The organism is Cohnella rhizoplanae, assembly GCF_948329515.1.
Lineage (GTDB): Bacteria > Bacillota > Bacilli > Paenibacillales > Paenibacillaceae > Cohnella > Cohnella rhizoplanae.
Genome location: NZ_CAOJCN010000022.1, coordinates 1 through 87,036 on the forward strand (window position 1 = coordinate 1; position 87,036 = coordinate 87,036).

General features: G+C 54.5%; 63 protein-coding genes and 1 pseudogene. 7 read left to right on the forward strand and 57 right to left on the reverse strand.

Going from position 1 to position 87,036, the window contains the following annotated elements; genetic code table 11:
* Positions 1 to 726: collagen-like triple helix repeat-containing protein (locus PQG80_RS23440; RefSeq protein WP_271754084.1), on the reverse strand; the 726-nt coding region annotated here is incomplete at its 3' end.
* A gap of 402 nt (positions 727 to 1,128) precedes the next feature.
* Between PQG80_RS23440 and PQG80_RS23445 the strand changes: the two genes are divergently transcribed.
* The 3 genes from PQG80_RS23445 to PQG80_RS23455 are packed head-to-tail and all read left to right on the forward strand — an operon-like array spanning position 1,129 to position 5,420.
* A complete protein-coding gene (locus PQG80_RS23445) occupies positions 1,129 to 2,241 on the forward strand; it encodes a glycosyltransferase (protein ID WP_271754085.1) in 1,113 nt (370 codons plus the stop codon).
* Positions 2,238 to 3,776, forward strand: coding sequence for a glycosyltransferase (locus PQG80_RS23450; RefSeq protein ID WP_271754086.1), 1,539 nt, complete (start codon positions 2,238 to 2,240; stop codon positions 3,774 to 3,776). The genes PQG80_RS23445 and PQG80_RS23450 overlap by 4 nt, the downstream gene beginning before the upstream one ends.
* Positions 3,777 to 3,812: 36 nt before the next feature.
* On the forward strand, positions 3,813 to 5,420 hold the full coding sequence (locus PQG80_RS23455) for a class I SAM-dependent methyltransferase (protein WP_271754087.1): 1,608 nt from the start codon (positions 3,813 to 3,815) through the stop codon (positions 5,418 to 5,420).
* A 229-nt stretch (positions 5,421 to 5,649) separates the two neighbouring features.
* Here PQG80_RS23455 and PQG80_RS23460 read toward each other — a convergent pair whose 3' ends face one another.
* From PQG80_RS23460 to PQG80_RS23550, 19 genes and pseudogenes are all read right to left on the reverse strand, one after another.
* A complete protein-coding gene (locus PQG80_RS23460) occupies positions 5,650 to 9,951 on the reverse strand; it encodes a fibronectin type III domain-containing protein (RefSeq protein WP_271754088.1) in 4,302 nt (1,433 codons plus the stop codon).
* A 244-nt stretch (positions 9,952 to 10,195) separates the two neighbouring features.
* Positions 10,196 to 10,648, reverse strand: a pseudogene (locus PQG80_RS23465) (aldo/keto reductase); the annotation flags it as partial.
* Positions 10,649 to 10,762: 114 nt separating this feature from the next.
* Positions 10,763 to 11,053, reverse strand: a complete 291-nt coding sequence (locus PQG80_RS23470) for a hypothetical protein (RefSeq protein ID WP_271754089.1) — start codon at positions 11,051 to 11,053, stop codon at positions 10,763 to 10,765.
* A gap of 49 nt (positions 11,054 to 11,102) precedes the next feature.
* Entirely contained in the window at positions 11,103 to 16,316 is a 5,214-nt protein-coding gene (locus tag PQG80_RS23475) for a DUF4962 domain-containing protein (protein ID WP_271754090.1), read from the reverse strand.
* A 402-nt stretch (positions 16,317 to 16,718) separates the two neighbouring features.
* On the reverse strand, positions 16,719 to 17,690 hold the full coding sequence (locus tag PQG80_RS23480; RefSeq protein ID WP_271754091.1) for an aldo/keto reductase: 972 nt from the start codon (positions 17,688 to 17,690) through the stop codon (positions 16,719 to 16,721).
* Between the two features lie 11 nt (positions 17,691 to 17,701).
* On the reverse strand, positions 17,702 to 18,133 hold the full coding sequence (locus PQG80_RS23485; protein WP_271754092.1) for a MerR family transcriptional regulator: 432 nt from the start codon (positions 18,131 to 18,133) through the stop codon (positions 17,702 to 17,704).
* Positions 18,134 to 18,262: 129 nt separating this feature from the next.
* Positions 18,263 to 18,955, reverse strand: a complete 693-nt coding sequence (locus PQG80_RS23490) for a helix-turn-helix domain-containing protein (RefSeq protein WP_271754093.1) — start codon at positions 18,953 to 18,955, stop codon at positions 18,263 to 18,265.
* A gap of 444 nt (positions 18,956 to 19,399) precedes the next feature.
* Positions 19,400 to 21,265: a right-handed parallel beta-helix repeat-containing protein gene (locus tag PQG80_RS23495; RefSeq protein WP_271754094.1), complete on the reverse strand. Its 1,866-nt coding sequence runs from the start codon at positions 21,263 to 21,265 to the stop codon at positions 19,400 to 19,402.
* Positions 21,266 to 21,697: 432 nt separating this feature from the next.
* Entirely contained in the window at positions 21,698 to 22,546 is an 849-nt protein-coding gene (locus PQG80_RS23500; RefSeq protein ID WP_271754095.1) for an AraC family transcriptional regulator, read from the reverse strand.
* Positions 22,547 to 22,741: 195 nt separating this feature from the next.
* Positions 22,742 to 23,179: a DUF6376 family protein gene (locus tag PQG80_RS23505; RefSeq protein WP_271754096.1), complete on the reverse strand. Its 438-nt coding sequence runs from the start codon at positions 23,177 to 23,179 to the stop codon at positions 22,742 to 22,744.
* A gap of 198 nt (positions 23,180 to 23,377) precedes the next feature.
* On the reverse strand, positions 23,378 to 25,765 hold the full coding sequence (locus tag PQG80_RS23510; RefSeq protein ID WP_271754097.1) for a glycoside hydrolase family 9 protein: 2,388 nt from the start codon (positions 25,763 to 25,765) through the stop codon (positions 23,378 to 23,380).
* A gap of 298 nt (positions 25,766 to 26,063) precedes the next feature.
* A complete protein-coding gene (locus PQG80_RS23515) occupies positions 26,064 to 28,613 on the reverse strand; it encodes a golvesin C-terminal-like domain-containing protein (protein ID WP_271754098.1) in 2,550 nt (849 codons plus the stop codon).
* Between the two features lie 108 nt (positions 28,614 to 28,721).
* The gene (locus PQG80_RS23520) at positions 28,722 to 29,537 is read right to left on the reverse strand and encodes a phytanoyl-CoA dioxygenase family protein (protein ID WP_271754099.1); all 816 of its coding nucleotides are present in this window, start codon (positions 29,535 to 29,537) and stop codon (positions 28,722 to 28,724) included.
* A 22-nt stretch (positions 29,538 to 29,559) separates the two neighbouring features.
* Positions 29,560 to 31,116, reverse strand: coding sequence for an extracellular solute-binding protein (locus PQG80_RS23525; RefSeq protein WP_334219844.1), 1,557 nt, complete (start codon positions 31,114 to 31,116; stop codon positions 29,560 to 29,562).
* 107 nt (positions 31,117 to 31,223) lie between these two features.
* Complete coding sequence (locus PQG80_RS23530; protein ID WP_271754100.1) at positions 31,224 to 32,084, reverse strand: carbohydrate ABC transporter permease; 861 nt, start codon at positions 32,082 to 32,084, stop codon at positions 31,224 to 31,226.
* Complete coding sequence (locus PQG80_RS23535) at positions 32,078 to 32,980, reverse strand: ABC transporter permease (RefSeq protein ID WP_271754101.1); 903 nt, start codon at positions 32,978 to 32,980, stop codon at positions 32,078 to 32,080. The genes PQG80_RS23530 and PQG80_RS23535 overlap by 7 nt, the downstream gene beginning before the upstream one ends.
* A gap of 129 nt (positions 32,981 to 33,109) precedes the next feature.
* Positions 33,110 to 34,855, reverse strand: coding sequence for a sensor histidine kinase (locus PQG80_RS23540; RefSeq protein WP_271754102.1), 1,746 nt, complete (start codon positions 34,853 to 34,855; stop codon positions 33,110 to 33,112).
* Positions 34,852 to 36,477: a response regulator gene (locus PQG80_RS23545; protein ID WP_271754103.1), complete on the reverse strand. Its 1,626-nt coding sequence runs from the start codon at positions 36,475 to 36,477 to the stop codon at positions 34,852 to 34,854. Before PQG80_RS23545 ends, PQG80_RS23540 begins: the two co-directional genes overlap by 4 nt.
* 87 nt (positions 36,478 to 36,564) lie before the next feature.
* Positions 36,565 to 38,820, reverse strand: a complete 2,256-nt coding sequence (locus PQG80_RS23550; RefSeq protein WP_271754104.1) for an FAD-dependent oxidoreductase — start codon at positions 38,818 to 38,820, stop codon at positions 36,565 to 36,567.
* 160 nt (positions 38,821 to 38,980) lie between these two features.
* Here PQG80_RS23550 and PQG80_RS23555 point away from each other — a divergent pair, with 160 nt between their 5' ends.
* Positions 38,981 to 39,799 (forward strand): helix-turn-helix domain-containing protein, encoded by an 819-nt coding sequence (locus PQG80_RS23555; RefSeq protein WP_271754106.1) that lies wholly within the window; start codon positions 38,981 to 38,983, stop codon positions 39,797 to 39,799.
* Between the two features lie 147 nt (positions 39,800 to 39,946).
* Here the strand turns inward: PQG80_RS23555 and PQG80_RS23560 are convergent, their stop codons facing one another.
* The 13 genes from PQG80_RS23560 to PQG80_RS23620 form a co-directional block, all read right to left on the reverse strand.
* On the reverse strand, positions 39,947 to 41,608 hold the full coding sequence (locus PQG80_RS23560; protein ID WP_271754107.1) for a DUF4179 domain-containing protein: 1,662 nt from the start codon (positions 41,606 to 41,608) through the stop codon (positions 39,947 to 39,949).
* The gene (locus tag PQG80_RS23565; RefSeq protein ID WP_271754109.1) at positions 41,556 to 42,119 is read right to left on the reverse strand and encodes an RNA polymerase sigma factor; all 564 of its coding nucleotides are present in this window, start codon (positions 42,117 to 42,119) and stop codon (positions 41,556 to 41,558) included. Before PQG80_RS23565 ends, PQG80_RS23560 begins: the two co-directional genes overlap by 53 nt.
* A 202-nt stretch (positions 42,120 to 42,321) precedes the next feature.
* Positions 42,322 to 42,570, reverse strand: a complete 249-nt coding sequence (locus tag PQG80_RS23570) for a tautomerase family protein (RefSeq protein ID WP_271754110.1) — start codon at positions 42,568 to 42,570, stop codon at positions 42,322 to 42,324.
* Between the two features lie 48 nt (positions 42,571 to 42,618).
* The gene (locus tag PQG80_RS23575) at positions 42,619 to 43,356 is read right to left on the reverse strand and encodes an SDR family NAD(P)-dependent oxidoreductase (RefSeq protein ID WP_271754111.1); all 738 of its coding nucleotides are present in this window, start codon (positions 43,354 to 43,356) and stop codon (positions 42,619 to 42,621) included.
* Positions 43,357 to 43,393: 37 nt separating this feature from the next.
* Positions 43,394 to 43,933: an NAD(P)H-dependent oxidoreductase gene (locus PQG80_RS23580; RefSeq protein ID WP_271754113.1), complete on the reverse strand. Its 540-nt coding sequence runs from the start codon at positions 43,931 to 43,933 to the stop codon at positions 43,394 to 43,396.
* A gap of 27 nt (positions 43,934 to 43,960) precedes the next feature.
* A complete protein-coding gene (locus PQG80_RS23585) occupies positions 43,961 to 44,635 on the reverse strand; it encodes an NIPSNAP family protein (RefSeq protein ID WP_271754114.1) in 675 nt (224 codons plus the stop codon).
* An 86-nt stretch (positions 44,636 to 44,721) separates the two neighbouring features.
* Positions 44,722 to 45,291 (reverse strand): TetR/AcrR family transcriptional regulator, encoded by a 570-nt coding sequence (locus PQG80_RS23590; RefSeq protein ID WP_271754115.1) that lies wholly within the window; start codon positions 45,289 to 45,291, stop codon positions 44,722 to 44,724.
* Between the two features lie 189 nt (positions 45,292 to 45,480).
* Positions 45,481 to 49,782, reverse strand: coding sequence for a carboxypeptidase regulatory-like domain-containing protein (locus PQG80_RS23595; RefSeq protein ID WP_271754116.1), 4,302 nt, complete (start codon positions 49,780 to 49,782; stop codon positions 45,481 to 45,483).
* A gap of 249 nt (positions 49,783 to 50,031) precedes the next feature.
* Positions 50,032 to 50,901 (reverse strand): alpha/beta fold hydrolase, encoded by an 870-nt coding sequence (locus PQG80_RS23600; protein ID WP_271754118.1) that lies wholly within the window; start codon positions 50,899 to 50,901, stop codon positions 50,032 to 50,034.
* 209 nt (positions 50,902 to 51,110) lie between these two features.
* Positions 51,111 to 51,857 (reverse strand): SDR family NAD(P)-dependent oxidoreductase, encoded by a 747-nt coding sequence (locus PQG80_RS23605; RefSeq protein ID WP_271754119.1) that lies wholly within the window; start codon positions 51,855 to 51,857, stop codon positions 51,111 to 51,113.
* Between the two features lie 176 nt (positions 51,858 to 52,033).
* A complete protein-coding gene (locus tag PQG80_RS23610) occupies positions 52,034 to 52,732 on the reverse strand; it encodes a Crp/Fnr family transcriptional regulator (RefSeq protein WP_271754120.1) in 699 nt (232 codons plus the stop codon).
* A gap of 206 nt (positions 52,733 to 52,938) precedes the next feature.
* Positions 52,939 to 53,439, reverse strand: coding sequence for an SRPBCC family protein (locus tag PQG80_RS23615; protein ID WP_271754121.1), 501 nt, complete (start codon positions 53,437 to 53,439; stop codon positions 52,939 to 52,941).
* Between the two features lie 33 nt (positions 53,440 to 53,472).
* Positions 53,473 to 53,808 carry a DUF1801 domain-containing protein gene (locus PQG80_RS23620; protein ID WP_271754122.1) on the reverse strand — a complete coding sequence of 112 codons (336 nt, stop codon included), beginning with the start codon at positions 53,806 to 53,808 and terminating at the stop codon, positions 53,473 to 53,475.
* 139 nt (positions 53,809 to 53,947) lie between these two features.
* Between PQG80_RS23620 and PQG80_RS23625 the strand changes: the two genes are divergently transcribed.
* On the forward strand, positions 53,948 to 54,175 hold the full coding sequence (locus tag PQG80_RS23625) for a hypothetical protein (RefSeq protein WP_271754123.1): 228 nt from the start codon (positions 53,948 to 53,950) through the stop codon (positions 54,173 to 54,175).
* Positions 54,176 to 54,265: 90 nt separating this feature from the next.
* On the opposite strand, the gene PQG80_RS23630 is transcribed toward PQG80_RS23625, so the two are convergent.
* The 22 genes from PQG80_RS23630 to PQG80_RS23735 form a co-directional block, all read right to left on the reverse strand.
* Positions 54,266 to 55,405, reverse strand: coding sequence for a GerAB/ArcD/ProY family transporter (locus tag PQG80_RS23630; RefSeq protein WP_334219845.1), 1,140 nt, complete (start codon positions 55,403 to 55,405; stop codon positions 54,266 to 54,268).
* Entirely contained in the window at positions 55,406 to 55,609 is a 204-nt protein-coding gene (locus PQG80_RS23635) for a hypothetical protein (protein WP_271754126.1), read from the reverse strand.
* On the reverse strand, positions 55,609 to 56,805 hold the full coding sequence (locus PQG80_RS23640) for a Ger(x)C family spore germination protein (RefSeq protein ID WP_271754127.1): 1,197 nt from the start codon (positions 56,803 to 56,805) through the stop codon (positions 55,609 to 55,611). Before PQG80_RS23640 ends, PQG80_RS23635 begins: the two co-directional genes overlap by 1 nt.
* Positions 56,802 to 58,352 carry a spore germination protein gene (locus tag PQG80_RS23645; RefSeq protein WP_271754128.1) on the reverse strand — a complete coding sequence of 517 codons (1,551 nt, stop codon included), beginning with the start codon at positions 58,350 to 58,352 and terminating at the stop codon, positions 56,802 to 56,804. The genes PQG80_RS23640 and PQG80_RS23645 overlap by 4 nt, the downstream gene beginning before the upstream one ends.
* A gap of 241 nt (positions 58,353 to 58,593) precedes the next feature.
* Entirely contained in the window at positions 58,594 to 61,575 is a 2,982-nt protein-coding gene (locus tag PQG80_RS23650) for a rhamnogalacturonan lyase family protein (RefSeq protein ID WP_271754129.1), read from the reverse strand.
* 317 nt (positions 61,576 to 61,892) lie between these two features.
* Positions 61,893 to 63,014 (reverse strand): MGDG synthase family glycosyltransferase, encoded by a 1,122-nt coding sequence (locus PQG80_RS23655; RefSeq protein WP_271754130.1) that lies wholly within the window; start codon positions 63,012 to 63,014, stop codon positions 61,893 to 61,895.
* Positions 63,015 to 63,270: 256 nt separating this feature from the next.
* Positions 63,271 to 63,915, reverse strand: coding sequence for a phosphatase PAP2 family protein (locus PQG80_RS23660; RefSeq protein WP_271754131.1), 645 nt, complete (start codon positions 63,913 to 63,915; stop codon positions 63,271 to 63,273).
* A gap of 175 nt (positions 63,916 to 64,090) precedes the next feature.
* The gene (locus PQG80_RS23665; RefSeq protein WP_271754132.1) at positions 64,091 to 65,350 is read right to left on the reverse strand and encodes a PQQ-dependent sugar dehydrogenase; all 1,260 of its coding nucleotides are present in this window, start codon (positions 65,348 to 65,350) and stop codon (positions 64,091 to 64,093) included.
* Between the two features lie 182 nt (positions 65,351 to 65,532).
* Positions 65,533 to 65,976, reverse strand: coding sequence for a cell wall hydrolase (locus PQG80_RS23670; RefSeq protein ID WP_271754133.1), 444 nt, complete (start codon positions 65,974 to 65,976; stop codon positions 65,533 to 65,535).
* A gap of 54 nt (positions 65,977 to 66,030) precedes the next feature.
* Positions 66,031 to 68,664: a phosphoenolpyruvate synthase gene (gene ppsA / locus PQG80_RS23675; RefSeq protein WP_271754135.1), complete on the reverse strand. Its 2,634-nt coding sequence runs from the start codon at positions 68,662 to 68,664 to the stop codon at positions 66,031 to 66,033.
* Between the two features lie 258 nt (positions 68,665 to 68,922).
* A complete protein-coding gene (locus PQG80_RS23680; RefSeq protein ID WP_271754136.1) occupies positions 68,923 to 69,642 on the reverse strand; it encodes a glycerophosphodiester phosphodiesterase in 720 nt (239 codons plus the stop codon).
* Positions 69,643 to 69,670: 28 nt separating this feature from the next.
* On the reverse strand, positions 69,671 to 70,699 hold the full coding sequence (locus PQG80_RS23685; RefSeq protein ID WP_271754137.1) for a LacI family DNA-binding transcriptional regulator: 1,029 nt from the start codon (positions 70,697 to 70,699) through the stop codon (positions 69,671 to 69,673).
* Positions 70,700 to 70,717: 18 nt separating this feature from the next.
* Positions 70,718 to 71,293 (reverse strand): HAD family hydrolase, encoded by a 576-nt coding sequence (locus PQG80_RS23690; RefSeq protein WP_271754139.1) that lies wholly within the window; start codon positions 71,291 to 71,293, stop codon positions 70,718 to 70,720.
* Positions 71,265 to 72,302, reverse strand: a complete 1,038-nt coding sequence (locus tag PQG80_RS23695) for an ABC transporter ATP-binding protein (RefSeq protein ID WP_271754140.1) — start codon at positions 72,300 to 72,302, stop codon at positions 71,265 to 71,267. The genes PQG80_RS23690 and PQG80_RS23695 overlap by 29 nt, the downstream gene beginning before the upstream one ends.
* Positions 72,283 to 73,338 (reverse strand): ABC transporter ATP-binding protein, encoded by a 1,056-nt coding sequence (locus PQG80_RS23700; RefSeq protein ID WP_271754141.1) that lies wholly within the window; start codon positions 73,336 to 73,338, stop codon positions 72,283 to 72,285. Before PQG80_RS23700 ends, PQG80_RS23695 begins: the two co-directional genes overlap by 20 nt.
* Before the next feature lie 30 nt (positions 73,339 to 73,368).
* Positions 73,369 to 74,514 carry an ABC transporter permease gene (locus tag PQG80_RS23705; RefSeq protein WP_271754142.1) on the reverse strand — a complete coding sequence of 382 codons (1,146 nt, stop codon included), beginning with the start codon at positions 74,512 to 74,514 and terminating at the stop codon, positions 73,369 to 73,371.
* Positions 74,515 to 74,517: 3 nt separating this feature from the next.
* Positions 74,518 to 75,516 carry an ABC transporter permease gene (locus tag PQG80_RS23710; RefSeq protein WP_271754143.1) on the reverse strand — a complete coding sequence of 333 codons (999 nt, stop codon included), beginning with the start codon at positions 75,514 to 75,516 and terminating at the stop codon, positions 74,518 to 74,520.
* A gap of 104 nt (positions 75,517 to 75,620) precedes the next feature.
* Positions 75,621 to 77,606 carry an ABC transporter substrate-binding protein gene (locus tag PQG80_RS23715; protein WP_271754144.1) on the reverse strand — a complete coding sequence of 662 codons (1,986 nt, stop codon included), beginning with the start codon at positions 77,604 to 77,606 and terminating at the stop codon, positions 75,621 to 75,623.
* A 434-nt stretch (positions 77,607 to 78,040) separates the two neighbouring features.
* Entirely contained in the window at positions 78,041 to 78,817 is a 777-nt protein-coding gene (locus PQG80_RS23720) for a 3-hydroxybutyrate dehydrogenase (RefSeq protein ID WP_271754145.1), read from the reverse strand.
* A 14-nt stretch (positions 78,818 to 78,831) separates the two neighbouring features.
* The gene (locus PQG80_RS23725; RefSeq protein WP_271754146.1) at positions 78,832 to 79,494 is read right to left on the reverse strand and encodes a 3-oxoacid CoA-transferase subunit B; all 663 of its coding nucleotides are present in this window, start codon (positions 79,492 to 79,494) and stop codon (positions 78,832 to 78,834) included.
* A 23-nt stretch (positions 79,495 to 79,517) separates the two neighbouring features.
* Positions 79,518 to 80,213 carry a CoA transferase subunit A gene (locus tag PQG80_RS23730; RefSeq protein ID WP_271754147.1) on the reverse strand — a complete coding sequence of 232 codons (696 nt, stop codon included), beginning with the start codon at positions 80,211 to 80,213 and terminating at the stop codon, positions 79,518 to 79,520.
* 31 nt (positions 80,214 to 80,244) lie between these two features.
* Positions 80,245 to 81,435 carry an acetyl-CoA C-acetyltransferase gene (locus tag PQG80_RS23735; protein WP_271754148.1) on the reverse strand — a complete coding sequence of 397 codons (1,191 nt, stop codon included), beginning with the start codon at positions 81,433 to 81,435 and terminating at the stop codon, positions 80,245 to 80,247.
* A gap of 135 nt (positions 81,436 to 81,570) precedes the next feature.
* Between PQG80_RS23735 and PQG80_RS23740 the strand changes: the two genes are divergently transcribed.
* Positions 81,571 to 82,461, forward strand: a complete 891-nt coding sequence (locus PQG80_RS23740; RefSeq protein WP_271754149.1) for a LysR family transcriptional regulator — start codon at positions 81,571 to 81,573, stop codon at positions 82,459 to 82,461.
* Positions 82,462 to 82,473: 12 nt separating this feature from the next.
* Here the strand turns inward: PQG80_RS23740 and PQG80_RS23745 are convergent, their stop codons facing one another.
* Together PQG80_RS23745 and PQG80_RS23750 are read right to left on the reverse strand one after the other, a co-directional pair.
* Entirely contained in the window at positions 82,474 to 85,065 is a 2,592-nt protein-coding gene (locus tag PQG80_RS23745; RefSeq protein WP_271754150.1) for a ubiquitin carboxyl-terminal hydrolase family protein, read from the reverse strand.
* A gap of 360 nt (positions 85,066 to 85,425) precedes the next feature.
* Positions 85,426 to 86,133 carry a PAS domain-containing protein gene (locus PQG80_RS23750; protein ID WP_271754151.1) on the reverse strand — a complete coding sequence of 236 codons (708 nt, stop codon included), beginning with the start codon at positions 86,131 to 86,133 and terminating at the stop codon, positions 85,426 to 85,428.
* 99 nt (positions 86,134 to 86,232) lie between these two features.
* On the opposite strand from PQG80_RS23750, the gene PQG80_RS23755 reads away from it, so the two are divergent.
* Positions 86,233 to 86,673: a hypothetical protein gene (locus tag PQG80_RS23755; RefSeq protein ID WP_271754152.1), complete on the forward strand. Its 441-nt coding sequence runs from the start codon at positions 86,233 to 86,235 to the stop codon at positions 86,671 to 86,673.
* Positions 86,674 to 87,036: the final 363 nt, after the last annotated feature.

Genomic DNA, 87,036 nt, shown 5'->3' on the forward strand with positions numbered 1-87,036 from the left:
GGTCGCTCCGGTCGCTCCGGTCTCTCCTGTAGCCCCTGTTACTCCTGTTGCTCCTGTTGCACCAGGTTCTCCGGTCGCTCCTGTAGCCCCTGTCGCTCCTGTAGCTCCAGTTGCTCCAGCTACTCCTGTGGCGCCGGTCGCTCCAGTTTCACCCGTTGCTCCGGTCGCTCCTGCTTCTCCCGTTGCTCCTGTTGTTCCAGTCGCCCCTGTGGCTCCTGTAGCTCCTGTCGCTCCAGTTGCCCCCGTAGTTCCTGCTTCGGTCGCTCCCGTTGCCCCAACTGCCCCTTCAAAACCTGTAGCCCCAGTTGGCCCCGTTGCTCCTTGAGCGCCAGGGTCGCCGATCGAACCATTGATACCATTCGAACCCGTTGCCCCGGTCGGGCCTGGAACGCCGATTGCTTCTACGATTTTATTCACTTCAATAATGGTTGGGCAAGACACCAAAGCACTTGGTCTTTTCCCAGCCGTTCGATGCCTCTTTTTCCCGGTTATGCATTTTGCTTCATAAAACTCTTTTTTATCGGTCCATTGTCGCAATGTCTTCTTGTCCACCAGCTGATCGATTGTCTTAAGGACATGACCAAGATGATTAAGAGATTGCGCAACTTCCTTTTTAACCCATTTTACTTTTCTCAACCTCATCCATTTTTTTGCTGCTTGTATGGAACGTAATGACAATTTGATTTTTCTGATGCCCTTTGCCCGAAAGCGATTCTTTTTATTCATTTTTAATTCTTCCCGTTATCTTACGACTCGGCTTATATAGAGGTTTATTGCAGTCCAAGCTCACGAGTATTCGACTCAAGATGGTAATGGACCTGACGATATCTTTTTCTGCACGCAAGTATTTCCCTTCATTGAAGGAGCCTTCAGCCTTCAGCAAACGGCGTCTGACATCATTAAGCGAACGAGTGGTTCCCCGTTGGATGGTCATCGAACTCCTCCCGCCGATACTTACAGATCTCTTTTCGAAAATAAATATCGCAATAGTCTACGTTGAAAGGACACTTACCTCCACGGCATTCACCTACTTGCCGAAATTCTCCCTTCGGACAAGCGGACGCTCACCCCTGCCCTTGCCTTTGAATACATAACAGTAACCTATTTTTTTCTCGATGGAGGGCAAAGTTGATAACCATAAGCCTATGTATGATCGTGAAAAACGAACAGTCCGTCATCGGACGTTGTCTGGACACCGTGGCAGACCTTGTCGACGAATTGATTATTGTCGATACCGGTTCGACGGATGATACGGCATCCGTCGTCAAGCAATTTGGGGCGCAAGAATATTCCTATGCATGGAACGATGATTTCGCCGCCGCAAGGAATTATGCTTTCCAGCAAGCGTCGAAAGATTATATTTTGTGGCTGGATGCAGACGATGTCATCGAACAAGCAGAACGGGAAAAGCTGCGGGATTTAAAGCACACGCTCGATCCGGAAGTCGATGCCGTCTCGATGCTGTATCTCCTCAGCAAAGATGAATTCGATAATGTTACGTTTAGCCTCCGCCGAAATCGTCTCGTTCGCCGTACGCGGAATTTTCGCTGGATAGGCGCGGTCCATGAATATATGGAAGTCGGCGGCCGAATCGTTCATAGCGATATCGCCGTCACCCATCTCGGCGCGATAACAGATAAAGCGGCAGATCGGAATTTGAGAATATATAAGAGGCTTTTAGAGGTAGGCAAGGAACTAAGTCCAAGGGATATGTATTATTACGCCAATGAGTTAAAAGACCATGGGTTCCACCGCCAAGCGATTATGCATTACGAGTCCTTTCTGAACGGTGGCAAGGGCTGGGTCGAAGACAACATATCCGCCTGCTGCAAGCTGGCCGATTGTTACCATGCCTTGGGCGATCGCCGATCCGAGCTGGAATCGGTCCTGCGTTCCTTGCAATATGATCTTCCGCGCTCCGAAAGCTGTTGTCGTCTTGGATACTACTTTCTTGAACAAAAAAATTACCACGCAGCCATTACATGGTATACGTTAGCGATTGAATCGAGGCTTCCGGACGGACATTTAGGCTTCGTCAATCCGACCTTTGCCACTTGGTTGCCCCATTTGCAGTTAAGCGTCTGCTATGACCGGATCGGCCAATACGAGCGCGCCCGTCTGTATAACGAACGGGCTCTAGCGTATCGGCCGGGAGATCCGAGGATGCTGCAGAACCGGGCTTATTTCCAATCGAAACTGGAGAATCCGACACTGGTGTCGGCGGGGGCGACGACATCGTGAACGATAATAAATTGCGCATTCTCATCGGTAGTCCCGTGCGTCAGCAGCCCAATATCCTCGAGAAATTTCTAGCCTCGCTTTCCAATCTCGAGCAAACCTCTTATCAGGCGGCCTACTTCTTTATTGACGAAAATGACGATTCAAGTTCCTCCGAGTTGCTTAAGCAATTCTCGTCCCGCCATCGCGGAACAGTGATTAAACGAATGACCGCATCGTCCGAATACATCCGCAACGATACGACGCATTACTGGAACGAAGATGCCATCTGGAGAGTGGCCAGTTACAAGAATATGCTCATTCATTACGCCCGAGAGCGGCAGTTCGACGGTCTTTTTCTCGTCGATTCGGATCTTTTGCTTCACCCGCATACGGTAGAACAGCTTGTGGAGGCGCGAGTGGATATCGTCTCGGAAATATTTTGGACCCGCTGGCAGCCTCATGCCCAGTCTCAACCCCAAGTTTGGCTGCAGGACGAATATGTCCAATATGAGCGGCATAGGGGGGAAACGCTCACAGAAGAACAAATCGGGCAGCGTTATGATGCGTTTCTGGATAAGTTGCGCAAACCGGGCCTCTATGAGGTCGGCGGACTGGGGGCATGCACGTTAATCTCCAGAAAGGCGTTGGAGGCAGGCGTGAGCTTTCGTCCGATTCCAAACTTATCCTTCTGGGGAGAAGACCGGCACTTCTGCATTCGAGCCGCCGCCCTCGGGCTGTCTATGTATGTGGACACCCATTTGCCCGCTTATCATATCTATCGGGATAGCGATATTCCTGGAGCGGAACCATTTCTAGCGCAGCATTTGAGGTCAAAAGCCGTAGCGATCCTCCCCGAACGGCACTCGGCGCTTACCCTATCCATGATCGTAAGAAACGAAGCCGATCGTTACTTAAAACAGGCCTTGCAGGCACATAGGGACTATATCGGGCAAGCAGTTATTATTGACGACGGTAGTACGGACGAGACGGTTGATGTCGTGATGGACCTTTTGCGCGGCATTCCTGTCAGGTTGGTGCGTAATTCAACCTCTCTATTCGGCAATGAAGTGGAGCTGCGCAAACAACAATGGCAAGAAACGATCCGGGCGAATCCCTCATGGATTCTCAATTTGGATGCCGATGAGTGGTTCGAGCCGCGATTCGCGGAAGAGCTGGAGCGAATGCTGTCTCAGCGCGAAACAGACGTTTTTTGTTTCCGCTTATACGATTTTTGGAACTCGACGCATTTCCGGGAAGACGACTATTGGCAATCCCATCTCACGTATCGCCCGTTTCTGATTCGTTACCGCTCGGCTTTTCCTTATCGTTGGAGAGAAACGCCTCAGCATTGCGGACGTTTTCCCGAGAACGTTTTTGATTTGCCGCATCGGCTCTCCCCGCTTCGCGTCAAGCACTTTGGCTGGGCCAGGGAGGCAGATCGACGCGAGAAATTACGCCGATACCGGGAGTTGGATCCCGACGCTGCTTACGGATGGCGGGAACAATACGATTCTATCCTGGATGCACAGCCGAACCTGATCGAATGGATCGAGTAATTCCTGCCAGCCCGATCGCGAGGAGGAATAACCGGTATGGAAGTGATTCATACGCTGCCTTTGCTGATTCGATCGGATTGCCGGCAAGCCGATATGGCGATGGCTATCGAGTGCCTTATGAGCCTTGCCCGATCTAAGGATCATCATGTCGTAATCTATAATCAGGGATCGCTGTCATTTGAAGAAGTCGAATCGCTCGTCTATCAAAGCGGCGTGTCGGCCGATATTCTCGGAACAGGCAACAACGAGGGGATCGCCAAAGCGCGTCAGGCCTGTTTCGACTTTATCGGATGCAGATATCCCGACGTACCCTTCATCTCCGAGATACACGTCGATATGCTCTTTCCGCCGAATTGGTATTCGCCACTCGTCGCCTTTCTAATATCTTCCGATGAGCCGATCGTCACCCCAGGTATACTAACCGCATCCGGAGAATTGCAGCCGTTGGGCGAGCGAATCGAGCTGCCGGACGCCTCGGAAGCGATTCTCAAGCTTCTGGAGCATCTCCCCCGAGACGGGCTTCAGCCAGGATTCGTACATCCGGTCTTGCATCGGGCGAAGCTTCTGCGGGAGATCGGCGGCTATGACGTTCGTTTCCTCCAGGGAAAGCAGGGTTACGAGGATGACAGCCTGCTGCTTGGATATGCCTATTATATGGGGACAAGGAATCGATGGCGTCCTAAATGCTGTCTTTCCAGCTGGGTTTATCATGCAACGCTGTCCCAACGCATGTCATTATCGAACCTTAGCGAAGAATTTCTTCTGAACGAGGAAGGCTTGGCCCGTCAGTACGGAAGCTACGGCTTTCGGCAGCTATCCAGTCTCCATGGAGATCAGAACGACTTTTTAAGTCTCTATACGAAGTATATTCCCCCCACGAGGAGCGAAGCTTCGATGGCTCACGAAACGGAATCCGGCAATCCAAGTCATGTTTGGGATCGAATATGGTCAGGGCCAGTCTCCTATGATTGGGATCCGCTCAGCCAAACGGTTTATCAAGAAATTCGGGACGTCATCGCATCCATCGCGCAAGCGCAAATCGCCGAAGCCGGGTCGGGAACGGGGAAAGTCTCATTGCGATTGGCGGAAGATGGCGCCGATGTCACGCTGATTGACTTTTCCGAAAGGGCGCTAAAAAACAGTCGGCAAGCTTTCTTTGCGCGAAAGGTTGCCGCTACCTTCCTTCAAGCGGATATTCGGTCTACCTCCCTGCCTCCGTCCACATTCGATCTGACCTGGAATGCCGGCGTGCTCGAACATTTCGATGAAGAAGAGCAAGTCGAAATGGTAAGGGAAATGGGCCGGATTACAAAGCCTGGCGGAATCGTTCTGATCATGACGCCAAATGCGAGGTGCCTGCCGTACTTAGTAGGCAAAACGGTCGCCGAAAAAGAGGGGACGTGGATGTACGGTAAAGAGATTCCGGTGGCTAGCTTAAAGAATATTATCGAAAAAAGCGGTCTACTATTGTTAGAAGAAAAGCACACTGGCTTTCTTGATAGTCTTGCCTTCCTTGATTTCATTCAAGGGGCCGAGACAGTAAAAACCGCGATTCGTTTATGGTATGAGGCGCTTCCTTTCTGCCAAAGGCGGGATTTTCCTGGTTATCTCCTCGTTAGTATCTGCAAAGTACCAATTCATTAACTCTGTACTCTGCATTTAGAATTTAAATACTATCCTGTTACACTTCAGGTTACAATATTGACGGCCTCATTCCCTTGATGCCATCCTGACTCTGCGAATGATCTCATTCGTTACCCGAAAAAAGCAACTAATGGAAGAAGACGTTCGCTTACGTTTCGCACAAAAGCGTAGAAAAGCCGCCTATATTAGCCTGAGCAAGGCATAATATAAGCGGCTTTGTCGATATTCGTCAGTTCGAAGTAATGGAGAAATCGTCCTGGTACAAGGCTGCGTTCAGGTTATAGACGTACGTCACGATCCTAATGTTAACCGTTCCAGCAGGCGCCGTATAGGTTCCATGAACATTGGTCCAACCGCTTGTGAGCGTGCCATTGTAATCGGCGATTGTCTGGTCGCTGATCAGACCGCTAGAGCCGTTCAGGAATTCGGCTTTGACGACGATGTCCGTCCCCGTATTCCTCGTAATGTTCAGATAACCGTCGAATGTATAGCTGGCTCCCGCCGTCCCCGCCACGCTCTGGGAAACGTTCAGCCAAGCCCCCGTCGTATGATCTATCTTCAGCGAGGAGGCAGCCGTGCGCTTCACCGCCGTGTCGCGGATGCAGTAATTTTGCGAACAGGTCCAAGACGCCGGAACTCCGGAGCCGTTATCGGACTCGAAACCCGGATTAAGCAGCAGATTCGCAGATGAGGTCGTTACGGCGAGCGCGCTGCTGGCCGCGGAGACATTACTGGCCGCATCTTTCGCTTTGACCGTGTAGGAATACGCGGTATTCGCCGTTAATCCCGTATCCGTAAAGCTCGTCGTCGTCCCGTTCGTCGAACCCGCTAGCGTCGATCCGCGGTAGACGTCGTAACCCGTCACGGCTACGTTATCCGTCGACGCGCTCCAGGTCAGGGAGACGGTCGTAGCCGTCTTCGATGGCGAAGCCAAGCTCGAAGGAGCGGTCGGAGCTTGCGTATCTCCTCCTCCGGAACCCGAAATCGAGAAGTCGTCCATCTGCAATGCCGCGTTCAGATTTACGACACTTACCCTGATGGTCACGTTGACCGTACCTGCGGGAGCCGTGTACGTTCCTTGCGCGCGCGCCCAACCGCTCGTCGTCGTACCGTTATAGCCGGCGATAGCCTGATCCGAGATGACGGTGCCGGAGCTGTTCAGGAATTGGGCTTTGACCGTGATATTCGTTCCGGTATTCCTCGTGATGTTCAAATAACCGTCGAACGAATAGCTCTGCCCCGCCGTTCCCGCCACGGTCTGATGAATGTCGAACCAAGCCCCCGTCGTATTGTCCACATTCAATGAGGAAGTTCCCGAGCGCTTTAAGACCGTATCGCGACTGCAGTAGTTTTGGCCGCACGTCCACGAAGCCGGCGCGCCGGATCCGTTATCCGTCTCGAAGCCCGGATTGGACAGCAGATTGGCGCCGCCCGCCGCATTCGTCGTCACGCTCAGCGCGCTGCTGGCCGAAGACGTGTTATTGGCCGCGTCTTTGGCTTTGACCGTGAACGAGTAAGCCGTGCTGGCTGTAAGACCCGTGTTCGTGAAAGTCGTTGTCGAGGCGTTCGTCGTCCCCGCCAACGTCGTGCCGCGGTAAACTTCATATCCGGCCACTCCGACGTTGTCCGTGGATGCCGTCCAAGATAACGTCACGGATGTATCCGTCTTCGAGGTCAACGACAAACCCGTCGGCGCCGTCGGAGCTTGAGTATCTGAGCCGGATGACTTGACGAGGGAGAAGTCGTCTGCGTTCACCGTCACGTCCAACGTCGCGTAATGAATATAAGCCCTTGCGTACGCCGTTCCGGCAGGCGCGGTCGCCGTACCGTGCGCGTTGACCCAGCCGGACGTCGTCCCGGTCAAGGACAGCAGTTGCTGTTCGCCGATTTGGATGTTATCGCTATTCAGGAATTTCAAGTAAACGGATACCGTCGTCCCCGCGTTCCGGCTAATGTTAACATAGCCGTCGAGCGTATAAGCTTGCCCCGCGACCGCCGGTACGTTCTGATACGTCCCGAACCATGCCAAGGAGCTGCCGTCCACCTTTAAGGAGGTGCTGCCGCTTTTCTTCACGGCAGTATCCGTGTAGCAGTACCAAACTTGCTCGCACGTCCAATTCGCCGGTCTTCCGTCGCCGCCGGAAGTTTCGAAGCCCGGATTAAGCAGGAAATTGCTCGTCGCCGAGAACGTCGTAACGCTGAGGATGCCGCTCGACGACGACATGTTATTCTTCGAGTCCTTGGCCTTGACGGAGTACGAATAGGGAGTATTAGCCGTTAATCCGCTATCGGTATATGTCGTAGTCGCGCCGTCCACGGTACCGATCAACGTCGCGCCTCTATAGATGTCGTAACCCGTGACGGCAACGTTGTCGGTCGAAGCGGTCCAGGATAGAGTAACGCCCGTATCGCTCTTGCCCGTCGAGACTAAATTGGTCGGAGCCGTAGGCGCGACCGTATCGAGCGGGTTGGTCGTTACGGTAAACGCTGCGCTGGCGGAAGACGTATTTCCTGCAGCGTCCTTGGCTTTAACGGTATACGAATAGGCGGTATTCGCGCTCAATCCGCTATCGGTATAGCCCGTTCTGCCTTCGGTAGAGCCGATGAGCGTCCCTCCGCGATAAACTTCGTAGCGGGTAACGCCGATATTGTCGTTCGCGGGTTTCCACCGCAGCTTGACCGAAGTATCGCTCTTCTCGGGAACGGAGACTCGCGACGGTGCCGTCGGCGCTTGCGAGTCGGACGCCGCGCTGCCTTGACGGACGACTTTGACCGCGATATCCCGGGTGAAGGAAGGAATGCCGCTTAAGACCAAGTTGCCGCCCGATGCAGTAGCCGTTACGTTCCCGGCCTCGGCTCCCGTAACGGTGTTGTAATACTTGACGGAATAAGTGCCGCTGTTCATGGAAGGAATCGTGAATGACATCCCGCTGATCGTCGATGGCGAGGAGATATTGTAAGTGGCGGTTGAATCGTTAATCCACAATAGAGCCCTGTCCCCGTTCTTGAACGCGCCTACTTTCGTCGAATTGCTCTGCAGGCCGTAATCAACGAACGGCATAGAAGGCAAATAGTACTCCTCCGGTTTGATGAACCCGGCAAACGTGTTGTAGATTTCTTTATACAAGTCGCGAACGTTGAATTCGTTGCCCAGGGGATCGCCGTCGGCTACCCACAACAGATTTCCGCCCGTTGCTCCCGCCCGGAACAGCGGCGACCATAAGGCATCATGGACGGCGCGCTGCGTGGCCGGGGCAAAGGGAACCGAGTTGGCCGGAGGACCGTACTCCCCGAAGAACGAAGGCCGATTGCCGAAGTCCGCGAGAGCGTGTTTTAGATTGGCCTCCCAATTGTCGACCACCTCGATCGAGTCGTCGTACCGGTGAAGATTCACGACGTCCAGCGTCGTCAGCGGCTCCCAACTCGTCTGGTTCGAACCGAGCGCGTCCATCCAGGCGAAGCTGGACGTCGTCGGATGATGATAGAAGTCCCAACTTTTCCAATACGTATCTACGTTTTGATGCCAAGCCGGCTTGTTCACGTAGTCGTTGACGCGGTTATCCATTTCGTTCCAGTATTCCAACATGCCCAGAGACGTGCTGTAGCCCCAGCGGGCGAATACGTACCGAAGCAACTTTTTCTGATACGCGATCGCCGTCGGATTCGTCCAGAAGTCGGTATTATTCTCCGACCAATAGGAAGGTCCGCCGTTAGCCGTGTTATAGGCGTTATATTCCCAATCGTAATAGAAATCGCCGAAGCTGTTCAACGTCAGCATGATGAAGATATTGTTGGCCTCCGCGGTTTGCATCAGCGTATCCATGCGCGCCATGTTCTCCAATTGGTATCTCCCGATTCCGTCATAGCTCATCGTGATTCCCGCTTGCGTCGTCGTTACCGGACCGTACTCCGGTGCATAGTTGGCCCACCAGCAGCTTAACCAGACCCGCATGATGTTCATCTGCGATTCCTCGTAGACCGGCATGGCATCCAAGATCTCTTGCGGCGCGCCCCAAGCGAAGTTGCTGCCGAGCAGCGTGATTTGTTTGTTGAAGCTGTCCACCATCCGATTCCCGCTCACGCCCATGTAGCCGCGACGATCCGCAGCCGCATTGCCCGCCGTGAACGTGTAGGTAGACGATTGGCCGGTACCGTTGGAATCCGTCACCTTGATGTACACGCTATGAGAACCGGTGGTCCTCGGAGCGTATCGAACGGCCCACTTCGGAGATGAGTTGGACCTGTAGAACGCGGGAACGACTTCCGTCTGTCCGCCAGGCGTTGTGAAATAGGCCTTCACGTCCGCTTCATCCGGATTAAACGGGTTATTGTAAGTCGTGCTTAAGTCGAAATTCAATTCGTATTTCGAGTACTTGGCCGGAGTAGTCGTATTCGCCGAAACGTTGGAGAATGCGGTAACCGCGGCGGAAACGACCTTGGATTCGAACGTCAACATGGACAATATTCCAGCGATAGCCAGAATACACCCCATTCCGATCGTCAGCAGGTTTCTTCTAAAAATACTCGTCATTACTGATTCCTCCCATGTTCGCTCATTGGAGATACACGCTTCTCTCGCTGGTTAGCGGAAAATCGTTACTGCTTAAGGTGCGGCGAGGTTTCACCTCCTTGAACGGGGTCGGACTCGGTTTCAGTATGAGGGGGGATCCTTGGGGGAAACAACCTGACAAACCTCATTATTTAGCCGTACAAAATAGACTGCCGGACGAAATTCCTCGTCCGGCAGTTTATGGAGCATCTATTTAAGGATTATTTTACGTAGGGTTTTCCAGGGACGCCACTGCTTCAGCGATTAATGAGAGCGATAAGGTACCTACGGCATCTTCAAGCTGCGCCATATTGGTTACGCCCATAATGGGGCCACTACCGTTTCCTTGTGCAGCAGTCACGCCAGCGCGACATGACTGCGTGGAACGCCCTGCTTCTCGGCCAATTCCGCCACTCGTTCAACGATCGACCGGTCGACATCGGCAATCGCATCAAACTTGGACTTTTGGATAAGATCGGTTTCGGACCGATGCATGGCTTCCATCGTTTCTCCAATGGGCGTGTTGTAGTCCCAGCGGTGGATAATGTAAAGATCCAAATAGTCCGGTACCAAGTCTCTTCACGCTTTTGTCGATCTCGCTCAAAATCGCCTTCTAGGATTACCCGGCACCGTTAGGACCTTGATGCATACATCCCCGGACGGAGTACTTCCAAACTATGATCTTACCTACTTCCTCCATCAGTACGGCGGTTACGTACAAATCTACTTTCAAAATCTTTTCTAAAGGTGCCTAACTAGGCGATACACCAGCTGCATTGATAAGAGCAAGCAGTTATATCACCATACTTCGGCCTTCTGCAATCAAATTTAGAATAGATTCTCTAGATGAAATATCCGTTTCGACAGGCTCCACATCGAATCTGGCTTCTTTCATAACATTTGCAATAGCCTTGGCATTATCAAGTTTCTTGTCACCAACAATAATTTTCTTGCTAAAATAGTCTTTCATGAGTCGGGAAAGTTCTTGACAACGGTCAATGACTAGAACTTGATCCCATAAAACAAAAAGCCGAAAGCCCGACAAAAACAACTGCTCGACGCTAGAAATAAAATAGCCGTACAAGGGAGATTAGCCCATGTACGGCTTCATTACTACTTAAAGGTATTATGCGTCAATTCACGGTAACCGTGATTTCTTGGCTTTCCGTGACTCCCGCTACGTTGATTAATTCGGCTTTGTAACGATAAGTTCCTGCGGTCTTACCCGATATCGGCGAGCTGGCCGATTGGGCGGAAGGCGTATTGGCAGTCAAGGATTGTGTATCGATGAGCACATCGTTCTCGTACAGCTTGTAGGTGGTGCCGTTCGTCCCCCACCATAAGTTCATGGTGACCTTGTAATCACCGTTCTTGTCCCAGTTATCGTGGGACAGCACCGGTTTGCCGGGATTCGCGTCCTTGACGGTAATCGTTAAGGGAACGCAGGCGGTGGCTCCTCGCCCGTTGCGGAGCTCGCAGGTATACACGTAGGTGCCGTTCGGCTTGCCTGACACGGTCGTGTCCGCGCTCTGGGCGCCGGGCGATCCGTCTGTCAACCGCTTCGTGTCGATGGCGACGCCGTTCTCGTACAGCGTGTAGCGCGTGCCGTTTTGACCCCACCACAGGTCCATCTTGATCTTGAAGTTGCCGTCATGCAGCCCGTTGGCGTGCCCGATGTTGCTGGACAACACCGCTTTTCCGGGGGCTGCGGCGGCACTCGGCGCGAGCGCGTTATGGGCGGCCAGCAAGCTTGCGGCAGCTGTGTCCACTTGCGCTTGCGTCGCGGCCGCGTCATCGTTCACCGCGATCGCTTGCGTCAAAGCCGTTTGCAGATCCGTCCAGGATGCCTGTGTATAGTCTTCTTCATACACGGACTGTACGGAGGAGATGTTGGCCGCAAGTACGGATTTATCGGTGGGTTCCTCCACTTTGATCAAGCCGAACCAATCTAGATTCGCCGATCCCAAGACGTTCCACATTTGAAGCAAGGTCGGTCCGGCGGGCAGGGTCACTTTCGTGTGCATCGTCAGCGCTTTCCAGTACTCCGGCTTCGTTCCCCAGTCCGTCGTCGTCGGGGCTTCCACCGAATACATTTTCCCGCCGATCTTCATTAATTTCGTCGAAATGCCGCTGGTCAAATCCCAACCGCCGACGTATTTCATGACCACGTCATATTGGCCGGCTTCCGGGACATTCAGCTGCCATGAGACGCTATGGCCGGGATTGTTCCAGCCGGACAATCCTTTGCCGCCCGACAAGAACGGACGCGACGAGTAAGGGACTACGGATCCGTTCTCGGATAGGATGTAATCTTCGGCTTCCGTGAACGCGTCAAGCTCCGCTTTGACCGCATCGTAGTCGCTCGTCGCGTCGGCCGACGTCTTCGCGCCGGAGCCTGCGGATCGCAGCTTTAACGTGCCGGTTGGATGCGGCAAGATGATCTTGGCGTTCGCTCCGATGAACATGAGCGGCTTCACGCCGCCAAGTCCTTCGAAGACGAGACCTTCGGGCGCTTCGATGACGTCAAATAGTCCCGCCGCGTTGGTGAGCTTTCCCCATGCGGCGATTCCGCCGTGTCCGTCGCCATAGGCGGACAATGTCACCGTGGATGCCACGCCGTTGATCTCTACGGACAGCGTCACAGGATCGGCCGGAGCCGGAGCCGGCACGTTGCTCAGGAGCAGCTTATGTTGACCCGGTTCCACGTTCACCGTCAGCGTATCTGCCGAGGTTGACCAATGGACGCCGCGCTTGTAGACGGATTCGGTCACGCTGCCGCCTTGCGGGATCGTTCGGTAGGCTTCGTCGAGCAGCGTCGTCACGCCGGATTTGTTCAGGTTCACTTGCAATTGTTTCGTTCCCATGATCGACAGCTCGTCGCCGGACAGGGCGACGGTCGCTGGCTGCGTATTGTCGATGAGCGTAACGCCGTCCATGCTCAGCTGGGTGCCGCCGACGAGCAGGATCGAATCGCTTTTGACAACGGCCGCAATGCCTTCGAACTGAATGCCGTCTGTGGTGGTCACGGCGCCGCTTTTTCCTTTGCGGATATAAACGGCAGTCCCATCGGCCAACTGAAGCTTTTGATAAGCGCCTTTATCCGTGCTGACGATTGGTTCCGGCGTTGATCCCACCTCATAAGGAACATACGTGGACACGATCGTCGCGCTCTCCGTCTTAGGCGTTACGAACGCAGCATGCTGCCGTACGCGTCCGTTGAAGCGGGTCGAATCCTCTGTACCGGGAGCTCTCTCAATCCCGTTGATGTCAATCGCTTTGTCCGTAACGGAAGCCGTCAAGCCGGGATAATACAGCCTTACCTGGAGAGCCGCACTATTCTGGATGATCGTGGCTCCGCTCTGATCGTCATCCAGCTTGAGATCCTTCTCCGCATGAAGCCAATACTCGAATTCGGAGCCGCCAGGCTCCCTGGCGTCCACATTATCGACGACCACAAATACACCCGGCTTCACGTAAATGATGCTTCGCTGAGCCTGATCGAGCCCGATATGATTCGGATCTGTGTTATAAGCTTGCGTGGCATCCCCGACCGCCGCGTCAAACGCTTTCGTGGTCGCGAAGCCCGTAATCTTTCCGGAAGCCGCCATATCGAAATTACGCTGTCCTTTTTTACCGCTGTACGTAATCGCATTATGGGCGAAGGTTTGTCTGGTAAAGTCTTGAAAATATTTAGAGCCGTATGAGTCGTAGAATCCGCCGTCTACCGTCAGCTCTTCGCCGAAAGCGTTAATGATGAGCGAGTTCTGATCTGCCATGCTGTGACTCCAGCTGCCATAAGGGCTGGATCGGAAATAGGCGGAAATCCGCTTCGGGTCGTAAAGGCTGGAGTGCATCGCCACGGCCCCGATATAATCGAAATATTTGGCCGTCGGCATTTCCACGGGCGGGCGCACCGGCAAGCTGTTGTCTACATATAGATAGGAGAACACATCATCCATTGAATACAGCCCCGTCCGCCCATACCATTGCATAACGGGATTTTGGAGCATCTTGGCGTTACGCAATATGCTAGTGTTGACCACGTTTCTTGCCATCTCATGAATACCGTCGCCGAAGACGCCGCTAACCTGGCCCACGGGGTACTCATACATCGGGAACCACGATTCGTTGCGCATGAATGCTTTCTGATAAATATTAAAACCGGTTGCCGCAAAGATGACATCCGCGAACCATTTGGCGTCAATGGCTGACCATTGCCAGTAGCCGACTCCGTTGCCCCATCCGCCGTCTTCGCCGCCCCATGGCGGCATCAAGTTAATGTAGGATGGGACCACGATGTTGAACCATTCCTGAGCCTTTTGAGAAACGAGTACGTTCGTGTTGACATCATTTACTTTGATGTTGACGGTTATGTCGTCGTGAAGCAAAGCCGTGGAGATGAGCGCCAGGTAGGCGTACACGGTCCAACCGTGGGAATCGTACGGCTTGGATGAAATCGGAAATCCGTCGTAGAGGACGTCTTCCGCAATCACCTGAGCCCGGTCCATGATCATCGTCAGCGCCGTGCTCTTGTCCTGCGGGCTCAGCAAATCGTAGATCCAGTCATAAGTCATGGCGCTTTTGCGCGCGATGTCCCGATGCAACTGATCATTTTTTTGATAGGTAGTCTCGCCTGTCCGGGTCTGCCAGGCCGCCAGGTTCAGTAACCGGCCTTTGGCGTAGTTGCCGTAGGCGGGATCTTGCGTGATGAGATAGATAAAAGCGGCGTTGAGCATTTTGTTCGTTACTGCCACCGACTGATCAAGCGCCGTGTCCTTATTGGTCGGTTCCGCCACGTAAGCCGTATCATTCAGGTTGACTTTCGAGAAAATGTGATCATATGTCGCCTTGCCGTCGCCGTTCTTTCTGGCGCGGAAGGCGGCGAGCTCGTCTTGGTCCGTCAGTATTCTCGGATGCGAGTGCGATACGTTGCCGAGCAGTTGGGAGACCGGCGGCACCGGGAACGGTACGGCATCCGGGTCGATGCGGAATTTACGCGCTTCGCTCCAGGCGGAATAGCCGTTCGTCTTATGGAAACGGACCCGCCAGAAATACGATTCGCCCGCCATGAACGTAATCGGGAAGTTATAGTAGTTGGTGGCAAGATCGTTTTTGGAATAGGCCACGTTCTGGAAGCCGATGTCCGTCGCGACCTGCAGTTCGTACTTATCCGCATCCTGGATCAATGGCCAGGCGAAATCCGGCGGGTTCTGGGTCGTCACGAATTGGTCGGCCGGTTGGAAGTTGCGGTAATCCGACGGCTTAAGCCCCGTTGGCCACTGGAGGGATTCGTCCGGCGTAGACGGCGTGTTCGAATCTGTCGCGGTCAGGGAAGCCTGGTCGAAATAAACGTCCGCCACGCCGGCCGCGGTCGTGGTAAGTTCCACTTGCAGGTCAGTCGTTCCTTCAGGCGGATCGGCCGTTAAGGTCAAGGTCTCCCAGCTTCCGGTACCCGTCGATTGGGCTTCCTCGGAGGGATGACCGGAGGAGCCGATGAAATGCAAAATCAATTTTCCGGCGCCCGAGACGGCATGCGTTTGGACGCTGACGTTGTATTTTTTACCCGTGACGACAGGCTGCGCCGGGCTTTTGACGCTGTAAACGTCGGTTATGGAGTTATCGGTGATATGCAAAGATCTGGCACCGTGCGTGCGATACGTGGCAGAGGTTACCGTCGCGATGCTGGACGTCAATCCGTTGTCGACGGCCGTCCATTGCGCAGGCCTTGTGCCGCTGGTCGTCTCAAAGCTCGAGTTGCCGAGTAGTTCGGTCGTCCGCAGCGATACGGCGTCGAAATAGGAGGTGCCTGTCCCGGCGGAGCTTGGAATGACGAGGAGAATTTGGATCCACGCGGTATTCGCCGGCGGCGTGTCGGTCACTTCGAGTGTCTGCCAGCCCGCCGCAACGTTTTTGGTGCTGCCCTTCTGGCTGATATACGCACTGTTGCCGTCCAAATAACGGAGAAGGATGGCTGCCGAGCCCGATATGACCTTTACTTGGGCGCTGGCTTGGTAGGTACCCGGGGAATAGGGCATCTTCGGACTGGTGACATCCGCAGCGGAGCTGGTCGTATTATCGACCAGCTTGATGCTCCGGCTCCCCTCGTAAAACGCATCGGATGCCGATCCGGACGTGATGCCGGCAGCGGAAAACACCGTCCAGTTCGTCGGTAGTCCATTGGTGTCCAGCGTTTCGAAACCCGGATTGGCGACGAGCTCCGGCCCCATGACCGGGTTCGCCCCCGCAGCGCTGGCGACAGGCGAAGTAAACAGATTCAGGATCAGACTGATGAACATGACGAATACGAGAATTACGGAAACTCTGCGCTGACTATTGTTGTTGGCCAAATTAAATCGCCTCCCATTGAATGTGAACGTGAATGGCAAGATAGCCTAAACCCATGCCCCTCCTTCTGATAAGAATGGTATTTTATGAGAATCTTTCTTGAAATCGTCCCCCTATTTTAAAGCGTTACATTCAGGATGGACATTCACTATCCTCTCGCGAAATATCCTATTTCATCGAAATCGTGAAAGCGCTAACAGGAATAACGGGTAGTCTAAAGAAATGGATAAATCCTGGTCTTTCCGCCTCCGGACCCAGCTGCAGTCGCAACAACCTTCAACTTGACATCGGTCTATGACAAGAAACTGGTCCCTAAAACAAAAAAAGCCGCGACTATCGCGGCTTCGAATGGGACAAGGTTTTTGACCTCCGACAGCTTTCGTTACGAACCTCTAAATTAAAGCTTAACCATCAAGCAACGTCATCTGTTCGTCCATGTATCGAGTGCCTTGGGCAACGTTCTTAGGACTAACACGCTCGATGCGCAGAAGATCTTCATTCGAGAGGATAACATCCACGGATGCGACGTTTTCCTCTAAATACTTGATTCGTTTTGTACCTGGAATCGGCAGCGCTCCTTTGGCGATCGTCCAGGCGATGGCCAATTGAGAGGGCGAACAGTTTTTCTCAATTGCGATCTCCTTGATCTTATCGACGATCGCTATATTCTTGCGGAAGTTCTCTCCCTGGAACCGAGGCATCCATCGGCGAAGATCGTCGGCAGCCAAATCCTCGAACGTACGAAGTTCGCCGGAGATAAAGCCTCTGCTGAGCGGACTGTATGCAACATGAGTGATCCCTAGCTCTTTTGCAGCTGGAAGAATCTCATCTTCGATGTCACGGCTCCATAATGAGTATTCGCTCTCCAGCGCGGAAATTGGATGCACGGCATGGGCCCGGCGAATGGTGGAAGCAGAAGCTTCGGACAGACCGAGAGCCCGAACTTTGCCCGCTTTGATCAGGTCGGCCATTGCCCCGACTGTCTCTTCGATCGGAATTTGAGGGTCGACCCGGTGCTGGTAATACAGATCGATGTAATCTGTCTTTAAGCGACGCAGGCTATCCTCTACTGCCCTCTTAACGTAATCGGGATGGCCACTAAGGCTCTCGTAATTGGGGGTGTAAGAGAACTTGGTCGCAATAACAGCTTGCTCTCGACGTCCCCGGATGGCCTTTCCAAGCAACTCTTCGTTGTGACCGTTTCCGTAAACGTCGGCTGTATCGAATAATGTGACGCCTAAATCCAGAGCGCGGTGAATCGTCTTCATAGAAATCTCATCGTTTGTCTCGCCATACATTCCCGGAGACATGCCCATGATGCCAAGACCGATCGCAGATAAGATAATGTCGCTATTGCCCAATGCGCTTTGATTCATTCCGATATCCCTCATTCTCGTTGAATTGATTGGTTGTGTCGATCTTCCATTTGATTCAGCAATCTGCTCTCGGAGGGAAGCCCTCCTCCCTCCATATCTTCGTAGATGGCAAGCTTGTTATTGACGGCATCAAGGGCTTCAGCCAATTCATGCTGGCGGCGGAACAATTCTTCTTTGTACTGGTTTAAGATCGCTTTTCTCTGCGGGATCGTGGCATCGCCGTCTAATGCGAGGTTAACCATCTGCTTCATCAAGGAAATTTTCATTCCTGTAGCTCGGAAGCACGTCATTAACCGTATCCAATCCAAGTGATCCTGCTCGAATAGACGATTCCCGTGCAGATCTCGCTTAATGAAAGGAAGTAATCCCTCCTTCTCGTAGAACCGAATCGTATGCGCAGGGCAACCAAGCCGCTCCGATGCCTCTTTGATTGTATATGCCATATGGATACTCTCTCCTTTTCAGAAAGGCGGCTAGGTCTTTATGAGCTTAAGCCTTAAAGTACACTTTAAGGCAAGAGTAGTTTTGAAACAATCTGCCCGTGAGTATCAGCGCAGATTATGGACGCTCGCCTAGCATTCCTTGTGGCTATTTATCATATCACTCAGCCAATCTTCTCTTTCGACGATTAGACTTATCTGTGCTTTAATGATCCCGCTCCGCCCGGCCAATCGCCTCATTTGGTTTTGCATGAATTTGGAATTACATAAGACGACGACTTGCTCACAACGAGGCAGGAACCATCGCAGTAGTTCCTCCCATTTCTCTTTGACATCATGTTGAAACACGATGGGTTGTCCGTGAATCATCATCATTCGATGATCTATTCGCAGATTGACTTTACCGGAAACGATCTTTAAGCAGGCGTTTTTCAGATCCGCGGCGATTTGTCTCATTTCTACTAGATTGATTGGGCCGTTAACTTGCCAAGCGATGAGATTTTCCGCAGTATCGACACAATAGTTGAATCGGTCCTGAAATGGCCGCTCCAGCTCATTTTTGAGAGATACCGAATGGAGGGGAAACCGTTCGTGATGGAAAAAATAGCTGATATCCACATCCAGCGAATGGCACAGCAGTTCTATATTTTTAAGTGAGATATTGCGAATACCACGCTCTACTCCGCCGATATAGGTGCGGTCCAACCCCGAACGGGCGGCGATCATTTCCTGTGACATATTCGACCGCAGCCGCAGTTCTTTCAGGCGCAATCCGAAATCCTTTAAAATACTTATAGAGAAGCATTCCTCAGTGCGTATATCCATGTAGCCCCCCGCCCCCCCTTGCTAATCGTTGATTCAAGACAGAACCGACGAAGATAAGCTTTGAAGGGGTGCCTCCTTCGCAGTCCGATGCGGATAGCGTAACACGGACACAGCCTAGGAGGCGCTATCCTTTCGGATAGATCGATAGTATACTTTCCGTTAAAATAGAAGGGTGCTTTTTTCGCATGACGGATACGTACGGGGAGCGCGACTAGCGCGGAGATTAGTCTAGAGGCCTTCGATTCCTTCGCCCCTACGTGGCAGTACTACATGCACTTTCATAAGGGATGGTACGTCTTACAGAATGAAGGCAGATGAAAACGTAATCACATGGAAGAAAAGAAAGGAAAAGCAGGCCGAGATGGCCTGCTTTTCCTCTTGCAGAGCGACGCCTTCGACCGTCATTCCGTGAATCCAATAGATCACACTTTTGGCGGCCGCCGCTTAATACTGGATCGCGCCGATGCTCGGGCTCGTCGGGTTCCACGGGTTGCCGTAGTAATCGACAAATCCGGTACCGAACGCCGCAATATAGGCATTCGAGCCGGCAGCTTTAAATGGCGAGCTGCCAGTCAAATGAAAGTCGCGATTTGCATAGTTGACGAATAGAAAATCTCCTGCCGCGTTATTATTACAGGTGTCTAACGGATACGTCGTTTCGCACGCATTCAGATTGGCGAGAGTAGCGTTTGAAATATTTTTGTAGCGAGCGACTGTGGTGCTGGAATCCCAGAACGCGTTATTATTCACCGTAAGCGTCCCGGTCACTTCGTTCGAAACATTCAAAGCCACTGGCAAATAGCTCGTATCGTCAGCGTATTGACCAATGAGGTTATTGGCGATATGAATATTTTTTACCGTACCTTTGGTATTATTGTAGTCCCTCACTTCAAGCGCGTATCCATCGGTATCCACAATCGTATTGTTAACAATAAATAAGTTTTGAGATTCCAGATCGGTTACTGCTGTACTGCCTTTTTCAGGCACCGGCCAAGGGCCGACGTCCATCGCAAAAGGCTGCTTTGTCGGCTTAGGGGTTTCAGTGATACCGACAAAAATATTGCTGTAGAATTGATTATCCTTTCCTCCAACGTGACTTGTGGCTTGGAAATCATGAAAATAGTTTCGACGAATAATATTATGGGTCGTTTTACCCGGTAATCCGATCACGCCAAAGGCATGCATGTAGTCGGAGTTGCCTGACGACACGTCATTCAATTCGACAATCACGTTGTGAACGCCATGAGTTCGGTTCGTGCCTTGCCATAAACTAGTTTCCAATGAAATGCCGCCATGACCGAAATTAAGGATCGTATTTCCACGAATGAGTCCGCCTTCAACCGCATCGAGGAGACTGATGCCTTCTCCGCCATAGGGGACGTTGTTCGTATAATTTTCTTCATGCGACCACACCTTGTCGATCACATTGTTCGTTATGACAAGGTCGGACACGTACTGATCCCATTGCTGCTGGGTAGGATTGGGATTACTAGCGGTTAACGGATCCCTATTAAAAGCCCGAATCCCGTTCTGATAGACTTGCCGGATCGTATTATTATGGATCGTGATATGGGAGCTCGGCGCGTCGATATCGACGACTCCCCCTTTAATATCCAGATCCTGAATCGTTACATAATGGGTATTTTTCATCAAAACAGGTACAATATCGTTGCCGGTCAGCTCTACGTTTTGCGGCGCGCCGGTCGCTGAGCCGACGTAGACCCAGCCGCTATTCGCGTACCATTCGTAAGGCTGGTCGACTGCCGTTTCGTTCGCGGTCGTATCGATTGTATTCACCTTGAATTTGGATATGCCGTTGACGAACAAGCGAAGCGTGCCGATTCCGCTCGTGGGAATGGAATGCTTCCATCGGTTTGCGCCATCGGACACCCAACCGGTATTGCTAATTAAATACGTGATCGAAATAATGGGCTTCGCTCCGCTGCCGTACGCCCCGATCAATATGGGGTCGGTGCTGGTTCCCGATTTGCCGTGTAAATTGATCGATCCTCCGATATTCGTTCCGGAGCCGTTCACACTGTTTCTGTACCAAGCATCTCCGCGTTTGAAAAGAATCGTATTCCCAGGTGTTAGCAGTGCGTTCGCTGCCGACATCGATTGTTTTGGCGTTGAGGGGGACGTACCGTTATTGCCATCATTTCCTGACGTGGAAAAATAATAGGTCGTACCCATTGCCGAAGCCACCTTTGGCTGCAGCACGACAATATCGCATAATGCAAATACCAACAGAAGTAGGGCGAGACAGGTCGACTTAAAGCTCAAGCTTTTCCATCTACGGGAGATCATCATCGTTCACTCCTCCTAAAATGTTTGTTCGAGCAAGCCTGACTGACGCTTTGGATCCGTGTCAATTTGATGTAATCTGCTCTATCTTGAAGAGAGGGCGATCACCTGCCTTGTCGAACGGTCGTTCGAGGAATATCTATATAAAGCCAACCATGCTGCTTCTGCTCGTATAAGTCGAGCGAGCGGCAGGATGACGGAATCATGGTAACGATCAGCTTTATTATAGTGGAAACGCTTTCAAATTTATCCCTGTTAAACTTTCGATTTCATGGAGGAAATTAAGCTGTCCCCTCCCCGTCCATCTCTTATGCAATGACATACCACTATGAGCGAGCATGAAAAAGCATTTCGTGGTACGAAATGCTTTGTATGTCATCTATTTTAGCTTGAGGACCATTCCGCTTTTGAATGGCCCTTAAATAACTCTCTCGCAAATTATTTTTTCTTTATCGGTATCCAAATCTCCGCAGTAGCACTTCCTGCCATCCCATAGTACATTTCGAAGCTTGGGCCTTCAGCCTGTTCATATTCAGATGTCGGAAACCACTCGGAATATATGCGTACCCATAGTTTTTGCAAATCATATAGCGGATCCGGGAAGATCGCCCACGTTAATGCCGGCACAGAAAGTTTTGTAAATTTCTCCGGCAGCTCAAGTCCCTTTGGCAGATTGTAGCAGATCATATATTTGAAAGATTCTTTCGTATGATCATATAAGGCAGCGTGTAAAACGGTGTCACCGAAACGTCCGAGCAACTCGTTCAATTGTTTAACGCTTCCATCATCGTCACATTTTTTTCGGAATTCAGGAACTTCCATAAAGGCTGTTTGCTGGTCGTCATTAATAAGGCCATAAACTCCAAACATCTCAAACGACTCTCTTTGTTCAATCCGGTAATTCATCTCGACATCTCCTCTTATGGAAATATGAAAGGAGAGACGAGGAAAAGCTTTTAGAGAGACGCCATTTTCCCGTGCCGATACCGGCACGATACCATGCAGGGCCTTAAACGCCCTTGCGAACGCTTCCGGCGAGTCGTATCCGTACTTCATAGCTACATCGATGACCTTTATATCCGTTGTCTGTAGATCAAAGGCTGCCAAGGTCAAGCGTCGGCGTCGAATGTACTCGGATAAGGGGAATCCCGTGATGAATGGAAACATTCGTTGAAAATGATAAGTAGAGCAGCAAGCGATCTGCGCAATTTTTTCATAGGAGATACTCTCCGTCAAATTCGATTCGATATAATCGATGGCATTATTCATTCTGTCCAGCCAATCCATCGTTCTCCCTCCCTTCGAGATCAATCTTACCGTGGATTTTGAATGAATGCCGTGCATGGTCTGCACGAGAAAGTCAGTTGACGATTCACAGCGAATGACCTTTGCTGATAGATTCTTTCGTCCGTTTGTACATTGACTATAACTGGATTTCCTAAACAAAAAAAGCCGCATGATATGCGACTTTTCCATATGAGGTTACATCCCCAAATTTTCGATCCTGTTCATGAAGCTTGTAATATCGTTGATCGTTGAGATAAACGGTGAGTTCAGCAGCTGATCGAGCGCCAGATTGCCGCTAGCCAACACTTGATTGATCTCGTCTAAGAGCACCTGATTTTTTTCGACTATTTGTTGGTGTAGATCGGTGGCAATGGCCGGGGCATCAATCAGATTAAACTGTTCGATTTCTTTCTTTAATGCCGTTAATTGATTTTCTAGCTCTTGCTTGGTTTCAGGATTCGTTGCGGCATCTTGGATCTGTTGAGGGGCTTGTTCAGCGAAATCGGCCAAGTTGTTCAAGTGCTGCTTAGCTTGATCGGCGTATTGCAGGGAGTTGTTTGCTTCTTGAAATAAAGAACAAGCGCTTAGCGTCATCGTGGACAGAACCAGTACTAGCATCATCCATTTCCTCATGGAGTGACCTCTTCCTTTCCTAACGCAATCTTTTTCTTAATTTTTACTTATTTACGTTTGTCAAGGAAAAAGGGTTTCATTCCCGTAGGTGAGGTTATTCCGGTTCCCGTCAATGTCTGACGCGTTGCGTAGTTGATAAAAACAAAAACAAAACACCGTGCAAGTAGCCCCCCGAAGCGGCACTTGCACGGTGTCCGTTCATTTAGCGTTTGCAAGCTGTTGAGCCGCCAACGCGATAAACATAAAGTGCGACGAGCCGCCTCCCAGCACATATTCCACCTGCTGCCACAAATAAGGGAACACCAGCAGTTCAGGGAAATCGGGACGGATCAGCGCGGTACCGGATATAACGCCGCCCGGAATATACGACCAATCGGCGCGGTTGAGTCCATACCCGACGGTTGCCGATTTGGCGCCTACGCCCGACGCAAACGACATCGTATTGGAGCCCGGATGGCATCCCAAAACAAAGTTAAGGGCATTAAAGATCATCTCGGAATCAAATATCTCAGGATAAGCGCGGTGCAGGAAATAGTATTCATATCCCAGCTTCTGGATGCCCCATCCCGCTCCCCAGATATGCGGGCGATAAGGGATCCCGTAAGGCGTTTCAGCGCTTTGTCGCGCAAACTGCTCCTTCAAGGCCGGCAAAGCATCGCGGATCTTCTTAGAAAACCCGGCGTCATTCATCTTGATCTCGGCTCGTGCGACCAACCAGCCCAGCTGATCGATCGACGCGACGATAAAATCGGCTTCGGTCAGCAAGAAGTCTTGGTATTCTTGCTCGCCGGTCGTCAGGTATAATTCTGCTGCAGCATGTATTTTGGCCGTTCTGGCATCGCTTGTCCCGTTCGTAACCTTAAAAATCTCGCGAGCCGCTTCTAAGGATTGTTCGCTTAACGTAGCGTTGAACGCTTTTAAAGCGCGGGAAGCGGCCGCCAGATGAGCGGCGGTCGACAATTCGCGCGGCGGATTGTCTTCGGTGAATACCCAGCGTTCCGAAGCCATGCTTGCGCTGTCGCCAAGGTGAACGTATTGCCGAAGATCGTTCTCGATAATCCCCCGATAAAGCCGTCCTAATGCGCGATAGGCGCCCACGACGGACAAGACGCCGTGCTCGATCTGCTGCAGAATATCGTTCTTGCCGTCGGGCTGGTGAATTTCGACGATTCGCTTGTCCTGATCGACGGTAGTCGCATCGTAATCCACATTAAAGGCTTCGTACGCGAGGGTCAGGGTATAGAATTCACCGGACTGCGACTCTACGCGGAGGTCAAAGTCGCCGGCATCGTGCCAGCCGCCCACGTTCAGACCCGGAACGAAGTCGCCCGGTTTGTAGTCGGTCAGCGTAGACGGACCTTGCTCATATCCGTCAAAGTGATTCAGATTGACCGGAGCCATCCGGGCATCATGTTCATGACAGTCTCCATGCCACACGCGATATTTTTCGCTTACCCGCATATGGCACATTTGTACGGGAAGAAAATACTCCAGCACCGGCTGCCAGACGCCTCGATCGTATACGTCGCCGGCGATCCGGAAGACGGACGACGCCGAAGAACCATATTGGACCTTGTACAGCCCTTCCTCCTTGATATCCGTAAATTCGAACTTCAAGTAGCGATAGCGGAGGAAGGGTCCCCATTCCTCTCCTTCAGACGAGAAGACTTCTTTTTCTCCGTTCTCCGTTATTTTGTAAAGAACAAGCTTCTCGCGCTGGTGGGCGCGTTGGTCAAGTTCAATGATCGCCGTCTTCGTTTGGTTGGGATGATACCCGACCTGCGAAGTTTGCACGACGGCCGGATAGATCCAATCTACGACGACATGGGGCGTAATGACCCATTCAATCGCACGGTCGGTAGCGCCAGCCGGCACTTCGCTGCTAATCACAAACCAGCCGTTGTTGTGGTTCATGCGTCCATCGTATAACATTAGTTCCGTCCCCTGGCTCTCGATGGTAAAGCGGTTGTAAGGATCGTCGGGCCGCACCGTAAAACGTTTTCCAATCGCATACGGCTGTGCGATGAGATCGTCGGCAACGATGGGGTTGTATTCCGCGTTGTTGCCGGACAGAAGTTTAATATCCGCTTTCGCATCGGGCTCGCTATAGTTCCCGGGATACGCATGATTGGACGGCTGCGACAATACCGGACCGTTCGGCTGCTCCGGAAAAATGCCCGAATGGTTGTCCATGATCCAAGGCTTGCCGAACAGCGCGCCGGGAAACAGCTCCAGGTTAAAACAGATTTTGCCGACGAACTTGTCCGGGATCGGTCGATCCAAATGAACGGTCACTTTGACCGACGCGCCTTCGCCCTGGACGATGACCTTGTAATTGAACTCGAAATCCGGATAGATCATCGGATTAAAGCCTTTTAAGTGCTTCGAGGCGTCCGGGAAACGCAGCGAAGTGGTAATCGAATTCGCCGATTCATCCAGCTCGCGCTCGCCCTGCTTGGGTACCGGCTGCCATTGTCCGGGCGTCTGCTCGAAGCGTATGTCCCCGTTCGTAGCGACGCGATTGCCGTGCATGATGATGCTTACGCCGGATTGATGCCCTTCCGGATAAATATCGTCGAAGGCCATGACATCCACGCCCAAGTTTTGAAAATAGCCGTTGGCCTGGTTTAACCTGAACCCCTGATGGTCGAAGCTCGTGGAATCGCTTCCTTTTCCCATGATGTGCTTGCGCCTCCTTATGTAGACTCCTGACCCTGATCATAATATAGCCGAGGTCCTCATGCACAGGTAAATACCGGGAATATCGAAGTTGCTGAATGACGGCTGGTGGGCCGCCATATGTTCGCTTCCCTGAAGCACGGAAGCAGCGAAGGAGCCGTCCTTCGGTCATGGGGATGAATTCAGGACAGCCCCCTCGATTACCTCACCCGGGAACCTCGGACGCTGTCGGCGCATGCGTCTCGCCGAATGGATCCGTGGAGGCGAATGAGAATTTAACGGCGTCGGCAATCGTATACTGGGACGTGGACGTTATTTTTACATACTGATCCGTCCCTGTCTCGAACGGGTATGCGCCGATCCATACCCATTGATTGCCGTTCGTCTGCTGATTCACGGTTTTCGTCGTATCGATCCCGCCGTCATAGGCAATTTCCAGATGGGCGGATGCCGTACGGTCCGCGCTTGCATTCCATAGCATATAGACATTGTACTCGCCCGGAACCGTCACGGTCGGCGTCCACGTCGCCTGCTTGCCCGACACTTTGTTGTTGTGGACATAGTCTTCTCCAAAGCGGGATGCCGAGTAGGTGCTCGTCACCCAGCCCGCGCTGGCGGCAAATCCGGCGTCCCGATTGTCGACGATAAGGTCAATCGGATCCTCCGGCTCATTCGGATCCGTGGCGCTCAGGTGAACGGCTTCCAGACCGGCATTGGTCGTTTTCATGACGCTTATCATATCGGCATAGGGCTGATCCTGCTGGTTGAGCAGTCCGATGTTGTAATTCTCGCCATCCCTCCGTCCGCTTACGGCTTGATCATAGTAAGAGAACCACCCGGAGCCCACGAACAGCGGATTACGCAATTGACCTTCCACAAAAGCTTTGTAGCTAAGTCCCCTGTCCGCGATCGTCGGAACGCTCGTTGCCACATTTACCGCAGACAGACCGTGCAGAGGCGCGCTGAACGTATATTCCAGGTTGAGCAATGGTTTGCCGAAGCCCTGATATCTTGCGATCCAATTGGGGTCGTTCGTATAGTTGTCGACGGAGAACGCGTCGACGAATTCCATCGCTGCCGCATCCCAATCGAGGCTGGTGCGCCAAGTCGGAACGATCGCCGAGCCGAGAAACAAATGGTTCGTGTCGTACCGGGCGATGATGGTCTTGATCGTCGTGTAAAATTGGTTGGCCGCCAGCTTGATATAGGCCGATACGTCCGCGGCCGGGACCTTGGACAGCGAGATCGGAACCGCTTTCAAAGCTTCGAACGATGACGCGTTCGTTCCTAATAGCTGATTAACCTCCGCGAGATTCTGGTTATGCCGCTCGGCGAACATCTCGACGAACCTTGCCTTCGCGGGCGAATCCGCGCCGAAACCCAGTACCTTGCCGACGATATCGGCATTCCAGCCGGCCTCGTTGTCATACGTGTACCCGATGAGCCAAGGATCGTTCGCCGCCGCTTGGAGCTGCTGCTGGTTCGCAGCCTCGATGATCGATTCGGCCTGCGGATCGAACACATCGTACGCCCAGTCGATTTTTCTCAGCGTGGGCGGGTCTTGCAGCACCCAAATATAAGGAAACGTAATCGTATTCGGCATCGTCCACTTGCTGAACGCGTTGAACCCCCAATCGATCAATCGCTTTTTCGTGATATCCTCCCACTTGGTCTCATAATCGCTGCCGTATTTTCGCATCACGTTGGCCGTCACGAAGCTGACCCGTTCGCCGTTGGCGTCATTGAAGTAGGCATCCGCATAGAGAGTCGGGTCGGGGAGCTCCTCGAACACCCTTCGGGGCGTCCCGTCCGCTTTTTTCAGCGGCGTTCCGTATCCCCATTCCCAGATGCTGGTGGCATCGACGCCTTTCAAAATAAACGGGTACCCGTCGGGCGTTATAAACCACCAGATGCCGTCGATTTGCTGAAGCCTGAAGTAACCGCTTGCGGTTTGCATCTCCATCTCTTTAAATCCCCCGTACGGATCGTAGATATCCGAATCCAGCTCGACGTCCGCGAGCGCGGCGGCTTCTGCCGCATACTCCTGCTGCAGCTGCGCGTCCGACGTCACCTTGCCCGGCCAGTCCTCATAGATCCACTGCCCATACCGGTCCGCCATTAAGGCGTCCTTTTTCATCTCGGCCTGCAGATGCGGAATGGTGAGCGCAGGTCCGGGACTTTGCCCTTCCTCGCCGACGCCGCGATAAATCTGCACCTCGCTCAGCGGAATGTGCTGGTAGGCATGAGACCGCTTCATGTCGATGACGATAAACCGGGCGGCCGCGTCATGAAGCGGAAAGTTTACGGCGTAATTGAGCGCGGTTCCGGTTTTGACGTGTTTTCCCGCAAGATAATAATAGTCCGCATTCGCCTCCGACCGGTATTTAACGTTGATTTCCTTGAATCCCCAGTAAGCATTGGGTGAATTCATGACGACGTTGATCCGGTCCAGCGGATAATCCTTGAGCAGATCGATGACGACCTGAACCGTGCCGGGCAAGCTTCCGTTACCCATCCATCCTGCATAGGTCGTCGTCGATCCGTCGAGCAGCTTGCCCGTCGACGCCGGGATGATGCCCGTTGCGTTGTAGTCCGGGGAATTCCCCGCGTTCGGCGCAAGGCTGTAATAATAGTTGCCGGTCCGGAGCACGGTTCCGGGAGATTCGCCGTGTGTGCCCGCGGCAGGGAGAAAACCGGCTGTCAATACGAAGGCCAGGAGGAGCGGCCAAAAACGAAACGGATGACGGGTTTCCATGATGTATTCGCCTCCCCATAGTGTCTTGCTTATCGCAAGGATAAAAAAAGAAAGCACGGTAGACGGGATTCGTCTGCAGTGCTTTCTGCGAAATAATCTGCGGGTTCATCAGACCTGGTACAGCGCCTTGAGCGGCACCATGGATTCCTGCGGAACGTAATACTTGAACTTGTCGTCGCTGATCTCGCCGAGCAGCTGACGCCGGATCGGGTCCGCGCCTTCGAGCAGCTTCCCGGACGCTTGATGATAATCGATCGGCCGCATCCAGATCGGACTGTAGCCCATGAACAGCTGACGGCGGGTAAACGAAGACGTATTCGGAGCGCCTGCGTGCCATACGTTCTGCGCGAACAAGAACGCATCTCCGGGTTTGCCGCACAGCTGCACCTCATCCTCGAGCGCGATTTTGACGTCTTTATGATTGGGGTTAAAGGGCTTTCTATGACTTCCCGGGATCAGCTTCGTATTGCCGCGGTTCGGCTCCGACATATCGCTCAGCACGTAGCAGACCTTAATATAGTACGTCGCGGTCAGTCCGTTCGTTTTCGGGAACTTCGGATGCGGACCGTCCTGATGCCAATCGATAAAGCTGCTCGTCGCCGTCTTCTTCAGCTCGGGATTCGGCTTTCTCACCGTCAGATGCGAGATGTGGAGTTGGATATTGTAGCCTAGCAGGTTAACGACCAGCGGCAGAATCGTCGGCTCGTCGATCAGAGATAGAAACGCCGGATGACGTTCCACGCTGTTATAAATATTGTAAGACAGACTCTCCTCTTCCTCCGCCAAGACGGCGTCCACCGCTTCGTTCAGCCGCCGTACCCGATCCTCGTTTAAGATGCCGGGCAGCAGCAGATAGCCTTGTTCCTCGAACTGGCTTTTCAACGCCGGTATATCCAACTGTATGCGTTCGCTCTCTTGATTCACGTCCGCGCACCTCCAGCTTTAATCACTTGCTTCCGTAGCCGAGCGCGGCGAGCTGCTCTTGAGCCGCATCCATGAACAGCTTATACTGCATCGTCGTCTCCAGCGTCTTCAGGAATTTGTCGTACTCGCCGAGATCCCGCTGCCCGTACGCAAACTTCGCCAGCTCCTCTTTGATATACCGGTCGGCGTCGGAGGCGACGTAACCCTCGGGCATATCCACGAAGCCATTCAACGTTTGAATTCTCGGCTGATTGTTGGCGAATTTGATAAATTCAGCCTGCGGCACGAATTTGGTCTGCAGGTAACTCATTTCGGGACGGCCGGTAAACTGATACAGCCACGAATAGCCGACTTCGCTCGCCTTATCCGTCATCACGACTTTGTCGCCGTCCTTCGTATAGTGCGTTCCTTCGACGCCGAACTGCACGAGCAGCGATCCGCCTTTCGGATCGGACACGTAATTCAGCAGATCGAACACGCGCTGCAGCTTTTCCGGGTCCTTCTCGAGCGCCTTCGGGATCGCGTACCGTCCCGGCGTATTGCCGATTTCCCAGGATCCGTCGAATTTTCCGGCAGGACCTGCCGGCGGCTCGATCGGAATCCATTCCGCGTTCGGATTAACCGCCTTGATCTGCTCGATCATGTTCTCCTTCGTCATGTTCGGCCAGTCGATCCAGACAATGCCGGCCTGGCCTTTGAACGCCTTCTCCTGGTGCTGCAGCGCCGTGTTGGCGAGCAGCTCCGGATCGACGGAGCCCGTCGCGATCATATCCTTGATGAAGGCGAGCGCGGCCTTCATGTCCGGATCGTACAGCGCGTTCACGATCTTGCCGTCTTTTTCGTAGACCGAGCCCGGGCTGCCGACGCCGAAGGCGCCGAATACCGGCGCGAACGCCCCGTTCAGCTCGGCTCCCGTTAGGCCGAACGTATCCTTCTTGCCGTTCTTGTCCGGATCGTCGTTCGTAAAGGCGGCTGCGACGGCCTTCAAGTCCTCAATGGTTTTCGGCACCTCCAGATTCAGACTGGCGAGCCAATCCTTGCGGATGAAGTACGTGTTGTAAGGAATTTGCGAGCTTTTGGATATTGCGTAAATTTTCCCGTCGACCGCCCCCTTCTTGACGTTTTCCTCTCCGATAAAATCCTTGACCTGCCCAAGCCGGTCCATATAGGGCGTTAGATCCAGAAGGAGTCCCTGCTTGGAAAATTCGAGCAGCTGCTGCCGGTCGAGCGCGAACAAATCCGGAAAGTTGCCGGATGCCATCCGGACGTTCAGCTGATTTTTGTAGTCGTCGCCGGATCCGTATACGGTCAGGTTAAAATCGACGTTCAGCGCTTGGTCCAATTCCTTCTTGATAATGTCCTGATCCGGCGTTGGCAGATTATTGCCGACTTCAATGACCTCCAGCTTGATCTTTTTTCCGGAAGCGCCGCTTGCCGAGGGAGATGCGGAATCGGTGCTTGCCGAGGGCGATGCAGCCGGCGATGCAGACGGCGAGCTTGAAGGCGACGACGAGGCTTCGCTGTCGCCTCCGTTGCCGCACCCTGAGACGACGGCGGCTAGCAGCGCGAATGACGTCAAGATTGCGGAAGTCCGTTTCATTGAATTCGAGGACATGGCGAACCCCTTTCATACGCTATATTGGAGCGGCCGCCTTCCGTCTGGCCAGTAACCGGACGGCGGCCGCTTTACCCTTTGATCGAGCCGAGCAGCATACCCTTCGTAAAGTACTTTTGGATAAACGGATAAACGATAAGCACGGGCAGGCTGGCGATCATAACGGAGGCCATCTGCATGGTCTGCGTGGGCGTGATATTGTCGGCATTCTCGAGCGGCTGCTGGCTCTGCATCAGAATCTCCCGCACGATCACCTGCAGCGGGAACAGCGTCCGGTCGGTCACGTAGAATATAGCCTGGAAAAATTCGTTCCAGTGGCCGACGAGGTAGAACAAACCGATGGTCATGATCACGGGAATCGACAGCGGCGCTACGATCTGGAACAGGATGCGGAATTCTTTGGCCCCGTCCAAGCGGGCGGATTCGAACAGCTCCTCGGGCAATCCTTCGAAAAAGCTTTTCATGATCAGGACGTTGAAGCTCCAGATGGCGTTCGGCAGAATCATCGCCCAGACCGAGTCGATCAATCCGACGGACTTGACGATCAGGTAGGTCGGAATGAGTCCGCCGCTGAAGATAAGCGTAAAGACGATCATTAGCAACACGAGCCGGCGTCCGGGCAGATTTTTGCGGCTGAGCGGATACGCCATCAGGCCCGTTAATATCAGATTGATCGCGGTGCCGACGACGGTGATCAGCACGGTAATCTTGAACGCCTGCGGCAGATTCGACTGCGTCAGCAGCGTCTTGTACGCCGAGAACGTCACGTCTCTGGGGATGAGGATGAATCCGCCGTTGCGGAGCACCTCTCCGAAGGGCGTGATCGATACGGAGACGACGTACAGAATCGGAAATATGGCGAGCAGGGCGCAAAATACGAGAATGGCATAAACGGCGACGTTGAAGATTTTGTCATCCAGGCCCTTTACCATATCCCTTCCCCCCATCTCTTCGCCACGTTGTTCGCAAGCAGGACAAGCGCCATGCCGATCAGCGACTTGAACAATCCGACGGCGGAGGCGAGGCTGAAGTTCAGCTGCTGAAGACCCGTGCGGTACACCCAGGTGTCCAAGATATCCGCGACCGGGTAAACCTGGATGTTGTAGAGAATATAAATCTGATCAAAGCCGGCATCGAGCAGATGGCCCAGCTTTAATATAAAGAGCAGGATGATCACGCTCCGGATACCCGGGATCGTAATGTGCCAGATCATGCGGAGCCTGCCCGCGCCATCGACTTTTGCCGCTTCGTACAGCGTCGGATCGATGCCCGCCATGGCCGCCAGATAGATAATCGCGCCCCATCCGAGATTCTGCCAAACCTCCGAGCCGACGAGCACGCTTCGAAACGTATGGGTCGACGTGAGGAACGGATAGGAGCTTCCGCCGGCCTCGACGATCCAGCGGTTGACGATGCCGCCGTTTTGCGAGAACAGCGCGATCAGGATACCGAAGATGATCACCCAGGACAGAAAATGCGGCATATAAGTCAGCGTCTGCACGATGGCGCGGAGCCAGCGGATCCGGCACTCGTTCAGCAGCAGCGCGAGCAGGATCGGCGGGATGGTGCCCCAGACGAGCTTGTATAGGCTGATCAACAGCGTATTCCTCAGCAATTCCCCGAAGTAGGGCGACTGGTAGAACGTCTCGAAATGCTTGTACCAGGGATTCGCCCAGGGGCTGCGCAGGATGCCGTCCATCAACGAGAAATCCTTGAACGCGATGATCATGCCGTACATCGGAAAGTACCGGAAGACGAGGTAAAATAATACGCCGGGCAGCAGCATGACATAAAAAGGCCAATATTTTCGCAGGGCAGTTAGCGCCATACTTTCCTCCTCTCAGATCGCTCGGCTTCGGATGTAAGCGTTGTCTGAGATTAGTGTATGACTCACTCGGTCCTCCCTGTTATGCGCAATTCCAGTAAAAGTGTTCGATTTTCCAACCCTCATCCTCATTTAACTATGGAGGGACATCGGAAGCTCGACGCGCACGACGGTGCCGACGCCTTTCCGTCCGGCGATGCGCAGGCCATAAGGCTCGCCGAAATGGATGCGAATGCGTTCATGGACGTTCGCGAGGCCGATGCCGGTGAAGGAATGCCGGGAAGGCTCGGCTGTCTGCTTGCGGTAGACGTTCCGGATATCGCCGGGGCTCATGCCTGCGCCATCGTCGCGGATGTACAGGCGCAGCCTCCCGTCATGCACGTTTCCCGTGACGACGACGCTGCCTCCTCCCTTCGGCGCAAGGCCATGGAACAACGCGTTTTCGACGAGGGGCTGCAGGGTCAGCTTCAATATTCGCTGCTGCAGCAGCTGCGGCTCGACTTCGATCCGGCAGCTGTATTTAGAGCCGTAACGAACTTGCTGGATGTGCATGTACATGCGAAGGCCTTCGATCTCCTCCTCCAGCGTGACGAACTCGCCCTGCTTGTCGAAGCTGAACGTCAGCAGGCCGACCAGCGAACGGATCGTCTGCCGGACATCGTCGATCTTCCGCTGCTTGGCCATGCTGCTGATGCAAGCCAGCGTATTGTACAAAAAATGAGGCGCGATTTGACTGCGCAGCATCTTGAGCTCGTACTCCTTCTTTTGTTCCTCCGCGTGCCTCGTCTCGTGAAGCAGATGCTGGATACGCGCCAGCATCGCGTTGAAGCTTCTCGCAAGCCTACCGATCTCGTCGCTGCGATTCTCCGGCAGCTTGGAGACGACCTGGAAGTCATGCAGACGGTCCATCTTGTTCACGAGTCCGCGGATCGGCCTCGTCAGCGTACGCGACAGCATATAGGCGCTGAATAGCAGTATAACGACCCAGAGCATGGTCGCATTGCGGTAATTGCCGTAGAGCGGCTGCAAATCCTTGTAGAAGCTGTCCTCCGGGATAAAAGCGATGAGCGACCAGCCCAGCCGGTTTTTCGCCGATTTTACGGCGATCAGTCTCTCTTCTTTTACGGTCATATTGTCCGCTCCGATCTTCAGGTCGGGCAGCTTCGCCGTAAACTCGGGAAGCAGCTCGGGCGGATAAGTCCACGGCATGACGGGGAGCAGCCGTTCTCCCGCTTCCATCCGGTTGATGACATTCCCGCTTGCGGTGACCAGCGTGAAGGATTGGTAGATCAGCGGAGAGATGCGGGATACGAGGAGATCGAGGCCCAGTTCGGCGATGATGACGCCCTGGACTTCATTGTTCCGGTCTTTGACCGGCATCATATAAGCGAGCGTCCGGCCCGACAGCGGCGAAATGTACGGTTCGCTCACCTGGATCGACCCGTAGTTGTCAAGCGCCTGGTCGTACAGCTCCCTCAGATGGGGATTTCCGATTATGTCGTAGTTCACCTGCGTATTAGACAAGACTTTGCCGTCGCTCCGCACGAAGTACAGCGTCCGGACGACGGAGCTGTTATAGTCGGCGAAGCTCTGCAGCGTGCGGACCGCCTCGGTCTCGCTGCCGGCCGCAAGCAGGTCCTGTCTCGTCGAGAGCAGCAGGAGAATGTTTTCGACGTTGTCCAGCGTGGCGTCGATGTATTGATTCGTCCTTGCCACGAGCAGCTCCGCATCCTTCGTGACCTGATCCTTGAGCAGCGTCTCCGCTTCGCTCAGGTTGCTCCATGCCAGGAGAAGAAAGAGAAGCAGCGTGACCAGGAATAAATAAAAAAACTGCTTCGTGGCGATCCCCATATGGTTAAACCGGCCGATGAGCTTCATGTGCGGTTCTCCTTCTCGTTTCCGCTTCGTTCGGCTTGATAACCCAGCCGCTTCACGTCAGTAGGCGCCGCTCCCGCCCAGTTGCGGAACGTTGAAGTGAAGTAGCGATAGTTCGGAATCCCTACCGCCTCCGCGACTTCATAGACCTTCATGTTGGACTCCCGCAGCAGCTTCAGCGCTTTCTCCATCCGCAGCCGGAGCACGAGCTGATGCACCGACTCCCCGGTCTCTTCCTTGAACAGCCTGCCGAAGTACTCGGGCCGCAGGCCGATTCGCTGTGCGACGATCGGCAGCGACAGCGGTTCCTGCAAATGCGACTGAATCCATGCCCGCGCTTCGACGATCTCGCGGCGCGGTCCTGCTTCGGGGACGGCGCGTACGATGCCGCTCCACCGTGCCTGAAGCTCGCGCCAGTCCGAAGCGCCGGCGAGTTCGACAAGCGGATCGGGACTGCCCGGACGCGAACGCGACAGCCAATCGGATGTCCAGCCGGCGAGCCATCGTTTGAGGGCGGCGGGGCGAAAACGGCGTTCCGCGCACCACGGCGCGACGACGCCGTGCATCGTCCGCAAGAGACGATCGGCATCCATCCCGGCTTGGCCGAGCAAGCCGGACAGATGGCGGCGATGCTCGGTCGCAAGCTCAGAGAGCGGCCGAGGCGAGCCGATCGTAATGCCGGACGGCAGCGACGGAGCCGCATCGTAAAAATCGGCTTCCTTCCACCAAGACGCGCTCTCCAGAAGCGCCAAGACATCCGCCCGGCTTTGGGCCAAGCCTCCCACCGTCGCGGATAGCGCAAGGGCTTGCTTCCCGACAAGCGGCGTCTCTTTGCTCTCGGTCTCGGCCAGCAGCTCTCCTAATAGTCGTTCCAAGCGGGGGCTCGCATCGGCCGGCTCCTCGTCGGCTTCCGATAACCATACGGCGTATTCGCCGCCTCTCATCGGCCACCAAGCCTTGCAGGTCGGCGTACGCCGTTCGAACTCGAGCAGCCCCTCCTGAACGGCGTCCTGCGCGATCCGGCCTTCGTCCTCCGGCGCCGTCATTCGCAGGAGGACGAACCGCAAGGGGAACTCATCTTCCGCAACCCCCAGCGACGCCCAGTCGTCGGCGGATAGCGCAGCCTGCGCCGACAGCCGCTCGCTGCCGCTCGCGATTCGTTGCTCCTTTAGCAGCGTTTCCAATCGTTGTGACGCCTTGAGCTTTCGGGACAGCCTCTCTTTGTCGAGATGCCCCCGTTCGCGCAGCAGCTTCTCCCTGGCTTTGCGCAGCGCCCGCTTCAGCTCTTCTTCGTCCAGCGATACCTTCAGGATATAATCCGACGCCCCGAGCGCGATCGCTTCCCTCGCATATCCGAAATCGCTGTGGCAGGTCAGCAGGATAATTTGCGCGACCGGATGGTTTTTGCGCAGCTCGCGGATGAAGGTCAAGCCGTCCATGATCGGCATCGTAATATCGGTTACGACTATGTCCGGCGAATGTTTATCGCACAGGGCCAGCGCCTCCTCGCCGTTCTCCGCCTCGCCGATGAGAATCGCGTCGCAGGCTTCCCACGGGAACGCGCGCAGTTCCTCCCGGATCGGATATTCGTCGTCGACGATCAACACGCCAATCGGCTTACTCATCCTAACGCCCCCTTTTTACCATTGTCCGGTTTCAACGATAAAAAGTATGTCGAGTCGCCTACCCGCTCTAATGTTTTTATTTTATGTTCATGCTCCGCCGTAAACCCGAATTTCTACGACCTCCGCCGACTCGCTTCCGTTCGTTGCTTCGATAACCAGCCGGAGCGCCTCTACCTGCACCTGCTTTGCGAACGTATGCGTTCGGGTCCGCTTGCGGTTGTCCGCTACGCGCGCGAGTATGAACCATTCGCCGCCCCGCTTGGCTTCGAGCCGGTAATCCTTGACGAGCTCCGGGACGACCTCGAATGGCGTCCGATGGTGATGCAGATTGACGAGGTCTTCGTTCACATCGTCGTTAAAAACCACCTGGACTGAGGCGACCGCAACCGGCGTATCCCAGACGAGCTCCGCCCATTCCTCGCGGCCGGCAGCCATGGGCTCCGACACCCACGTATGCGGTCCGCCATAGGGTCGGCGATAGCCGTCCGTCAGCTTCACCGCTGCATACGCATCTGTCGCGGACGCTACGCGGAAGCATAGCGGCTGCCGCGCCTTTCCGTCCATGCTCCATTGAGACACCGGTTGCGGAGGCTGACGGTCGCCGAGCTTCGGATCGACGATCGGCGTGCCGCCTTTGTAGAAGGCGAGAACGCCGGAGCAAGGTTTATCCGCCTGATAGACGGTGACGGCGTCGTTGGCCTTGAGGATGAGGAATGCATTTTGCGCGGTCTCGGGCCGCCAGGCGATATCGAAGTTTATCCATTGCCGCTCGCCCGCCTCAGCTTTCACGGAAGCCGTGGCTACCCGAGCCTGCGGTACATAATTTTCCGGCCTGCCGGTCGACCACAGTTCGACGGTGAGCTCGGCATCGCGGGCCACATCCGCAAGCCACCCTACGCCTGCGAGCTCGGGTTCGACGGGGAACAGGACGGCGACATCGCGCGCAAGAGGGACCGGAATGGCCGGCGATTCGACGGAGATGACCGTACGGGTGCTGGATGCCGCAATCGCCGCCCGCCTCGCCAAGTCCCTATCGTCCTCGTTGGCGATGCCTAGTATCGAGGCATCCTGTCGCAGCATCGTCTGCTGCAGCTCCTCGAGATGGCTGCGGTGCAGCTCCCGCGGCGTTACGCCCTTGGCGGCGCATAGCGAGGCGCCCGTCCCCGCGGCTTCCCCCATGATGGCGCAGGTCGCCATCACGCGGGTGGTCCCGAAGGCAACATGGGTGGCGCTGATATTGCGCCCGGCCATCAGCATGTTCTTGACATTGGCCGAATACAGCGAGCGGAACGGAATGGAATACAAGCCATCGGCGAAATAGTGCTTCGAGCCCTTCTCGGACGAATACATCCCTTGAGGCGGATGAAGATCGATGGACCAGCCGCCGAATCCTACCTGATCGGCAAAGGTCGTCTGTCCGAGGATGTCGTTCTGATTGAGCATATAGTCGCCGATGAACCGGCGGTACTCCCGCTTGCCGGGCAATGAGCCGACCCATTCCAGGGTTAGCCGCTCTGCGTCGAACTTGCCGGAGTTCTTGATGTAATCCCATATGCCGTAGATCGCCGCCTGCAGTTCATCGCGAATGTTTTCATTCCTGTCCACGATATCCATCTCGCCGCCCCATTCGATCCACCAATAGCGGCAGCCGTTGTCGCCGGTGGAGATGACCCGCTTAAGCGGAATGGTCGTTTGGGCGATATCGCGGGCAAAGCTAGGCGGCACGTATTTCACAGGATGTCCGGCATCCTTGGTGTAGAACAGCAGCGTGCTGCCGAGCGTGATATCATCCGCCTCCTCCGGCGCCCACGCTTCCTGATACTCGCTAGCCGCTTCGCGGCCGATCCGGTAACGCGCTCCTGCCAGATACCCCACGAGCCCATCCCCCGTGCAGTCGATAAACGCCTTGCTCTCGAAGCGGATACGCCGCTCCGATCCCATCATCCATCCCGTGACCGAACGGATAACCCGCTCCTCCGCGGGTCCGTCGGCTTCCACCTCGTGTACGTCGGTATTCAGGAACAGCTGGATATTCGGCTCCGCCCGCACCGCCTCGAGCACAACCAAATCCCAGTAATACGGATTTCCATCGGGGTTGCGGAACTGGTTCTCCAAGAACATCTCGCCCATGATACCCGTCTCCCGGGCATAGCGATTGGTGCCATGGGCCGTTGCGCCGCATACCCATACCCGCACTTCGCTGCTCGAGTTGCCGCCCAGCATAGGACGGTTCTGGACCAGCGCCACCGTACTGCCCAGCCGCGCTGCCGCTATCGCCGCATTGACGCCTGCCAGCCCGCCGCCGATGACGGTGATGTCCGTATTCACTTGCTCCTGTCTCATATCCGAACCTCCAATAAGGTAATCCTCGATTTCATCGGCTTCATTATAAGCCGCTCCTCTTTATCACGAACATGCAGTCATTCAACCTATACATATCCTTAATTTCATACGACAATGAAAAGAAGAGCGATTTATCCGCTGCCTATCGAGGGGGAAGGGCATGAGAACACTTTTCAAAGAGGATCTTCGTCCATGGCTGGTAAGTCACCGGTATTGGCACGAGAAGAAGGCGTTTTTGCTGCGAGAGGATACGTATCCGCATTGGACCGTTTTTGCGGTAGAGGACGGGCTGTTCTCGTTCGAGATCAACGGCGCGAAGGGTACGGCAGGCAGGGGCGATCTGGTGCTGTGTCCGCCGAGCGTCCCGTTCATACGCGAGGCCATCGCTCCGGTGTCCTTTCATTTCATTCTGTTCGATTGGTCCGACGATACGGGAGACGTGTTGTCCGGGGAATTGCCGATGCTTGAAACCCTGCTGTCCATCAAGGATTCCGGCCGTCTGTCTTCCACCTATCTGCGGTTGCGTAAATGGAATGGTGCCGAACATGCACTCGCTGTACGCAGCAAGAGGCATTTGCTCGCCGATCTGTGGCTGATGTACTTGGAGGAGGCTGATGGCGGGGTTAAGCTGCCAGCCGAATCTGATGAACGGAGCAGCATGATGTTGCAAGCGAAACGCATCATTCGCGAGAATGCCTTTGCGGCAAGCAGCTTTAACTTGAAAATGTTAGCTGCCCGTTTCGGTCTCTCGCAGGTCCAATTCACGCGCTCTTTCCGCCGAGCGACAGGCCACTTGCCCCGCGAATATCTCATCTCCGTGCGGCTGCACAAAGTGCAATCGCTGCTTCTGGAAAGCGAACTGACGCTGGGGCAGATCGCTGAGGCATGCGGCTACGAGAACGAATTCTATCTGAGCCGCATTTTCACGAAACGGCTCGGCGTCAGCCCGTCGCGATTCCGTAGATTGAATAGGCTGTAGGCAAGGATGAGCAAAACCCATTCAGCGTGTCACGCACCGGATTCCATAAACAAAAAAGCCGCGATTATGGCGGCTTTTTTGTTTATGGAATCTTATTTAAATTAAAGTATGGGATCAGGGTCAGCCCTATATAACGGCAAGCGGCTTCTAATCATCTGGAAATTTCGGCAAGTCGATACGCAATTCCTTGTGGGGATCGTCCGTCGAATAGAAGTAAATGTAGATATCCGCCTCCGTACCCGCGAAGTCTTTATACATATCGATCATCCGGTTGTTGCCGTCTCCATTAAAGTTGGCCGTCACCGGTCGGCCGGGCCGACTTCGCTTGCCATCCTTCATATAAGTTTGATTGACGCCGCCGAAGCGCGGATCGTCGCTGCCGCTTTCAATGTAGAGATTGCCGTTTTCCTTGTAGTACGTCCAGTTGACCGCGTATCCGCCCAATTGAGTAGTGATCGTCTTCTTCTCGCTGCTGATCCCTGCCAGATGAATCGGATTCTTGTCGAGCCGCTCGGTCACTTCGTACTTCATATAAAGCGCAATAGGGGTCTGCTCAGATAGTACGAGACCGGGCTGCCGCTCAAACCGGAGCGTAAAGCCGTAGTTGTCGCCCTGTTTTTGGTCAGGAAAACCTCCTTTAAGTTGCGTCCCGTTCACATTCAAATTAAATTGCTTGAAGCTCAGCGACTTGTATTTCTCGTGCGTACCCGTAATGCGAATCTGGGTAGGCGTTATCGTCATCTCCTTGAGCACGATCGGCCCGGCCGCCGTTTCCACGATTTGATCGATCGGGCGTGTTGATGTGCCGTCTAGCATCCGTTCCTTGTCGAGCTGCAGGTTTAAGCTCCAGCTTCCGTCGATTCCGGCCGATTTTCTCGTGTAGTTCAGCTTATACTTAACGGCCGCGGTTTTCAGGTCGGCTGTGTTAAAATACTGCAACCCGGTATATTCTCCCTGGTCTCCCGGTTTGCCGAATGCGCCGGTTACCGGTTCCTTGACTTGCGCCGCTCCATCGTATACGCCGATGCTGGGATAAGACCAGCTCTGCGCCTCCTTGTCGCTGAAAAACACAGAAGTGGACAGTAGCGTCTTGTCCCCTTGCGTAAAAGGCAACACGACAAGTCGGTCGATTCCATCCTGCCCGATCTCGATCGTCTGCTTCCGGTTATACTCCGCATCGATGGAAATATCGCGCTGCGCAGCGGAGAAGATAAGCAGGTTCTCGGCCGAAAGCTTCACGTCCGCTCGCAGGCTGTCCGGCGTCCAGTCTGTAGAGAATTCTCCTTGCCACCTCTTTTCTTCCGGATTCCATCTGAAGAACGGATCACCCTCGATCACGTTGCCTTTGCTGTCTGACAGCTTCATGTCGGAAAATCGCGGGTAACTGAGCGGATCGGCGTGATGCAGGTTCAGACTGAACAGCAGCACCGTCCGGTTATCGTCGACAACGGCGGTGTCGAGGGTGAGCTTAGCGTCGCCGAAGGAGATCGTTTTTCCGATATGCTGTCCGAGCCCCTGCTCCAAGGCCGAGCGGACGCCCGAACGGTATGTAATATAATCCCATTTGTTCGACAGTGCAGCAAAAGCCGGAGTTGCCGCTAGCAGCACCGCCGCAGTCGCTAGCACCACCGTCCGGGATGCTCGTCTCCGGGGAGAAGGGGGCACCGGAAGCACTGAAGTCATCTCGGAAGTATTGGAACGTGATTGCTCGATACGCTCCCACATCGCGTCAAAATCCGGTTCCTTCAGTGGTGCATCATCGCTTAGATACCGAGTAAAGATTCGTTCTATCCGATCGGTTTGTCTCATATTCGCCGCTCCTCTCTTTCGCTACGTCGCCGTTTTGCAATTCTTTTCTCATCAGCTTCAAGCATTTGTTCAATCGTGATTTGACCGTTCCTACGGGAACGCCAAGAATGTCCGCAATTTCAGTCAAGGTGAATTCGTTTATATAACGAAGCGCCGCCGCCGCGCGCAGCTTGCTCGGCAACCGCTGCAAAAGCCGCAGCACGTCCTGTGTCGACTCCTGCTCCACCGCAACCGTCTCAGCCGCCTTGTCCACCATGCTCACGCTAAGAAGCTGCAGTCTGTTCTCTCGGCGTGTCCGCCGCTCGCTTTGCTTGATATAATTCAGACAGCAGTTCACGGTCACCCGAATGATCCACGTCCGCAGAAAATCCACCCGACGCCAATCATGCCGGAAGACGGAGACAAACACGTCTTGGCATGCATCCTCCGCATCCGCCGCATGGTTAAGCATAAAATAGCAGGTCCGATACACCTCTTTCCGGTACATTTCAAAAAGCTCTCGTTCATGCATTCTTTATCCCCCCTTTTTAACTCGCCTATATATTGAACAACGCTTAAGGACAAAAGGTTCGCTTCCTGCGCGGCGTAAAGAATCATCAGTAATAGACTAGCACGCTTTTGGACCGGCAGCTCGAACTCAGACAAATCAAAAAAACGAGGTTTGCTATTCTTCCGAATAGCAAACCTCGCCTCATTTACCTGCTAGAATTCAATCAGCCTTCTGCGTCTGCCTTTTGCGCAGCCAGCTTCTGTCGATACGCCAGTGCCGGAAGTCCGCCCCAGCCCCAGTTGTCGGTGTCGACTTCTTCGATAACGACGAACGTCGATTCCAGCGGTTTATTCAGCACGTTAAGCAGCAACTCGCTTACGCCTTTAATGAGAGCGGCTTTCTCTTCGGCCGTCACCGCATCGCGATCGGGCGTCGTTCCCTCTCGCGTGACCTGAATGTTTACGATCGGCATAAATGATCTTCTCCATTCGTGTTTAATTTCCGCGCTACGCCGATATGTTTAGAAGCCGGCGCTTTGGCCGCCGTCCACATGAAGGATTTCGCCTGTTACGAACTGCGCCGAATCCAGGTACAGCACCGCTTCGACGACCTCTTGTTCCTCGCCCATTCGTCCCATCGGATGCAGCTTGGACAAGAATTCGTGCGTTTCAATTGCATGCATAGGCGTTTTGATCACGCCCGGCGATACGGCATTCACGCGGATGCCGCGCTTCGCGTACTCGATCGCCAGCGCTTTCGTCGCGGAGTTAAGACCGCCCTTCGTCAAGTTCGCGAGCGCGGAAGGCACTTGCTCCGTCGGCGAATCGGTTAGGCTTGTCGTGATGCTGACGATGTGGCCGACACCTTGTTTCAGCATTTGCGCAATCGCATGCTGCGTCAGATGGAAGAAGCCGGCCACGTTCGTACCGATGTATGTCGTGAATTCTTCCTCGGTATATTCCGTGAACGGCTTCGCGATAAAAATCCCCGCATTGTTGATCAGGGTGTCGATGCGGCCGAATTGCGCCAGCGCTTCGTCCACGAGACGCCGCGCGACTTGAGGTTCCGCAACGTCGCCGGCTACGATATGCACATGCTTGCCCGTAGGATCGATAAACATTGCGGCATCCGCCAGCGCTTGTTCGCGGCGTCCGTTGATGACGACGTTGGCGCCTCGCTTAACTAGTTCTACGGCCATTGCCTTACCCAGTCCGCTGCTGCCGCCTGTGATCACATATACTTTCCCTTGATTGCTCATCTTATGAACGCACCTCTTTTCTATTCATGGTCCTTCATTACGCGGCCGTTACGGATGTAACGGATCTAATGTGCTCGACGTATGCCTTGCTGCTTTGCGTCAAACGCTCGGGCGTCACGTCGGATGTGTCGTTAACCGCGAAGTGAGGCAGGTATATCGCGTTGATGAAGCGTGCGGTTGCCTGAATCGGCGCCAATATCTGATCCAGCGTAAAACGGTTGGAGCCTTGAGGCTGATAGGATTCGGTCGTGCCGTACGTCGAGATGGCTACGCCGATTTCTTTGCCGGTTGTCGCAGTCGCTTCCGGTCCGTAAGCCCAGTTGTACAGCAGGACCGTATCGAACCATTTCTTGAGAAGCGGGGGCATATTGTACCAAAAAAGCGGATATTGAAAAATGATGCGGTCATGCCCTTCGACGAGCTGCTGCTCGCGCTGAACGTCGATATCCTCGCTTGGATATTCCTTGTATAGCTCGTGGATCGTAATGTCGCCGTTCTTTTTCAGTTCTTCGACCCATGCTTTGTTCCAGTTGGATGCTTCCAAATTCGGATGCGCTACGATGACGAGTGTTTTCATTTGATTCGCTCCATTTCATTAGTTAGATTAGTTTGTTTGGTTTTCTTTGAAGAATGCCGCTTTTTGCATATAGATACTTTCCTGGTTTTGAACCAGCGGGCCATCCAGCTCCGAAAGACGCTTGGCTTCGACCCACACGGGATCCGCCCGGAAACTTGCGTAGTTCGCATTGCGCGTTTCGATGTCGGGATGCTCGACGACATAATATAGGCGGTTGTTCGCGTCGTTCGCATCCACCCAAAAATACTTGATCGGCATCCCGTGCTTTTCGAACAAGGCGACGACAAGCTGATCGAAGCGCGCCAAGATCGATTCCATTTTTCCGGGGCTGACCTCGTAGATCCTCATCTCATACATCATCCGCTCGCTTAAAGTCGGATGAAGCTTGGGAAAAAACGCAGCTTGCTTCATGTACGCGCTCTCGACGTACTCGTAAAGCACGCCGTCCGTTTCCGTCCGTTTTCTCGCCGCAAGCCATTCCGGATCTTCCATGAACGCTTTGTAATTCCGTTCTCTGGAAGTCATATCAGGATGCTCGAGCACGTAATACAAGCGGTCCTTGGACTCATCGGTATCCACCCAAAATTGAATGACTTTCATTTGATGCTTCGCGAATAGCCCCAACGTATCTGACTTAAATCGATCCAACATCGCCTGAAGCCGGCCCGGCTTCATCTGGTATGTCCGCAATTCGTATAGCATCTTTCTCACCCCTCCCTGATATCATATATGGTTTTATCTATCTACTAAAAGGTAGACAACAGTGTGAAAAAAATCCGCTTACCCTGTTACGATAAAGCGGATATGACGCCTTCGGCAATCATGTTGAACCGATTCGCATCCCGAAAGGTTCTCGCAAGCAGCTGCGCGCCTTGAAGCGAGGTCAAGATTTTGTGCGCTTGCGCCTGCGCCGTTCCTTTGAATTGAAGATGCCCTTCGCTGCGCCCTTGTTCGAGCACGCGTTCGACCCAAGTCAAGTTGGCGGTAAAGAATGCAGCCAGCTTCTCTCGAACCTTTTCCGTTAAGGTAGCCAGATCGGATGACAGCATGACGCTTAGACAGGTGCAGTACGTATCGACTGGTATGCTGAAAATCATCATGTACCTGCGAATTTTATCCAAGTTGTTTGTCGTCTCGCTGTCAATCTCGGCGATTTTCGCGACGAACTCCCGGTTGTACCTCGCAATCAGCGCTTCTGCCAGATCCTCCTTATTCGGAAAATGGTAATGAATGCTCGCCGTGCGTATGCCGATCTTCTCGGCGATGTGCGCATAGCTGAAGCCGTTAAATCCGACCTCCTGTACGAGTCCCTGAGCCGTATCGAGAATCAGCTCTGCCGTGTTTTTGTTGTTGTTCATGTTTGTATTCTACCTTTTAGTAGGTAAAGAGTCAAGCCGCTGAGCAAGAATTTTTTTACCATGTGAATCCAGGCTCTAAAGAGACCCCCTTATCGCCTAAGGGGGCCTCCATCCAGTTATCCAGTTATCCAGTTATCCAGTCATCCAGTCATCCATTCATTCATTCAAGCCTATCTTTATTTGTTTGCTTCACGTTTGCCGCTCCAGTGCCGCATCGTCGTAATACAATTTGCTTTTTTGCGAATTGCCGCTTAATAACCGGATGCCCACATACGCCGTACCGGCGGGGGCTTTGCCGATTACGGTCACGTCATTCCATTGCCCTGCAACGGCCGGAACGGGCTCATGCATCTCTCCCCCTGCAACGGTCTGATTGGCGCTGTCATAGAAGACGAGTACGAGGCTCCCGCTCGTCCCCGACGCCAGATACGATTTGGCAGAGGCACGATACACTTCTCCAGCCGAAGCGGGAAAGCGCCCGGAGTTTACTCCGTAAATGCCATGCGGCGTTCCGGTTTCCTTCACATCGTCGAGCAGCGCGCTTTGGCTTCCCGAATACGCTTGATCCGCAGAGGCTGCGGCAGGATTAGCTGCGACATACTGCGTCCAACCGGTTAGGCCGCTTTCGAATCCGGGATTGGTCAGCGTAAGAGGGACGCTCAACATACGAGTCAGCGTATACGTCCCTGGCGCGCCGGTAAAGTAGAGCGCCCCTCCCTCTTCGCTAACGAAACCGTAAGTTTCCACGCCATTTCGGGTTATTTTCCATGTACCGGCTTTCAGGTCCGTTACGACATGCTGCAGCGTTGCCAGGCTTCCTGTCGTCGTCAGGGTCACGATTCCGGACAAACGCTTCCCTGACGCGCTGAACAGGAGCGCGCGATCCGACACCTGTGCCCCTACCATTGCAGCGGCTTGTAGCTGCGTACCCACCGTGTGAGAAGCCTCCAGCTTTTGTATGGGCAGTGGCTGCGGCGCCGGATTCCCTACGCTATCCATCACTTGTATGACATTCAGGAACAGATCTTCTTTATGAGGCGCCGATGTATTCGGCGGCGTCACTTGGATACGCCATGCGCCCTGTTCATCGGACGTCGTCGTATACAGCGGCGCGCTCGGATAGTTCGTGCCGAATACGTCGAATTCGTGACCGGCTCCGCCCACCTTGTCGATCTGCGCATTGTCGGGGAGCAGGGTTTGGTTGACGAGTTTGCCGGTATCGCCTCGGGTCGTGCGGGTGATCGTCGTCGTCTTGGTCGATGGATTGACGACAGGCTCATCGATGCTGTGCAGGAGCCAATATTTCTTGAAACTCGGATCCGAGGCGACGACACGGTCGAAGACGATCATCGCCGCCGGATGGACGCCGCTCTTCAGATTCAGGAAGACCATCGACCGTTGATGCTGCTCCACCTTGTCGGTGTAGGCGAATGACAAGTCCCCTTTGATATACGTATAGTTCGGAACGACCGGATCAGGGCCAAAGGCGCGTCCCTGCACTTCCGCGAACTTGTAGTTGCTGCCGAATACGTCTTGCAGGGTCTGGGCATCGATGCCGGCACGCCCCGGACCTGTGTCGCGCCAGCGCTGTCCGCCGTCGTTGCCCGCCCATCGTTCGTTCGGATCCATGACGAGCATGGCGTTATGCGCGATGGTCCGCTTATGGTAATTGATGTCATGCGGACTATTGTAGGCGCCTCCGGACCCCTCATACAAGCCGGAATCGATGGCCAGCCCGCCTTTGTAATAGAGCTGGAAGCTGCCGAAGTCCAGATGCTCGTGATTGCCGAAGCGGCGGTTGCCGATCTTCATCTCCGCGACGACCGTCGGGGAATTATGGGTGGCGACGTCGACGGCGTCCCATCCGGTTCGCGCGATCATCGACGCTTCCGGATCGTTGAAGTAACGGCTGCGCGGAAGATCGATCGGCGACTTTGCTGCACGGTTATCCTTAAGGAATAAGATCTCGTAGATCGGCAGCTTGCCCGGCTCGTAGGTGGCGAGGAATTCATGGTTGACATAGGGATTGTCGAATAAGGAGGCCGCCAGCATATTTGTTGTCTGGTCCTTCCATACGGTGTCCAAGTAGGTATATACCGAATTATATCCGTCACCGTCCCGCAATCTCTGCCCGTCAGGCCGGCGGGAATAGATCGACTTGAACAGGACGTCGCCCTGGTTGCTGCCGATCGGATTGTTTAAGCCCATCCTCGTGAACAGCATCGACATCCACAGCTCGTTGCTGTAACGGGCTCCTGTGTAGGATTCCCCTTGGTGGTGAGATTCCGATGCGTAGAAGTAATTGCGCACGGGCACTGCATTGTTGTAAATCAAGGGAACGACCCGGTCGTAGACGTCGGGATGCTCGTCGTACACCGCGATTGCCGCGCCCAGCAAGTACCGGAACACTTGACCTTCTCCGCCGTGGCCGGTCCCTAACAAGTCGGATTGGAATATGGGAGTTCCGGTCGGATTGTACGCCATCTCCATGTCTCCGGCATATTGGAGGATGGCGTTATAGATCTGATCCCGCTCTTGTGGATTATCCAACAGATCGTGGCACCAATCATAGACCAGCGCCATCGTTTCCAATAAGGGACCTGTTATCCCATTATTGTTGGAAGCGGGATACTGGGCGGAGCTTGCGATATTTAGCGCCATGGCGACAGCCTTCTCGCCGCTCGCATGCGATTGGACCGGATCGAGCAGGTAAGCGAAGGCGTTCGCATTCGCATGGAGCAGCACCTCGCCGAGGACGTTGCTGCTATTCGCGGGAACGGCCGGCAGCTCCCCCAAGTCGGACGTTCCCATGCCCAGATTGACAGGCAGATAGGTGGAATTGTCCAACGAGACTTCGATATCGAACAGGTAAACCCGTTCCGTATCTTTGTAGAAGACGATATCCAGCGAATGGATATTCATCACGGATTGCAGATCGAGCGTGAGGGTCCCTCCGACAATCGGATTGCAGTAATGCGTAGCCGGGTCGTTATCGACGGCATTCGCCGGCGTTCCGGTGCAGGTGTAGCCGGGGCTTCCGGATGCCGAGACCGTCGTCGTAACCAGCTGGCGAGCTCCGCCCGATCCGTTCTTAAAGACGTCGATTTCGCGGATCGCGATGCCTTTCTCGCTGGAGGCCGTAACGCCAATGTTGCCGAGTCCTTTGAGATGGATATAGCGGGCTTGCTGGACGGTTGGAAAGGTAAACGTGTTGGTCGACGTTCCAAGCTCGCTTCGCGCCGTGTATCCCGGATCGCCGCGCAGCTTGTCGTACGCTTCGAAGCTGTCTTGGAAAAAAGGAATCGTCCGCTTGCCTTTAATCTTATCGATATCCCCTGGGCGAACGAACAGACGCGGGTGGCCCGAAGGAGGCTTCGGTATCGTCGTTGCGTTCAATACCGCCGGGGCGGCAGGCAGCTGCACGTTCGCATCCGTCACCGCCTCGTCGTACACGTACACCGGCTCCCGCGTCGTCACGCTGCCGGTCTTCTCCACCTTGACGAAGTATCGATCGGATGGCACCGCGGAGAACGAATATCTACCTTGGACATCGGTCGTGACGCTCGCTGCCTGTTGGTAAACCGCTCCATGATCCCTCTCGAGATAGAGTCTGACGGCAGCCCCTGCTGCCGGCTGCCCGTCGGACAGGTTCGTTACCGTTCCGGAGATCGTATGTTTCGGCGAATCGGGGTCTGCCGGCAGCGAAAAGTTCGCTGTCGTCGCAGCTGCGCCATTGACCACTTGAACGGAAGCGGTCTGCGTCACATAGCCGGCTCGGACCGCGCGAACCTTGTAGTTCCCGGCGTCCAGGACCGCCAGCTTGAACGCATTGTTCCCGTCCGAATAGGCGGAAGCCAGCACCTCGGTATAGCCGGTATCGTCGGCGTCATAGAGATTTACCTTAGCCCAAGCAGGGGGGCTGCCCGCGCCTTGAAGCGTTACTTGTCCGGAAATGACGCTCGACTTCTCCAGCTTCACTTCGTCGAAGTACACATTGCCGGTCTGGGATGTGCCGCTTAAGAGCAGGATGCCGACCTTGGACGTACCTGCTGGGGCTTGGAAGGTAGCGGTTATATCATTCCACTGGCCGATGACGTTCGTACCTATTGCATGTTCTTCTTTAATCGTTGCATTCGAGCTGTTGTAGAAGACGAGAGCAAGAATGCCGACGGCGCCTGACTCCGGATACTTCTTGACCGAGGCACGATAAATATCACCGGCCGTGGCTGTCACGCGCTGAGAGTTCACGCCGTAAGGGCCGGTTGTATGATGATCTGCGAGCAGTAAGCTCTTGCTTCCCGAGCTGGCTTGCGTCGTCGAGGATTCGGCGATATTGACGCTGCCATACGGCGTCCATTCCGTGAGACCGCTTTCAAAACCAGTGTTTCCTAGCGTGACGGGAACAGACGCTTCCGCCTCCGGCGGTATCGCTTGCGAAAACATGCTGGCGATAAGTAAAAAAGCCAAGCACCATTTAACCCTTTTGCTCATAATGATCCTCCTAATCGTTTTGAACTCGATTGAAGCAGGACACGAAGCTGAACCCCCTTCCCGATTATTGAAGAACGCGGTTTTCAGCCATATTATCCTGCAGCCCGAAGCGCAATCATAGGGGAGTTATATGACATGCATATAGGATTTTTGATGCGCATTACCGCTGGTGATGTTTTCGCCCATCCATATAATGAAAAAAGAAGCAGCTGCCGCGACGGCTAACTGCTTCCTGGTGAGTGCCAATTTCTAGAATCCGTAAACGCGAGCAAAAAAGGATTGGATTAACCCTGAAACCATACAGCTCGCTTCTTCAAGGACAAAGTGCCCGCCACATAATAACTCAAGTTCGACGCAGGTCAGTTCACTCGCAAGCGCATAGGCTCCCGCCAAGGTGAAGATAAAATCGTTTTTGCCCCAGGCAATCAAGGTCGGAGGCTGATAGGTTCGCAAGTACTGCTGCCATTTCGGATATTGTTCCACGTTATGCCTGTAATCATAGCCTAATTCCAGTTGAATGGCTGCATTTCCCGGCCGATCGAGAAATAACTGATCCATAACATATCCGTCCGGGCTAATTAAAAAAGGATTGCACACGCCGAAGGTATATTGCTTCCTCGTGAACTCAACATCGACAAGCGTGGCGAACGCTTTCTTGTTCTCGGGACTTGGATCCGCCCAAAGCGCCTTAAACAAATCAAACGGTCGGCCGAGCCCTATGGCATGGGCTACAGCATTCTGTATTACGAAACCCAAGACTTTCTCCGGATGCCGGATGGCCATTCGAAACCCGATAGGGCCACCATAATCATGACAATATAAAATATAGCGAGATATGCAAAGTCCGTGAATTAATTGTTCGATGACCAAAGAAAGGTGTTCAAATGTGTACGAGAAATGATCCACTGAAGGCATACTGCTGTTTCCGTATCCTGGATAGTCCGGTGCAATGACGTAATAGCGATCAGCCAATAACGGTATTAAATCCCGAAACATGTGGGAAGAACTGGGAAATCCATGAAGAAGAATCATAGCTGGATTCCTCGGATTTCCAGCTTCGCGATAGAAGACTTCAATTCCCTCAATGTTCATTTTTTTATACTGTATTGCCGCCGACATCCGTAATTCCCCCTTCTTGCAGGGTTCAATCCTCATAAATAAGTATGAACGATTACCTATGATAAGACCTTGAAGGTACCCTTGCAATTGGAAGTAATCAGGAAATATCGGCACCACCCTTTTAATTGTAAACCCGGCCGCCTTTATAGGTAGCCGGGTTCTCCTTATCGGGTTAGCTTGAATGGGCATTCATCGCCTCTGGCTTCACGTCAGATTTGAGCCATTCCGCCATCTACGAACAATTCGACGCCGTTCACATAACTGCTTTCCTCCGAGGCCAGGAACATCACGGCGCTCGCGATTTCCTCCGTCTGGCCCAGACGGCTTAGCGGAACGTTATCCTTAGCGGATTCAAGGACTTGGTTCAGGGCTTCGCCGAACAGATCGTCGTAAGCTGGCGTGTGGACCATGCCAGGGCTCAGTACATTGATGCGTATCCCGGTGCCCTTCAAGTCCATTATCCAGCTCCTAACCATCTGCCGGAGAGCTGCCTTGGTTCCTCCGTAAACGCTAAACCCTGCGTCGCCTATCGTGCCCGCCGTAGAGCCGGTCAAGATGATCGTGCCCGTTTGATTCGGAAACAGCGGCAATGCTTTTTGGATGGTGAACAAGGTACCCTTTACGTTCACGTCGAAGGTGGTGTCGTACTGCTTTTCCGTAATTTGTCCCAAGGGCAGAATGCTGCCCAATCCAGCGTTTGCAAATAGAATATCCAGCCGTCCTTTTTCTTGCTTTACCGTTTCATACAGTTTGTCCAGATCGTTTAGATTCGATATGTCGCCTTGTACGCCGGTAACCCGGTCACCGATCAATTTTACTGCCGCGTCCAGCTCGTTTTGTCTTCGGCCGGTTATGAAGACATGCGCCCCTTCCGCTACGAATCGTTGTGCCGTCGTGAGTCCGATACCGCTTGTTCCTCCGGTGACGACCGCTACCTTGCCTTCAAACTTTCCCATGTTATGATCCGCTCCCTTATCGTGTTTAATCGTTTTTGAATCTCTTTACGCGTTCCCCGGTTTTGCTTTTACCGAAGATTCACTTAGCAATCATAAGCCTAGATCCTTATTTCCTCAGTAATGTAGATTACCTAAACAGGCTGCAACCTATAGGAAATTTATAACTATGATTTAAATCAAGATAGCTCTTCCTTGGCTTTTTCGATATCAATCATGACCATTTTTCGCTTGGTAACGAGAATCCCCTCATTGGAGAGTTCCTGTAAAGTTAGGGATACCGCTTCTCTTGTAGCGCCGATCATGTTCGCCAATTCTTGATGAGTCAGCGGGATATCTATTTTCCGATATCCGTTTTCTTCCACGCTGAATTTTTTAGATAGTCGGTTTAAGAAGTAAAGCACTTTGCCTCGAAGATCTCTGAAGACCAGTTTTTCCGCTAATTCATCCTGTTCTCGCAGCCTTCTACTCATTTCCGACAAAAATCGCAAAGACAGTTCCGAATGTTTTCTTAAAAGCTGTTCGAACTGTTCGGTCGGCATTGTATAAATAATCGAATCTTCCATTGTTTCAACATAAGTTCCTCTTGTGCCTAGAGAAAACGTATCGACTTCGCCAAACATACCGCCTTCGCTAAGAATGCAAACGGTATATTGTTTACCGGCTGAATTGGTTTTATAAAATCGAAGCTTACCGGCGATTACGAAAGACAAACCGCTCTTCTCGTTACCGGGCGTTTGAATAATGGAGTTTTTCGGCAGCGTATGGACATGGGACCCGCTTGCCAACTGTTCGATATCATGAAGAGTCTGCGATGGAAGCGATTCGAATATCTTGATTTGAGACAATACGGATAATTTGTTTATGTCCTGTTCCATTTTTTCGTTTACTCTCCTGTCGAGGATACTTGGCATATCATAGATCTGATTTGTAGGATTGACTGCAGCGGATTGTTACATTCATCATAAACCACCAACATCTCCTCATCTGTAATCCAGATTACAATCGTTCTCCGTTAGAATTGAATTGAAAAAAAGCGATTGAACAGGAAGGCTTCCTGCTCAATCGCTTTTTCGTTTTGAACCTACTGCTGACGAGCCAGGTAATAGGCAAGTTGCTCGAACGTGCCGTCGAACCCATGCGCAACCATCGGTGCCATCGCGTCGAATGCCGACTGTTCATCCGTAGAGGCATTGAGCGGTCCGCCTTGCAGCGTCAGAACCGTCGTTCCCTCGTGCTCTTCGAGCGTTAGAATATTCAGTATCTCAAGCGGCCAGTTCGGATTGAAGGGTGCGCGAACGGTGTTGCCGTCTTCATCGGAAAAGGATTGGACCCATACCAGCTTCTCCGGCGCTTGCACTTCCCGGTACGCGAACTTGCCCCACATGGCGAGTTGTCCGTCCGGAGACTTCTGACAGCCGAGGAACAGGCCGCCCGGACGGACGTCCATCTTTTTCACTTCAAGCGAGAACCCCTTGGGTCCCCACCAATTGCCAAAATGCAACGGATCCGTCCATACCTTAAATACCAGTTCACGTGGGGCTTTAAATTCGCGCTTTAATAAAAGTCCCTGGGGGGAGCTCATTAAATTTCCTCCTTAGCATGTAAATAAATGAGATTACAGCGTGCTGGAAGCTTGCTTTAGAAGGTCTGACAGCAGCGCAAGATCCGGCGTGTCCCCTTCCCGTAATTTAATCCACTTCCGTTCGGCTGGCCCTTCGAATCCCTTCGGAAAGTCGATGCCGTTTGCATTCATGATCATGAACGCGATAGCGTCCTTTGAAGGGGAAATAACCGCGGCATAATGACCGTTTTTCAAAAAATGCGGTTTCTTGTACTGAATGCGTTCTTCGGCTTCCGGGATCGTACCATGGACCATGTCGCGTAGGGCAGAACCAAGTCCTCCCTGCCATACCGGCAGATTTTCGATGTAAGCCGTAACTTCCTGATTCACTTTATTTCCCCTCCTATTTGGAAAATCACTGCTTGTGGATTAAATATACTACTTACGGAATATTCCCGTCAAGGTATATATAAATTTTTCCTTTTTAGACCGGTTCCAGCTCGATAACATCTACCGGATAGACGGCGCAATGTCCCGTTCCGAGTTCGAGCGATATGCCGGTCCGGGAACCGCATTGGCAGTCGGCAGCCCCGCTGAAGTGGTTGAGAAGATTCTCCATCAGCATGAATTATTTAAGCACGATCGATTCATGATGCAATTGGATATCGGCGGAATGCCTTTCAGCCAGGTCGCTAAAACCATTGACTTACTAGCGTGGATAGTAGCGCCGGTCGTACGGCGCGAACTTAAGCGCTGATTACGCAGAATAGGAGAAAGCAGGCAGGCGGCCCGAGTTTATCGGCCCCTCTCTCCGTTCGTTCTCCAAGCGGTATCCGGCAAATCGCGGTTACTTCGGTTCGGCGTCGGTCAGGTTAGCGTGCATACCTTTCCTGCGGAAAAGAGAAACGACGAGGAGAAGCAAAGGCACGACAAGGAGAAACGGAACGGAATACAAAGGCCAGACGGTCTTTACGAATTCGACGACATCCAACTGGCTGGGATGCAGAAATGTCGAGAACAGCAAAATCAACAAGCCGACCGGCAACAAGTATACCCGGTGGTCCTTGCTCCGTATCGTCTGGGCGAAGGCGACCGATGTCGTCAAGAGGCAAACGGACAGCTTCGTAAATTCATTGAATATCCAAACGGTAAATACAAGCGGCTCGATCCTTTCGAAAAAGTCGCCTACCGAGATGTACATAAAGGAAGTATAACTCGGAAACAATTGCTCGCCCGCGATCTCCCCCAGCACGAAAATATTGACGAAACACGTAACAAGGAGAAGCCCGCCGCTAGCTCCGATGGCGCCGAGAACGGTACGTCCGACGAATTTCGTCCGGTTCACATAAGGAATAAGCATGGCGAATACGATCGTTTCTCCCAGCGGGACGGTAGCGATCTGTCCGGCTCCGAGCAGGATGGCGTGCCAGCCGTTGTCGAGGACCGGAAACAGATTATAGGGCTCCATATTCGGAATCAATAAAACGCAGCCTATAAACGTGGAGACGAAAATGAACAGGAGGATAATAAGCGAGCACCGGCTTATCACCTCAATGCCTTTGGTTGCGGTCCATACCGTAAGCACGACCATGACGATCCCCAGGACGACGGTCGGCGTTCGAGGCAACAGCACCGCAGAGGTCATATCCGTGAAATTTCGAAGCACGTAGCTGCCAAGATAAAATGCGTACCAGGCATATAACAGGCCGACGAGCTTGCCGATCCAGGAGCCAAGTATAAGGTGGGCGATTTCCACCAACGATTTTTTCGGATAGCGACGACAAAGATAAGCGTAAAGCCCATTGATTCCGAGTCCCGCAAACGTTCCGATCAAGACGGATATCCAAGAATCGTGCCCGGCCGCGTAACCGACCGGAAGCGTGAGCAAGCTGCCCACGACGAAAACGAGCATGAGGGCAAATAACTCCAAGTTCGAGATCCGGTCGTTGCGTCCGTAACTTCTCATGAGCCCTCTCCTCCGGTTCATTTAGAACATCATCCATTTTCTAATGAATAACGACGGACTAGGTACGGGAACCTTCAAGACCAGCAGAAAACCGATAGCGGCAATTGCCGCATACATCATCGTAACGAATAAAAAATCCTGTACATTCGCCTTCGTCTTCATGCGACGCAGCTGGATCGTTGCGATGATGCCTATGCCCAGCGCATATATCAGCCCTATGATCATCATTTCGCCTCGGTTCTGTCTTGCGTCAATGACCGCGTAACGATTCCGGTCCTGCGGAGTTTAATACTGGCCTTTACGGAAACTTCGGCGTCAGAGAACGCCCTGTCCCAGTCTCCTCGTACTTTTTTCCATGCGTTGGGTTGAAAACGGTGAAGCTTTAAGCCGATTCCGAAAATATCCGCTTTCCATTCGGCTTGCGCTTTCTTCACCGTACGCAGCGCTTGTCCGGCAATCGCTTCCTCAAGCTCCCTTTCGATGGCGGAGACGGTCTTCGGATCGTTCATATCCATACTTACGTTTGCTTCGTTGAGGACGCCCGTGCCGTTAAGTTCGATGCGTACGATGACTTTGCCGGCGGATATTGCCGTTACGATACGGCTGCTCGTATTGTGCAGCACCGCGCCGACGTTTCCTCCCGCGCGGAGCAATTTTTCCGCGACGATCGTTCGATCGAGCTTATTATTGATCCATTTCATGCTCCTCGTTTCGGTTTCGTTCAAATAACCGACAAGCCGGTAGTCTTTAAAGACGGCGGTCGAAGACAGCGAGTTTAATTGAATGAGGTTCTTCTCTTCCTCCGGCGAATCGGTTGATGATAGCAACTCGATCGCTCCCATGACCGGGACGATCCCTTCGTTGGCTTGAGTCATAAGAAAATCACGGAAGGTAACCGATGTGCCCGTCCCGGAACGTTCTAACTCGCGGACGTCCTCCGTCGGAATGCGTTCTAGCGGGTGATCGTTCAGGAGCAGCTTCGCAGCTTCTCCGCCCTTGGCGACGATTAAGTACGTTCTTAACCGGCTGCCAGGATCTCTTGAGTAATAATCCAAAATGTCTTTAATTCCGCTCCTTGCAAACTTCTCTCCGATAATTACGACTCTGCGGTGCCCTTTGAAAAAATGCCGGGACATCTTCATTTCGGTTTTTCTTTCCGCATCGTGAATGTTGAACCCCGTGGAGGATACGACATAATACGTTTTTCCAAGAATGCCTCCCGTCGATGTCTTTCCGCCTTCCCCGCCGCCGGCACCAGCGGATATGGGGATTTGGATGGATACCTTTAGCTCCCCTTTGTCCGTCCTATCCAGCGCCGTTGCCATAAAAAACGCAATATCGTTCATTTCGACCCGATCCCAGCATCCGCCGAGAAGCGGGACGATGAAGAGAACCCAGAGCAATCGGATGGCGGTCTTCAATTCTTCCCAGTCCCTTTCGATCGTGGACCGACTGAATGCGGCCTAAGGTAAAGCGTCCATATCGGAGCGCGGAATAAAGCGTCTTTAAGACCTTTCAGGCTTACGGGCGCCATCGGAAACAAGTAAGGCACGCCGAAGGATTTCAGTTCGCAGAGATGAACCAAAATAGCGAGCAAGCCGATCGACACCCCGTAGAGCCCGAAAACGCCGGCTAGCAAGATTAACGGGAAACGAAGTATTCGGAAGGCAAGCGAAAAATTATAGCGGGGGATCGTGAAGGATGCGATTCCCGTCAGGGAAACTACAATGACCATAGGCGCCGATACGATGCCCGCTTGGACGGCCGCCTGACCGACGACCAATCCTCCGACGATGCTGACGGCTTGACCGACTTGCTTAGGCAATCTCACGCCCGCTTCCCTTAAGCCTTCGAACGTAACTTCCATGATCAGTGCCTCCACCAGCGCCGGAAAGGGAACCCCTTCCCGCGCCGCAGCGATGCTCAGCAACAGATTCGTCGGGATCATTTGTTGATGAAAGGTCGTGAGTGCGACGTAAAGCGAAGGCAGCAGCAACGCGATCATGGAGAACAAAAAGCGGACCATTCGTATTAAATTCGCATAGACGACTCGCTCGTAATAATCCTCGCCCGCCTGCAAAAATCCCCAGAAGGTCATCGGCGCGCTTAAGACGAACGGGGAACCGTCCGTTAAGATCGCGACTTGTCCTTGCAATAAGGCGGATACGACATAATCGGGTCGTTCGGTCACGAGAAACTGCGGAAACGGCGAGAAAGGCTTCTCTTCGATGAATTGCTCGATGATTCCCGACTCCAGTATGGCTTCGGCTTGCATGGCTTCGATTCTGGATTTGATTTCCCGCAGGACGCGTTCGTTCTCAAGACCTTTAATATAAGCGATAACCATACCCGTCCGGCTGATCTCGCCAACCGTCAACGCGTCGAATTTCAAACGGGACGAACGGATTTTTCTGCGAATCAGGCTCGTATTGGTGCTCAATATTTCCGTGAAGGAATCGCGTGACCCGCGAACCGTGTTTTCTGTTGAAGGCTGCTCTACCGACCGGACGCTTCCTCCCGGCACGCTTACCGCGATCGATTCCGAGTATCCGTCCACGCACAGGAGCACGAGGCCCTTCAAGACCTCTTGCTCGATCTCATGAATTCGCGATATCCGCTTGACATGTCCGTTCGCGATTAAGCTCTTTTGGAGGAACGAGATGAATTCCGTATTATCGGTTGTCGTTGAAAAGGAAGAGTCGCTTGACGACATTAAAGGGCTTAAGATCGTTTCTTTCAGTTGCTTCTCGTCGACGAGTCCTTCGATGTAAATGAGCAGCGCATCGACTTCTCCGCCTATGCTGAACGTTCGAAAGACGACGTCGGAGCTATCGCTGAATATTTCTTGGAGCCGGATCTCCAGTTCCGCTAAAGACGATGACTGTTGTTCTGAATCTGATGGCGTCGGATTCGATCTCTCCACGTACACGCTCATCGATTTTCCAGATGCAAGCAGCTTCTTAAACATCGCATCCTACCTCTTTATTTTCTCATTCGGATTCGCAGCGTAGTTTCCACAACATCGACCCTTTTTATGTAAAGAATGGACGGCGACGAAACAAAAAGACACTTTCACCGGCGGTCTAAATTGACCGACAATGAAAGTGGCGGATGAGGCTTGGAACTTATCTTATTCTTTCACCTGCATCGCTTGCTTCAGCCTGCCTTGTCGGCCAGCCTCAAGATGGGCTTTACGATGCCAGGTCCCGTCAGCTTGACCTTGCTCTGCGCATGGGGGCCATCGACGGGACGGCGATGTCGGTCCTCATGGCGGGCAGCGCTGCCTCGTCGCCCAGATAGAAGCCCGCGAATCCCATTTGATCGTAGCCGGTATTCTTGTTCGCCACGCCGTTGCGGTACATCGGATCGTGCATCAGCGTACGTATGCCGTACTCCGTCGGCGACAAGGTCGTGACGATGGCCAGGCGGTTATCGCTGGCCCGGAGAATGAGTTCCTCGCGCCAGTCTCCGAACATGTCGGCCTTGAGCGTAGGCGTGCTCTTGTTGCCGGTTGACGTAAGGCCGGTCGCGAGATAAGGCGAGGTCGCGAAGGTCAGGTCGTCGACCGTGCTGATCGTGGCGTTGCTCACGGCCATGGCCGTCAAGCCGCCGCCGAACCAGATGGCATATTGGCCGCTCCCCAAGTTCTTGCTGCCGTTCAAGAGCTCTCCGGTAATCATGCTCCGCGCGCCGTTCTGCGAGTATCCCTGCGCGCCGGGCCATCGATTGGAAAAGTTCCCGGCCACCGCGCCTTCCGCGTCGCTGCCGGCGTATACGCCGAAGACAAGCGAGTTTTCATAGACCACCTTGCCCTGCTCGTTCAGCCGCTTGCCCTTCATCGGGTCGTGGGCCTCCGGGCCGGGCAGCCATCCGTACTGCTTGCCGTTGCGAATATCGTCCAGCAGGTGCTCCTCGCTGCCGGACCACATTCTGATGCTGTTGTTTTTGTCGACCGGGAGCAGCGCGCTGCGGTCGCCGTGGCGGAGCGGAGACCATACGTTCTGCGGATTGCTCCTGACCGCGGCGGTGGCGAATTCGAAGCTGCCGGCAACCGGCGGGACCCCAGCCTGCCCCTCGATGGTGGGCATGATGTCGCCGTTTAGCACCTTGGGCAGGATCATCTTCCCTTGGGCGTTCAGGCTAAGCACCATGGCTTTGATTACGATCTCGTCCCGGCCGTCGCCGTCGAGGTCGGCGGACTGGGTCTGATGGTTGCCGCGGTTCTGGTAGTCGTAGGCGGTGCCGCCCAAGGACCAGTACCGCGGGTCGGCCGAATCGAACGAGGCCTGAAGGTGGACCTTGCCGTTCACGATGTTAAAGGCGGCGAGCGTCGTTCTTGCGTAGTAACCACGCTGGGAGACGGCATAGTTGTGAATGCCGTCGAGGGCGGCAACGACGCCGACGTAACGGTTGGCGCGGTTGCCCTGCGCGTCGCCCCATACGGCGGCCTTCCATGGATGTTCAAGCCAATAGACTTCTTTCTCGGCCATGATCTGCGCTTTATAATCGCTGGACGAATTGCCGGCGCCGGGGCCGGGATAGGCCAGATAAGAGAAATTGCCGCGCTGGGATTCCGGCGTCATGGCCCAGTTCTCTCCATCCACGCTGCCCTCGTAGAGGAAGGGGTATTTTGCGCTGTCCACCAATACGCCCTTGCCGGCTTCGGCATCCCACTTAAAAGCAGAGAAAAACTCCTTGTCGTCTTTGGCGGGGCCGATCGGGCCGACGTGGTAGGTCTTAATCCACCGTTTGACGGCCGGATCGTTGACCCCGTCGTTGCCGTTTCCGGCTACCGGGCTGCGGTAGGAGATGGTGAAGCTGTTGAGGAGAGACCAGTACGTATCCAGCGCCTGTTCGTCGCCCGCGGCAAAGTATTCCTTGAACTTGTCCGTGGTCGCGTACAAGCCGTCCTTTCCGCCCACCACGGTGTCAAGGGTGTCCGGATAGACGACGGACTGCGACGCTTCGTCCCAGTTGCCGATACGGGTGCCCAGTGCGGTCTTGAGCATCAGCTCGGACTTGCCGTCTCCGTCAAAGTCTTCGCTGAACAGGGTGGTCTCATGGTCGTTGCCCGCTCTTACGTTGTAGCCCATGTCGACGCGGAACAGCAGGCTGCCGTCCAGTTTGTAGACGTCTATATACTCGGGAGCGGTCATGTTGTTGCTGCCGCTGAAGATCGGTTCGGAGTACATGGGGTCCTGCTGCGTGCTGCGCCACTTGACGACGATCTCGTATTCGCCGTCGCCGTCATAATCGCCCACCGTCATGTCATGGGTGGCGTATGCGGCGCTTTGCGACGTATATATCGCGCCCGAGTCGGTTTTCGCGTAAGGGAGCTTGGTGCCGCTGTCCAGTTTCTCTACGTACTTGATGAACTTGGCTTCCAGCTCGTCGTACAGGGCGTCGCCGATGATGCCGTCGTTCCGGAGGCGATGGATCGGCTGCCAGGTCTCCCGGTTGTAGCCGTTCAGTTTGTCGATCCATTCGTCCAGATCCGTATCGCTGACCGGCGTCTTGTTGTCATGGGGCTCACGGAAAGCCCTAAGCAGATCCATGTCCACGACGTACCAGTGCTGGCCTCCCGTATCCGGGATAACCATGTTATCCGCGGTCAGATTGGTGCCCGGGCCGAACCTGTACCCGCGGTATGTAAAGTGCGCGAGCGGTACGGGTGCCGGGGCCGGCTTCATCCGGATATAGTTCACGGCGCCCCTGCCGGCTTGGCCCGAGCTGCCGGCCAAAGCCGACAGCATGGGTACGGACAATCCCTGTCTCAACCCTTCGACGCCGTCGATGACCGGCGCCACTTCGTAGGCCGAAGTTAAGAGGCCGTCCGGATCCGTGTAGTTGGACGGGGTGACGTTTTCTTTTACGATGCCGGGATTGGTCTCGTAGTCGCTCTCGGGCTGTACATCCCGCGGGGCGACGGTGGCGATCTTCATGAACTCCGTTTCGCCGTCTTTGCGGTAGACGTTCCAAGCGAGGCCGTCGGGCTCGTCTCCGAGGAAACGCCAGCTCAGGAAGATGCCCTCCGGGACCTGGGCAGCGACCAAGCCGCGCGTCAGATACTCCATCGGACGCAGACCGGGCGCCGCGTCATCATTCGCTGCCGAGACGCTGGATACGAACAGGGACAGGCACATAGCCAGCGTCAGACACAGAGATAGGAGCTTGTGGAACGTCGTTTGCATTTATTATTTTCCTCCCTTTAAAAATAATGACGTGCCGAAAAGCATTATTGCACTTTTTAGAACAAGCATTCTTAAAGTGAGGTTCCATGATGCTAGGGTTTAGATGTGGGTAATGGCTGAGAGTCGCAATCGGGAATTACGCGGGTATGATGCCATGGTGGGGTTTAAAGGTTCGTTCGAGTATCCACAGGTAGAGGACCTTCATGCTCTACAGATTTGCAATCATGCGGTTCCCCCTTTCGTTAAGAAACTAGTTCTCGTATAAAAAGATACACACATGCCGGTCCAGGAGTAAGTTAAAAATCATACCTTTTTGTTCAAAAATCAGGGATGTATCGCCTTGCGTAGGCTAGATCGGCTTTCAGCACTTCATTTACGATGGCCCGCGAAGCGTCCCCCGTGACGGAAGCCTCCGCGACGCCTCTGTCGGTTATGATTTGCTGCACGGCCGAGCGGACCGACGACGCGTCTCGCGCCGTGCGAAGCGCATGACGATTTTCCCAGTAATCGGCGTTGCTCTGTTCCTGCCCGGGTATGGGCCGGTAGACGACGACGGGAACCCGCATGGCGAACGCTTCGGTCAGCGTGATCGCTCCGGCTTTGGTCACGATGCACGACGCAATAGCCATATCATCTTCCAGGTTGTCCGTGAATCCGATCACCTGCACGTCTGCGCGGTCGGCGTAACGCTGCATTAGACGGCGATAGAGCTTCGCATCGCGTCCGGCGACGAGGAGCAGATTCGCCGAGGGCTGGAGCGTTAGCAGTTCCTCGATCAGCCTCATACGGTTCGTTAACGCCCCGACCATGACGAGAACGTGGTTTTGATCGGGATCTAGGCCCTTCTCGCGGCAGATCTCCTGCCGGGAGCTGCGTCCCAATCGGAACTGCCTGCGGATGGGTATGCCCGTCACATGGATGCGATCCTCGCGAATCCCTCTATCCATGAGCTGCTTCTTTAATTCGTCGGATCCTACGAAATAGCCGTTCGTTCGCGGATGGACCCACCGGGTATGCAGATCGTAATCCGTGATCACGGTATAGGTGGGAATCGATATGCCGAAGGCTTCCATGACCGGGTAGACGGCGAGAAACGGAAATGTATGTATGATGACGTCAGGCTTGGTCGTTCGCAAGATCTGCGTGAATTTGCGCCGACCCAAGGCGTGCAGCCATCTGACGAGCGGTCCGTCGTGCTGCATGCCGTTCGTGACGCTGTAGCTCCACCCGTAAGCCTTCGGAAACCAGGTCATGCTCTTGGCGTACAGATAACGGAACAACGCATTCATCGCGGGATGCGCTTCTTCAAAAATATCGACGAGATGCACTTCGTTCTGCCCTTGCATCGCGAATTGCTGTTCCAGCGCCGTGGACGCTTGATAATGACCTTCCCCGAATCGGGCATACACGATCAGAACCGTCAATGCTTGATCCGTCACCGCTATTCCCCCTTGAAATTCGGAACTGCACTGGATTTCATGCTCTGACTCCCTTAATATAAGGTTCAATCCTAAAGTACGAATGAAGCGTTTCTTAACTACATGTAAACTGGAGAAAAACGAAAATGACCCTTCCGAATACGTATCGGATGGGTCCGCGTAGGAGTCGTTCTTATGCGAAAACGATATCCCTCCTCCACACCATTCCATATACAACGGAGCCGAGGAAGGGTTGATCGTTGACGAGGTAGCTGAATCAATCCGTTTTCCGGGGAAGGTCGTACCTGCGATATATCCAAATGGACAATGCGATCCAGAAGCCGCTGGCCAGGTAGCCGCCGAGCACGTCGCTCGGATAATGGACGCCCAGATAAATTCTGCTGATGCCGATCGACAGGATCAGCGCGCCGCTCGCCCATAACAGAATAAGTCGACCCCGCCATGCGGGAATATGCTTCCAGAGCAAGTATGTTAATATCCCATACAAACTGAAAGCGCCCATGGAGTGCCCGCTCGGAAAGCTGAAGCCGGTCTCCTCAATAAGCCGATGAAGATTTGGGCGGGCCCTGTGGAATGCGAGCTTCAGAATGACGTTCAATACCGGGGATCCGCATAGGACGAACGAGAACAAAATGAGCTCCCGACGATGCTTAAAGAAAACATATAAAATGAGCATGATGCATAATCCAATCGCCGCGACCGGCGCGCCAGAACCGATAAACGTGAAAATCTTCAGGCAATCCGTAATCCAAGGCGCTTCCCTCCGCTCAAACCAAGCGAAGATCGACCTGTCGAACGAATCGATTCGATGATCTCCAATGAGCACGGAGACGATGCCGAATCCTGCCGCAAATATCGCGCTCAAGAACCATGCTGCGCTAAGCTTAGCCGAAAATTTCATTTCGAACCGTCCCCTCTATGTCTAAAGAACGCAGATCACTTCATATGATTTGCATTTAGCGCCTGCTTGAACAGCCCGACATCGTTCTCTCTTAAGCCAGCAAAAAAACCGCAACGCGAGTTGCGGGTCGGCATGTTATACAAGTATAAGCCTTTTTTGAATTCCATTCCGCCAGTTATTTCGGATCCAGGCGATACAGCTCGCCTTCGGCCGAGGTCAAATACAGTTCGCCCTGCACGTCTCGCCCGAATGTCGTGATGTTCATCTCCGACTGCAGCAGCAGCTCGTTGCCGTATCGGCCATCCGTCATCTTCTTAAGCGCCCATATCGCACCGGACCCGTAGTCGCCATATACGTAGCGGCCCGCGAGCCCCGTTATCGCTTCCCCCCTATACACGTATCCGCCTGTCACCGACTGTCCTTCCTCCCGTCCGTAGGACCAGATCGGGTCGATGACGACCGCCTGCGCTGCCTCTGCTTCGCAGCCGCTCGCCGGCTCGAAGCAAACTTCGGCCTCCTTCAGATTCCAGCCGTAGTTGCCGCCGCGCACGATGATGTCGATCTCTTCGAACTGGTTCTGTCCGACATCCGCAGCCCACAGCTCGCCGCTCTCGGCATCGAAGCTGAAGCGCCAAGGATTGCGCAGGCCGTACGCATAGATCTCCTTCGCTCCCCCGCCCTTCGCGAATGGATTGTCCGCAGGGATCGCGTATGCTTTGTCGCCGTCCGTCTTGCCGACGTCAATACGGAGAATTTTGCCCAGCAGCGACTGCTTGTCCTGGCCGTTGCCCTGCGGATCGCCGCCGCTGCCCCCGTCGCCCGTTCCGATATACAGATAGCCGTCCGGCCCGAATGCGAGTTGGCCGCCGTTGTGGTTCGCATAGGGCTGCTTGAACGTCAGCAGCACCGTTCCGTCGTTCCCGCCGCCTGCGGCCGCCTGGCCGTCCTTCGGCATGCGGTGCCGTGCGATCACGGTATGCGTCTGCGTCGTATAGTTCACGTAGACGAACCCGTTGTCCTCGTGATTCGGGTCGAACGCAAGACCCAACAACCCTTGCTCCGATCCTTCCGCATAGACGCGATCGGTAAGATCGAGGACCGTTTCCGTCTCCCCGCCTTCGTCCGCCTCGTCCGTCCGCAGCGCGACGATGCGCCCAGCCTGCTCCGTTACGTATATTCGGTCTGCTCTCGCCTCGATCGCCGTAGGCCGATCCACGCTCGTTCCTTCGAACACTCGCGTCAGCTTCGCGCTCACCGGCCCCGATGCGCCGACTGAGCCCTCGGGATTCTGGCCGCTAGCCGGCACGCCCGACGGTTCCGTCCGCTGCTCGGATCCGATCGCCCCGTCCGTGCCGCTATCCCGCTCCTGCGCGCATGCGGACGTTCCCGCCAGCGCCAGCACCAGCAGCGCATACAGTACCCGCTTGTTCTTCATGTCGTCCCCTCTTTCAAATCGGATTCGACTTACAATAACCAGCGTATCATGGATGTACGCAGCCAGTCATCTTTGTACTCGTCTCTTCCTTACACCAAGTCGGATGCCGTACAAAAACAAGAAGGACCATCGGCTTAAGCCGACGGCCCCTCTGCGCTTGTTCCATCATTTCGTTTAAACCCTTAAAACGTATTAAATACATTTTCGCATTCTTGCACGGTCGGCTGATAAAAACAGTGCTTCTTCCATCGTCCTACGAGCGGCTGATTATACCAAGTTGGCGGACAGGGGCCGGGATTCTCGAACGATCCCGGACGGAAGTACCATAAGGAAAATTCGGCGGGCCAGCTCCGCTCCCCATTCACCGCCCGTTGTGCCAAACGGCGCTCCCTCTCTCTTGCGCCTTGATAGTACAATCCATGCTGCAGCGCTTCGAATGCATGCGGCTGGTTGATCATTTGGGGAATGGTCCGGATTCCTTTGAAATCGGAGCAATTCGCTCTTATGCGGTTAATGCCGACATTTCCAACCAGAAGCATGCCCGTTTCGCCTTCGGTCTCGGCTTCCGCCCGAAGCAACCTTGCCAACATATCAATATCCTGCTGCCTGGCTTTTACGACTGCCATGGGCTCACCTCTTTAGATTTCTAGGCTCATCATATTGTAGTTGATGCGGATGTGTTACTCCCTTCTGAGAGGTTCCTCGGAGCCCTCATCCAATATTTCAACGTAGCCTTCCGTTCCGTTCACGCGAATTCGCTGCCCGTCTCGTATCCTTTGGGTAGCGTTCTCCACGCCGACGATGGCCGGCAAGCCGTATTCGCGGGCGATAACCGCTCCATGCGTCATCAGTCCGCCCACTTCCGTGATCAGGCCTTTGATGGATACAAACAATGGGGTCCAGCCAGGGTCCGTAAAGGAGGTAACCAATATGTCCCCATCCTCCAGAATCGCATCTTCCATGCGCAGGATGACGCGCGCGCGACCTTCGATCACGCCGGCGGAGACAGGCAGACCCGCAATCGCATCGGCCGGAAGATGCTCTCGTTTATACGCGCCTGCAATGATTTCGCCGTCAGAAGTGATCACGCGCGGGGGCGTCAGTTTTTCGTATAATTTGTATTCGTCTTTTCGATCGCGGATGATCCGGTAATCCAGAGTATTCGTGCGTACGACATCGCGAAGTTCTTCAAAATCGAGGTAGTAAATATCATCGGCCTCGTGAATAACGCCCGCCCGCACGAGTTGTTCGGCTTCTTTCAGTAGAGCCTGCTTATAGACGAAGTAGCGACTGATCATGCCGTATTTGGGATATTCCCGATAACCGATGAAGTTTCGGATCAAGTCGATCATTCGTTCGGTCTCTTCCGCTTTTTGTTTGCCATCCGGCAATCGTTCCAGTCGATCTAACAACGATTGCCTTTTTTCTAGCGCTTCCTTTCGCCCTTGCTCGAATTTTCGAATGCCGGCATTCGGTTCAAAGTTTTTGACGTTATTGAGAATTATCGGGACCAGCGTTAACGGGTTTTCAGCCCAGCGCGTTTGGGTCATATCGATCTCGCCGGCACATCGCATTCCGTATTGAACGAGAAAAGCATGGATCGCGTCCGAAGCTGCCTGCCCGCCGTCAAGCTGAACGAGTTCATCCCATAAGCGATCGTCTTTTACCTGCCGTAAAAATTCAACGACTTCCGGATAGGGGCGAATTTCGTCTGCAACATCCATGAGCGCCAGACCCATCTCCGAAGTGATATTGTGGAGAACGGATTGAGATAGCGTGTCCGCCGCGTTTTTTTCGCCTAGCCATTCGTTCATTTTCTCATTGATCCAGGATGAAGCGTTCATGGCAGCCATGAACACGCGCGTACTCCGCGGGTCAAATAAGATCTCCTTTAATTCTTGAAGATCCTCCTGAATAAAATCCATTAGGTCCGAACCCGATTTCGTTTGAATATTTCGTTTCAACGCTTCTATCGAGGCCTGACTGCGCGCGATCAAATCACTAACGATTGCAGGATCGATTTCCAAGGGGGACGACATATCGGGTAGGGTTCTGCCGGGAGCCGGTTCTTTCTCCTCGCTCGATGACGATTTAATAAAATTCTCTCGTCCTAAGATGGTCATCAGAGCGTCTTTGATGAGCGGATCGTAAGCGCCGAAGGTATTTAAGAACCTATCTCTCTGGGCCGGCGAAGCCAGGATTGGGGTAACGTCGACGAACAGCCTTCCGCCGGCTTTAAGCATCGGTGCGCGAGTCGTCAACAAGTAAAAGGACAATCCTAAGGGTTTCATGGGATCGGTCATCATTTGTTGGTGCCCGACAGAGACGTAGACATGGTTTTCTTCATCATTCGCTGCCGGTATCGGGTACAAGGTCGTGATGGGTCGGCTCTGGACCATAAAAAATTCACCATCCGCCAAGCACCATTCGATGTCCTGGGGGCTATTAAAATGAGCTTCGATCCGCCTTCCGATGGCGGCAAGCTGCAAAACTTGTTGTTCGGTAAGGGTTTGCGCTTTTTGTTGATCCGTCTCAATCGGCCTTGTCTCTGTTCCGCCTTCTTTACGACCATAGACAGCCCATTCTTTGGGAGCTATCCTTTTATGGATGACTCTCCCTTCTTGAACCTTATAACCATCGGAGGATACCGCTCCTGAGACCAGCGCTTCTCCTAGTCCATAACCGGCCTCGATGGATAGCTGCTTTCGGTTGGACGTGACGGGATCGGCGGTGAATAATATGCCCGATACCTGCGGGAAAACCATCCGTTGTACGATGACGGACAAATACACTCGACTGTGGTCAAAGCCATTTTGCATCCGATAGACGACCGCGCGATCCGTAAACAAGGATGCCCAGCATTTGCCGATATGCTGTAAGATGGCTTCGATGCCGATGATATTTAAATAGGTGTCTTGTTGGCCGGCGAACGAAGCATGGGGTAAATCTTCGGCAGTCGCACTAGACCGTATCGCATAAGCTTGACTTTCGCCAATACGCGAGAGATAGCGAGTAACGGCACCCACAACATCCGAAGGGATTTTTGCTTCCATCACGATTTGTCGAATTTTTCTGCTGATTTCTCCGATTTGATCTCGGTCTTCTGCTCGCAGCAAGGAAAGGCGATCCACCAAAGTAAGATACGCTTCGTTTTTTTCGATCGCCTGTCGGTATGCGGCCGTCGTCACGCAGAATCCTTCCGGCACTTGGATGCCTTCCATCTTGGATAATTCCCCTAAGTTCAAGCCTTTTCCGCCAACGAGCATGAGCTGAGACTTTTCAATTTCATGAAAACCGAGAACGAAAGAACGCAATTCACTCACTCCTTTAAAATAATTTGCGTGAAGCGTTTGACAAGAGTCCGCCTGTCGTGGTAAGATTAATGTATAAGATGAAATACTTATGAATAAATGCATGATTGCGCTTGTTTTCTAATTGTATCATCGTGCCTGTTTATATGCAATTAAAAGAACCTGAGTTCATTCCTCAGGTTCTTTTTTTGATTTACGCCCCGACCGCGTAGACAACGAAAACGGATCGGGCCCCTCTCATAGCCGCAATGAATGGGGCTTTTAAAAGTCCCCCGTTAGCAGCTTCCGTAAAGCTACGGGCCGGCGCGTCGTGATGGCGTCGACGCCAAGCGAGATCATCCGCTCCATCTCCGCACGCTCATTCACCGTATAGACCCAGACGGACAGTCCATGGGCATGCGCCGTCTCTACGAGCGCAGGCATGCATGTCCGATAGTGCATATTGAGGCCGGCATAGCCGGCCTCTTTAGTCTCGTTGCACAACTGTCGGACGTATCCGTCATAATCGCCGAGCTGCTCGCGACTCAGCTCGACCGGCGCATTGAGCATCACCGGGATATCGGGATAACGAGCCGTCATCGACGCCGAATAGCCGGTAATATGAATCCGGCGCTGGGCGCCGTATTTCCGGATCAGCTTGACGGCCGGTTCGATGCTGGCCGCGGATTTCAAGTCGATATTAAGACTTGTTCCCCACGACTCCGATGCCTGCAGAATCTGTTCCAGCGTCGCGACCTCGTGCGTCAGGTAGGCGTCGTCAATCCTCTTCCGTACCTCCGGCCGATTCAACTGCTCGTAAGTACAGGTCTGCAGGAGCAGGGATTCGTCATGCAGCAATACGGCGGTACCGTCCATGGCGGCATGCACGTCCACCTCGACGATATCCGCTCCGCTGTCCACGCCCTCTAGGAACGAAGCCATCGTATTGTCCGGACTCTCGCCGCAGCCCGTATGGGCGGCGACCTGCGGGCGTTTCGGCATATCCCTCATCCTCATCCTCATAGTCCGGTTATGATATCGTCGCGCAGGAATCCCGCTCTACGATGACGCTGCCGATGATGATGTGGTCCGGGCTGTCGCCCTCCGCGGCACCAATACGTTGCATTAGCAGCCGTACGGCATGCGCGCCCAGCTCGGACGGCTGCAGATCCATGCCGGTCAGCGGCGGCGACGTCCGGTTCATCATGGACAGGTCGCCGCAGATGACAAACAGGGAGATATCCCCTGGAATGGCGAGCCTAAGATCCTTGATCGCGTTCATGGCGTTGAAGGCGGTGCGGTCGTCGTCCGCGATGATCGCCGTGACCCGCCGGGCCGCGCTCCGTATCGCGCCGATCGTCTCGTCGTAGCCGTAGCTGAGATAATCGTCCGCATCGATGGCCGGCTTGTAGCGGACCAGCGTCGCAGGCCGCTCGATACCGTGCTTGGCGAGCGCATCGGAGAAGGCGGCCGTTCGCTCGATCGCTACGGTCATCCGCTCGTTCGCATTCAGAAAAAGGATGTCGCGATGGCCTTTGCCGACCAGGTATTCGCAGATATCGCGGAGAATCTGGTCATTGTCATTATTGACGGTCGGCGCGTCCGGCACGCTCGCGTTCATGATCTTGCCCACCGTGACGAAGGAGATATCGTTCTGATGGAGCAGCTCGATCCGTTCATCCTCCGTGGTAGGGCCCAGGACGATCGCGCCGTCGATCGGGTAGCTCGCGAGTGAGGGCGTCTTCACCTCACCCGAGGGAATCATGTCGAGCAGCACCCTGTACCCGTACAAGGATGCCTCGAGTACGACGCCGTTGATGAATTGGGTATGAAAGGCGCTGAAGAAAAAATTGCCGTGCGGAATCGTCAGTCCGATCGCCATGGTTTTTTTGGTCACAAGGCTTCTCGCGATATGGTTCGGAACGTAATTCAGCTCCCGGGATGCCTGGAGGACGCGCTCCGTCACCTTTTTGCTGGCCTGTCTCTTCTGGCTGAATACATTGGAGACCGTACCTTTAGAGACGCCTGCGAGGCGTGCGACATCATCGATTTTCGCCATGGCTGTGCTTGCTCCCCTTCAGATCGCGCGGGTTCTGCCGGCTTGAAGCTCCCCGTTGAGTCGCTCTGCCAGGTCCAACAGTTCCAGCGGTTCTGCGATTGAATAGTCCGGCTGCTCGAGCGGATCGGCCGGCGTGCGCGGGTATCGGGTCGTCCAGTTCAGATGGACGCTGGTGATCCCGACCTGGTTCGCGCCGCGAACGTCGCGTGCCAGGTTGTTGCCGACCATGATAATCCTGGGAAGGTCCCGCTCGGATAGCTCCATCGCCCCCATCGCCGCTTTAAACATGCGTGGATTCGGTTTGTCGACCTTCATCTGCTCTGAATAGATCAACACTTCAAAATAATCGTAAAGCTGGTTCTGCGTCAACAGATTCTTGAAGGACTGCGCAGAGCCGTCGGCTACGATGGCGAGACGGTATCCGCGCTCGGCCAGCGTACGGACCATGACGTCTGCGCCCGGGATCACCCGTCCCTCGATCACCGTGCCCTGCTCGTCGCGGACCTCGGTGCCCTCGTCAATGATCGTATCGCCGCAATCGAGGAATATAATCAGTTCCTTGCGCTCAGTGTCCCTCTTCTGTTCTCGGTTCATTTCTCGCGCTCCTTAAGGTTAGCTCTTCGGCATAATGGCAAGCGGCGTAATGTTGATTCCCGATCTCCCGCAGGGCGGGCGACTCCTTCACGCACTTCTCCGTCCGGTAGGCGCAGCGCGGGTGAAAGTGGCAGCCGCTCGGCGGATTGGCGGGGTTCGGCACCTCGCCCTCCAGAATGATGCGGTTCTTCTTCAGCTCCGGATCCGGCTGCGGAACGGCGGACAGCAGCGCCTCCGTATACGGATGCCTGGGCTGGCGGAACATCGACTCGACGGACGCCAGCTCCACGACTCTGCCCAAGTGCATAACGGCGACCCGGTCGGAGATGTTCTCTACGATCGACAGATCGTGCGAGATGAAGATATACGTTATTTTAAACTCTTGCTGCAGATCCTTTAACAGGTTGATGATCTGAGCCTGGATCGAGACGTCCAGCGCCGACACCGCCTCGTCGCAGACGATTAGTCTCGGCTGGGTGACAAGCGCCCGCGCGATGGCGATCCGCTGCCGCTGCCCCCCGGAGAAGGCATGCGGGTATCGCCTGAGGTAGCTGACGTTCAGGCCGGTCTGCATCGCGATGGACGAGACCTTCTCCTCCACCTCTCTTCGTGATAGCTTGAAGTTGGCGATCAGCGGCTCGGAGATGATGTTGAATACGCTCATCCGCGGACTGAGCGAGGAATAAGGATCCTGGAAGATCATCTGGATGTCTTTTCTGAACTTCTTGGACGCTGCGCCGTTCAGCTTCAGGTAATCGACCGTCTCGCCGCCGGGGGCATGATAGATCACCTCTCCGGACGAAGCTGACATGCCCCGCACGATGCAGCGGCCCAGCGTCGTCTTGCCGCAGCCTGACTCGCCGACGATGCTTAGCGTCTCGCCCTCCCGCAGCTCGAAGGAGATATCGTTCAGCACCTGCACGGAGGTTGGCTTCGCGAACAGGGCTTTCCTTGACTTAACCTGGAAGTTCTTTTTCAGTCCTTTGACTTCAAGGATGGGCCTGGACATGGCTGTTCGCCTCCCCGGGTTCGGAATACAGGAAGCACCTGACCGTGTGGTTGTCGGCGATGCGGGTCGCCGGCACCGCCATCCGGTTGCACACGCCATCGATGCGATCCTTGCAGCGGTCGTAGAATCCGCACATCGGCGGCATGTCGATGGGAACGGGCACGGAGCCTTCGATGGAATCCAGCCGCCTGCTCCGGTCGCCGCCAAGCCGAGGCATCGACTTAAGCAAGCCTTTGGTGTAAGGATGTTTGGGATTGGCAAAAAGCTCCTTCACCGGCGCCTGCTCGACGATCTTGCCCAGATACATGACCGCCACCTCGTCGCACATCTCCGCGATAATGCCGAGATCATGCGTTACGAGCAGAATGGCCATGCCGAATTCCTGCTGGAGCTCCTTCATCAGCTCAAGCACCTGCGCCTGGATCGTCACGTCCAGCGCGGTCGTCGGTTCGTCGGCGATCAGCAGCTCGGGATTGCAGGACAGCGCCATCGAGATCATCGCGCGCTGACGCATGCCGCCCGAGAATTCGTGCGGGTATTGGTCGAACCGCTTTTCCTGATCCGAGATCCCGACCTTGCTCAGCATCTCGAGCGCGATCTTCTTGGCTTCCTTCTTGTTCTTTGTGCGGTGGAGCAGGATCGCTTCCATGATCTGATTGCCGATCGTATACATGGGCGAGAACGCCGTCATCGGCTCTTGGAAGATCATCGCGATCCGGCGTCCACGGATGGCGCGGATCTGTCTGCCGTTCGGATTCAGAGACAGGAGCTCCACCGGCTTGCCCGATTCGGACGGAGACATGAACGTGATGTCGCCCGTCGTCTCGCATTCCTTGGGATTGATGCCGATCAGCGCCCGGCTGGTCAAGCTCTTGCCGCAGCCGGACTCGCCGACCAGCCCCAGCGTCTGTCCCTGGCGGATCTCGAAGTCGACGCCGTCCACGGCTTGCATGACGCCGTTATCCAGCCGAATCCGGATCTTCAGGTCTTGCACGCGCAGCAGCGGCTGCTGCGCGTGCGCGGTTTGAGTCGTCATAGATATCCCTCGCTGCGACCTTATTTTGGACTATCGCTTGTACGGATCCGCGGCGTCGCGGAGACCGTCGCCCAGGAAGTTGAACGTCAGGACGGTGATGATGACCGTGGCGAGCGGAATGATTTTCCACGGATACAACGCGATATTCTCGATCTGCTGGGCTTCCTGCAGCAGCACGCCCCAACTGGTAGCGGGAGCGCGGATGCCTAGACCGAGGAAGCTCATAGCCGTCTCTGCGAGAATCATGCCGGGAATGGCCAGCGTCGTAGCGACGACGAGGTAGCTGATCAACCCGGGCAGCAGATGCTTCGCGATGATCTTCGCGTCGCCGACGCCTGCGATCTTGGCCGCCACGACGTAGTCCTCGTTTTTCAGAGAGATGAACTTGCCCCGCACGACCCGCGCCAGTCCCGTCCATTCGATGAAGGCGAAGATGATGACGATGTAGAAATACATGCGGACGACCGGGATGCGCGGCGGAATCGCGGCGGATAGCGCCATCCACAGCGGCAGCGTCGGGAACGATCGGATGATCTCGATGATGCGCTGGATCACCGAATCCATCCACCCTCCGAAATAGCCGGAGACGCCGCCGATGATCAAGCCCAGGATAAAGCTGATCCCGACGCCGACAAGCGGGATGCTCAGGGATACCTGACTGCCGAGCAGGATGCGGGAGAACATGTCTCGTCCAAGCGCGTCCGTACCTAACAGGAAGATGCGCCCGGGCTGCTCGACGCCGATCAAGTGCGTGGAAGTCGGGATGACGCCCAGAAATTTATAGCGCTCGCCCTTCACGAAAAACTTCAGCGCGTACCGCTTCTCCGGATTGGACGCGAAGATTTTCCGCATCGTGTCGGGGTCCCGCGTCGACTGCAGCTCGTAAACGAAAGGGCGAATGTGGAATTTCCCGTCCGCGTCGACAAAACGCAGCTTCATGGGCGGCGCGTTCACGTATTTGCTGTCATAGCTCTCTAGACTGTAAGGAGCCAGAAATTGGGCGAGCAGCGCGCATACATACAGCAGCGCAAGAACGGCCAGACTGATCCGGGCCAGCTTATGCTTCTTGAACCGGAGTACCATCAGCCGCCATTGCGAGCTGTAATTGACGTCTTTGCGACCTTCCGGCTCCAGGTTGGCCGGTTTCTGTCGTCCGAATACGGTCATGGGTTTCATCGGTTACGTCCCTCTGAATTCCGTACGGATTTTAGGATCGAGCCAGGCGAGCAGAATGTCCGAGATCAAGGTTCCCAGCACGGTGAGCAGTGCCATGAACAGGAGCCAAGTCCCTGCCAGATACATGTCTTGGCCCAGCAACGCATTGAACATCACCGGTCCCTGGATCGGCAGGTTCAGTACGATGGCCGTGATGGTAGAACCGGTGAAGATGGAAGTCAGCGACCAGCCGAACGTACTGACGATCGGGTTAAGCGCCGCGCGCGTCGGATATTTAAGCAGGATCTTCCTCTCGGACAGTCCCTTGGCCCTTGCGGTGACGACATTCGGTTTGTTCAGCTCATCCAGCATTTGACCGCGCATGACGCGGATCAGATCGGCCGTCCCGGACAAGCCGATGACGATGACGGGAATGACCATATGCTTCGCCAGATCCATCGCCTTGTCCATGGACCAGGCCGCATTCACGTATTCGGCGGAGAACAGGCCGAGCAGCGGGTCCCCGAACCAGGTATACGAGAGGAACATCAGAATGACCGCAAGCAGAAAGTGCGGCGTCGCCATCCCCAAGAAGCTGAGTCCCGAGAAGAAGTAGTCTCCTGCGGAGTACTGCTTGACGGCGCAATAAATGCCGACGGGTATGGCTACGAGATACTGAAAGGCCATCGTGACCAGCGATACCGTCAGCGTGAGGCCCATGTATTGCTGAATGACCGCCATCACCGGCTTGTTGTAATTAAAGGAAAAGCCAAAATCGCCATGCACGACAATGTCCCTGACCCAGATCAAATATTGCTCGAAAACCGGACGGTCGAGTCCCAGATCCGCCCGCATCGCCGCCATGTCCTCCTGCGTGAACACTTCGCCGGCGACCGACATCTCCGCGGCATAATTGGATACGTAATCGCCAGGCGGAAGCTGGATGATATAAAATACGATAACCGAGATAAAGATTACGACCGGGACGGCCAGCAATATTCGCTTCAATGTGTACTGTAGCACTGTTATCCGAGCCTCCCCATGCCGTTCTCAGAAAAATCCATCGCCGGCCCGGCGCCGTCAAGGCAGGAGGGAAACGCTTCCCTGGCGGCCCGGCTTCGGATGCATTATCCCTTCAGGAAGAATTGTGCGGGGTGAGCCGCTCCCAGCGAACGGAACTCATCCGCCCAGATCATATTCTGCGGCACGTTGGCCATCTTGTTGGAGGCTACGACCAAAGTAGGCGTCGGACCCGCGTAGCCGATGATCCATTGATTTTTCATATGCAGCTTCACGATCTCGGTACTGAGGCTGTTGATCTCCTCCGTCGTTTTGGCCGCTTTGATCTGATCCCAGTATTCCAGGATTTTCGCGACGTCTCCCTCCGGCTTCACGCCCTCTTTACCGCCCGTCGACACAAACAACCCGTATTGGCCGTACCACGGCGTGAGCACGCGCAGCGGCACCAGGGTGTCGGGACGGAAAGCGACGTTCACGACGGAGATATTCTCGATGCTGGCCGGAACCTGGTTGGAGTACTTGAGCTCCTGAAGGGTAGCCTGATCGACGATTTTTACATTCGTCTTGATGCCCATATCCTCGTAATATTTCTTGAGCAGCTCGGTGAATTTGGCATTGTCCTGCGACGAATCCATGATCGTGATCGTCACGTCCTTGCCGTCCTCGAACAACCGGAATTGGTTCTTATCCCGCTTGGTCAGTCCGAGCTCATCGAGCAGCGCGTTCGCGCGATCGGGATCGAAGGCCGCCCATTGATCCGCCCAACCGTCCTGATAGCCGACCAGCCCTTCCGGCACGGACGCCTGGATCGGATCGGCGATCCCGTTCGTGACGATCTCCGCGATCTCGCTGCGGTTCACCCCGACGGAGAGCGCTTCCCGGAAACGGATGTCCTGGAACAGCTTCCGAAGGTTGGGATCGGCGACCGTCTGGTTGAGCTGGATGCCCGAGGTCGACCAGGCCGGCTGCTGCCAAGGGATGACGCGGAAATCTCCCTTCTTCTCGTTTTCCTTCAGTACGGTAAAGTCCTGCGCGCCGAACGTCGACAAGTTGAAGTCGCCTGCGAGCGTGCCGAGCAATCGCTGGCTAGGATCCTGAATTTTCGTAGCGACGAGCTGGTCCATGTAAGGAAGCTGCTTGCCGTCCGCATCCGTCTTCCAATAGTACGGATTGCGTTCCATGATGAACTGGTCGCCGTTGGGGTCGTTTTTAGCCACCCACGGGCGCAGTGTCGGGATCTGCGGATACAGCCAGTAGTAATAGCCGGTCTCCTTCAGGAAGGAGGTCGTATCCTCGAAGCCCCATTGCTTGGCGATCTCGAGCGCTTTGGCTTCGCCTACGAATTCGGGAAGAATGGTCTTATGGAAATGGGCCGGCGCGAAAAACCACTTGTTGTCGATCGCGACCCGCTCGAGGAATTGCACGCTGGGGTACTTATGCACGACCTTGAAGGTGTAATCGTCGACCTTGGTGACGGTTGCCAGCGCTTTATCGCCGCTCACCGGATCGACCGAATAATAGGCATCGTAGATTTTCTTGCCGAAGGTTTCCTTGGTCAGCATGTGTTCCCAGTAGAACAACACGTCGTCCGCGGTGAAGGGAACGCCGTCCGACCACTTCATGCCTTTGCGGAGGTGGATGGTGAATTCCGTGGAATTTTCGTTGACCTCGTAGCTCTTGGCGACATTCGGCTCGATGCCGCTGCCGTCCTTGTTGAACCGGAAGAGCGCTTCCTCGGTGGGCTGCCCGACCGCCCATTTGTCTCCCGGACCCGTCCATGCCATCGTCCATTTCCCGCCGTATCGTCCGATCTCGTCGACGACCGGCTCGACCATGACGTCGGGCTTCTCCGGCAGCCGCTCCTCCAGCGGAGGCAGCGTTCCCGCCGACACGAGCGAGACGAGCATCGGCGCTTCCTTGGCCGAGGTTCCGGATGCCTGTGACTGCGCCGGCTCGCTATTCGGGGCCGCTTTCGTTTCTTTCGGGGTTTGGTTCGTCTGAACAGCCGTATTTTTCGCGTTATTATTGCTGCAGCCCGCGGTTATAATGGTAATCAAGACCAAAAATACTGCAAGATACTTCCCCTGTTTCAAATGAACCCCTCCATTAATGAGCTCGTAATCCACCATGGATCGTCATTCAGATGATGCTTCTAGGTTGTATCGTAGCTGCCTGTAACCTCGCTGTTCACCTCTCAATCATTTTAAACCGGTTTAATTTGGGACCGAATTTTTGCCTGGAATCCGGATTAAAGGCAAGATACAATTAAACCGGTTTAATCCCAGGTAAAGGAAACTGTAAGCGCTTTATCATCATATAAGAAAAAATTCGAATTGGCAACGATAAATCTGATTTGGTTGTCCATAGGAACATCGGACAATGATTATGCAAGATCGTCTCGGCTAACTCCCGACCGCGATCCGAATCGCGCGCCGAGTGAATCGGATCATTCGATTTAATATCGCTTTATCTAGCTTTCAAAGGAAAAGAGCGGCTTTTAAGCCGCTCCCCTTTGCCGTCCCTATCGTTATTGAGCCGTGTAACCTCCGTCGATCACCAAGGCCTGACCCGTGATGCCGCGGGCGGCTTCGCCGGACAAGTAGAGCGCGAGCTCCGCGATCTCGTGCATGTCGATCAATCTCCGCTGCGGAACGAGCGGCAGAATCACTTGTTCCAAGGCGGCCTCGACAGTCACGTTGCGCAGCGCTGCGAGATCGGTGAGCTGATTGCGAACCAGCGCCGTATCAACGTAGCCGGGGCAGAGCGCATTGACGGTGATGTCATCCGCCGCCGTCTCGAGCGCTACGGCTTTGGTCAAGCCGATGACGCCGTGCTTCGCGCTGTTATAAGCGGATTTGCCGGCAAAACCGACGAGGCCGTTTATGGACGAGACGTTGACGATTCTGCCGAATCGCCTATCCCTCATGCCGGGTACCACCTGTTTGATTAGCATAAAGGGCGCAGTTAGCATAATTCGGATCATGCGCTCGAACGTCTCGGTCGGAAATCGCTCGACGGGGGAGACGAATTGCATGCCCGCATTGTTGATCAGAATATCGACGCCGCCCCAGTCGCTCTCGACGCTGCGGACCGCCTGGACGATATCTTCTTCGTTCGTGACGTCCAGCCGAAGCCCGCGTACGTCGAGTCCGGACTGGCGCAGCCCCTCTGCTGCATGAACAACGGCGCCTTCGTCCCGATCCGTCAATACGACTCTCGCGCCCGATATCGCCAAGCGCCGTCCGATCTCGAAGCCGATGCCTTGGGCCGCTCCCGTCACGAATGTCACGCGTTTGTCTGCCATCCCGCTTCCCCCTTTTAATACGCGCCTACGCGTACCTGCTTGGATATGCGCAGCCTTGCATCGGTCGTTGCCTCAATGTCGCCGGTCGAGAAGCCTGCGGCGGTTTCCATCAGCATCAACCCTTCAGCCGTGACATCTATGACGGCGCGATCCGTGATGATTCGGTTGACGACGGATTTCCCTGTGAGGGGAAGCGTGCAGCGCTCGCGTATTTTCGGCGTGCCGTCTTTGCTCACATGCTCCATGACGATCACGATCCGCTTGGCGCCGTGGACCAGGTCCATCGCGCCGCCCATGCCTTTGATCATCTTGCCCGGTATCGTCCAGTTGGCCAGATCTCCCGAAGCGGACACCTCCATGCCTCCCAGGATGGCAAGGTCGATATGACCGCCGCGGATCATGGCAAAGGAAGCGGCGCTGTCGAAATAGGAAGCGCCGGTAACGGCCGTAATGGTTTCTTTGCCCGCGTTGATCAGATCCGGGTCGACTTGCGACGGAGCGGGATAAGGCCCGATGCCTAGCAATCCGTTCTCGGATTGCAGCCATACCCGCTTATTCTGCGGAATATAACTGGCGACCAATGTAGGCATGCCGATCCCCAGATTGACGTAATATCCGTCCGCGATCTCCTTCTCGGCGCGCGCGGCGATACGTTCTCGCCCAGCTGCTGCAGTCATCGTGGTCCTCCTCGCGTGATAGGTTAAGCTTGCTTGGCGATCATCAGCTTCTCGATGCGCTTGCGCTGCTCGCCTACCGCCAGCGCGTGTACGTAAATGCCTGGCGTATGAATCCGATCCGCATCCAGCGTGCCGGCGTTCTCCAACCTTTCCGTCTCCGCGATCGTGACGCGTCCCGCAGTCGCCATGATCGGGTTGAAGTTCCTGGCCGTTTTGTTGTACGTGAGATTTCCATAGATATCCGCCGAGTACGCCCGGATCAGGGCAAAATCCGCCGTCAACGCTTCTTCGAGCAAGTAGGTTTTTCCTCCGAACACGCGCGATTCCTTGCCCGCCTCCAGCGGCGTGCCTACGCCGGCAGGCGTATAGAAAGCGGGAATGCCGGCTCCGCCCGCCCTGATCTTCTCGGCAAGCGTGCCTTGCGGCACGAGCTCGACTTCGATTTCGCGGGACAGCGCTTGCCGTTCGAATTCCTTGTTTTCTCCCACATACGACGCGATGATTTTCTTGATCTGCTTGTTGCGCAGCAGCAGACCGAGGCCCCAGTCGTCGACGCCGCAGTTATTGGAGATGACCGTCAAGTTTTTCGTGCCGGACTCGGACAGGGCGATGATCAGATTCTCGGGGATGCCCACGAGACCGAATCCGCCGACCATGAGCGTCGCTCCGTCTTTAATATCTGCAATCGCTTCCATAAACGAATGATGAATGATCTTCATTGCGTCGCTCCTCCCTCCATCGTTCCCCGCGCTAGCCGCAGCGTTCCACGATGACCGCGATTCCCTGGCCGCCGCCGATGCATAGGGCAGCCAGTCCGTAGGTAGACTTGCGCCTCTTCATCTCGTACAGCAGGGTAACCAGCACTCTCGCACCGCTCGCTCCGATCGGGTGTCCGAGGGCGATCGCGCCCCCATTGACGTTGACCCTGCTCTCGTCCAGACCAAAGTGCCGGATAAACGGAACGACCTGCGCGGCAAAGGCTTCGTTTATCTCGATCAGGTCGATGTCGGAGATTCGGAGCCTCGCTTTCTCAAGAGCCTTCTCGACAGCCGGGATCGGTCCCGTTCCCATATAAGCCGGGTCTACGCCCGCAACGGCAAAAGCGCGCACGACAGCGAGCGGCCGGACGCCGTATTCCGCAGCTCGCGCCCTGCTCATCACAAGCACGGAAGCGGCGCCGTCATTGATACCGGATGAATTTCCTGCGGTGACCAAGCCGTCGGACTTGAATGCCGGACGCAGCTTGGCAAGCGTTTCAAGCGTGGTGTCCGGGCGTATGTGTTCGTCTTGATCGGCGACCTTGGACGGCTCCTTTTTTAAGGGGATCGCGACGCTTACGATCTCTTCCGCGAAGACGCCGTTGCTCGAAGCTTCGGCCGCATGCCGTTGGCTCGCGAAGGCGACCTCATCGAGCTGCTCTCGCGTAAGATCGTATTTCACGGCTACATTTTCCGCGGTAATCCCCATGTGGTAATCGTTGACTGCGCACCATAGGCCGTCCTTGATCATACTGTCGGTCAGCGCACGATCCCCCATGACATAGCCGGCTCGCGCGCCAGGGAGCAAATAAGGAGCCTGACTCATGCTCTCCATTCCGCCGGCCACTACGGCATCGCATTCGCCGGTTTGAATCGATCGGCTCGCCAGATATACGGACATCAGACCGGACCCGCACACTTGATTAACGGTCGTCGCGGGCGTTTCGAATGCGAGTCCCGCTTCCAGCGCGGCTTGCCTGGCGGGGTTCTGCCCTAATCCCGCCTGGAGAACATTGCCCATGTACACTTCCTGCACGAGCGAGGCCGGGATACCCGCTCTGTCGATTGCAGCTCGAATCGCCGATGCGCCAAGCTGTACCGCCGATACGTCCTTCAACATGCCGTTGAACCGCCCGATCGGGGTTCGGGCTGCGCTTGCAATGACAACTTCGTGACCGTTCATGCGCGGACGTCTCCTTTACTGTCAACTTAACTTCTCGCTTCTTGTTCTCCATTGTAGAGCTCAAGTATTTATGTGTAAAATATAGATATTGAATATGATTTATTTGTTTTTTGAATAAAAGAAAGGAGTCCGGAGATGGAATTCGTACAACTGCGTTATTTTGCAGAGGTGGCGAGGCTGCAGAGCTTTTCTAAAGCGGCGGTGTCGTTGCATATCGCCCAGCCTTCGCTGAGCAGGGCCATCAAGAGCCTGGAAAACGAACTCGGCGTCGTTTTATTCGACCGCACGACGCGCTACTTGCGGCTCACGGACGACGGCGAGATCGTGCTTCGGCATGCGGCGGCGACCCTCTCCATGTCCCAGGATCTGTTGGACACGCTGAACGAGGGTAAACAGCTGCAAAGAGGCGAGCTGTTATTAGGCTTGCCGCCCGTCATCGGGGCCAGTTTTTTTGCACGTATCATCGCGGGCTTCCGCGCCGAATATCCGGGCGTACAGCTGCGGCTGGTCGAAGAAGGCGGCAAAATCGTGGAGCAGCTCTTGAGCGAGTCCAAGCTCGACCTTGGCATCGTCGTACTGCCCGTGGACGAGGAGGAATTCGAATCGTTCACGCTGACCGAGCGTCGGCTGTCTTTGGTACTGAATGCGAGTCATCCGCTTGCTTCCAGCGCTTCTGTTCGTATATCCGAACTGAGAGAGGAACCGTTTATTATGTTTAAAAGAGGCTTCTCTCTGTATGATCGCGTGAGAGAAGCCTGCATTCAGGAGGGATTTGAGCCCAAGATCGCTTATGAAAGCTCGCAGTGGGACTTTATGACGGAGATGGTTGGCGCCGGGCTGGGCGTGGCCCTGCTGCCGGATACGGCTGCGCAGAAGATACGATCGGAGTCGGTGGCGGTGATTCCGGTTACCCGCCCCGCGATCCGCTGGGACATTGCGGCGATCTGGCCGCGCGATCGTTACTTATCCCATGCGGCCAGAGGCTGGATTCAATTCATGAGGCAGTGGCAGGCCGATACCCTTTAGCCCCGCAACCGGCTATAGATCTCTCTCGGCGGACTTCCGGTACGTGTAAATATAACCCGCACGCGCCAGACCGTCATCCGCACCCTCCTTCTCGGTTACGGAGCTGTCGTCGGCGTGGTACCACTTGTTCGCGCGGGAGACGTCGGCGGTATAGTGGCCGCCCTCGGTGTCTCCGGTATGACGTACCGATCCTGTCAGCTCGAACGTCTTCTCCTTTCCTCGGCCTCCCGAATGCTCGGTCAGCTTGAACTGCGCCGGCATCGGGAAGTCGTCGTTATTCTTGGCTACGCCGCTTTTGGTACGCTTAAATCTTTTCAAGCTGAAGGTCATCACATCCGGCAACCTCAGAGTTTTCTTCTGCTCGGTATATTCGGATACCTTCACTGGCGCCCCGTCGTTGGAGGCATGGTAGACGTCCGTAGGACCCAAGGTACTGTGCATAGCTCCGTCTCCGAACGTATGGTGCAAGTATTTGTCGAAGTCGTCGAATGTATCGAGGTCGATAACCTCGAACCCGGGACCCTTTTCCGCGTTGTTCGGTCGGCTGCCGCCCGTGTACACCGGTCTGTCCGCATAATGGTCCGTATCCGGCTCCGACTTTTTGATGGTGATGGTCGACTGCACGACCGACGTAATCGGAGTCGTGTCAAGCAGCGTATTCAGCATCTGCATTTTGCCCAAGTCGCTGTGCGTCCGGTTCGCCACGTCCTGCAGGGTCTCGCCTTCGCCGGCGATCGCGTGCTCGATGGGAACCCGATCGGGAATCGCGATGAGCATGCCGGAGAGATCCGTGACGGCGCGCAGCAGCCCCAGCATGAGCTCCGAAGCGTCCTCTTGTCCGGTCATTCCCTCCACCATGTGGGCAGCAACCAGCGACTCGCGAAGCTTGCCAACGGCCTCGGGATCCTGCGGATCGACGCCCCGGATCATGTTCATCGCGGTCGCGACCTTCACCTGAACGGCACGCTTCTCCCGTTGCCTGAGCGCATGCTTGGAGACGTCGAAGTAATCGGCGTACGGTTCGGCCATCAACTGCATGACGGCGTTGATAAAGCAGTCGCTAATCGACTCCATGCCGTCTACCTTGGATTCGCGCAGTTGGTTCGGCAATCCCTTGACGGGAAGATCCCGACTCGCCGCAGCGTTGACAGCCGACTTGCCGTCAAGCGCTCCGTCAGTCTTAACGCCCGTCAGTCCCCCGGTCGTTGGGGCTGTCAGCCCGTCTGTCTTGCCGTCCGTTCCCGATGCGCCGTCCAGACTGCCGATCAGTTCGTTGAACATACGCATATAATTGTCTTCCTGCTCGTGCTTCTCGTCGTCCGGCCAAGACCAGACGGGCGACATCATGCCGAGCGTCATCGCCTTGGTCAAGTTGTCTTCCTTTTTCTCGCCGTCCTTGACCGCCGAAGGGTCGGGCGCCTTCGCCAGCTCGCGGAGCAGCAGCCCTACCGACGGATCGTCCTCCGGCGGCTTCTTGAACGCTTCCGTCGCGAACCTGTCCAGCGTTCCGAAAGCCCGTTCCTGAAGATCCTTGGGGACGTAGTCCATGCCGCTGTTTCCATTCTTCTCGGCTTGCTCCCGCGCCGACCGCAAATCTGTCGTGGCTTTGGGCGGGGCAAGGGGGTGCTTCTCGATGTAGTCGGTAATGTGGGAATAGCCGAGCGAAGCCATGCGCTGCTCCATCGCGGTCGAGATCGACACCTCAGGCCCCCTGTCCCGCTCGACGGCATGCAGGTGACGCAGCGCCCGCACATTGCGGAGCGACTTGCCCTTCAAGTTATGTTGCTTGCTTATGCGTCCCCGATCCCGCGTTTCGACGGCCCTGGATAGATCCTTGGTCGTCAGCTTCGGACCGATCATCTTTTTGACGGTCTTTAGCACGCTTTGCTTGGTCCTCGTATCGCTTAGATAAGTCCCGAGCTGGCCGATCTCCTGGCCCCCCTTGCGGGTCATCGTCACCTTGTTCTCGTCGTCGATCTTCTCGAGCAGAAGCGCGTCTCCGGTCGTTACCTGGGTGTAGTTCTGCTGCGCAGACAGCATTTCGGACATTCCCATCGGCTTTTCTTCTTCCACCAGCGCGTTGTGCTTCGCCCTCTTCGCTATCGTGGGGCGGGACATGGAGACGATTCGCCCGTGCGCAGACTTTGAAGCGGACATGACAGCCATGCGGAATTTATCATCTGCAAGCCGCTTGCGAATCAGATCGAGATTCTCCTTATTTTCGAAAAACGCCGCACTCCCCTCCCACGAAACCCGGGGGCGCTTGCGTTTGTTTTCCTCCTCCGAGACTGGGTCCGCCGTCTTCCCCTCGTTCAGCGAATCGAGGTCCCTCTTTTTCTCCTTTTCGTAATTCGCGGCTTCCTTTTTCGCTTCTTTGCCGGCATCCACAATGTTATTGCGCCACCTGTCCTTCTCCGCATTGTCGTATGAGGAGAAGTAAGTGTCCCGCAGATCGTCCGCCAAGTGCTCGAGCGCGTCGTCCTCGTCTTTAGCGGCGGCGACTGCCGCGACGATTTTCCTTTTTACGGAGCCGTCGCTCGGTTTAGGAAAAGGACTAAGCCTTCCCAGTCTCTTGCCTAGCTTCTCGTAAATCCCCCGGTACATGGCCTCCAACATTCTGCGGCATGAGCCATCTTTGTCTTTCATTCGCTGAATGGTTGTGCCCGAAGAGGCAGCGAGCATGCGCTGCACAGCCTGATTGCCGATTGTACCTTGCATTCGCGTCAAGTAGGCCGCCGTACCGAAGGTCGGACTCGGAGCTTTTCCGTGCACAGCTTCGGCGGTTCTCTGGACAGCGTGATCCCTTGCGCGCTCGGGTGGCCGCTCGGACGAACGATCCGCGGACCGCGCCGAACGTTCAGTACCGCTCACCATGATGAACCCCCTGTCTATCTGGAGTGGTCTATTCTATCTTTGATTGTTCACGATGGTTATCGGCGCTCTTGCTGCTGCTGTCCGTCACTGTCAGTTGCCCAGCGGCATAGTCCCCGTCCTCGTAATGTCTCGTCCGACGCTGATCGTCTGGATCACATCGCCGCACTCGTTCCGTATATATTCGGACGTCGTCTCGTACCAACGGTAATCGCCGTTCTTTAACCTGACGCGACCTACAAACTTAGCCGTATCCCGCTCGATGGACGACAGGCTGCGGTATTCCACCAGGCTCAAGATTTCGTCAGGATGATTAAAAGCGGCCGAATGCCTGCCCACGACCTCCTCCGGGGAATAGCCGAGCAAAGCAGTGACCGTCGGCGAAACGTATGTAAATACCCCATCAGGCGAAAAAGAAGAAATGATGTAAGGGGATCTTTCCAACATGAAAGTGAATATCTCCTGTACATCCGCTATTCCGTCACGCTTGATCTGTCGGGGTGTCATTTTTTTCATCGTGATGAGCTCGCCGACTTTTCGGTCACCAATTCGGAGCGGCACATTTGTGATCTTCGTATCAACCATGTGACCGTGTAGATGACGAGCATGGCCCGACGAATCCAGGAACTGATCGACGGAAACCTGCAGCAACGCTTCTCGCGCATAACCCGTAAGGGCTAAAGCGGCAGCATTGACATGTTGAATGCGGTTCCGAAAGTCGACGATCAACAATCCATCCGGATGTTGATTGAAGTAGGAATGAAATCGCTCCGGTGAGGTGAGCAAATCGTTAAGAAGCATGGTTTACCGCCTTTTGCCGCACGTTAAATGAATATTGCGTAGGCTAATTATAAACTGTATTTTGGGTTCTCAAAAGGTAAATGAATCAAAACGGGAGTCATGAAATTAAAAATAAGGGGTAAACTGAACACCACAACCGAAGTCGAAGGAGAGATCGTGGTGTTACCCAACAATGAGACCGCCGTAATGGTTTACTTTAATTCCCCGGATCAAGCGGAGCAAGCTTTGGCCAAAATGAAAAGCGAGTTCAACGTAATCGAAGCTAAGGTGGACCGCTTCGACGGTTATCCGGGCGACGGCGTCAATCCCGATAATCCGATCACAGGAGATATCCCAAGCCTTGGCGCGCTTACGTTAGGCGGCGACTTTAGTCGCGATGCCGGGATCTTGGCCGCAGCCAGCACAAGCGCGAGCGGGCTAAGCGCAGGCGGGCCAGGCAATATGGTGACCGGCACCGATATCTTATTGACCGCCATCGTGCCTCAGGAGAACGGCCAGAGAGCAAAAGATATCGCGAATGAATTCGGGGCGCTCCGTTAGGAATTAACCCGCCTCCGCTCACCGAAGCTTTTGCGGACGGATACGCTCGTTGTCGATTGCGATAGGCAGTTGAATACATGGGGACTATAGTTTCTTTATTTCGAGAGGATTGTCTTTTCAAGCTCGTCTACGGACAGACAATCCGCTATTCACGGTTGATTTGGCACCATTCGAATCGGATAGCATCCTTCGATGATCGACTCTCAACATCCGCCTTATTCCCAAACCTCACCCATATTCCGCACACCAACTCCATACACAACAAAAAGAACCACCCTCCGAAGAAGGTGGTTCTCTTGTGCTGCTTGTCGGCCTGGCGGCGTCCTACTCTCCCGGGACCCTGCGGTCCGAGTACCATTGGCG

Excerpts from the sequence above, each read along its gene's own strand:
- PQG80_RS23455 (WP_271754087.1), top strand. The coding sequence starts at position 3,813 with ATGGAAGTGATTCATACGCTGCCTTTGCTGATTCGATCGGATTGCCGG.
- PQG80_RS23460 (WP_271754088.1), bottom strand. The coding sequence starts at position 9,951 with ATGACGAGTATTTTTAGAAGAAACCTGCTGACGATCGGAATGGGGTGT.
- PQG80_RS23480 (WP_271754091.1), bottom strand. The coding sequence starts at position 17,690 with ATGAATCAAAGCGCATTGGGCAATAGCGACATTATCTTATCTGCGATC.
- PQG80_RS23485 (WP_271754092.1), bottom strand. The coding sequence starts at position 18,133 with ATGGCATATACAATCAAAGAGGCATCGGAGCGGCTTGGTTGCCCTGCG.
- PQG80_RS23490 (WP_271754093.1), bottom strand. The coding sequence starts at position 18,955 with ATGGATATACGCACTGAGGAATGCTTCTCTATAAGTATTTTAAAGGAT.
- PQG80_RS23495 (WP_271754094.1), bottom strand. The coding sequence starts at position 21,265 with ATGATGATCTCCCGTAGATGGAAAAGCTTGAGCTTTAAGTCGACCTGT.
- PQG80_RS23500 (WP_271754095.1), bottom strand. The coding sequence starts at position 22,546 with ATGGATTGGCTGGACAGAATGAATAATGCCATCGATTATATCGAATCG.
- PQG80_RS23505 (WP_271754096.1), bottom strand. The coding sequence starts at position 23,179 with ATGAGGAAATGGATGATGCTAGTACTGGTTCTGTCCACGATGACGCTA.
- PQG80_RS23510 (WP_271754097.1), bottom strand. The coding sequence starts at position 25,765 with ATGGCCTTCGACGATATTTATCCGGAAGGGCATCAATCCGGCGTAAGC.
- PQG80_RS23515 (WP_271754098.1), bottom strand. The coding sequence starts at position 28,613 with ATGGAAACCCGTCATCCGTTTCGTTTTTGGCCGCTCCTCCTGGCCTTC.
- PQG80_RS23530 (WP_271754100.1), bottom strand. The coding sequence starts at position 32,084 with ATGGTAAAGGGCCTGGATGACAAAATCTTCAACGTCGCCGTTTATGCC.
- PQG80_RS23535 (WP_271754101.1), bottom strand. The coding sequence starts at position 32,980 with ATGGCGCTAACTGCCCTGCGAAAATATTGGCCTTTTTATGTCATGCTG.
- PQG80_RS23540 (WP_271754102.1), bottom strand. The coding sequence starts at position 34,855 with ATGAAGCTCATCGGCCGGTTTAACCATATGGGGATCGCCACGAAGCAG.
- PQG80_RS23545 (WP_271754103.1), bottom strand. The coding sequence starts at position 36,477 with ATGAGTAAGCCGATTGGCGTGTTGATCGTCGACGACGAATATCCGATC.
- PQG80_RS23550 (WP_271754104.1), bottom strand. The coding sequence starts at position 38,820 with ATGAGACAGGAGCAAGTGAATACGGACATCACCGTCATCGGCGGCGGG.
- PQG80_RS23555 (WP_271754106.1), top strand. The coding sequence starts at position 38,981 with ATGAGAACACTTTTCAAAGAGGATCTTCGTCCATGGCTGGTAAGTCAC.
- PQG80_RS23560 (WP_271754107.1), bottom strand. The coding sequence starts at position 41,608 with ATGAGACAAACCGATCGGATAGAACGAATCTTTACTCGGTATCTAAGC.
- PQG80_RS23565 (WP_271754109.1), bottom strand. The coding sequence starts at position 42,119 with ATGCATGAACGAGAGCTTTTTGAAATGTACCGGAAAGAGGTGTATCGG.
- PQG80_RS23570 (WP_271754110.1), bottom strand. The coding sequence starts at position 42,570 with ATGCCGATCGTAAACATTCAGGTCACGCGAGAGGGAACGACGCCCGAT.
- PQG80_RS23575 (WP_271754111.1), bottom strand. The coding sequence starts at position 43,356 with ATGAGCAATCAAGGGAAAGTATATGTGATCACAGGCGGCAGCAGCGGA.
- PQG80_RS23580 (WP_271754113.1), bottom strand. The coding sequence starts at position 43,933 with ATGAAAACACTCGTCATCGTAGCGCATCCGAATTTGGAAGCATCCAAC.
- PQG80_RS23585 (WP_271754114.1), bottom strand. The coding sequence starts at position 44,635 with ATGCTATACGAATTGCGGACATACCAGATGAAGCCGGGCCGGCTTCAG.
- PQG80_RS23590 (WP_271754115.1), bottom strand. The coding sequence starts at position 45,291 with ATGAACAACAACAAAAACACGGCAGAGCTGATTCTCGATACGGCTCAG.
- PQG80_RS23595 (WP_271754116.1), bottom strand. The coding sequence starts at position 49,782 with ATGAGCAAAAGGGTTAAATGGTGCTTGGCTTTTTTACTTATCGCCAGC.
- PQG80_RS23600 (WP_271754118.1), bottom strand. The coding sequence starts at position 50,901 with ATGTCGGCGGCAATACAGTATAAAAAAATGAACATTGAGGGAATTGAA.
- PQG80_RS23605 (WP_271754119.1), bottom strand. The coding sequence starts at position 51,857 with ATGGGAAAGTTTGAAGGCAAGGTAGCGGTCGTCACCGGAGGAACAAGC.
- PQG80_RS23610 (WP_271754120.1), bottom strand. The coding sequence starts at position 52,732 with ATGGAACAGGACATAAACAAATTATCCGTATTGTCTCAAATCAAGATA.
- PQG80_RS23615 (WP_271754121.1), bottom strand. The coding sequence starts at position 53,439 with ATGAGCTCCCCCCAGGGACTTTTATTAAAGCGCGAATTTAAAGCCCCA.
- PQG80_RS23625 (WP_271754123.1), top strand. The coding sequence starts at position 53,948 with ATGTCCCGTTCCGAGTTCGAGCGATATGCCGGTCCGGGAACCGCATTG.
- PQG80_RS23630 (WP_334219845.1), bottom strand. The coding sequence starts at position 55,405 with ATGAACCGGAGGAGAGGGCTCATGAGAAGTTACGGACGCAACGACCGG.
- PQG80_RS23635 (WP_271754126.1), bottom strand. The coding sequence starts at position 55,609 with ATGATCATAGGGCTGATATATGCGCTGGGCATAGGCATCATCGCAACG.
- PQG80_RS23645 (WP_271754128.1), bottom strand. The coding sequence starts at position 58,352 with ATGTTTAAGAAGCTGCTTGCATCTGGAAAATCGATGAGCGTGTACGTG.
- PQG80_RS23650 (WP_271754129.1), bottom strand. The coding sequence starts at position 61,575 with ATGCAAACGACGTTCCACAAGCTCCTATCTCTGTGTCTGACGCTGGCT.
- PQG80_RS23660 (WP_271754131.1), bottom strand. The coding sequence starts at position 63,915 with ATGAAATTTTCGGCTAAGCTTAGCGCAGCATGGTTCTTGAGCGCGATA.
- PQG80_RS23665 (WP_271754132.1), bottom strand. The coding sequence starts at position 65,350 with ATGAAGAACAAGCGGGTACTGTATGCGCTGCTGGTGCTGGCGCTGGCG.
- PQG80_RS23670 (WP_271754133.1), bottom strand. The coding sequence starts at position 65,976 with ATGGCAGTCGTAAAAGCCAGGCAGCAGGATATTGATATGTTGGCAAGG.
- PQG80_RS23680 (WP_271754136.1), bottom strand. The coding sequence starts at position 69,642 with ATGCCGAAACGCCCGCAGGTCGCCGCCCATACGGGCTGCGGCGAGAGT.
- PQG80_RS23685 (WP_271754137.1), bottom strand. The coding sequence starts at position 70,699 with ATGGCGAAAATCGATGATGTCGCACGCCTCGCAGGCGTCTCTAAAGGT.
- PQG80_RS23690 (WP_271754139.1), bottom strand. The coding sequence starts at position 71,293 with ATGAACCGAGAACAGAAGAGGGACACTGAGCGCAAGGAACTGATTATA.
- PQG80_RS23695 (WP_271754140.1), bottom strand. The coding sequence starts at position 72,302 with ATGTCCAGGCCCATCCTTGAAGTCAAAGGACTGAAAAAGAACTTCCAG.
- PQG80_RS23700 (WP_271754141.1), bottom strand. The coding sequence starts at position 73,338 with ATGACGACTCAAACCGCGCACGCGCAGCAGCCGCTGCTGCGCGTGCAA.
- PQG80_RS23705 (WP_271754142.1), bottom strand. The coding sequence starts at position 74,514 with ATGAAACCCATGACCGTATTCGGACGACAGAAACCGGCCAACCTGGAG.
- PQG80_RS23720 (WP_271754145.1), bottom strand. The coding sequence starts at position 78,817 with ATGGCAGACAAACGCGTGACATTCGTGACGGGAGCGGCCCAAGGCATC.
- PQG80_RS23725 (WP_271754146.1), bottom strand. The coding sequence starts at position 79,494 with ATGACTGCAGCAGCTGGGCGAGAACGTATCGCCGCGCGCGCCGAGAAG.
- PQG80_RS23730 (WP_271754147.1), bottom strand. The coding sequence starts at position 80,213 with ATGAAGATCATTCATCATTCGTTTATGGAAGCGATTGCAGATATTAAA.
- PQG80_RS23735 (WP_271754148.1), bottom strand. The coding sequence starts at position 81,435 with ATGAACGGTCACGAAGTTGTCATTGCAAGCGCAGCCCGAACCCCGATC.
- PQG80_RS23740 (WP_271754149.1), top strand. The coding sequence starts at position 81,571 with ATGGAATTCGTACAACTGCGTTATTTTGCAGAGGTGGCGAGGCTGCAG.
- PQG80_RS23745 (WP_271754150.1), bottom strand. The coding sequence starts at position 85,065 with ATGTACCGGGGGATTTACGAGAAGCTAGGCAAGAGACTGGGAAGGCTT.
- PQG80_RS23750 (WP_271754151.1), bottom strand. The coding sequence starts at position 86,133 with ATGCTTCTTAACGATTTGCTCACCTCACCGGAGCGATTTCATTCCTAC.
- PQG80_RS23755 (WP_271754152.1), top strand. The coding sequence starts at position 86,233 with ATGAAATTAAAAATAAGGGGTAAACTGAACACCACAACCGAAGTCGAA.